Raw genomic sequence first — 86,024 nt, forward strand, 5'->3', positions numbered from 1 at the left:
ATCTGTGCTGCTCGCAGCGCGTTCTCGTGGCGCAGCACATCGATGGTGCCGGCGAACTGGGACGGGTCGAGGTCCATCAGGTACACCGACAGCCGGTCGGCCAGCTCTTCGCGCGCGGCGCGGAGCTCGTCGGTGCCGCGATCGCCGAGATCGTCTGTCAGCCGGTCGATTTCGGAGCGCGGCGGGTCGAGATCCTGCCGCATTTCCCAGCTGCCGTCCGTCTGGAAGAGGGTGGCGGTCAGGCGGCGGCCGTCAACGATGTCGTCGACGTGGCGGACCCGCGGGGTCTCCAGTTCCCGTACCAGGGTGCGGCCCTGGTCGTCCATGCCGACCAGACGGAAGTCCGGTTGCAGCGCACCGGAATTCACCAGTGCGGCCAGTTCGGGATGGGCGGCCAGCGCCCGCGTCAGCATTCGGCGGTGATCGAGCTGACCGTCGATGACGAGCAGTGCGGGTGTGCTTCCGGGCGCACCGGGCAGCAGGGCGATGCCGCGGTCGATCATCGCGCCACCGTTGTCGTGCACCCAATCCCGGGCCAGTCCGGCGGCGAAATCGGCTGTGCGCGTGTGGGCTTCCGCATCGGCACGAACGTATTCGTCCACCGCGCGGGTGAAATCGGCTGTGCTGTCGACCGTATCGCGCACGCCCGTGCGGAGTTCGGACAGCGTGTGCGCCAGGCGATCGGCGCTCAGGTCGGCGAGGTCGACCTCGAGGATCTGCGCCCAGCCGGAGCGTTCGTCGCGAATCTGCTCGCGCCGCAACGCGCCTTCCAGGAACTCCTTGCGACCCTGGTCGCGGCCCGGTTCATCGCTACCGCTCAGGTCGCCGAAGGCGCGGCCCGGTTCACCGCCGTTGTTGATGCCCTGCCATTCGAGCATCCGGCGCACGTGGATGCTCTCCCCCGAGCCGACCGCCACTTCGCGCGCCAGGCGGCCCAGCGGATCGTTGTCGAAGTAGCTGACCTCGGAGCTGTAGGGGAAGAGGGCGTCTTCTTCGTTGTAGCGCTGGGCGGCGTCGGCCAGCGCCTCGATGGCGGCCGCGCGGCGCATGGTCAGGTAGTTGCGTTCGTCGGCCGTTCCGGTCAGGGCGGACGGATCCACGTCGGAGATGCGGATACCGGCGCGGCGGGCGGCCTCGAGCAGCTCGCTCAGCGCCCGGTCCCGAGCAGCCAGGGCGGCGGTGACCTCCTGCGGCAGGTGTTCGTCGGAGGCACCCTCGACCAGCGGTTCGGGGGACGGGTCGGGGGTGGTCGCCGGCTCGTGACCGAGCACATGCTGCGCCGGATCCGGCTGTGCCCCAGCCCCTTCGGGCGGCACGCCGTTCCTTTCCGCCAGGCCCGCGAACCGCAGGTCGGCATCCGCCGCGGCGAGCGTGTGCGGGTCGACCTCCGAACGCCACGGCGCATACTCGTCCCCGTCGGGGGTGAGCATGGCGATGTCCTCGCTCATGCCCTCACGCACGCGGCGGGTCAGGGCCCGGAAGCCGGGCAGGCGTTCCCGGCTCTGCCACAGCGTGGCCAGTTCCTTGAGGATGCGCGGCGGATTGAACTTGTCGCCGATGTGGGTGAAATTGTCGAGGTCGAAGACGAAACCGGCCTGCCAGACCATCATCGACATGTTCTTGCTGTCGATGGTCGAGCCGGACGGGTACTTCGGGGTGTGGCCGGTGAAGCCGTCGCGCAGGGCCGCCCACAGGCGCTGCACCAGCGAGCCGCGCGGTTTTTCGGGTTTCGCGGGCGGGACAGGAGCGGCGGGTTCCGGGCGGGTGGTCAGGTCCGCGCGCCAGACACCGTCGGGGCCCTCGGTGAGGCGGATGTGCAGGCGGTCGCCGTCGGTGTCGATGACGGCGCGATGCTCGGGGGTGTTCGGGTCGCGGCGGTCCAAGGCCAGTAGATCCGCGACATCCGCTGCGCCGTGCAGTGTTTCACCGCGCAGCTTGGCGAGCGTGGAGTCGCGGTGCTCGGCCGTCAACCGCTCCGGGTCCACCTCGAGCAAGCGTGCCCATTCGTCGCGCACCGCGGCGTGCTGGGCCGCGAGCTCGGCATCGGATTCGGCGTCGTGCCGTACGGCGGCCTCGGCCATCGCCTCGATCGCACCGGCGCGCAGCAGGTGCTCCAGTTGCCGCTGCCCCGCCTCCTCGGCCACCCGCCGCGGCGAGGGATCGGATTCGGGCAGGCCTAGCCGCTCCGCCAACGCCCGCCGGATGTCATCGAGCCCGCGGGCCCGCGGTGCGGGGTCGCCCGGCCGCCCGGGTTCATCGCCTTCCGCGCGATTCGGAGTACCGGGATGTTCGAGTGCGCCTGTCTCCGAATGCGTTCGGGTGGGCGAACTCGCGCCCGGGTGCTGCGGAGGCGTCGGGTCGGTGCCGTTCGGACCGCCTTCGAGCGCAGACCTGCCCGCCTCCTCGATGGCGGCGGCCGCCATCCGGTCGGTGAGTCCGAGCGCCTCCAGTTCGGCCTCCATGGCCCGAACCTGTTCCGGATCGGCCTCGGTCCGCCAGAACTCCTCTTCGCCGTATCGCTCCCGCACGCTCAACGGCTCGAAATCGGCGGGATGCCGCATGGGGGTGGCGCGTTCACCGAGGTCGGGGTCACCGAAATGCCCACGTGCCCTGGCGATCTCCGCGACCTCACGCAATACCGAGATCGGGTCGGTGTGGCGGACCATGGCGTCGGTCAGGCCGAGCGCCTCCACCAGCCGGTGGGCGTACGCCAGTTCCTCAGGGCTACGCGGCACCCCGGCCTCGGGCAGCAGGTTCCGGACGAACTCGCGTATGGAGCGCAGCTGCTCCGGCAGCGGATCTCCGGTATCGACCGCCGGTGGTTCCGCCTCCGGCAGCGGCACCGTATTCGGTTCCGCCCCAGCGTTTTCGGTCGGAGTATGCCGGTTGGCACCGGCGTCGCCCGAATCCTCGCCGGGGGCAGGAGCCGACGTGGGGCCCGAGTCCGGGTTCTTCGGATCGTTCGGATCGACGGGTGCCGGGCCCACGTCGTCGGGCCCCGGGTCTTCCGGATTCCGAGGCGGGGATTCACGCGGGAGGCGTCGATCGACCCCGGCCTGGTCGGCCTCGTGGCGGGCGATGAGTTCGTCCACGAGATGGGTGCGGGTGGCGGCTTCTCGGAGTTGCTCGACGCGGTCGTGCCAGGGCTGTTGCTGATCGATCGGCAGTGCGCGCGTGGACAATTCGTCGATCGTTTCGCGCAGGCGTTCGGGGGTGAGTTCGGTGTGGTCGACCGGTAGGCCGCGCATCGCCGCATCGAGCGCGGCGGTGGCTTCTTCGCGGCCGCGACGCAGGGTATCGAGGGGGGCTTCGTCCGGGCGGGCGTCGGCGAGAAGTGCGGCTTCGAAGCCGGATTCGGCTGCCCGGGACCGGTTTTCGGCGGCGTGCAAGCCTTCGGCGGCGGTGCGCAGCGCATCCAGGCGGTCCTGCTGGGAGGAGACGAGCCCCTCGGCCATCGGCAGATTCGCCAGATGCTCGAGGGTGCCGGGCAGGCGGCGCGGGCTGAGATCACTGTGCGTGATCGGGCGGCTCGGTTCGGCGCCGGTGCCCGGTGCGGGACGTTCCGGGGCGACCGGCAGATTGGCCAGAGCGATGTCCGCGCGCGTGCGGGCGGTCACGAGATCCGCACGGGCCGAATCGAGTTCGCGTGCGGCGCTGCGCGGATCGGCCGGCGGGGCGGGCTCGGGAGCCGACTGCCGGTTGTATGCCTCGGCGATACGCGCCAGCGCCTCGATATCCGCGGCCCGGTTCAGCACCTCCTCGCGCATCCGGGTGACCTCGGCCGCCAGCTGATCGGGGGTGAGCGTCTCGTGCTTCTCGATCTTGCCGTCGCGGTACTTCTCGTAGATGTCGGCCCACTGTTCGGGGGTGGCATCGCTGAGGTCCAGGCCCAGCAGCCGCGACCAGACGCCCGCCGAATGCGCGGGATCGTCGATGCTGTGAGCAGCGCCGATCAGCTCGTCGGCGGCGGCGAAACCCCGCAGGAAGGCGGGGCCGGACGGATCGTGCACGGCCAGTTCGCCATCCACCGCACGGGGATCGGTGGCGGGGTCGTAGCGCAGGCCGTCGGTGAACGGGTCGAGCGCGCCGAGGGTGTTCAAGTATTCGGTGAGCGCCGTGCGCAGGTTCGCCGTCTCGCCCGGACGGTGGACGATATCGGCGAGGGCGGCGAGCATCGACGAGCCCGAAATGCCCTTGTCCTGCGGACCGTATCCGGTGAGCTGCTTGTCGTAGCGGCGCGGGTACAGCTGCTCGGCATCGATGTCCAGGCGTTGCGCCAGCAGGTTCCGGGCGGCGTCGGTGACCTTCTTGTCCAGGCCGCCGAGTTGATTGGCGTAGTCGGCCAAGGCTTTCAGCTGGTCCAGGCGGCGCACCTTGGGCACCGACGGATCGCTGAGCACCTCGGCCACCCGTTGCGGGGTCAGCTCGCCCGGGTCCACGCCGAGCTGGTTGGCCAGGCGATTGCGCAGGCGGTCCAGGTCGTGGAAGTTGTCGATGGCATCACTGGTGCGGATGAAATCCGTCATGCCCTCGATCTGCGCGGCCTGGAGGGCGTTCTCGTGCCGGAGCTGGGCGATGGTGCCGGCGAGCTGTTCCGGGGAGAGGTCCATCCGGTAGACGGCGAGGCGGTCGGCCAGTTCGTCCCGGGCGGTGCGCAGGTCGTCGGGGGTGCGGTCGGCGAGGTCGGCGGTGAGCGCGTCGATTTCGGACGGCGGGGGTGTGCCCGGATCCTGGAGCACTCGCCAGCGTTCGCCGTCGTCGCTGAGCAGGGTGGCGGTGAGGCGGCGGCCGTCCACGATCTCGTCGATCTGGCGGACCCGCGGGGTTTCCAGCTCGTGGATGAGCGGGTTGCCGTGCTCGTCTACCTCTACCAGACGTAGATCCAGGTGCAGGGCATCGGAATTCAGGCGTTCACCGAGCTCCGGATGGGCCGCCAAGGTGCGGGCGAGGGTGTCGTAGTGACCGGGCTGTCCGTCGATCACGACCAGATGCGGTGCATCGCCGGGGTTTTCACCCGGACGGATGCCGACGCCGGGCTCGATCATCGTGCCGCCGTGCGCGAGGATCCAGTCGCGGCCCAGGCCGAGCGTGAAATCGTGGGCGCGCGAGTGCGCTTCGTCGTCCGCGCGCAGGTAGTCGTCGACCGCCTGCCGGAACTCGGCGACGTCGTCGGAACCATCGCGGACGCTCATGCGCAGTTCGGACAGGGTGTGCGCGAGTCGTTCGGGGGTCAGTTCCTCGAGGCCGATGCCGAGCATCTGCGCCCAGCCGGAGCGCTCGTCGCGGATCTGGTCGCGGCGTAGGGCGTTCTCCAGGAACGCTTTCAGGCCGTCGTCACGGCCGGGTTGGTCGGTGTAGCTGAGATCCCCCCAGTCGCGGCCGGGTTCGCCGCCGTTGTTGACGCCCTCCCAATCGAGGATGGTGGTGGGATCGCCCTGGGCGCGCGCCACCTCCTTGAGGAAGCGGCCCAGCGGGTCGTTGTCGAAGAAACTGACCTCATCGCTGTACGGGATGAGGGCGTGTTCCTCGTTGTAGCGCTGCGATGCCAGCTGGAGGGCCTCGATGACGCCGGCGCGGCGCAGGTTCAGGTACGCCTGCTCGTCGACCAGGCGGCTCAGGGTTTCCGGGTCCGCGTCCGGGATCGAAAGGCCCTGGCGGCGGGCTACTTCCAGCAGTTCCCGGAGTGCGTGTTCGCGGTCCGCGAGCGCATTCGTCACCTCCGGAGGCAGGGCGGAGTCTGCGACGTCGCCCCGCACGACCGGTTCCGCGGCCAGGGTGCGGTCCGGCGCACCGGCTTCGGCGTTATCGGCGGGCAGCTGGCGAGGCGTCGAATCCGGTTGGGCGGCAGCCGGTTCCGGGGTGTCGGCGGTGCCGTCGTGCTCGGCGAGTCCGGCGCGCCGCAGCTCGGCATCGATGGCGGCCAAGCGGTGCGGCGCGACCTCCGAACGCCACGGCTGGTATTCGTCGCCGTCGCGGGTGTGCATGGGGACCGCGGGCGAAGCCGGGTCGGCCACCCGGCGAGTGAGGAATTTGACCAACGGCAGGCGCTCGCGGGCCTTCCACAGGGTGGCGGTCTCCTTGAGGATGCGCGCCGGGTTGAACTTGTCCTTCAGATCGGTCAGATCCGGGTCGTGCAGCAGCTCGCCGAGACCGTGCACCAGTGCGGTCTGGCCTTTGCTGTCATTGCCCGAGCCGGACGGGTACTTCGGCGTGTGACCGGTGAATCCGGATTTGAATGCCTGCCACAGGCGCGCGGCCAGCGAAGCCCGCGGCGCTTCCGGTTCGGTGCGGGGAGCCGGACGCGCCGCATCCGGCCGATCGACCGCCTCGGCGCGCCAGGTGCCGTCCGCGTCTTCGGTGAGGCGCACATGGACGCGCTCCCCATCGGCTTCCAGCACCACGCGATGATCCGCGGTGTGCGGATCGCGCCGATCCGACGCCAGCAGATCCGCGACATCCTCCGCACTGCGCACATTCTCGGCACGCAGCTCAGCCAACGTGGCGTCGCGATGTGCGGCGGTCAACCGCTCCGGCTCCACCCCGAGCAACCGCGCCCAATCATCCCGTACCGCGGCATGCTGCGCCCGATGCTCGGGATCGGCGGCCGCATCATGTCGCGCGGCCGCATCCGCCATCGCCTCGATCGCCCCGGCCCGCAACAGATTCTCGAACTGCCGCCGCCCACCGACCTCGGCAACCCGCTCCGGGGACCGATCCGCCTCGGACAACCCGATCCGATCGGCCAGCCGCTCCCGCAACTCCTCGAGTCCCATGGCGCGCGGCCGGTCCGCCGCCTGATCGTCCCGCTGCCGGGACGTGTTCACCTCGTGCGGTTCAGCGCCCGCGGCGCGGCGAGCGGCGTCCTCCAGCTCCCCGGCACGAGCCAGCCGATCGGCGATGCCCAGCCGCTCCAGTTCGGCTTCCATCGCCCGAACCTGGTCCGGGTCGGCTTCGGTCCGCCAGTACTCCTCCTGCCCATATCGTTCCTCGGCGGTGAGCGGAGCGAAATCCGCGGCCTCGCGCATCGGCCGCGCCGGCTCGCCGGTCTCCGGATCGCCGAAATGTCCACGTGCCCGGGCCATCTCAGCTATCTCTTGCACCACCCCCATCGGATCGGGATGGCGCGCGAACGCCTCCCCCAGTCCGAGCGCTTCCAACAGCCGCTGTGCCCGCGCCTGCTCCTCCGCGCTTCGCGCTACCCCCGCCTGCGGCTCCAGCTCCGCGACGAAGTCCCGCACCGGCCGCAAAGCCTCCGGCAACGGATCCCCATCCCCCGAATAGGGAACCCGTTCCCCCGAATCCGGTTCCACCACAGCGCGATCCCCGATCTCCGGCTCCGAAGCCACCGGCAGCGGCGCTTCAGCACCACCGGGTGTGCCGGAGGGCTTTTCGGGTTCGCCCGGGCCGCGCTGCCCGGAGCCGTCCGGATCATCCGGTTCGGAGGACAGCGGGGTTTTCGGGCCACCGTCGCTCGGCGGCTTCCCAGCGCCGCCGGCCGCCGGTGTGGATGTCTCCTCGCGCTCCGACGCATTTCGACCGGTCGGCTGCTCGGAGGGGTTGGGCTCCTCTGGTGTGGAGTGCGGTGTAGCTGGGCCGTGTGGCGGCTGTGCGCCCGGGCCACCCGGTGATTGCGGGGGTGTGGCGACGGCCGGTGTGGCCGGGCCGGAGGGCGGGATCAACGTATGGACCAGGATTGTGCCGTCGGGGGTCACTTCGACCTGGCGGTAGTGGACCGGGATGCCTTGAGCGGACAGGGATTCGGCTTCGCCGGGGCGGAGGTAGCCGGTGGGGTCTGGGTGAGGGGTTACGACGTGGACGGCCCGAGGGTCGGTGGTGATGCCGACGCCTGGGCGGTGGATCTGGTCGGTGGCGGCGTCGAGGATCGAGGCGGTGGCCAGGGCGGTGGCCTCGGCGGCGGATTGTTCGGCGAGGCGGTCGGCCTGGAGGAACTTGCGGTGTTCGCGTTCGGCTTCGATGCCCTCGCGGAGGAGTTCGGGGTAGGCGGCTTGGGCGGCTTTCTTGTCGCGGAAATGCTGGACCATTTCCTCCGGGGGGACGTCCGTTCGGGCGATCAAGTCGTTGAGGCGTTGCAGTTCCGCGGCGTGGGCGGGCTTGTAGAGCTGCTGGAGGTCGGCGATATCGAGGCCGGTGGGGTCGATGCCGACATGGCGGGCCAGTTCTTGCAGGCGGGTACGGGCCGCGTCCATCGACTGGCGGGCAGTATGCGCCTGGCCGGCGAGGTCGCTGATGCGCTGGGCGGCAGCCGAGTCTGCGGGCACGTGGATGTCCGGCGGACCGAGACGGGTCCAGCCGCCGTGTTCGGCCGATTCGTTCGTCTGCGAATGCTGTTGCTGCGCACCGGACTCGGCATTCGGGTCGTCGCCGGATCGGGTGGTGGACTCGGACTGCTGTCGCGACCCCGCGGCTTGATCATCGGTCGATCCGGACTGCTGGTGTGGTTGCGAGCCACTCGTGGCCGATTGATCGCCGATCGGGAGGGTCGTGCCGGTGGGTGAACCGGGATGCTTGGGTTCGGTTGGGCCGGTGGGTTTTCCACCCGTGGGGTCGCCGGGATCGGAATCGCCGGTGGCCGGGTTCTCCGAATCGCCGGTCAGGTGTTCGCCGACCCAGGAGGCGAATTCTGCCGCGCGGTGCAGGTTTTCGGCGGCGTCGCGGAGATTGCGGAGGAGTTGGGCGGGTCGGCCGTTGTCGAGTTCGACGGTGGGCGCGTCCGAGCCGTCGGGCACCCGGACGGTCGGCGTCGCCACCACGGTGGGCTCGTGCGGGAGGGTCAGGTCCAGCGGCTTGCCGTCGGGGGCGAGGCGGACGGTGGGTGCTTCGGAGGGGTCTACGGGGTCGAGGCGCAGCGTCGGGGCTTCCGACGGGTCGACCGGATCCAGCCGCAGGGTCGGGGCTTCCGACGGGTCGGGGATCAGGCGGTTCGACAGGTCCAGGAGGGTGTCGCCGTAGTTTTCCGGGGTGAAGTCGGATTCGGTCAGGCGGATGCCGGTGCGGTCGTGCAGCTCGGTCAGGGCCGCGTCCAGGGCGTCGTGGGCGGCGGTGAGCACGCGATCGGCGACGGTCGCGGGGGTGTCGGACTGTGCGGCGGCGAGGTCGGTGAGCTGACGCTGATCGGTTTCCAGGCGGGCCAGGCGATCCTGGGCATCGAGGTAGCGTTCGGCGGCCGTTGCCAGGTCGAGGCGGCCGCGGTCGGTGGGTGACAGGCGCGGACGGTAGGGGTCGCCGATCTCCTCGCGGATGGCGGCGATTCCGTCGCGGGTCAGCTGGTCCGGGGTGACCGGCAAGCCGGTCGCGGCGGCGTCGCGGGCGGCTTCGAGCAGGGCGAGATCTTCTCGCGCGTAGTGGATTTCGCGTTCCAGGCGGACGTGCGCCGGTTCGTTGTCGCGGGTGATCGCCAGGTCTTCGTCGGAGAATCTGGACAGGAACTCCTCGGCGAGCCGCAGCCGGTGGACGGCATCGCGGACCGGGACCAGTTCGGGTGTCCATACCTCGCCTTGATCCAACGGCATGGCGGTCATCCGGTCGACGGCGGCGATGACGCGATCCACATCGCCGGGCCAGCGTCCGGGCTCCGCGGCCAGCAGGGCTTCGAGATCGGCTCGCGCGCTTTCGACTTCGCGGCGCATCACATCCACGGGCGTCTCGTCCGACCCGGCGGCGGCCGCCAGGTCGGCGCGCAATGCGGCATCCAATTCCGCCACCCGCTGCTGTGCCCGCGTGTACTCGGCCGCCGCGTCCCGCAGATCCTGAATGCGCTGTTCATTACCCGGCAGCGTGCCCGCCTCGCGCGCATTGCGGGTCTCCAGATAGTCGGCGGTGCCGGGCAGCCGCTCGGGGGTGAGGTCGCCGTCCGCGATGGCCCGGTTGTGCTCCAGGTACATCCGGCCGACCGCGTAGTCCCGGCCGTCCCGTGCCAGCTCGAACTCGTGCCGTGCGGCCGCCAGATCGGTGAGCAGCTGTTCGCGGCTACGCGGCGGCGCTTGCGGCTCCGGCGGCGTGGTGAGCCGATTGTGTTCGCCCGCAAGCCGTTCCAGCGCGTCGATATCGCGGGCCCGCGCCGCGACCTCCTCCCGCAAGGTATCGATGACCGCCGCCAGGTCCTTGACCTTCAACCGCTCATGCTTCTCGATCTTGCCGTCGCGGTAGACGTCGTAGATGTCGGAGTAGCGCTTGTTGCGTACCCGGTCGACGATCTCGGCCAGCTGCTCGGGGCTGAACGCGCGCTGACCGGGTTCGCGCCCGTCCCGGTACTCGGTGTAGGCGGTGGCCGGATCGCTCGCGCGCATGGTCCGCAAGACCTGCTCGAACTGCGCCGGCGTCATCCGATCGTGCAGGCCCTTGGCCTGATCACGATAGATCTCGGCGGACCGGCCGATATCCTCCAGGTCGATGCCCAGCAGGCGCGACCACACATTGCTGGATTGCGACAGATCCGGGGCGATCGGTGGCTCGCCGACGAACTCGGTGCGCAGGGCCCGCAGGATCTCCGGCGCGTTGCCGTCGTGGATGGGCAGTTCGCCGTCGGCGACCCGCGGATCCCGGTCCATCTCGAGGCGCAGCCCCTCGCGGAACGGGTCCAGCCCGGACAGGGTCGCGGCGTACTCCGCCAGTGCGGCAATGAGTTCGGGGCGTTCCTGCGAGCGGTACAGCAGGTTGTTGATCGCGTCGAGTACGGCCTTCGGGTCGGTGCTCTTCGGATCCGGCTCGTAGGCGATGAGTTCGGCCGGATCGTCGCGATCCTTGACGTGCTTGTGCGCGTACAGCTCCTCCGGCCGCACCCCGAGCCGCTCGGCGAGCTGGTCGCGGGCCCGCAGCACGGTGTCGCTGCTGACGTTGTCGCGCAGCAGTTTCGCGTAGTCGAGCAGGTCGCCGACGGCTTGCGCGCGCCGCGCCACCCGCACGGCCGGGTCGGCCATGGCGGTGGCGAGGGCTTCCGGAGTCAGGGTGTGCGGGTCGAGGCCGAGCCGGTGCGCGAGGTTCTGGAGCACCCGGTCCAGATCGTGGAAGTTGTCGATGGCGTCGCTGCTGCGGATGAAGTCCGCCATGCCCTCGATCTGCGCGGCGCGCAGGGCATTGTCCTGACGCAGGGCGGCGATGGTGTCAGCGAGCCGGTCGGGGCCCAGATCCATCAGATAGGCCGAGAGCCGCGCCGCGGCCTCGTTGCGTTCGGCGCGCACTACATCCGGGTCGCGCGGTGCGGCGGGTTCCGTGTTCGGCGGCGATTCCGGTTGCGGCACTGTGGTTTCCGGATGCGCGGCCACCACTCGCCACGGTTCCTCCCCATTGCGCAGCATGAGCAGCGGCGTCTCCCGGCCGTCGAGCACCGGTCGTTCCAGGCGCGCGTGCGGGGAGTCGACCGCGACCACGGCGATCCCATCCGGCTGCACCGCCATGACGCGGTAATCCACGCGCAGCGCACCGCTGTTCACCAAATCGGCCAGATCCGGGCGGCGGGCCAGGGTGTCGGCGAGCGCCTGATCGTGGTCGACATCGCCGCGAATCACCACCAGGTGATTGGGATCTCCGGGGTGGTCGCCAGGCCGCACACCGATACCGGGTTCGACCGGGACGCCGCCGTTCTCCTCCAGCCAGCGCCGCGACGTGATCTCGTTGAAGTCGTCGGTGCGGGCCTGCGCCTCGTCCTGCGCGCGCAGGAATTCGTCGACGGCAGCGGAGAATTCGGAGAGCCGGTCGGCGCTGTCGCGCACCTCCATCCGCAGGTCGCCGATGGTGTGCGCGAGATCGTCCGGCCGCAGATCGGCGAGATCCACATCGAGCAGCTGCGCCCAGTTGGAGCGCTCCTCGAGGATCTGGTCGCGGCGCAGCGCATCCTCGAAGAACTTGCCGTCCAGGTATTCCGGGGCGTCGCCGCCCATATCGTCGAAGTGGCGTGCGGATTCGCCGCCGTTGTTGACGCCCTCGAAATCCATTGCGGTGGGGCGTGGATCGCGGGGGCGGTAAGCCAGGTCCGGGTCATCCGGTGCGGCGCCGTCCAATTCACGGCGGCGGTCGGCCTTGCGCTGCTGGATCTCGCCCTGCTCGACCTCGAAAGCGGCACGCGCGAAACGGCCCAGCGGATTCTTGTCGTTGATGGCGACCGGGCGGAACGGGACTCGCGCGTCCTCGTCGTTGTAGCGCTGGGCGGCATCGCGCAGGGCTTCGATACCGCCGGCTCGGCGCATCAGGCGATAGATCTGCTCGTTCACCGCGCGGCGCAGGGTCTCCGGATTGCCGTCGGCGAGCTGGATGCCGTCGCGGTTGGCCAAGCGCACCAGTTCGTCCAGGGCGGCATCGCGGGTCGCGATGGCGTCGACCACCGATTCGGGGACGTCGGGGCCGAAACGAGGGGCGGGCGGTTCCTCCGACTGCGGGGCCTCGGGCTCCGGTTCCGGCTTGGGCAGTGCGGCATAGTCGGCCTCGGTCATGAAGCCGCCGACGCGCATGGAATCCTCGACCTCGGCGCGCAGTCGCGGGTCGGCCTCGGTGTACCAGGGCTGATATTCGCCGCCGTCGCGAGTGCGCATGGGCAGGGCGTCGGGCGAGATGTCGGCGATGCGGCCGGTCAGCAAGCGCAGCACCGGCATTCGCTCGCGGACCTGGAGGATGCCCGCGACCTCCTTCAAGATGCGGACCGGATTCCAGTCGTCGCCGATCTCGGCCAGCACGTCGATGTGGGCGACATCGCCGAACAGGTGGGTCAGCTCGACCTGGCCTTCCTTGTCCTTGCCCGAACCAGACGGGTATTTCGGGGTGAAGGGCCGGAAGCCTTCGAGGATCTTGCGCAGGGCGCGCCGCAACCGGCCCGGCTGGGGCCGCTCGGTTTCGGGGCGGGCCGGGGACGGCAGATCGGGGCGGCGCACCATTTCCGCGTGCGGATGACCGTCGGAGTCGGTGGTGACGCGCACGTGCACGCGCTGCCCGTCGGCCTCCAGCACCAGGCGATGGCCCGTGGCTGGATCCGGATCGTGGAAGGCGGCGGCGACGAGATCGGTGATATCGCCTGCGCGCCGGACGGTTTCGGCGCGCAGATCGTTCAACACCGTGTCGTGGTCGGCTCCGGGTCGCACCAGCTCCGGATCGACGCCGAGCAACCGGGCCCAGTCGTCGCGATCACGCGCCGCGCGCGCCCGCGCATCGGGATCACCGGCCTGGTCGTGATGGGCGATCGCCGCCGCCAGGGCCTCAACCGCACCGGCGCGCAGCACATTCCGGTATTGCAGCTCGCCCGCGATCTCCGGCAACCGGTCACGCGTGAGTTCCTCCGGCCGCAACCCGAGCCGGTCCGCGATCTCCTGCCGCAGCTGGTCCAACCCCAGAACGCGCCGTTCCTCCCGCGCCGCACGGGAATCCGGCTCCGCCCACGGCTCCATCCCCCGCCGCGGAGTCTTCGATTCGCCTTCGTGCCGCTGCCCACCTGTATCCGAGCCGGGTTCGCGTCGCTCCTCCGCACCGACGGCATGCGGTTCGCTCCGCTGTTCACCGGGAGCGCTTTCGCTTTCGTGCCGCTGCTCATCAGGCGCGATATCGGGCTCGTGTGGCGGGGCGGGCAGTTCGCGGGTGGACTCCTCGGCGCGCCTGCGCTGCTCCTCCAGTTCGGCGCGGGTCAATCGCTCGTCGAGGCCGAGGGCGCGATGCTCGGCGTCGATGGCGTGCAGCTGTTCCGGGGGAACTTCGGTGCGCCAGAACTCCTCGGTGCCATAGCGTTCCGCGGCTGTGAGCGGACGCAGCTCCTCGGAGTTCATGGCGCGCGGCGCGCGGTTCTGCTCGGGATCGCCGAAAGCACCTCGAGCACGGGCGATCTCGGCGACCTCGCGCAGGGCGACCAGCGGATCGGGGTGACGCCGGAGTACCGGATCGAGGCCGAGCGCATCCGACAGCGCACGAGCATGGGCCCGCATTTCCGGAGTCGGCTGCCCCGCACCCGAAACATCGGCCACCCGCAGGAAATTGGCCACCGCGAACAACGCGTCCGAAGCGAGCGCGGGCTGCGCCGGACCAGGCTCGGGCGTACCCGCCCCCTCGTCCACCACCACCGCCTGCGCACCCGCTTCCGGGTGCACCACGGGGAGCTCCACCGTCCTCGCGTTCGGGTCGTGCACCGGCGCAGCAGATTCCGGCTGGGGCTCCCGACTGACCGGAACCGTATCGGCGTCCGGGTCGTGCACCGGGCCGCCGCCATTTTGCGGATCCCGGTTCAGCGGCACCGTGTCGGCGTTCGGATCATGAACGGGCACGGCGTTTTCACCCTGCGCAGGATGTTGCACCGGCACGGTGGTGGCGTCCGGATCGTGTACTGGGGGGCTGGGGTCGGGGCGGCCGCCGAGGCCCTCCCAGCGGAAGTCGGCGAGTTGCCATTCCATGTGGGCGAGGATTTCGGCGGATTCGGCTTCGAACTCGGCCATGCGGCGGGCGGGGGTGCCTTCGGGCTGGAGTTCGGCTATCTCCCAGAGGAATTGGGCGTGGCGGTCGCGCATTTGCGCGTTCCAGTCGGCTTGGATGGCTCGCTGGCGGCGGAGCCATTCGCTGTCGCCGCCGGTGGGTTCGGGGTTGCCGGGGGCGGGCGGGGGTTCGTGCGGGGGTTGGCCGTCGCCGGTGGAAGCCGGGTCGGGGTGAGTGGCCGGGTCGACTGGTTCGGAGCGCTGTTCCGGGGTCGATCGTGACGGGTCGGGTTCTCCCGGTTCGGGTTCCGAGGGCCGGGAGTGCTCGCGGACGGGCGGCTCCGAGGGCGAATCGGGGTGCGGTCGCGGGCCTGGATGATCGGCGGCGGGATCGGCGTGTGCGACGAGCCGGTCGTAGAGGACCTTCGCGGGGGCGCTGGCGTTGTCGCCGTTGAGCATGACGTCGGCGAAGGCTTCCGCCAGGGCTTCGGGAACATCCAGACGGCCGTTCTCGAAGCTGTAGCCGGTCAGTTCGCCGATCCAGTCGGCGACTTCGTTCTCGTCGCGGGAACCGTGCAGTTCGGCGAATCGGTCGGCCAGCGCTTCGAGAGTCCCGTCCCGGGATTGGCGCTGGCCGGCCGTATCGAGTGCGTGACCGAGCTCGTGCACGATCGCCGAATACACCGGCCGTTCCGCCGAACCCGGCACGTGATAGCCGCGTGCTTCGTCCTGATGCGCCTGGCCGGCCATCCCGGCGGGGTCGCCTGCCCACAGACCGTTGAGCACGATCCGGTCGGTGCGCCAGTGCCCATGGGCGTCGGGGCTGCTCTCGGCCACCGCCAGCGAGGTGGGGTGATCGAGCAGCGACTCGATCTCGAAGCGGGTGACGGTGTCCGCGAGATGCGGGAACCGGGTGAACACATCGTCGACGGCGCGGGCGTATTCGCGCAGGACATCGGTGGAGTACCGGAGGTCGAAGCCGCCGACCTCGACATTCCAGCGCGACCGGAGTTCCGCGGCGACCGTGTCGCGGTCCATGGCCGACCATTCGTCGACCGGCAGGCGCGGATCGGGAGCATCCCAGGGTTCGGCCGGTTCCGGAGGAGTCAGCATCGAATTGCGTTCCCCGGGCGGGTGCTCGCCGTCGTCCTGCGAAGGTGTGCTGTCGTGGCCGCCCGGTTCCGCGAGCTCGGCGCGCGCCTCCGTCGCCCGCGCCGTCATCAGGTCGTAGAGCACCCGGGACGGTCGACTCGCGTGTTCACCGTTCAGCAGTACATCGGCGAACGCCTCCGCCAGGGCTTCCGGCCGATTGATGCTGCCGTCGCCGCGGAAACTGTAGTTGGACATGCCGTCCGACACCCACGTGAGGTACTCGAGCAGCGTGCGGTCCTCACCCGGGTTCGCCTCCGCGAAGTACCGGCTCAGCTCGACCTCGATATCGCCGCGCGCGCGGAACTGGCCGGTGAAGTCCACCGCGTGGCCGAGCTCGTGCACGATCGTCGAATAGATCGGGCGCAGACCGGAATTCGGTACGAAGAAATGCGCGTGCTCGTCGCTCTGTGTACTGGCGTGGAAGCCTTGTGGGTTCGCGGCCCACTCCGCACTGAGCACGATCCGCTGGGTGATCAGGCGGCCGTTCGCGTCGTAGGCCGGGACCGCCTCCGCGTACGCGCCGCGGTTCACGGTCTCGCCGATCTCGAGAATGCCGCGATCGATATGGGCGCCGTGGTCGGCGAGCACATCCTCCACCGCGCGGGCGAATTCGCGCATCACCTCGGGATCGATTCGCGCGGAATCGAATCCGAGCACATCCTGGAAGCCGAACTCGGCCTTCAAACGGTCGACGACGCCGTCGGCATCCAGGTGCGACCACGAGTCGTCCGGTCGCGGCGACCAATCCGGTTGCGGCGGTCCAGCTTCCGGGGTTTCGGACTTCCAGTCCGCACCGTCGAAGAACTCCGGGCCGTCACTCTCCGCGCGGTGCGACGAGGCGTCGTGGGTCCAGTCGCTGCCGTCGAAGAACTCGGGACCCTCCGGCTCCGAGGCGCGGGGGCGCGCCGCTGCGATATCCGGTTGTGGTCCAGCGTTCTTCGGGGGTGCGTGCGCTTCCGGAGTCGTGTGGTCGGGGGTCGCGCCCGGGCCCTGCTCGTCCAGTGCTGTCGAGGTCAGCAGCTCGTAGAGCGCACGCGCCGGCTCGCTGGCGTTGTCGCCGTTGAGCAGGACATCGGCGAAGGCTTCGGCGAGCGCTTCCGGGGCATCGATCCACGGCGTGCCCTCCTCGAAGCTGTAATCCGACATCCGCTGGATCCAGGCGTCGTACTCGGCGAGCACCGGGTTTTCGCCGTACAGCTGCTTGTAGCGGTTCAGCAGCGCGTCGTCGATGTCGTCGCGGGCCCGCATCTGACCGCTGAAGTCCACCGCATGACCGAGCTCGTGCACGATCACCGAATGGATCGGGCGCGCACCGGAATTCGGGACATGGAAGTTCACCGCCTCGTCGCCCATGGTGGCCTGCCGGAACGTCTCCGGGTCGTTCGCCCATGCCTCGCTGAGCACGATCTTCTCGGTGTAATGCCGCCCGTTCGCATCGGTCCCCGGCGTGGCCTCCGCATACGCGTTCTGGTGCACGGTCGGCCCGACCTCGAGCACCCGCACATCCATCAACCCGCTGTGCTCCGCCATCACGTCGTCCACCGCACGAGCGAACTCGCGCAGCACCTCGACATCGGCGACCCGGTCGAACCCGTTGATCTCCCGGAACCCCCACCGATCCACGAGCCGATCGACAATCCCGTCCCGATCGAGCGGGGCCCAAGCGTCATCCGGCCGCGGTGACCAGTCGCCCTGCTCCGGCGCGGCGTCCGGCGGGGTGGAATCATCCGCCTGATCCGTGGTCTCCGGAGCATCCTTCGGCTGCGGCGTATCCGCGCCGGCCGGCTCGACAGCACTCCGCTCCGGCGGCGCGGGTTCGGAAGCAGCAAGCCGCAACTCGTCTTCCGGCCGCCGCTCCCCCCTGGTCCGCCGGAACTCGTCGTCCGCGACCGGCGTCTGCGGAGATTCCTCATCGCCACGCCGCGTCGGGGACTGTGAGTCGTCGATTTCCGGAGTGTTGGCGTCCTCCTCACCGAGGGTGGGTTTCCGCTGGGCGCCAGCGTCACCGGGCACGCGATCGTCGGCGTCGTCGCCACCGGACACACGGTCATCGGCGTCGTCGCCACCGGACACACGGTCATCGGCGTCGTCGCCACCGGACACACGGTCATCGGCGTCGTCGCCACCGGACACACGGTCATCGGCGTCGTCGCCACCGGACACACGGTCATCGGCGTCGTCGCCACCGGACACACGGTCATCGGCGTCGTCGGCCGCGGGCGGGGTGTGGTCGTCTGTGTGGTCGCTCGAAGGGGGTAGGTCGTCGGGGGTGGACTCCTCGTCTTCGTCTTGGCCCGGGGTCGGGGTGCGGTCGCGGGCCTCTTCCACCCCGGCCATGCGCAGGAGGGTGTGGCGGACTTCGGGTTTGAGCGGGTCTACGGCTTGACCGTCGGGTTTGAAGAGGATGGCGTGGGTGCCGCGGGTTTCGCGGGGGACGACGGGCGGGTAGCCGTGGTCGGGACCCGCCGCCAAGTCCTTGACGACGATGTCGCCACCCTCGTTGACCAGCAGGTAGGCGTGGGCGCCCACGCCGTGTTCGTCGACTTCACCGGCGTAGCGGTCGACGACGAGGGCGGCCGCGCCCGGGCCCAGCTCCTCCAGGCGTTGCGCGATGGCGTCGTGGTCGGCGAATTCGCGCATTCGGCCGCCGGCGCTGCCGACCAGTTCCTCGGCGGACATGCCTTCGGGGCCGACCGGGTGTTCGGGGATGCGGATCGAATCGTTGCCGGTGATGGCGCGGAGCAGGCGCAGGGCGAGTTCGCCGCAGCGACCGCGCAGGGGGTCGCCCGCCGGTTCCGAATCCGGTTGCCGCCGGGTGGTTTCCGGCTCGTCCAGGGTGCCGGGGTGTGGGGTACTGCCGTCACCGGTGTCCGCCAGGTCCGGGCGTCGGAGGGTGTTCGATTGCGGTCGGGTGTCGTCGCCGGGCGTGGGACGGTTGTCGTCGCCAGGTGTGGGGCGGGCGTCGTCGCTGGGCGCGGGGCGGGTGTCATCGCCGGATGCGCGGCGGGTGCCGTCGCCAGGTCGTGAGGATTCGTCGGCGCGGCGGGAGCCGTCCCGCCGCTCGCCTGTCTCGCCGCGCGGGTGCGGACCGTCACCGAGGGGCGGACCGACCAGCAGGGCCGCATCCGGCTCCGGGGCAGAGTGGTCATCTCGGGTCCGCCGGGCATCCGGATCAGCCTCCGCTCGTGGCGGCGTCGAGTCGTCGCTATCTTCCCCAGCCGGACGCGTCCGCGAGCTCTCTTCAGCTCCAGAGCGCCTGGGATGCGAATTATCGTCCTGTGCAGCAAGTTCCGGCCGGCCCGCCTCGCCCTCTTCGTGCTGCGGCCGACCGCTCTCCGCTGATTCGTCGATTCGCGGAGCGCCATCGGCAGACGGAGTCTCGTCACCCACACGCCGTACCAGTGGCTCATCCCGCGCACCGGAGTCCTCCGGCTTCGACCCGAACGAGTCGTCTCGATTCGGCTGCTCCTCATCGCGCGGTCGGGTGCCGCTCTGATCAGGGTCCGCCACCGGGGACTCGTCACCCCGATCGCGACTGGACTCCCCCTCCGCGCGTTCGGGCGTGCGGTCGCCTTCCGGCCGAACCGCCGACCCATCGGCCGGCGAGCCGTCCCGAGACGGGGAGTTCTCGCGCTCACCATGTGGAAGACCCTCTGCATCCGAAGGACTTTCACCACGACGCGCGGATTCATCCGTATGCGGAGCTCCCGCTTCTTCACGACCACGCGTTCCGTCGGCCCGCGACTCGGCCTCCGACCGACCGGAATTCTCCGGCCGCTGTGCACGCTCCGCGCGTTCCTCGGACCCCGAATCCGCCTCACGCCGCCCTGATTCGTCGGCACGCGACGCCTCATCAGGCTCCCGAGTAAATTCCGAATCCACGTCGCGCCGAGGGGCATTGTCTGTCGACCCGTCGCGATCCTGACCGGAAGCCGGATCGGGCCGATCGCCGGAGCGATCCCCGCCGGTGCCCGAATCCTCACTCCGCGAGGGAGTTTCGTCCGGCCCAGGCGATGCGCCGTCCGGCCGCGACGAGAGGTCCCCATCACGACTGGGCGACGCACCGGCACGATCCCCATCAGTGCGTGATTCCTCACTCCGCGAAGAAGTTTCGTCCAGGCCAGGCGACGCGCCGTCCGGCCGCGACGAGAGGTCCTCATTACGACTGGGCGACGCACCGGTGCGCGGAGTATCCGAACCGGGCTGCGGACGAGCGCCATCCGGGCGGGAGGAGGGCGCATCGCCGGGGCGGGAGGCGGAAGCACGTGGATCCGTGTTGGAAGATGCTGCGGTAGCGCGTGTTTCATGCGATCGCGCTTCGGGGGTGTTCGCCGTGGTCGTGCCCGATTGGCCCGGGGTCGAGGCGGAATTCGGGGCCGCGTTTACGCCGTGTTGCTGAGAAGCCGCTGCGGAGGGGCCTGCGGTGGACGCGCCCGAAGGAGAGGCTGCACCTGCCGCGGCCGGGGTGGTTCCGGGAGCTCCCGCTCCGGGGGTACCGCCGGGAGTGCTTGCGGCAGAACCGGCGCCGGAGGGACCGGTGGCACCCGCACCACCGGACGCGGCTGCGGCCGGGCTGGTCGATGGGCTCGCACCTGCGCCGGACGTGGATCCGGTGCTCGAACCACCGGACGACCCACCTGACGATGAGCCACCGCCGGAACCACCCGATCCGCCACTCGCGCTGGACGATGCCCCGCCGCCGGAAGCGCCTGATCCGCTACTCGCGCTGGACGATGAGCCACCGCCGGAAGCTCCCGATCCGCTACTCGCACTGGACGATGCCCCACCGCCGGAAGCGCCCGATCCACCGTGCGAACCGGCCGCTGAGCCGGAACCACCGCTGGATCCGCTCGGCGCGGAACCGGTCGAGCCTGCGGCGACCCCGCCCGAGGTGGGAGCGGGACTCGATGCGACGGGAACCGCTGCGCTGGAGGGGCTTCCGTTCGATGCGGCGGGGCCTGTCGCTGCGGATGCGGATCCGCCGTCGTGGGAGCCGGAGGAACCCGAGGTGGGGGCGTGGCTGGAGCCGTCGGCACCGCCGAGGGCGGAGGAGTCCTCCCCGCCGCGGGTTCCGGGACGGTTGTCGCCGGTCGCGTAGGCTCCGCCGCCGCGATGGTCGGCACCGGATTCCGGGCGCGCGGTGCTGCCGTCCCCGGCGGGGCGGGCCCCGGAGCCGGAGGAGTCGCCTGCGCCGCCGGACCCCGCCGCGTTGGTGCGCGGGCTTTCGCTGACGGGCGCGGAGCCGTTGGTTCCGGTCCGGGATCCGCCCGCACCGTTGTTGCCGGGCTGAGTTCCGCTGTCGCCGACCATGCCGGGCGGGAGGGAGCCGATATTGGGCATGGTGGGGATGCCCGCTCGCATACGCGTTACGCGCGGTTCCCAGAAGCTGTGCGCGCCATGGTGATTCAGACCGGAGCCGAGGCCGTTGAGCGCGCCGGCGGTGAACATCCGATAGTCGAGGGGCGTGTTCTTCAGGTTCTCCCAGGCTTGGCCCCAGCCGTTGCGGTAGGCATCGAGACCGAATTGGGCGCCGGCGCTGCCCACGAGTCCGGCCCCGGCGCCGACCAGTCCGGCTCCGACGCTGGTGATGGCGGAGTTCATGGCGCCGTCGATGCCGCGGTTGGCCAGGCCCTTGCTGATTCTTCCGCCCAGCGGGCCCGCGACCGCGCCGCCGGCGGCCGAGCTGATGGCGGTGACGCCGACCTGTCCCCAGTCGACCGACTTACGATGCCCCTTGTCGACCTGGTACTGCTGAATCCCGTAGTCCTGCAACGTACCCAGCGCGGTATCCATCACGAAATGCCGGAGCGCGAACTTCACGAAGGCGGTCAGGCCCGCTTTGGCCGCGGCCCGCAGGATCGCCGCCAGCGCACGCTCACCGATGATCCGCACCACGATGCGGGTGGTCGCCGTCGCGATGGCCTCCAGCGCCGGTCCCATCGGCGGCCAGACCCACGCCGCGATCATCTCCGCCGCGAAAAGCACCAGCGACGAATAGAACATGAGCTTCGCGTACTCGATCTCGGTGCCCGTCTCGTACGCGGACTCGCCGAGCTGCTCGAAGTACCCGGCCAGATCGAGGATGGAGGTGCTGCCCTCCTGTTTGCCGCCGCGCCCCGCCAACTGGTCGAACAACGCCAGCATGGGCTCGCGGCCCTCACCGTCCACATAGGCGGCGAGGGTCGCGTACTTGGCCTCGTCGATGGCCGAGAGCTGCTGGCGCAGCGCCTCACCGGCGGTCCGCCAGTCCTGGGCGAGATTCCACATCTCGTCCTCGTTGCCGTGGGGCCACTCCATGCCCGCGAGGACGCCCAGCCATTCGAGTTCGGAGGGCAGTTCGATCATGTGCGATTAACCACCCGGCAGCGGTGGCTCACCATCCGGAATCGGTTGCCGTTGTCCGCCCACCCGGCGTCTGCTCGTCCGGCTTCGGATGCGCGGCAGCGCGTTCCGGCGAGTTCGGCGGCGCGGTCGAGACCACCGGCAGCTCCGGCGCGACCAGCTCGCGGCTCAGGTCCGGCATGCCGGGAACCAGATCGGTCAACTTGGGCAGGCGATTACGGTTGCGTGAGACCGGCTCCATCAGCTCCTGGCTGCGCCGCGCCACCTCCGCGGATGCCTGCTGCGCCGCCTCGGTGACCGCCTTGGCGATCTCGTGATAGTCGAGATCCTCGATGCCGGAACCGAATCGGGTCTCGATGACCGTGCCGTCGGCGTTCACGGTCACCGTGACCCGCTTGCCCCGCACGGTCGCGGACGCCGTCAACGCGGCCCGCTCCCGCTGCAACTTGGTGATGGTGCTCATCTGATCCCGGAAATCGTCCAGGATCGCGGAGAGGTCGGCCTTCGCGCGCTCGTTGGTCATGACGGCATCACTCGAAGGTTTCGCGGTTGCCGTCTTCCATCCGCTGCAACTTCGCGGCGGAATCCGACTGGCCCTTCGAGAAATTGCCGAAGGTGCCGGCCATATTGCCGCCGCCTTCGAGCATGTTCTTGCGGCTGGCGATATACCCCTGGTCGCCGCCGGCGAACCCGTTGCCGAGCGAATCGTCACCCCACGGCGCCCCCCGGCTCGCGGTGCTGGATTCGAGCGTGTCGATGATTCGCTCGATATTGTCCCGCACCTTCCCCGTCTTCTGGGAAGCCTTGGTCAGCAGATCTATGTAGGACTCCAGTCGACCGCCGCTGCCGCTCATGGAGATGACCTTGGCAGGCTCCGGCAACCGATTAGTTGCCGGAACCTTAACGGCGAGTGCCGATCACCGCGAAGCGCGGCTCAGTACTCGTCCTCGCCGCGCGCCTCCATATGCCGGCGCACCTTCTCGACGCGCTCCTCGATACGGCGGGTGAGCCGGTCGGAACCGATACCGACGGCCTTCAATTCGGGCTCGCCCAACTCGATGAGGTAGCGGCCGTCGTCGGCGACATCGCGCCACAGCATGGTGGTTTCCATCACGCCCCGGGGGCCGTACTTCGAACGGCTCTGCAATACCCGGATGGTGCCGGTCCAGTCGGCCCGGCGGCTCAGGAACGCGAGGCTGGTCGCCTCGACGGTGTCATCGAAGGAGTCGAAAGCCATTGAGCGGGAACCGTATCGGGGCTCCCGCGGCGGCTGTTCGGTCACGATCGGCACCACCGGGCCGCGCCCCGGCTCGGCGGCCGGCAGCTCGGCCACAATCAGGCGCGGCAGTTCCTCCGGATCACACTCGGTGATGGTGAAACCGCCGCTGTGATAGATGGTTTCGCCCGGCTTCTGCGTGATCATGCAGGCACGCCGGTCGCGCAGCGCGCCGTGCACGCGAATCCGCTTCTCCGGATTGGTCATATCGTCGTCACACCAGGTGTGCGACACGATGATCACCTCCGGGCGATGGATGGTGTCGAACAGCGTGGCGACGCTCGGCCCGAGCCGATCCCGCAGCAGCTCATCGGTTTCGGCGAGCTGACGGTCGTACTCGGCACTGTCGTCGGTGCGGCAGGTGTACATGAGCGGGGTGGGCATCCACCCCTCCACGTAGCGATTGGTCAGCACCCGGAATTCGAGGTCGGTGAACTCCCATTTCACGCCTCTATCACCGACTTCGGATCGGTCTCGAGACCCATACCGCGGAAGAAGTCGACATCGAGGATGACCGAACCCGGATCCGTGGCGGGCACGGTGGGGGCCGGTTCCGCGGGTGCGGGAGCCGACGGAGCCGGTGCGGGGCTGCCGCCGGGTGCGGCGGACACACCGGGCCCTTGCGACGGTTCCTCGGTGGCCGCGCCGGCGCGCGGGACCAGATTGGTGTGGCCCTCGGTGCCGGCGGCGGACGCGGCGGAGGCTCCGGCGGACGCGCCCGAAGACTCCACCGGTACCGCGGTCGCACCGGTCGTGGTGCCCGTGGTGGTGCCGACGCCGAGCACCTCGGCCAGTGCGGCAACCTTGTCCGGTGAGTTCTGGATGGTCGAGATCGCCTTGGTGACTTGATCTTCGGAGACGCCGAGCAGGGAGGCCAGACCGCTGGTGTCGTTCGACTGGAAGAGCTTCTGGAACTCCTCGAGGATGGTCGGCAGCTGTTGCAGGGCGGTCGTGCCGGAGGAGACCAGGGTGCTCAGCAGCGAGGCGACCTGCGAGAGCTCGCTGGAGCCGCTCGAACCGGTACTGCCGGTAGAGGTCTTGCCCACGCTGGTTCCGGAGGCGTCGCGGCCCACCGTGCTGGTGCCGCCGGTGCCCGTGGAGCCCTTGCCGGTGTTGTCGCGGCCGACGGTACTGGTGTCGCCGGAGGTACCCGTAGTGGTCGGCATGGTCGGATAGCTGGGCGTCTGGCCGCTGCCCTGGCTGCCGCCACCTCCGCCCTGGCTGCCGCCGCCTACGCCTTGGCTGCCGCCGTTCACGTGCTGGCTACCGCCGCCGGCACCCTGGCTGCCGCTACCCGCGGCGTGACTGCCGCCGCCTCCGCCACTCTGGTGGCCTCCGCCGCCGCCCTGACTGCCTTGGCCCTGATTCCCGTGATTGCCCTGCCCTTGATCGCCCTGGTCGTCGGTCTTGGGCTTCTCCTCGGTCTTGGGCTTCTCCTCGGTCTTCGGCTTCTCTTCTTCCTTCGGCTTCTGCACCGGAGTATCAACCGTTTTCGGGCACGGCACGATCGGCATCGCGGCCTCGGTGTCCTTGCCCGGGGTCAGATAGGTGTGCTCGTAGTGGTTCCGATAGGAGTCCACGCCCTGCTCCATGCACCCCGGCTCACCCGGGCTGTCGGGCATGTAGTCCTTGGTGACCTTCATCCAATGGGCGGTGTAGTCGAGCAGCTCACCCATCTCGTTCATGGTGTCGATCAACGGCTTCAGATCGTTCGCGTAACCGATCACCGCCTGCTGCGCCGCGGACGCGCCGACGCCTCGCCAGCCATTGCTGAGGCCCTGGATCGTATTGGTGAAGTCGCTGACCTTGCCGTCCACCTTGCCGGCCAGGTTCGTCCACAGATCCGACGCGGCGACGAACGGACCGGGGTTCAGCGCCTGCCCGAGCTGATAGAGGTCGGGCATCGTCATCTTGTCCTTGGGCCGCCAGATGATGCTGGTGGCCTCCTTGGACTTGCCCTTGTCGTCCTTCCACTTCTTCAGCGTGCTCGGGAAAGACAGCCCCACCGCGTCTTTCGCATCGCGATGCCCGGGCCCCGCCCCGATATCGGCCGAACCCTCCGGGACCTTGAACGACCCCAGCCCTTCCTTGATCTTGTTCAGCGGCACGAACTCGTCCCGCGACATCTCTTCACTGTGCTTGTACGCCTGCCCCGCCAAGCGGAAGGTCTCCAGCATGTCGGTGACGATGTCGATATGCGTCTCGAACGCGTTCACCAATTCGAGGCCGCGGCGATTGAGCTTGGCCGCCATCGCCTCACCATCGGAGAGACTGCCGATCTTGGGCAGATTGGTCAGCTCCGGATCGGCCGCGTCCCGGTACCCGCGCAGCAGACGGATCAAATCCGAGCAGGCCGACATGGCCTTCTGCGCCGTACTCGGATCGAACTCCAGCGTCTGCGCTTCAGCCTGCTGCCTGAGCCCCGCCCAAGCCGTGTGATCTTTGTTCTGAGGTGCCATCGGTAACCAAATCGCTCCGCGTCGGGTTCAGTTGTGCCTGCCAGCACAGCGTACTTTCATGAACTCGCGATGGCGCACAAAGAAATTGGGGGTTGCGCCCACCCCCGGCCCATGCGTGCCCCCGCCCGCTGCCAAGATCGATGGGTGCGAGTACTGGTCCAGCGCGTAAGTTCCGCCCAGGTCACCGTCGACGACGAGGTGGTCGGCCGCATCGACCCGGCCGCCTGCGGCGCGCCGCACGGCCTGGTCGCCTTGGTCGGCGTCACCCACACCGACACCGAGGCCACCGCGAAGGCCCTCGCCGACAAACTCTTCCGGCTGCGCATTCTCGACGGCGAGCGCTCCGCGGCCGATCTGAACGCACCCGTACTGGTGATCAGCCAGTTCACCCTCTACGCCGACACCGCCAAAGGGCGTCGGCCGTCTTGGAACAATGCCGCGCCGGGCGTGGTGGCCGAACCGCTGGTCGACGCCTTCGCCGCCGCCCTGCGCGAACTCGGGGCGACCGTGGCGACCGGGAAGTTCGGAGCGCATATGAAGGTGGAGCTGGTCAACGACGGGCCGGTCACCATCTTGCTGGAGGGCTGAGCCTCAGGCGGGGAGGGGGATCGGCTTGAGGACGCGCTCTACCAGGGCGGTGTCGCAGTGTTCGATGACCTCGGTGATGCGGCCGGCGGCGAGGGTGAAGATGAAGCAGTAGGTCTGGTTGTAGGGGTCGCCGTCCACGGTCGTGCCGTTGCCCTGGGCTTGGACGACGACGCGGTCCTCGTCGGCCAGGATCAGGTCGGCGTGGATGCGGTAGCCGCCGTCGAATTGGGCCATGAGCGGGCCCAGGAGTTGGTGCAGGACGGTGGGTTTCAGTTCCCAGGTGCCGGACCAGGACCAGTTGCCGGCGAAGGTCCAGCGGACGTCTTCGGACATGGCCGCCGGGAGGGCGGCGCCGCGGCCCACCGCCAGTTCGTCGAAGACGGCGCGGATCAAGGTCTTGTTCTGCTGTGCGATGCTCATGCTTGCGAAATTACGGTGGCGGGAGGCATGCGACCAGCGCGAGTCTCGCATGGGTGGTATGACGTATTCGCATGGGAGAGTTCACGGTGTCCGGCCTGCGGGTGGTGCGGGAAGCGGCACGGACCGGGTCGTTCTCGCGGGCGGCGGAGCGGTTGGATTACACGCAGTCGGCGGTGTCGCGGCAGATCACTTTGATGGAGCAGGCGGCGGGCAAGGCGTTGTTCGAGCGGTTGCCGCGCGGGGTGAAGCCGACCGAGGCCGGGTTGATCGTGCTGCGGCACGCGGATTCGGTGCTGGACGCGCTCGACAACGCGCGGGATGAGCTGCGCGAGTTGAAGCGGCCACCGGCACGGTTGCGCATCGGCGCGTTCCCCACCGCCACCGCCGCACTGGTGCCCCGCGCCATGGCGGTTGCGGCACAACAGCATCCGGAGCTGCGGGTGCGACTGCGGGAAGGCACCAGCCCGACCCTGCTCAACGGTCTCGTCCGGCGGCGGGTCGATCTCGCCGTGGTTTCGCGGCCCGAGCATTTGCCGGACGGTGTGGAAACCACTCCCCTGCTGGAGGATTCGCTTTACGTCGCCGTCGCGGCGAACCATCCACTCGCCGGTCGCGGGAGCGTGCCCGTCGGGCTGCTGCGCAGAGAACGCTGGATCACCGGCAGCGAGGAACCCGGATCCGGGCTGCTCGGCGTCTGGAGCGAGGCGGCCTGGCGTCCGGTCATCGGCCATGTCGCCCGCGATTGGATCACCAAACTCGGCCTGGTCGCCGCCGGATTGGGCGTGACGGTGGTGCCGGGGCTGTCGGTAACCGCTTTGCCCGCAACCGTTTCCATTCTCCGAGTCCAGGGTTCGGCCGCCTTCCGGCCGATCGCCCTGGCCTACCGCAGCGACGGCGATATCGACGGCCGGCATCCTTTCGCCATCGCCCTGCGTGATGCCGCCGCCGCGCTCTCCGCCGAAGTTCATCGGCGACTGCGCGATTGAGCGGCGGTCCGATCCAGGCGGTGGCGGCCGCGCACGATTTTCGAATTCTGTTTTGGAACAGCAGTTTTGATGTAGGGATAACTCTCGGGGACATGCCGGTCTCGCATCGCGCGAAGATCCTCGACCACTGCGGTCACGGTCACGGTGCAGCCTACGATGAACATCACTGCCAGAACCCATGCTTCCCAAGGCATTACGACACTCCTTCGGAGTAATCAGAATTATTGCCGGGCGGTTGGTTTCAGCAATGCGGCCGCGTGCTGTGCATCTAGTAGACAACGGGAATTTTGAAAAAGCGCTCTCGAGGGGAGATCTCACGGGAATATGCTGGAGTCTCGAATCGCACCGACTTAAACTGAGACAACCCGAATAGCGAGGCTAACGAAATGAGTAGCGTTTCGCGTAGGGCATTTGGCAAGTTTCTTCGCGCAATTAGGACCGAGGCCGGAAAGACACTGCTGACGGCGGGGCTGCACATCGAGACTTCGAAGCACACGGTGGCACGCCTGGAGGACGGTATCCCCACCAAGATCGTAACCGCTCAGATCGAACAGCTATTGGATCTCTACGCCGTCTCGCCGGAGGTCCGGGCAGAAGCGTTGCAGCTCTGGGGCGAAGTGCGCGAGCAAGCGAAAACCGATCGGCTGCTGGGTAATTCGAAGGGCTACTGGCAAGGCTACGCGGACCAGTTCGAGTCCCACTTTCCGCATTACCTGCGATTGGAGAACACTGCCGATCGGGTGAGCACCCACCAGCTCGTCATCGTTCCGGGACTTCTTCAAACGACCGACTACAAGCGAGCGATCGTTCGCATCGACGAGCCCGAGCTGTCGCGGGTGAACCTGGAGCGTCGGATCGAAGTCATCGTTCGCAGGCAGCAGCGACTGAACGAGGCGGACTTCTTCCTCACCGCTTGGCTGTCGGAGGCGACGTTGCGGAACCAGCCGGGCGATGCCACGGTCATGGCTGATCAGATGCGGTGGCTCGCCGAGGTCGGGCAACGACCCAATGTCTGTGTCCGCGTGATCCCGTTCAGCGCAAAACCGCACCGCGGCTTGACGATTCAATCATTCACCTTGCTGGAGTTCCCCGTACAAGAGCGCGGGTTCGTCGAGCCCTCCGTGGTGTACCTCGAAGGAGCGCACGGTGCGCTCTACCACGAGCGCGCCGACATCCTGACAAAATACCGGGACGCGATTACCGCGCTGGAAGCGGTAGCGTTAAGCGAAGAAGACACCCGAGACATGGTTTCGAGAGTTGCTAAGGAGTACTCGGCGTGAGCGACCAACCACACGGACAGTCCTGGTTCAAGTCAAGTCGATCCGAGGGATCCAAGGCGTGCGTCGAAGTGTGTTTCGCGGATGGAACCGTGGGCGTGCGCGATTCGAAGAACCCTGGCGGACCTGAACTATGGTTCGCGGGCGAGGCGTGGGATTCCTTCCTCGCCCGCGAAATCCTCAGCGGGGACTGAGTTCTCGTCCCATGGCGGCGAGCGCTTCGGCGGTGAAGATTTCTCGCGGCAGGGCGAGTCCCTTGAGCGTTCCGTAGCGGACGTACACCACGTCGCCGAGGTCGATCAGTTCGTCGATCTCGGTGTACGACAGGTGCGTGGTGCCGGTGTCGAGAATGAAATCGACCGAATCCTGTTGGTAGCGGGCCGATATGGTGCGGCCCGCGGCGGCATACGCGGTGATCTGCTTGGGCGGGCGCACTACACGCAGCGCGGTGACGAGCGCGAAGAGCACGACCGTCACCAGCAGCAGGCCGAAGTAGATGCCGGCGATGCCGGCCAGGCCGGAGCCGGACTTGCTGGTGTTGCCGATGACGTCGATGATGTGCTGGAACATCAGGATCAACGGCACGATCAGCACGAAACCCCAGGTCAATGGGGAGCGCAGCATCATGGGCAGGGTCGCACGGCTCAGGCGGCGGCCCAGGTCGGGCGTGGCGACGACGGATGTTTCGATCGGCGAATGCAACAACGGATTTCCCCCCAGAAAGACAACGACCGTTTCGCCGGAACCCTAACCGATACCGGCGCATCCGGCGAATCGAAAAAGGCCGCCGGATCGACACCGGAAACGCCGAACGCCGCACCCGCCGGAGAGGCGGGCGCGGCGTCGAGCGAAACGGGTGACTACTCCGGGCGGAGCGTCAGGATGCGCGGGCCGTCCTCGGTGACGGCGACCGTGTGCTCCCAGTGGGCGGCGCGGGAACCGTCGGTGGTGACGACGGTCCAATCGTCTTCCAGGGTTTCGGTTTCCGTGGTGCCGAGGGTGAGCATCGGCTCGATGGCCAGCACCGAACCGACCATCAGCTGCGGGCCCTTGCCGGGCTTGCCCTCGTTCGGCAGGAACGGATCCATATGCATCTCGCGGCCGATGGCGTGGCCACCGTAACCGTCGACGATGCCGTAATGGCGGCCGTGCTCGGCTTCGGCGGCGCGAGTACCGAGTTCGATGGCGTGCGAGACATCGGTCAGGCGATTGCCGGGAAGCATGGCGGCGATGCCCGCCTCCATCGACAGGCGAGTCGCCTCCGACAGCAGGCGATCGGCCTCGATGATATTGCCGACGCCGAAGGTCCAGGCCGAATCACCGTGCCAGCCGTCGAGAATCGCACCGCAGTCGATCGACACCAGGTCGCCCTCGGTGAGGATGTCGTCCTTGGACGGGATGCCATGGACGACACGGTCGTTCACCGACGAGCAGATGGAGCCGGGGAAACCGTGGTAGCCGAGGAAGGACGGGATGGCCCCGGCCTCACGGATGACCTGTTCGGCGACCTCGTCCAGCTCCAGGGTGGAGACGCCGGGCTTGGCGGCGGCACGAACCGCCACCAGCGCACGCCCGACCACGGCACCGGCCGCCGCCATGGCGTCCAGTTCACCGGAGGTGCGGAAAGGCACCACCTTTTTCTGCTTACGGCCGAAGACCATTCAGCGACCCAGCGCCTTCAGCGCACGCGCGTTCACGTCTTCGATCTCGCCGACGCCCTCGACCGTGACGACCAGGCCGTCATAGTGCTCGAGCAGCGGCTCGGTCTCCTCGCGGTAGACGCGCATGCGGTTACGGATGGTCTCCTCGGTGTCGTCGGCGCGGCCGCGAGCCAGCATGCGGCCCACCACCACGTCCTCCTCGACGACGAAGCACAGCACGGCGTCGAGCTCGTGGCCCGACTCCTTGAGCATCTTCTCCAGCGCCACCGCCTGATCGACGGTGCGGGGGTAGCCATCGAGCACGAAGCCGTTGGTGGCGTCGGGCTCGGCGATACGGGACTCGACCATCCGGTTGGTCACATCGCTGGGGACCAGGTCACCGGCGTCGATGTACTTCTGAGCCTCACGGCCGAGCAGTGTCTGCTGACCGATGTTCGCCCGAAACAGGTCGCCCGTCGAGATGTGCGGAACACCAAGCTTTTCCGACAGCAGCACGGCCTGGGTGCCCTTGCCGGCACCGGGCGGTCCGAGCAGAACAACTCTCACTTCAGGAACCCTTCGTAGTTTCGGTTCATCAACTGGCTCTCGATCTGCTTGACCGTATCGAGGCCGACGCTCACCATGATCAGCACCGCGGTACCGCCGAACGGCAAGTTCTGCACGCCACCCGCATTGCCCATATTGAGGAACAGGTTCGGGAGCACGGCCACCGCACCGAGGTACAGCGAGCCCGGCAGAGTGATCCGGCTGAGCACGTAGTTCAGGTAGTCGGCGGTCGGCTTACCGGGGCGATACCCCGGGATGAAGCCACCGAACTTCTTCATCTCGTCCGCGCGCTCTTCGGGATTGAAGGTGATCGCGACATAGAAGTAGGTGAAGAAGACGATCAAGGCGAAGTAGACCGAGACGTACACCCAGTTGGTCGGATTGACCAGGTACTTGGAGATGAACTCCTGCCAGGCGGCGGGGTCGCCCGTGCTCTTCTGGGTCAACTGCGCCAACAGGTTCGGCAGATAGAGCAGCGAGGACGCGAAGATCACCGGGATGACGCCGGCCTGGTTCACCTTCAGCGGTAGGTAGGTCGAGGAACCGCCGTACATCTTGCGGCCGACCACGCGCTTGGCGTACTGCACCGGGATCCGGCGCTGACCCTGCTCGACGAAGATCACCGCGACGATCACCGCGAGGGCCGCGACCAGCACCAGGGTGAAGGTCAGGTGGCTCTTGGTATCCCAGATCATCTTGCCCTCGGACGGGATACGCGCCGCGATGCCCGCGAAGATCAGCAGCGACATGCCGTTGCCGATACCGCGCTCGGTGATCTGCTCACCGAACCACATGACCAGGGCCGCACCGGCGGTCATCACCAGCACGATGATGATCATCCCGAAGACCGAGTTGTCGGACAGAATGTCCTTCTGGCACCCGCGCAGCAGCTGACCGCGCGCAGCGAGCGCCACCAGGCCCGTCGCCTGCAAGATCGCCAGCGCGACCGACAGATAACGGGTGTACTGGGTCATTTTGGCCTGACCCGCCTGGCCTTCCTTGCGCAGTTCCTCGAACCGCGGAATCACGACGGTCAGCAGCTGGATGATGATGCTCGCGGTGATGTACGGCATGATGCCGATCGCGAACACCGAAAGTTGCAGCAGCGCACCGCCGGAGAAAAGATTGATGAGCTGGTAGATACCGGCGGAATCACCGCCGTTGACCAGCTTGACGCAGTCCTGGACAGCTTTGTAATCCACGCCCGGGGACGGCAGGGAAGCACCGAGCCGGTACAGCGCGATGAGCCCCAGCGTGAAGAGAATCTTCCGCCGTAAGTCCGGGGTCCGGAAAGCCGACACGAAGGCGGAAAGCACAGATCCTCCTGGCGAACGACATGGGTCAGGCCATGGATGAATCGGGAAAAAGCCCGAAAACCATGACGGTGTTGGCAGACAACACTTGAACTTTAACAGCGACACCGGGCGAGCTCGCGACTCGCCCGGTGCCTCCGTGTATTCAGGTTACCGTCAGGCCAGTTCGGTGGCGGTGCCACCGGCCGCGGTGATCTTCTCCTTGGCGGAGCCGGAGAACTTGTCCGCCGAGACCTGAACGGCCACAGCGATTTCGCCCTCCGCGAGCACCTTCACGAGCTCGTTCTTGCGCACGAGACCCTTGGCGACCAGTTCGGCCTTGCCAACGGTGCCGCCTTCGGGGAACACCCGGGCGATATCGCCCACGTTCACGACCTGGTACTCGGTGCGGAACGGGTTGGTGAAGCCCTTGAGCTTGGGCAGACGCATGTGAATCGGCATCTGACCGCCCTCGAAGCGGACCGGGACGTTCTTGCGAGCCTTCGTACCCTTGGTACCGCGGCCCGCGGTCTTGCCCTTGGAGCCTTCACCGCGACCCACACGGGTCTTCTCGGTCTTGGCGCCGACGGCAGGACGCAGGTGATGCAACTTGATGGTCATGCTTAGACCTCCTCAACGACTACGAGGTGGCGCACGACGTTGATCAGGCCGCGGTTCTGCGCGTTGTCCGCACGCACCACGGTCTGGCGGATGCCACGCAGCCCGAGGGTGCGCAGGGATTCCCGCTGATTCGCCTTGGCGCCGATGCTGGACTTGACCTGGGTAACTTTCAGATCTGCCATGTCAGACTCCCTGTCCCGCGCGTGCACGCAGCATGCCGGCCGGAGCCACGTCCTCGATCGGCAGACCGCGGCGCGCGGCAACCTCTTCGGGACGCTGCAGCATCTTCAGAGCCGCAACGGTGGCGTGCACGACGTTGATGGCGTTGTCGCTACCGAGCGACTTGGCCAGAATGTCGTGGATGCCGGCGCATTCCAGCACGGCACGCGCCGCGCCACCGGCGATCACACCGGTACCGGGCGAAGCCGGACGCAGCATGACGACACCGGCCGCCGCCTCACCCTGAACGGGGTGAGTGATGGTGGAGCCGATCATCGGAACGCGGAAGAAGCTCTTGCGAGCCTCCTCGACACCCTTCTGGATGGCCGCGGGAACTTCCTTGGCCTTGCCGTAGCCGACGCCGACCAGACCGTTGCCGTCACCGACGATCACGAGGGCGGTGAAGCTGAAGCGACGACCACCCTTCACGACCTTGGAGACGCGGTTGATCGCGACTACGCGCTCGAGCTGGTTCTTCTCGGCGGCATTGTCCCGGCGATTGTCGTCGCGACGGCCGCGACCGCCACCACGCTGATCGCGGTCATTGCCACCGGTGCTGTTCTGGCCGGCGGGACCGTTGTTTCCGCCGTCACGCCGCTGACGTCCCGGCATCAGACGTTCCCTTCGTTCGCAGTGTTGATCATCAGAACTTCAGCCCACCTTCACGGGCGGCATCGGCGAGGGCCGCGATACGGCCGTGGTAGTCGTGACCACCACGGTCGAACACGACCGCCTCGACGCCGGCAGCCTTGGCGCGGGCGGCGATGAGCTCGCCGACCTTGGCGCCCTTGGCGGACTTGTCACCCTCGAAAGCACGGACATCGGCTTCGATGGACGAAGCGGCGGCAATGGTCTTGCCGATGCTGTCGTCGATCAGCTGAGCGTGCAGGTGACGAGCCGAGCGGTTCACGACGAGGCGCGGACGCTCAGTGGTTCCGACGACCTTCTTCCGCAGACGGAAGTGGCGACGCGTCTTGGACAGGCGACGCGCGGTCGAAGCGTCCTTGCCGATCGGCAGGCGCTTGGCCTTCTGGTTCTCAGTACGTGCCATGGCTTACTTACCCGTCTTTCCGACCTTGCGGCGAACGACCTCGCCGGCGTAGCGGATGCCCTTGCCCTTGTACGGGTCGGGCTTGCGCAGGCCGTGGATCACCGCTGCGATCTGGCCGACCTTCTGCTTGTCGATGCCGGACACCGAGAACTTGGTGGGCGATTCCACCGCGAAGGTGATGCCCTCCGGGGCGTCGACCGGGACCGGGTGGCTGTAGCCGAGGGCGAACTCGAGGTTCGAGCCCTTGGCCTGCACGCGGTAACCGACGCCGAAGATTTCCATCTTCTTCTCGTAGCCCTTGGTGACGCCCTCGATCATGTTGCTGATCAGGGTGCGGGTCAGGCCGTGCAGCGAGCGGTTCTGACGCTCGTCGTTCGGACGAACGACCTCGAGTTCACCGGACTCCGAGCGGGCGACGGTGATCGGCTCGGCGACAACGTGGGACAGGGTTCCCTTGGAACCCTTGACCGTCACGCTCTGGCCGTCGATGGTCACCTCGACGCCGGCGGGAACCGGGATCGGCTTCTTACCGATACGCGACATTGTTCCTACCTCCCTTACCAGACGTAGGCGAGGACTTCCCCGCCTACACCCTGCTGCTTGGCCTGACGGTCAGTGAGCAGACCGGAGGACGTGGAGATGATCGCCACGCCCAGGCCGCCAAGCACCTTGGGCAGGTTGGTGGACTTCGCGTAAACCCGCAGACCCGGCTTCGACACGCGGCGCACACCCTGGAGGGAGCGCTCACGGGACGGGCCGTACTTGAGGTCGACGATCAGGGTCTTGCCGACGGTCGCATCTTCGGTGCGGAAGTCGGAGATGTAGCCCTCACGCTTCAGGATCTCGGCGATGTTCACCTTGATCTTGGAGTGGGGAGCCTTCACCTGATCGTGGTACGCCGAGTTGGCGTTGCGCAGACGGGTCAAGAAGTCTGCGATCGGATCAGTCATGGTCATGTTTGACCGTTACCTTTCTCGCCGCGGTTCCCATACAGCACCGTCAATACATTCGGCGGCAGTGGGCCTACGACAATTCGGGGCGGTCCAGCCGGGAGTGCCCGACCGGATCATTCGCTTCGCGCCTGGAGCACGCCAACAGGGAGACCTGTGGACATAGTTGTGCCCAAGCAACCGGTCTAGTGTAGACAAGGGCTTTGAGCTCGCCAAATCGGGGTAAGCAGGGTCCCTCGGATGTGACGCACGCTACCCGTGCAGGTACGGGTCATCCGCCCAGGGATCCCCGTACTTCTCATACGGATCCCCCAACTCACCCAACCTCCCCAACCTCCGCCGCCCGGCGTCGGTGATCGCGGCCCGGAACAACCGATCGTCAACCTCTGTACGCGACAACGAACCTCGGATCGACTGAACTCGAGATCAGCACTTTGCCCCAGTCGCCCTGCACGGAATAGACACCGTCCGTGCCAGTGAGCGAATCGATATTGCCGAGATCCTCGGTGCCGGTCGCGTCCTTGTACTTCTGGTAAGACCGGTCTACCCAATCGACTGCGGTCACCTCGGAAAATACCAAGGCCCCGTCGGCGTAGCAGTACTGTTCGCCGATGGCAGGATCGTGGTAGTGCGGATGATCCGGTGTCAGCACGGCTTCGAGCACAAACTTGAACTCGCCGGGTTCCTCGACGATATCCATTACGTAGCTGTCTTCGAGATATATCCCGGCAAGACTTGGATAGTCGGTGTAGTTGCGCGTCACGGCAAATCCCAATCTATTGGTGTGTGATTGTCGGGGCTCTTGCGAGTAACAGGATTGCCATGGGGGTCCGTCCGCTGTCCGGTCCCGTCACGGATCTCAACATGCGGATCCGCGCTGCCAGGCGCTCGCCCGCTCCCCTTCTTGATGGTGACCCGCACGATCCCGTTCTCGTCGGTGTATTTGATGGGGCCGTTCTCAGTCTGCGACCTGACCCAGCCTTGCCGCTGTGCGAAGTCCTCGAGCTCACTTGCCTTCGGCGTTCTGCCTTGGAAAAGATCCTCCAATTTTCCCGACTTAGCCGCCCGAGCACTGCCAAGCTTGCCGCGCAACCGCTCGAACAGGTCCTTGACCTTTTGTCGACCGTTGGCGAGAGCGGATTTTGCGTCACCGGCGATGCCTTTGAGCTGCGCGAGCTTTCGACTCTTCCAGAGCTTGACGGCCTCCTTGATCTTGCCTGCCCACTTTTTCAGAGTGGCAACGCTTTTCACGGCAGTTACGGCACCCGCACCGAAGCTGACCGCAGTGGCGACGATGATGATCGCGGTGTCGATGGCCAGCTCTTCGGCTAGGTCGGACAGGAAGCCTTTGATCTCGTCGCGGAGTTCAGCGAGGGCGTCTCGGTAGTCGGTGCAGGACTTGGCTATGGCCTTACAGGAGTCCAGGAGTTGGGCTATGGAGTCTTCCAGGGACTTCAGGTCTTGGCGGGCTTGGATCGCGTCGGGGGCAGTCATGTTGTCGAACAGGCCGGCGGCGATGGTGATTTTGTCTTTGGCGTTGGTGTTTTGGTAGATGGTGCCGAGGCGGTCCCACGCGTCGGCGGCTTTGGCGAGTTTGTCGGTGTTGCCGTCGGGGACGGGGACGCCGATTTCGCTGAGTAGGCCGATGCTTTCGTCGATGATTCCCTTGCCGCTGCCGCCCGCCGAAGCGGGAACTGAGAAGGGGCCGAAGACCGGGGTGCCGCGGTCTGCGGGGCGGGTCGGTTGGGGGGTGCCTTGCAGGGTCGAGTCGGCTTGAGCGTGGTTGAAGCCGAGGTCGTTGAGGGCGCTGCCGTAGGCATTGAGGGTGGAGTGGACTTCGGCGAAGAAGGACACCATTTGGTAGGCGGAGGTGTCGTAGGAGGTGGCCCAGGCTTTGCCGTCTTCGTCGACACCCGCCATTGCGCCACAGCTGGAGAGCTCGCGGAATACGTACAGGAAGCTGTCGCGCAGCGCCTCGGCTGCGTCGAAACAGTTGGTGGCGGCCTGGTAGTAGCCCTTCGGGTCGACGTCCAACGGCATGTCAGACGCCCAGGATTCGCAGGTTCGCGGCTACCGCGCCGGTGTATGCCTGGTGGGCGGTTTTCACCGACGCTTGAACCGCGGTGAGTCCTTCTTGCACGTCGGTGGCACCGGTGTGCCATTTCGCGTGCGCCTCGGCGTAGGCGGCGGCTGCGCCACCGCTCCAAGTCGCGCCGACTTCCTTGGCTTTCTGATCAATGGCCGTGAGTTGGTCGGCGATGAATCCGGCGAGACCGCCGATGCGGGCGGCCAGGTTGTCGAGTTTTTCGAGGTCGACCGAGTAGGCCGAGGCGTCTTCCATCGGATTCCCCTGGTTACGGCAGGTCGAGCGAGCTCACGCCCGCCGCGAACGATTGATCGGTGGCGCGAACGGTGTCGGCGGTGACGCCCAGACTGGCCGCCAATTCGAAGAGGGCATCCCAGATCTGCACCGCACCCTCATGAAACTCCGCCCAGCCACTACCGAATGCCTTTGCGTTATTGCCGATCCAGCGGCCGAGCATGTCCCGCACATCGTCATCGAGCGCGACATAACCATCACGGCACTGCGTGGCGACGTCATACGCCAGCCGACCCAACGCCTGAACCTCATCCGGCTGCACGGACAGCGACGGCGCTTCGCCCACCAACCCAGCCCCCTTCAAGCCAGCGATCTTCCGGCACACCGTACCTGAACTGCGATCATCCGGAAATCACCAGGGCAACGACAACCACCACTTCGCGCACGGCAACGTCCGGGCGTGTTTACCGACAGTCTCTGGCGGAGACCACGAACTCGGGGTCGGTAGAACTCCGAATCCGCACGATCCCCCAGTCACCCTCAGCCGAATACACGCCGTCGGCCCAGGTAAGGGCGTCGATATTGCCGAGGTCCTCGGTACCGGTGGCGTCTCCGGAGCGGCGGTCCGAGCGGTCCAGCCACTCGACTGCGCTGACATTCGTAAAAATCAGCTCAGCCTCGACATAGCAGTACTGCTCACCAGAGATGGGATTGCGGTAGTTGGGGCGTTCGGGGGTCAGCACTGCCTCGAGCACGAAACGGAACCCGCCTGGCTCTTCGACGATGTCCAGCACATAGCTGTCCTCCAGGTAGATGCCGGAGAGAGCGGGATAGTCGGTGTAGTCGCGAGCCATGGTGGGACCCAAACTACTGCTGGTTGCAGGCGTTGCCGGTGAGGGCGGCGGGGCGGTGCTGATGTCGGCGGAGATGGTCGGCTCGGGGTCTCTCCATCGGAAGAGTTGGAAGTGGGGACCTATGTCCCTGATGGGAGGGAGGGTGGGGCGGCGAGACTCGGGGCCGACGACGATATGTGGTGGAGGCACGATGATTTCGACTGGGCGTAAGCGAATCGAGTTGGGGTTCAACCTTTCTTATTTGGTTGTTGTTTGGGGGGTGGCGGTTGCCATGTGGCGGCGGCGCGATCGGGTTCCGGTTGAGCGGAGGGCGGAGGCGGAGCGGTGGCGGGAGGCGTTCACGCTGCTGGCGGTGGGTGATACCGGGCATTTGGCTTTGCGGGCGGTGTCGATGGGGCGTGGGGAGGGGAAGGGGTTTGTCAGTTATCGCGGGCAGCGGGCCAGCTTGATCGGGTTGGGCGAGATGGCGACTTCGATCACCATCACGCTGTTTTATGTGCTCAGCTTGGATGCTTGGCGGCTGCGGTTCCGGAAGTCGTGGGATCGGTTCAGTGGGGCGTTGCTGGGATTGTCGATGGTGCGGCTGTTGATGCTGGCGATGCCGTTCAATCGGTGGGATCGGGATCAGACGCCCGAAGGGTGGGGCGTGGAACGCAATCTGCCGCTGCTCGCGGTGGGGGCCGGCGAGGTGGTGTTGATGCGACGGGACGCGGACCGGGCGGGGGACCGGACTTTCCGAGCCGTCGCCGATGCGATGGCCGCGTCCTTCGCCTGCTATCTGCCGGTGGTGTTGTTCGCGCGGCGGATCCCCCAGCTCGGGCTGTTGATGATTCCTAAAACGCTGGCCTACCTGTACATGGCGATTCGCGTGTACGCCGACCTGTTCCGTGGCGGCTCCCCCGAGTCCGCGCCGACCGACGGTCGCCCGCGACACCGTCTACCCTTAGCGAAATCTGTTAGCTGACAAAGGGGTTGGGCTGTGCCCTTCGTGACCACCGATGACGGAACCAAGGTTCACTACCTGGATACCGAGACCGACGGGCCGGCTTTGCTGTTGGGGCACGGGTTCTTCATGGATGCGGAGATGTGGGAGCCGCAGTTGGACGGGCTGGCCGAACGGTATCGGGTGATCGCGGTGGATGCTCGGGGGCATGGGCGGACCGAGGATTCCGGGAAGGCCTTCACCTACTGGGATATGGCGTGGGATTCGTGGCGGATCGCCGACGAGCTCGGATTGGATCGCGTTGTGCTGGGCGGGCTTTCGCAAGGCGGGTTCACCGCGCTGCGGATGGCGTTGCTGCAACCGGGACGGACGCAGGGGCTGGTGCTGATCGGGACTACCGGGGCCGCCTACACCGAGCAGGAGCGAGAAGGGTACGAGCGGGTCATCGTCAAGAGTTGGGTGGGTGGCATGGTGCCGATCGACGACATCGCGCTGCCGATGGCGGCGGTGATGATCGGCGGGGATCGGGAGCGGCATCAGCGGCCGTGGGTGGAGAAGTGGCGGGCGAGTGACCGGGGGCGGTTGGGGCTGGCGGCACGGTGCCTGATCGATCGGGAGGACATCAGCGGGATGCTCGGGGAGATCTCCGTGCCCGCGCTGCTGTTGCGGGGGATCGGGGATCAGGCGTTCAGTCATGAGCAGATGCGTGCGCTGGCGGCGGGGTTGGGCGGGCCGGCGCGGCTCGAGACGATTTCGGCCGATACGGCGGCGCACATCTGCAACCTCACGCATCCCGAGCTGGTTACGCCTGCGATCCGGGAATTCTTGGAGGGGCTGCCCGCCTGATCAGTCGCTGCCGGAGGGGAAGGCGAGGACCAGCCAGCCCGAGGCCGCCGGAATGAGCGATTCGCGCAGCACGGTCATGGTTCCGGTGCGCGGCGACCAGACCCGGCGGTCACCGTCGGGCTTGCGGGTATAGACGACGCCGGAATCCCAGAGTCGGCGGAATTCACCGGAACTCGCCGCCAGTTCGCGGACGATCCAGGCGCTGCCTTCGTGGCCCGGCGCGGCTCCGAAGTGATGGCGCAGCAGGCCCACGATGACGGTGGCCTCGAATTGCCAGCCCGGCAAGACCAATTTGGCGCGCGGGTCCTCGAACATCCAGTGCGGCTGGGTTTTCGCCTCCGCCAGCCCCGGCAACATTTCGCGATAGCGCTCGTTGGAAGCGGCGACGCGCCAATTCACCAGCCAGGCAGCCGGAATCGCGGTGAGCCGATCGAGCAGGGTGGTCATGTCCTGCGCGGAAGCCGCGTCACCGAGCGCGCCCGGCCGGCCCGCCAGTGCGCGCAGATGCGCCCGCTCGTGTTCGTCATCGCAGACCGCATCGGCCAACCCGGTCAGCGCGCGGTCGCCGACATTGACCTTGTCGCCCTGCTCGAGCTTCTGCACGGTGCCGAGGCCGAGATAGGCGTGCTGCGCCAATTGCCGTTGCGTCCACCCACGCCGGACCCGGAGCCGCTTCACGTACGCGGCGAGTGTCGGCATTTCGACTTCGGTGCCGACGTGCATCTATGACCCTTTGCGCCAGTGGGGGATTCGAACTCCCCCGCGCCGGGGGGAGAGTGCCCGACGCTACCACCAGGTTGGGCCAGCGACAGATCTTGCCGCCGCCCGCATCCCGTTGACAGGATCGGTGCGCGGCGATGCCCTGGCCGCACTATGGAGGGGACGGCCAGGTTTCGCCCACCATTCGAATATGGAAGGTGTTGTGGCCGAAGCGCACTCGATTGCCAGGATCGGGCGTGATTGCTACGGGAGTTGATCAGACGCGCAGGGGGCTGATCTCGACCGCGCCGGGCTGGGCGAAGGTGACCGCGCCGAGTCTGCGCCAATCCCACACCGCGCGTCGCGAAGTGGTGTTGTCAGGCGGGTGACGACGATTTCGTCGACTATCCGGCGGGATAGCAACGTATAGCATCGGTCGCTATCATGGGCTCATGACGAAGTCGATCACACAGGCCGAACTGCGCAACGGCAGCGCGGGGGTGATGGACGCGCTGGAGGCCGGCGAGGACTTCGTCATCACCCGCAATGGAAGACCGGTAGGCGAGCTACGCCCGATCTCTCCGCGACGGGATCTGACCGTTGCCGAGCTCAAAGCACGACTGGCCCGTATCGGCCGCAGCGGTGGTAGCGCGGAGGAACGAGCGGAAATCGACGCGGTATTCGGGGAGGACCGGCTCGATGACTGAATCAGGAACCGGAGGGCGGATTCCGGAGGGACTGCTCGATACCTGCGTTCTCATCGACATCGACACCATCGATGACGCACTACTGCCCGTCCGAGCGAAGATCAGCACGATCACCCTCGCGGAACTCGGATTGGGAATCGCCGTCGCGTCGACGCCGGCGGCACTCGCCCTGCGCACCGAGCGTCTGCTCGCTATCGAGCACGGGTTCGACGCCCTTCCGTTCTGTACGGCGGCGGCGCGGCGGTTCACATCGATGACGAAGCTGGTTGTCGCCGCCGGGCGCAGCCCGAAGCCACGCCGCATGGACTTGATGATCGCCGCCATCGCATCGGCGAACGATCTCCCACTCTTCACCCGCAACGCCGACGACTTCAAAGATCTGGATCCACTGCTCACGACGATCGCGGTCTGACGAAACGAATTCGGGCACAACGACAAGGGCCCTCTCGAGTCGAGACTCGGGAGGGCCCTTGTGGGTTCAGTGTGCCGGCTTCACCAGGGGTGAATTACCAGGACGACTTGGGAACGCCCGGGAGTTCGCCGCGGTGGGCCATCTCGCGCAGGCAGACACGGCAGAGGCCGAACTTGCGGTAGACGGCGTGCGGGCGGCCGCAGCGCTGGCAGCGGGTGTAGGCGCGCACCGCGAACTTCGGCTTGGCGTTGGCCTTGTTGACGAGAGCCTTCTTAGCCATGGATCAGTTCTCCTTGAACGGGAAGCCGAGGTGCTTGAGCAGGGCACGGCCTTCTTCGTTGTTGGTGGCCGTGGTGACCACGGTGATGTCCATACCACGGGGACGGTCGATCTTGTCGACGTCGATCTCGTGGAACATGGACTGCTCGGAGAGACCGAAGGTGTAGTTGCCGTGGCCGTCGAACTGCTTCGGCGACAGGCCGCGGAAGTCACGGATACGGGGGAGGGCGATCGAGATCAGGCGATCGAGGAACTCCCACATGCGGTCGCCGCGGAGAGTGACCTTCGCGCCGATCGGCATGCCTTCGCGCAGCTTGAACTGAGCGATGGACTTGGTGGCCTTGCGGATCTCGGGCTTCTGGCCGGTGATCAGGGTGAGGTCGGCGACCGCACCGTTGATCAGCTTCGCGTCACGGGCGGCGTCGCCGACACCCATGTTCACGACGACCTTGACGACGCCGGGGATCTGCATGACGTTGGCGAAGTTGAATTCTTCGTTCAGCGCCGGGCGGATCTCTTCGCGGTAGCGGGTCTTCAGGCGCGGCTGCACCTTGTTTTCGGTCGAAGTCATCTCAGATGTCCTTCCCGTTACGACGGGAGATGCGAACGCGCTTGCCGTTCTCATCGGTGCGGTAACCCACGCGGGTCGGGTTGCCGTCGGAGTCGACGACCATCACGTTGGAGGCCTGGATCGGCGCTTCCTGCGTGACGATGCCGCCCGAGCTGGCACCACGCTGGTTCGCGGAATTCGCGACGTGCTTCTTGATGCGGTTCACGCCCTCGACGAGGAGCTTGCCGGTCGCGGGGAAAGCCTGAATGACCTTGCCCTTCGCGCCCTTGTCCTTGCCCGAGATGACGATAACGGTGTCGCCCTTGTGCACCTTCATGGTTACAGCACCTCCGGGGCCAGCGAGACGATCTTCATGAAGCGCTTCTCACGCAGCTCACGGCCGACCGGGCCGAAGATGCGGGTGCCGCGCGGATCGTTGTCCGCCTTGATGATGACGGCCGCGTTCTCGTCGAACTTGATGTACGAGCCGTCCGGGCGACGACGCTCCTTGACGGTGCGCACGACGACGGCCTTGACGACCTCGCCCTTCTTGACGTTGCCACCGGGGATGGCGTCCTTGACAGTGGCAACGATGATGTCACCGATGCCGGCATAGCGACGCGACGAACCACCGAGAACGCGGATGCAGAGAATCTCCTTGGCACCCGTGTTGTCGGCGACGCGCAGTCGCGACTCCTGCTGAATCACTTCAGCTCCTCCTAGACCTGGACGAAATGCACGCCGGATTGCCGACCCGACGGGCATGGTCAGTTGCCCTTCAAACGCGCGCCTGCCAGCGGTTTTCACCGATCTGGAAAGACCGAACCGCTGTGGGTTCGCGGCCGAAGTGCGGGCATAGCTCCCGCAGGCAACCGGTCTAGTGTAGCGATCCCCCTGTTCGGGGAGAAATCGGGGGCAAGCCCCCGAACCCCCATAAGGGGAGGCGAACCGGTTTCGGGAGGGGACGCGCGGCCGCGCGGGGAGGGAGTGCGGTCCGAGCAGGCCGACACAATCGCAGGTTCAGGTCTTCCTCAGGAGGAACGGTTAGCGTCGGCGCGAAGCTACGTCCGAGCAATGTCCGATTATCCGGAAGAGGAGATCGCGTTGACGTCCGAGCGTCCGCTGGGTCTGAATCGTCGCAAGTTCTTGGTCGCGTTGGGAGTGGTGCCGGCGGTGGCGGTGCTGCCGGCCTGTTCGAAGAATTCGGATGCTTCGAAGGGGTTGATCGGGCCGGATATGTCGGGGTCGGATCCGAGCGTGCGGCCGCAGGACGATTTGTATCGGTTCGTCAACGGGAAGTGGCTGAAGGAGTATCAGCTGCCCGGGGACAAGGTCAGTTTCGGGACGTTCGACGAGGTCGGCGATCGGGTCGAGGCGCAGCTCAAGGAGATTGTGGAGGGGATTCACAATCCGAAGCCGGGGACCGATGAGCAGCGGATCCGGGATCTGTACGACGCGCGGATGGACAAGGCGGAGATCGAGAAGCTCGGCATGACGCCTTTGCAGGATCTGTTCGAGCAGATCGACAAGGCGGGGAGCAAGGCCGAGCTGGCGCAGGTGATGGGGGCGCTGCCCGGGGTCGGGCTGATCGGGCTGGGCGTGGGGAGCGATCCCAAGGATTCGAATGCCTACCTACCCGGGGTGGGGCAGGCGGGGCTCGGGCTGGGCGAGCAGTACTACCGGAAGCCGGAGAACGCGGACAAGCTGGCGGCCTATCGCAAGTACATGCAGCAGATCGCGGCAGGTGCGGGGTTCGCGGATCCGACGGCGATGGCGGATCGGGTGGTGGATCTGGAGACCCGGATCGCCGCATTCCATTGGGACAATGTGCGGACTCGCGATACCGATGCCACCTACAACCTGCGCAGCTGGGCCGAATTGGTCGCGCTGGGACCGCAATTCGATTGGGATCCGTGGTTGCGCGGCAATACCGACCGGCCGAAGGAACTGTTCGACAGGCTGAATGTCGACGAACCGTCGTTCGTCACCGGCGCGGCGCAGCTGTGGGCCGAGGTGGATATCGCGGTGTGGAAGGAGTATTTGAAGCTCGGCCTGGTGCGCGGATTCGCCAGTTATCTGCCCAAGGCCATCGCCGATCCGAACTTCGAATTCTTCGGCAAGCAGATGCAGGGGCTGAAGGAGCGCCCCGAGCTGTGGAAGGCGGCGATCTCCACCGTCAACGGCACGGTCGGCGAGGCGCTCGGAAAACTCTACGTGGACAAGCACTTTCCGCCGGAGGCGAAGAAACAGGCCCTCGATATGGTGGGCGCGCTGCGCGAGGCGTACAAGCAGAACTTCACGAACTCCAGCTGGATGTCCCCGCCCACCCGGGAGGCCGCCATCGTCAAACTGGACAAGATCAATGCCAAGATCGGGTATCCGGACAAGTGGGAGGACTACTCCAAGCTCACCGTCACCCGCGGCAAGCTCGTCCAATCCCTGCGCGCCTCGGGCGAATTCGATGCCAAGCGCATGTTCGACCGGCTCGGCACCAAGGTGGACAAGTCCGAGTGGGGCATGCCGCCGCAGACGGTGAACGCCTACTACAACCCGGCCGCCAACGAGATCGTCTTCCCGGCCGCGTTCCTCCAGCCGCCGTTCTTCGACCCCGATGCCGAGCCGGCGGTGAATTACGGTGCGGGCGGCGCGGTCATCGGCCACGAGATCGGGCACGGCTTCGACGATCAGGGCTCCAAATACGACGGCGACGGCAACCTGAAGGATTGGTGGACGCCCGCGGACAAGGCCGCGTTCGACGCCAAGACCAAGCAGCTCATCGAGCAGTACAACGCCCTGGTGCCGGCCGGTCTGCCCGCCGACCAGCATGTGAACGGCGAGCTCACCGTGGGCGAGAACCTGGCCGACCTGCGCGGATTGGAGATCTCGCTGGCCGCCTACCGGATCATCGAGAAGCGCAAGGGTTCCGACGCTCCGGACTTCAAGCCCATGTTCGAGTCGTGGGGCCGCACCTGGCGCACCAAGCAGACCGATGAGGCGCTCGAACAGCAGATCGCCGAGGACCCGCACTCCCCCGCCGAATTCCGCTGCAATCAGGTGGTGCGGAATCTGCCGGAGTTCTACGACACCTACGGCGTCAAGGAAGGCGACCGGGAGTACCTGCCGCCGGATCAGCGCATCACCCTCTGACGCTCTCCGCCCGGACCCGGCGTCGCACCGGTAGCCTCAGCGGAGCACGTCCGCTAACGAGAGGGTCTACTGGTGACATCGTCGGGTCCGGTGCGCCTTGATCGCCGCACGTTTCTGATTGCCCTGGGCGTCGTGCCCGCGGCCGCGGCGCTGGCTTCCTGCACCAAGGATGAAGCGCCGAAAACGCTTGCGGGGCCGGATCTTTCCGGGGCCGACGAGTCGGTGCGGGTGCAGGACGATCTGTACCGGTACGTCAACGGCAAGTGGCTGAAGGAGTATCAGCTGCCGCCGGACAAGACCTCCTACGGCGCGATCAGCGAGGCGGTCGAGCGCACCCAGAACCAGCTGCGCGAGATCATCGACGGCATCAAGGACCCGGAACCGGGTTCGGATGCGCAGAAGATCCGGGATCTGTACGACGCCCGGGTGGACTGGGACACCGTCGAGAAGCTCGGTATGACGCCGTTGCAGGGGCTGTTCGAGCAGATCGACAAGGCCGGCGCCAAACCCGAGCTCGCGAAGGTGATGGGCGCCTTGCCGATCGGCGGGCTGATCGGCCTCGGGGTGAGCATCGACCGCAAGAACTCCAGCGTCTATGTGCCCGCGGTGGGCCAGTCCGGGATCGGGCTGGAGGAGGACTACTACAGCAAGCCGCAGTACGCCGAGAAGCTGGCGGCCTACCGGGTCTTCCTGGAGTCGATCGCCAAGGGCGCGGGCTTCCCCGATCCGGGCGGGATGGCGCAGCGGGTCTTCGATCTGGAGAAGAAGATCGCCGCCGCCTTCTGGGACCGGGTGCGCCGCCGCGATGCCGACGCCACCTACAACCGCATGACCTGGACCCAATTGACCGAACTGGGCAAGGGTTTCGATTTCGAGCCGTGGCTGGCGGGCTGCACCGACCGCTCCAAGGACCTGTTCGCGGAGGTGGTGGTCGGGCAGCCGTCCTTCGTGACCGCGGCCGGGCAGCTGTGGGCCGAGACCGATATCGCGGTCTGGCGGGACTATCTGAAGCTGCACCTGGTGATGAACTTCGCCAAGTATCTGCCGATCGCGATCAACGACGCCTACTTCGAATTCTTCGGCCGGGTGATGCGCGGGCAGCAGGAGCGCGCCGAGCGCTGGAAGTACGGCGTCGACACCGTCAACGGCCAGCTGCCGGATCTGCTCGGAAAACTCTACGTGGACAAGCACTTCCCCGCCTCGGCCAAGGACGAGGTGAAGCGCATGGTGGACGATCTGATGACCGCCTACCGCGACAATTTCCGGAGTTCGGATTGGATGACCCAGCCGACCCGGGACGCGGCGCTGGCCAAGCTGGACAAGATGCGGGTCAAGATCGGTTACCCGGACAAGTGGGACGATTACTCGAAGCTGACCATCACGCGCGGGAAGCTGGTCGAATCGCTGCTCGCCGTCAGCGCTTTCGGCACCAAGAAGGATTGGGACCGGCTCGGCACCCCGGTCGACAAGTCGGAGTGGGGCATGAGCCCGCAGACCGTCAACGCCTACTACTCGCAGACCAATAACGAGATCGTCTTCCCGGCGGCGTATTTGCAGCCGCCGTACTTCGACAAGGATGCCGCGCTGGCGGTGAACTTCGGTGCGGTCGGCTCGACCATCGGACACGAGATCGGGCACGGGTTCGACGATCAGGGCCGCAAGTACGACGGCGACGGCAATCTGCGCGAGTGGTGGACGGCCGAGGACAAGGCCGCCTTCGAGGCCAAGGCGGCGAAGGTGGTGGCCCAGTTCGACGGCCTGGTCCCGGAGGGCCTGTCGCCGGAGAACAAGGTGAACGGCAAACTCACCCTCGGCGAGAACCTGGCCGACCTGCGCGGTTTGCAGATCGCGCTGACCGCCTACCGGAACGCGGAAAAGCGTGCGGGCAATGACAATCCCGACTATCGCAGCATGTTCCTGGGCTGGTCGCGGGCGTGGCGCTCGAAGCAGACCCCGGAGCTCACCGCCGAGCAGCTCTCGGACCCGCACTCCCCCGACGAGTTCCGTGCCAACCAGCCGGTTCGCAATCTGGCGGAGTTCTACAACACCTTCGGGGTGAAGGAAGGCGACAAGCTGTTCATGGCCCCGGATCAGCGCGTCACCTTCTGACCCTCACTCCCCGAGTAGTTCGCGGGGCGCGGCCTGCCGCCAGGAGTCGGCGATGATGGCTTCGAGTTCGTCCAGATCCTCCAAGGCGGAGAGGTGAACTCGGATCCAGGCATTGTTCGCCTCGTGCCCGGCGATCCAGAACTTCTCCGGTTCGGCCTGGACCAGTTCGTCACGGTCGGCGATGGGGCAGCGGACGGCCATGGAGCTCTCGTGCTCGGGCAGGGTGAGGAACAGCTTGCCCTTGACCCGGAAAGTGGGCATCTGCCACTCGAAGAGCTCCTTGGTCTCGGGCAGTGAAAGTGCCACTGCCCGAACATCATCGCCGGTTGCCGTCATGCGGGTGATTTTCCCAGGCGGGTACGACAACCGGCGATCCGGACGTCAGTGCGTGACGAGCCGCCAGTTGTCGGGCAGGTTGGTGGCGGTGACGCGGTCGCCCTCCACCGCCAGATCGACGACGGTGCCGCCGAGGCGCAGATCGGTGAGTTCGACTCGGCCCCAGCGCGCCGGCAGATGCGGCAGCACCGTGAGGGTGCGATGCGGGACGTCGGGGTCCAGGCCGAGGAACGAGCGCACCAGCAGCAGCGGCGCGGCGCTGGCCCATGCCTGCGGGGAGCACGAGGTCGGATAGGGCACGGGCGCGGCGAACTTGTTGCGCGGGAAGCCACAGAACAGTTCCGGCAGCCGGCCACCGAACGCCCCGGCCGCGTCGAGCAGGCCCTCGGCCAGGCGGGTCGCGAGTTCGACCGCGCCGGGCAGGTGCCGGTAGCGCAGCAGGCCCGCGACGGCGATGGCGGTGTCGTGCGGCCAGACCGAGCCGTTGTGGTAGCTCATCGGGTTGTAGGCGCCCATATCGGAAGCCAGTGTGCGCAAACCGAATCCGCTGTCCATCTCCGAACTCGCCAGCTTCCGGATGACGATGGCCGCATGCTCGTCGGTGACGATGCCCGACCACAGGCAGTGCCCGATATTGCTGGTCAGGGCATCGAGCCGGCGTTTGCTGCCGTCCAGACCGACCGCGAACCAACCCTTTTCGGGCAGCCAGAAGGCTTCGGCGAACTTGGTGCGCAGTTCTTCGGCGTGATCGCGCAGATGCCCGGCGGTGGTGCCGTCGCCGAACTCCTCGGCCAGGTCGGCGCGGGCCAGCAGCGCGGCGTACACGTAACCCTGCACCTCGCACAGCGCGATCGGCGGCTCCGGAAGATGGCCCGCCGCATCGTTGATGCCGTCGAAGCTGTCCTTCCAGCCCTGATTGATCAGGCCGCGATCAGTGGCGCGCCGGTACTCGACGAAACCGTCGCCGTCGCGGTCGCCGTAATCGGCGATCCAGGCCAGCGCGGCATCGGCGGCGGGCAGCAGCGCCTGCACCGCTTCGATATCCGCGCCCCAGCTGCGGGCCTGCGCCAGCAGCATGACGAAAAGCGGGGTGGCGTCGACGGTTCCGTAATAGGTCTCGCCGCCCAGCACCGCGCCGCTGGCGGGTCCGCGCCGCATCTCGTGCATGATGCGGCCGGGCTCCTCCTCGGTCATCGGATCCACGCGCTGGCCCTGCATCTCGGCCAGCTGTTGCAGGGTGCCCACGGCCAGGCCGACATCCAGCGGCAGCGCCATCCAGGCGGTGAGCAGGGAGTCGCGGCCGAACAGGGTCATGAACCAGGGCGCGCCCGCGGCCACGAACGGGCGGCCGCCGCGCGCGTCGTCGTGAATCTGCAAGGCGCCCAGGTCGCTTTCGGTGCGCTCCAGGATCCACGCCAGTTGCGGGTCGGCGGCGGTGATATTGGTGGCGGTATCGCGCCAGGCCGCGATCTTGCGACTGGGTTCGCTGGCTTCGTAGTGCTCACCCGGGCGCAGCGGCGAGTGGATGGGCTGATTGCCCATGGTCGGCTGCGCCACGATCTCGGTCTGCCAGTGCCCGCCCGCCGGGACCACCGCGCGCCAGGCCAGCGAACCCGGCAGCACCACCGGCGTTTCCGAGGACGACACCGACAAGCCACGCGACCGGTCGGATCTGTCGTTGAGCAGCAATTCCACATCCGCCACCAGGATCTCGGCGCGGGCATTGCCGCCGCGCCCCTCCTTGACCGCGAACAGGTCCACGAAGTCGGCGTCGACGTGCAGCACCAGATCGACGGCGGTGGTCTCGCGGCCCAGGTTCTCCACGGTGATGGTTTCACGCAGCCCGTCGGCCACCAGACGTTCCCGGACGATCAATACCGTGCTGTCCGCCGCGCCGGCCCGGGGAGGCCGGCGCAGTATGAACCGGGCGGTGAACGCCTCCGGGCTCAATACCGACAGCGGCTCCGGCCGCTGCCCGTCCAACCGCAGCTCCCACCGGGACAGCACGCGCGCGTCCCGGTAGAACAGACCGTACGGGGTGCCCGGCTCGACATCGCCGAGCCGGTCCGACAGGCAGAATGTGCTGCCTTCCACCAATGTCACCGCGCCCCCGGCGCCACCCAGGGTCGAGGGCTCACCGGTGTTCAGCGCGGCCGGAGCCTCTCCGTTCATGCGGAACCTTCCTCCAAAGCACCCGGATCCGGCACTGCGCCGGGCTCGGTCCCGGACGCGGAACCTGTTGTCTGGCTGATTGCTTCGGGAACCGTTCTACGGCCCGTGGTGAACCCGCCACCGGTCAAGAGGGGTGGATCGGCGACCAGCTCGACGACGACCTCGGCCGATACCGGCGTGATGGGCGAATTGCCCGGGGTGGGAAGCAGATTCGACGGCCGGCCCGCGAACTCGTCCGGGACCGACAGCGGAGAATCTACCGGCAAGCCGACCGCCGCCCCGGCAGCCGGACCCGGCGTGCCCGATCCGGTGATCCGCCGCCCGCCGCGCTTGGAGCCGCCGGCGGCGCGGCGCGGCACCGAATCCGCGGCCCGCCCCGGACCGGTGCCGGCGGCACGGGCGGGTTGCGGGGTGGATTGATGCGACGGCGCGGTCGACCAGGTGTGGATGGTGATGCGACCGGCGCGGCGCGGCTTGTGGTCGCGGACCACCGCCCGATAGATGTCCTCGTAGCCGCGGCCGAGGGTGTCGGCGCCGAAATTCGCGGCGACGTGGGCCCGCATGGCGTGCGGGTCGTACTCGGCGACTTCCTTGATGGCGGCCGGGATTTCGGCGGGATCGTCGCAGATGCGGCCGGTGACGCCGTCGACGACGACCTCGGCCACCGCACCGCCGCGCAGGGCCACGACGGGGGTGCCGCAGACCATCGCCTCGATCATGACCATGCCGAAGGGCTCTTCCCAGCGGATCGGGAAGAGCAGGCAGCGGGCATGGGCGAGCAGTTCCCGTTTGGCCGCCGTATCGGCCATGCCGAACATGGTGTCGTGCTCGGTGAGCAGCGGCTCCACCTGCGCGTGGAAGTACTCCAGTTCCGGTGGCTCCGCACACTTTCCGGCCAGGATCAGCGGCAGGCCCGCCGCGTGCGCGGCCTCCAGGGCCAGGTGCGGGGCCTTGTCGGCGGTGAAGCGGCCCAGGAACAGCGCGTAGTCGCGCTTCTCGGTGGTGAACGGCCAGTCCTCGACGCGGATCGCATTGTGTACGCGCCCGGCCCAATTCAGGTCCGGGGCCAGGGCACGCTGGCGGTCGCTGATCGCCACCAGCTGCGCGTCGTCGCCGAGTTCGCGGTAGTACATGTACGGGTCGCCGTAGACCGGCCCGTGCACGGTGACCACGGTGGGCAGGCCCAGCTCGCGATACATGGGCATGTTCAGCGGTCCGGCGAAGGTGTGGTCGTGGACCAGATCCAGGCCGCCGCCGGCCGCCAGTCGCTCCAGCGCACGCCGGACCTTCAAGGCGTGCACCACTTCCGGGAAGGGATCGCCGAGCCGTTCGGATTGGGCGCGATCCCATAGCGACAGGAAGCGGCCCTTGGTCCCGTTCTCGCCCGCACCGAGCAGGGTGACCTCGTGGCCGCGCTCGACCAGCGCGTCCACCAGATCCGCGACCACCGCTTCGACGCCGCCGTATGCCTTGGGCGGGATGTCGAAATATGGTGGCACCACCATCGCGATGCGTAGCTTGTCGCGGGTGGCGGGCGGGAATTCGAATGCGGCAGACGCCGGGCCGGGCGCCGGGAATTGCGCGCTCATGGCCTCTCCTTTCCGGAACACGGTGCCGATACCGGGTGATGGCAGCGGCGGGTGGCCGTGGCCGGCGGGAGAAGATCGAAAACAAAAGTGCCGCAGTGCACTACCTCGGGTCGGCATGCCGGGGTGAGTACCGGGGCAGGCCGGAATCGCGCGGGGAGTTTCGATGGCGCTACAGGTTATGAACGCCGATGATCGTCGCGCCGGTCGGCGCAACGTCGCGCTCTACGGCCATTAGGTGAGTTCCACGATATCGCCGAAGATCTCACCGAAACCACAGATCGGCTTTGTTCGGTGGTTTATCCGTAGAAAGTTCAGTCGCAGCTATCGGGGGTGCACCGCACGAGACAACGAACCGTTACCGAGGAACGATCGGTTTGTCAGGCGGCGTAATCGATTTCGTCGTCGACATCGGTAATCGCGGCGGCGGGGGTATCGAATACCAGCCAGCCGTCGGCGGTCCAGCTGCCGCGCGCGCCGGTCCGAACCAACCGACCGCCGGGAATGAATGGGTCGTCGTGGAAACCGGGCACCTCGGCATCGGTTTCCAGGGCCAGGGCCGCGCCGCCCAGGTAGACCTCGCCACTGCCGCCCGGCGCGACCGGACGCCGGGCCTCGTCCAGCACCAGCAGGCGAGCACCCGGGATGGGGCGCAGGCGACCGGAGCCGTCGAGCGGTCCGCGTGCCGCTACGCCGGCGTATTCGGTTGCGGTGTAGGCGAATCCGGCGCACGAGCCGGGGGCGATCGCGCGCAACAATGCGGGCAATATTGCCGGGCAATGGGTTCCGAGCACATCCCAGCGGCGCACCGTCGGCAATTCCGGGGTGGGCAGGGTCGCGAAACGGGCCAGGGTTTCGGCGCCGGCGACCACATGGGTGGCGGCCGCGCTTGCCAGCAGGACGGCCAGGGCGGCGGCGTCGGCACGCTGGGCGGCCGTGGTCAGTACCAGGGTGGCGCCGTCGGCGAGGGCCGCGAGCAGTTCCACGGCCGCATCGGAGGTGTTCCACTCGGTGGCCAGCACCCGCACATCGGCGGATCCGAAGGCGCGGTCGAAAGTGCAGGTGCGCAGATCGGCGGCGACGGCCCGGCGGTCGTCCGCGGCGGCGGAGATGGCGACGGGCTTGAGGCCGGTGCCCTCGGGTCCGAGTTCGGCGAGCACCGAGCCGGTGGCGGCGGCCGCGGCGACCTCGCAGAGCAGGCGGGCCAGATCGTCCAGGGTGGGTCCGGCGGTGCCGGTGACGCCGCCGTCGAGGCGTTCGTAGAGTTCGGCATAGGTGAGGATGTGCCCGCCGCAGCGCACCGCGGTTCGCAGCGCGGGGACACGGCGACCGCACTCGATCAGGGCGGATACCGACGGCACGTCGTACAGTTCGACGCCATTGGCCCATTCGTCCACGAGCCGGTGACGCTCCACCGCGGACAAACTCTCGGGCACCGCACGCTCCATTGCTCTCACCTCGAACTACACAACTTATGCAAGCCTAACTTAAACCACGAAGAACACGATAGGCAGGCCCACCGGGGATCGAACCGGCAACGACGCTCCGGCAACCGCCTTGCATCTTAGGCTAGGCTCACCTACTGCTCGGGTGTTTTCCGCCGGGCGACAGCAGACGAAGGAGAAGTCGACGATGAAATCGGCGCGCCTGATGTTCCCGGGAACCCGGGGAGGCATCGTGAAGACCGGACGGCGATCGCATGCGCTGCGCGCGGGTGTGGCGGTGCTCGCGGGCGCGCTCACGCTCGGCCTGAGCGGCTGCGGCGGCGGTGGCGACGAGGAGCCCGCCGACAGCGGCGCACCGGTCACCATCACCCACGCGCAGGGTGAGACCACCGTCACCGGGACGCCGAAACGGATTGTGGCGCTGGGCAACCAGTGGCTCGATACGGTGCAGGCGCTGGGCGTGACGCCGGTCGGATACGTGGACAATATCGCCGTGCTCAGCAAGGGCGCGCCGCCGTGGGAGCCGAAATCGCTGGAATCGGCGAAGGCGTTGCAGACCACCGGCAATCTGCCCGAGCAGATCGCGGCGCTGAATCCCGATCTGATCCTTGCCGATTCGTTCATCGCCGATGCCAAGACCTACGGCGATCTGTCCAAGGTCGCGCCGACCGTGCCCGGGCTCACCAAGGCGGCGGTGACGCCGTGGACGGATCAGGTGCGGGCGCTGGGCAAGATCCTGCACAAGGACGCCGACGCCGAGAAGGTGATCGGCGAGGTGAACGCGCGCATCGACGGTATCGCGCAACGCAATCCGGGGCTGAAGGGCAAGACGTTCATCAGCAGCTGGCTGGCCGGGCCGTCGCAGCTGATGGTGCTCACCGATCCCAAGGACGGGTCCAGCCAGCTCTTCACCCAGCTGGGCATGGCGATCCCGCCGAAGCTGACCGAACAGGGCGGCAACGGTGGACGATTGGCGCTGTCGCCGGAACGGCTCGACGAACTGAACTCGGATCTGCTGCTGGCGGGCTACTCGCCGGGCATGGACGAGAAGTACCGGGGGCTGCCGGGATACAACGATCTGCCCGCCGTGAAGAAGAACGCGGTCGTGTTCCTCACCGTGCAGGAGATCAGCGCCGTCAACCAGCCCACCCCGCTGGCGCTGCCCTACCTGCTGGACAAGCTGGAACCGGCGCTCGCCAACGCCGCGAAGTAAGCCCGCTCGCAACATCGTTCGAAGGATCCGCGGTTGCCGACTCTCACCACCCGCTACGCCCTGCGCGCCGGGGTCACCTGCCTGACCGTGCCCGGCGGCGCGATTCTGCTGAATCCGCCGCAGCAGCAGAAGCTGACCGGGTTGAGCAAAGCGCAAGGGCAGGCATTGAAGTCGCTCAACCGCGGGCCCGGGACCGCCGTCGAACTGGCGGGTGAGGCGGGGCCGATCGCGGAGACCGTGGCCCTGCTCGAGCAGCTGGCCGAGCAGGGGTGGCTGAGTTTGACGGTGCTCGACGGGGACCACGCGCTCTACACCGTGCAGCCGTTCACCGCACCGCCCGCCGGATCGACCCGCGAGGTGGACGGGCGGGCGACGTTGTCGAAATTCGCGGTGATCCACCGGGATTCGGACGGGATCGTGCTCGAGCATCCCACCGCCTGGTGCGATCTGCGCATCCACGATCCGCGCCTGCTGGCGCTGGCCGGTGGGTCCAAGCCCGCCGAAGTCGGCCTGTCCGAGGACGTTTCGGCTCGATTCGCCGGTGACCTGCGCTGGGGTGGGTTCACCGCCGCCCCGGCCACCGAGGCCCAGACCTTCACCACCCGCAGCTGGAGCGCGCCGGACCTGTGGTTCCATCGCCGCAGCACGCTCGGCTCCCGGGTCATCACCTGGGATCACTTCGGGCCGACCGCCTGGGCCGAATCGGCCGCTTTCCCACCGCTTCCCGCACGCCGGCCCGAATACGACGGCGAGCCCATCGGGCTCCCCGCCCCCGATCTGGAGTCCCTGCGCGTCGCGGACCCGAGTTTCACCACGGTCCTGGAAGACCGCCGCTCCACTCGCGCCTTCGACGATGCCGCCCCCGTGACGCTGGCCCAGCTGGCCGAACTGCTCTACCGCACCGCCCGCACCCGTTCGGTCGAGACCACCCCCGACGGCCAGCAGCGCCCCTCGCGCCCCTACCCGTCCGGCGGCAGCGTCCACGAACTGGAGCTCTACCCGGTCGTGCGCCAGGTCTCGGGCCTGGAACCCGGTATGTACCACTACAACTCGTTCGACCACACCCTGCACCTCGTCGCGGCCGCCGACTCCCCCGCCGTCCAGCGCCTGTTGAAAACCACCTCGGCCACCCTCGCCGAAGGCGCCGAACCCCAACTCGCGCTACTGGTCTCGGCTCGCGCCGGCCGGGTCATGTGGGGCTACGAACAGGTCGCCTACGCCAACATCCTCAAACACGTCGGCGTCCTCATGCAGACCGTCTACCTCGCCGCCACCGCCATGGGCTTGGGCGCGGTCGCCCAGGGCTTCAGCGACACCGCCGCCTTCACCGCGGCCACCGGCGTAGACGAACTCGAAGAGTGCAATGTCGGCAGCATGATCATCGGTACCCCGGCCGCATCGCGCTAGTCGGCCGACACTCACACCGCTGCGAGGCACCGCGCATTATGCTGGCGAGGTATCGCATACCTATCGCGCATGCACGCAGCACAGCCCCGCGAAGCCTGGGAGGAGCCGTGAGTACCGCACTCGATTTCGGCGCGGCGTCCTGCCACGGCCCATACACTCCGGATGACCTGCACGACGGCCCGGAAGAGGGCAAGGGTTTCGAGCTGTGGAATGGGTGGCTGATCGAGAAGATGTCGCCGTCAGGGCGTCACAATCGTGTGAGTCGGGGGCTGAAACAGCTCTTCGTCACGGCTGCCCAGCAGGCCGGTGCCGATGTATTCGTCGATGGCGGCGAATACGAATTCCAGTTCCCGTCGGGTGTTCGCAAACCCGATGCGTTCATCTTGGATGCCGCCGCCGAGCGGGCAGCCGTCGAAGCGGACGAGACCTACCTCGATCCGGCCGATCTGATGCTTGTCGCCGAGGTTGTCTCGCGCCGCAGCGGGAGCGAGATTCACGACCGCAAGGTCAAGCGTGCGGAGTACGCCGCGGCGGGCATCCCGCACTACTGGATCGTGGACTTTCGTCCCGTGCTGCGGATCGAGGCGCTGGACCTGCGGCGCGGCGGATACGGGAACAGTCGTGTGCTGACCGGTGACGAATTGCTGTCGGTGGAGCAGCCCTTCGAGATCTCGGTGACGCCCAACAGCCTGATCGACCTCGGACGCCACGACATTTGATCCGGGCCCGGTCCCCGGCCGCCGGTCAGAGCGCGGCGGCCAGGGTGGCGAGGGCTTGTTGCCAGAGGTCGGTGAGGCGGGTGGCCTCGGGTTCGGTGAAAAGGGCGGTGCTCCAGCGCCAATTGGTGGTCAGTTGCGGGCCGTCGGGGGTGGTGCCGATGCCGGCGATGACGTCGAGGGCGTAGCGCAGGGGGAGGTCGGGTTCGGGGTCGAGGGGGAGGGCGTCGTTGAGGGGGCCGGTGAGAAGGGTTACCGAGTCGGGGGTTCGACCGGTCAGGTCCACTCGGCCCAGGTAGTTGAATTCGATTTGGGGTTCGGGGGCGGTGGTCAGGGCCGGGCTGCGGGTGATGTAGCGGAGCAGGCCGTAGTCCAGGCCCTGATTGGGGATGGTGGTCACGTGGGTGGTGACCGAATCCAGGAGGGCGCGGGCGGCGGCGGGGTCGGCCTGGGCGGCTCGGATGTCCACCGCGGCTGCGCCTGCGCCGAGGCGGACAGGGAAGACGCTGGTGAACCAGCCGAGGGTGTTGGTGGTGTCGGTGGCGAGCAGGTCGTCGGCGCGGCCATGGCCCTCCAGGGCGATCAGGGCGCCGGCGGCCGGATCCTGGTCGCGTTCCTTGCGCCAGGTCGCCAAGGTCATGGTCAAGGCGGTGAGCAGGAATTCGCGGACGCCCTCCTCGCGGGTGAGGGCCGTGAGGATGCGGGCGGTGATATCGACGGGGGTGACGGCCGCGGCGACCCGGAGGGAGGACCAGGTGTCGGCGCGCGGGTCCGGAACACGGTGGCCGACAGCGGGATCCGGGGCCGCGAGTTGGGCGGTCCAGTAGTCGTGCTGGGCGAGGACCTCCGGTGCGGCGGCGCGGTCCCAGATGCTACGGGACCATTCGCGGTAGGAGGTGGACTCGGGGAGAGCGGAAGGAGCTGCGCCCGAGGAGATTTGCGTCCACGCCTCGGTGAAGGCGGCCAGCAGCAGGTGCCAGGAGACCACGTCCACGGCCAGGTGATGGATGGTGAGGAGCAGGACCTCGCCCTCGGGGGTGCCGGTGAACCGGACGGCGCGCAGCATATCGCCGGTGCGCGGGTCGATTTCGTCGTTCGCGGTGCGGGCGGCACGGTGAACGGCGGCGTCCAGGTCGGCGGGGGCGGTGATCGTGGTGAGCAGGTCGGCGGCGCGGATCGCACCGGCGGGCTCGGCCACCAGGCGGGGGCCGTCGGCGGTGTCGATGAGGCGGGAACGCAGGGTCGCGTAGTTGTCCACAATCGATTGCAGGGCCGATTCCAGTTGCGGGAGCTGCATTCCCGACGGGAGACGGAGCAGGGCCGTCTGGGTGAAGCGGCGGTAGTTGCCGTACTCGTACATCCAGGAGACGACCGGGAGCGGGAGGATCTCGCCGTGGGCGTCGTCGCCGGAGCGAGCGGCGGCGGGGGCCGCGTCCAGGGCCGCGGCCAGTTCGCGGATGGTGGGGGCGGACAGGACCATGCGCGGGGTCAGCGACAGGCCGCGGCGGCGCGCCTTGTTGACCAGGGAGATCGCGACGATGCTGTCCACGCCCAGGGCGAAGAAGTCGTCGTCGAGGGCCGGGATGCGGCCGTCGAAGAGTTCGGCCAGGACCGCGCCGAGCTCCTTCTCCGTCGCGGTGCTGGGGAGCGTGCCGGAACCGCTGCCGGACAAGGCTTCCTCGGCCTGGCGGAGCAGTTCGTGGCCGTCGAGTTTGCCGTTGGCGTTGACCGGCAGCTGCGGGCGGACCAGCAGGCGGGCCGGAATCATGTAGGAGGGCAGGCGATCCGCGAGCGCGAGGCGCAGGCGGGCGGGGTCCAGGGTGCGGCCGGGTTCGCCCACCAGGAAGCCGACCAGGCTCGCGCCGCCCGCGCGGCGGACCACGGTGACGGCGGCGGTGTCCACGCCCGGCAATTGCCTCAGCGCCGTTTCGATTTCGCCGATCTCGATGCGGTAGCCCCGCACCTTCACCTGCGCGTCGGCGCGACCCAGATAGCCGATGCCGCGATGCGGCAGGCGGCGCACCAGGTCACCGGTGCGGTACATGCGGCGGCCCGGGCGGAACGGGTCGGCGACGAAACGATCGGAAGTCGTTGCGGGACGGCCGATGTAGCCGCGCGCCAGCTGCGGGCCGGACAGGTACAGCTCGCCGACCACGCCGTGCGGGACCGGGCGCAGCATGGAATCCAGGATGTAGCCGGACATTCCGGCATTCGGGGTGCCGATGGTCGGGGTGTCGAACGCACCGACCGGAGCCACAACCGCTTCCACGGTGGTCTCGGTCGGACCGTAGCAGTTGTACACGGCGGTGCCGGAACCCTTGGTGGACAACGCACGCAGTCGCGCCCACAGCGCGGCGTCGATGGCCTCGCCGCCCAGCGCCAGCACCGGCAGCTCACCGTCCACCAACCCGGCGGCATTGAGCTGCGCGAACATCGAAGGCGTGGTGTCGATCATGTCGATGCCGTGCCCGGTCATGCCCGCCACCAGGCGGTTCGCGTCCCGCATCTCCTCGGCATCGAACAGGTGCAGCGTCTGGCCCGCGAGGAAACCGACCATCGGCTGCCAGGAGGCGTCGAAGCTCAGCGACCAGGCGTGCGCGATGCGCAGCGGGCGGCCCAGCCGCGCCATGGCCGGGCGGTACACGCGATCACGATGATCGGCGAAGTAGGCGAGGACAGCGGCATTGGTGCCCGCGACACCCTTCGGTTCACCGGTGGAGCCCGAGGTGAAGATCAGGTACGCGCACTGGTCCGGGTGCCGGGCCACTTCGGGCGCGATGGCGTCGCGCCGCGAAATGCGTTCGGCGACAGCGGGATCGTCCAGCACGAGCGTCGGGATCGATGCCCCGGCGATGAGATCGCGAGACTCGGCCACGGTCAGCAGCAGCGTCGGCTGCGACTGGCGCAGAATCGATTCGATGCGTGCCACCGGCAGCGTGGTATCCACCGGCACATAGGCGGCACCGGCGGCAAAGGCGGCGAGCAGACCGACGATCGATAGTGTGGAGCGCGGCATCACCAGCGCCACAACGGTTTCCGGTCCGACGCCGTGCGCGGCCAGTTCTCCGGCCAGCCGGGCGGCGGCACCCCGCAGTTCGGCGTAGGTGTACCGCTTCCCCGCGCTGGTCTGGAGCGCCACCGCATCCGGCGTCGCGGCACACTGCCGCTCGAACGCCTCCCATACCGAGCGATCCGGCACTTGGGCCCGGTCCGCGGAAGTGCCGTCAGCGGCGAGCGCATCGACGGCGCGCGAGTGTTGTTCAGCCACTGCGGTTCCCATGCCCGCCGCGTTCGCGGGGAGACCGGCGACGGCCGACAACTCGGCCCGCTCGGCGGCGATGAGCACATCCAGATCGTCGGGGGTGGCCCGGCCGATGTCGGGGAGCTGGCGCAGCACCTCGATCAGGCGTTCGGCCAGGGCGGGGGCAGAGAGGTAGGGCAGGGCTGCGGGGATCGCCTCGACGAGGACGATCAGGTCGCCGTCACTCAGGTGGGAGACCACGGTGAGGGGGTAGTGGGCGAGGGATTCCATCTCGATCGGACGGAAACGGGCGCCGTCCGGTGCGGTGACCTCTTGGATCGCATCGTCGATCGGTGCGTTCTCGAACACGAACAACGTGTCGAAGAGGCTGCCGTGGCCGGTGGCGCGCTGCACTTCGGAGAGGCTGAGGTAGCCGATGTCGCGCATGGCGGCGCAGTCGCGTTGCAGGCGGGTGCACTGGTCGACGACGCTGACGCCGCGTTCGAGGCGGTGGGTGACCGGGATGGTGTTGATGAAGAGGCCGACCATGCCTTCGACGCCGGGGAGTCCTTCGGGGCGGCCGGAGACCGTGGTGCCGTAGACGACGTCGCGGCGGTCGGTGAGGCGGCCCAGGACCACGGTCCAGGCGAACTGGACGGCGGTATTGAGGGTCAGGCCGTTCGCGCGCGACCACTGTTGCAGCCGTTCGGTTTCGGCGGCCGGGAGGACCAGTTTCGTCTTCTCCGGGACCGCGCCGGCGCGGGTGGCGGCGCTTTCGGCCAGCACCATCGGGCCGCTCAGCTCACCCAGGTACGCGGCCCATTTCGCCAGGGCGGCGGTGCGATCCTGGGTGCCGAGCCAGGCGATGTACTCGCGGTACTTGCGGACCGGCGGCAGGATCGCGGTGGAGCCGCCGGCCTGGTACACGGCCAGGAGTTCGGTGAAGAACACCGCGACCGCCCAGCCGTCCATGAGGATGTGGTGCGCGGTGAGGATCAGGCGGCGGGTGTCGGATCCGGGGACGTGCAGGATCAGGATGCGCAGGGCCGGGCCGCGGCCGAGATCGAACGGACGCCGCCGCTCGGATTCGGCGATGGCGTCGAATTCGGCCGGGGTGGACTCCCTTTCGGTCCAGGGCAGCTCGGCGTGCTTGGGCACGATCTGCACGGGACGCGGAACGTCCTTGTCCCAGAACGCGGCCTTCAGGTTCGGATGCCGGTCCAGCATGGCCTGGGCGCTGCGGCGCAGCAGTTCCAGATCCACCGGGCCGTCGATGTCCACCACGAATTGCATGGTGTACAGGTCGATTCCGTCGCCGGTCAGCCGGGACAGCGAGAACAGGCCCTCCTGGAGCGGGCTGAGCGCGAGGACGTCCTCGAGCTGCGGCGGGGCGGCGGTCACTGGGCTGCCCACGAGGCGGTGAGGGCGGCCAGCGCCGCATCGTCCAGACCGGATGCGCTCATCGGGGCGGATTCCTCCTGTGGGGCCGTATCCGGTTGCGCGGCAACCGGTCCGGCGGCGTCCGCGGCGGCGGCGAGTTCGGCGATGGTCATGTGCTCGAACACCAGCTGCGGGGTGACGTTCAGGCCGAGCGCGGTGGCGCGGGCCGACCATTGGATGGAGATGACGCTGTCACCGCCGAGGGCGAAGAAGTTGTCCTCGGGATCCACATCGTCGATTTCGAGGAGTTCCTCGAGCAGGGTGACGAGGGTCCGGATGGTCTCCGGGTTCGCCTCGGCCACACCGGCGTTCGCGGCCGCATCGGGTGCCGGGATCGCCAGCAGGCGTTCGAGTTCGGCGGCGGGCAGCACGACGAGGTCGGCGACCGTCGTGTCGGGGGCGGTGGCGTAGGCGTCCAGGGTGGCGGCCAGGGCATCGGCGATGCTGCGGACCGTTTCCGGCTCGTAGAGATCGGCGTTGGCGACCACGCGCACATCCAGGCCACCGTCGGCGGTGACGTTCAGGCTGAGGTTCAAATCCAGGAACGACACATCGAATTCGACGGGCAGCACGGTCGCCGTCGTGTCCCCACCGAGGCTCATTGTCGCCGGGGCCCAATCCGCGCCACGGAAATGCAGCATGGACTGGAACAGCGGATTGCGCGAACGCGAACGCGGCGGGTTCAGCGCCTCCACCAGGCGTTCGATGGGCAGTTCCTGATGTGCGTGCGCGTCCAGCACGACATCGCGGCCGCGCCTGACGGTTTCGCGCAGGGTCGGATTGCCGGAGACGTCGTTGCGCAGCACCGCCATATTGGCGAACAGGCCGATCAGCGGGGCCACCGCGGCCTCGGTGCGGGCGGCCACCGGGGTGCCCAGGGCGATATCCTCGCCGCCGCCGAGCTTGTGCAGCAGGGTGGCGACGATCGCCTCGTACAGCATGAATTCCGTTGCGCCACTTTGCTCTGCCAGCGCGGTGAGTCTCGCGCGGCGGTCGGCGGAGAGCACGAACGCGGCCACCTCGCCGCGCTTGCCGAGCACGCTCGGCCGCGGACGGTCATGGGCGACATCGATCTCGTCCGGCAGTCCCGCGAGGGCCGTGCGCCAGTGGTCGAGCTCGGCCTGACCGAAGACGCTGGGCTTGCCATCCGCGCCGGTGTCGAAGGCTTCGTGCTGCCACAGCACGTAATCCGGGTACTGCACGGTCAGCGGCGTCCACTGCGCCGCCCGGCCGGTCTCGACCCGGGCCCGGTACGCGGTGACCAGGTCCTCGAGCAGAATGCCCAGCGAGGCGTGATCGGCCACGATGTGGTGCACCAGCAGCGACAGCACCCGTTCGCGTGCGCCGAGCACCAGCAGGCGGGCGCGCAGCAGCGGTTCGGATTCGACGGTGAAGCGGTAGTCGGCGATCTCGGCGAGGGCGGCGTCCAGGCCGTCGGCCGAAATCTCGGCGATCTCGAACGGCACCTCCACGGTGGCCTGAACCACCTGGTAGGGCACGCCTTCCCGCTCGACGAAGGTGGTGCGCAGAGCCTCGTGCCGGGCGACCACGTCACCGAGGGCGGCGGTCAGTGCGGCGACATCCAGTTCGCCGTCCAGACGCACCGCGAACGGCAGGTTGCCGACCGCGCTCGCACCCTCCATGCGGTACTGGAACCACATGGCCAGCTGCGAGTAGGACAGCGGAAGGTATTCCGGGCGCACCCTTTCCGCCAGCTGCGGCCGGCCGGGGATGGTGCTGGTCACGGAATCGGCTGCGACCAGTTCGATTTCGGCGTCCTCGTCGAAATCGTCGTCCATCGAGTCGAGATCGATCTCGAATTCGGTGCGGAAACGCTCCACCAGCACCTCGGCCAGACCGGCGGCGGTCGGGGTGTCGAAGATGATCCGCACATCCAGCTCCAGGCCGAATTCGGCGCGGATCTGCGCGACCAGGCGGGCGGCCAGCAGTGAATGACCGCCGAGTTCGAAGAAGGAGTCCTCCGCGCCGACCCGCTCCAGGCCGAACAGCGCGCCGAAGATGGCGCACAGGCGGCGTTCGGTGGCGGTGGCGGGTGCGCGATGGGTGCGCTCCACGGCCGGGGTGGCGGCGGGCAGGGCACGCTTGTCGAGCTTGCCGTTGACGGTCAGCGGGATTTCGTCGATGACCGCGAAAGCGCTGGGCACCATGTACTCCGGCAGCGCGCCGCCGGCGTGGGCGCGCACCTGCTCCAAGTCGACCTGCTGACCGGCGGCCGGAACCAGGTAGGCGGCGAGCTGCGGGCCCACGGCCGGGTCCTCGACCACGACGACCACGCAGTGCGCGACCGACGGGTGCGAGGCCAGGGCGGCCTCGACCTCACCGAGTTCGATGCGGAAACCGCGCACCTTCACCTGTTCGTCGGCGCGGCCCACGAAGTCCAGTTCACCGAATTCGTTGCGGCGGGCCAGATCTCCGGTGCGATACAGGCGTGCGCCCGGGGTGAACGGGTCGGCGACGAAGCGGCTCGCGGTCAGATCGGCGCGGCCGAGGTAGCCGCGCGCCAATTGCGCACCGCCCAAATAGATCTCACCGACCACACCGGCGGGCACCAGGTTCAGCGCCCGGTCCAGGACGTAGGCGTGCACGTTCTGGTTGGGGATGCCGATCGGCACGATGCCATTGCCCTGCGGGCCCTCCACCGGCATGTGCGTGGCGCAGACGACCGCCTCGGTGGGGCCGTAATGGTTGCGCAGTTCGGCGTCGAAGACACCGGCGAACTTGTCGGCCACCTCGCCGGGCAGCGCTTCGCCGCCGACCGGAACCTGAGTCAGCGCACGCCATTCCGACACCTCGGGCAGCAGCAGGAAGGTGCTCAGCATGGACGGCACCATGTGCAGCACCGTCACGCCCTGCCGGGTGATGAGGTCGGCGACATAGCGGATATCGCGGAAGGCCTCGGGCTTGGGCACGATCAGGCGCGCACCCAGGGCGAGGGTGACGAAGATGTCCAGCAGCGAGGCGTCGAAGCTCACCGAAGACGATTGCAGCAGCCGGTCTTCCGCGGTCATGCCCCATTCGGCGGTGAAGCTGACCACGTGCTCGGCGATGGCGGCGTGCGCGACCGGGACGCCCTTGGGCTTGCCGGTGGAGCCCGAGGTGTAGATGACGTAGGCCAGGTTCTCCGGGCGCAGCGGGCGGCGGCGGTCCGCGTCGGTCGGCGCGGTCTCCGGCAGCTCGGCGGCGGCGGATTCGGCGGCATCGAGTTCCACGCGGCCCAGCACCAGGCGCGGGCGGGCGTCCTCGACCAGGTAATCGATGCGATCGTCCGGGTAGGCCGGGTCGATCGGCAGGTAGGCGGCGCCGGACTTGAGCACGGCGTAGACGGCCACCAGGAATTCGATGGAGGTGGTCATGCGCAGGCCGACGATGTCCTCCGCGCCGATGCCCGCGCGGATCAGCCAGTGCGACAAGCGGTTCACGCGGCGGTCGAACTCGGCGTAGGTGAGCTGGGCGTCGTCGGAGACCAGGGCGACGGTGTCCGGGGCGGCGGCCACGCTGCGTTCGAACAGCTCCACCATGGTGGTGGGCGCGATGTCGGCGTGCGCGCCGCGGGACTGGGCGAGGATCTCGTCGCGATCGTCCGCGCCCAGCATGTCCAGGTCGGCGATGCGGCTGCCCGGCGCGGTCAGGGCACTGTCCAGCAGCCGGATGTAGTGCGCGAGCAGGCGATCCACCAGCGGACCGGCCAGGGCATCGACCTGGTATTCGGCTTCCAGCACCGCACCGTGCGCGGATTCGGTCACCACGGCCAGGGCCAGGGGCACCTGCGCGGTGGGTGCGCCCAGCTCGTCCAGCTGGGTGGAGGTGATGCCGTTCAAGGCGAACCCGTCGGCGCTCTTGCGGACGCTGAAGCCCAGCCGGACCAGCTGATCCATGCCGTCACGACCCGCGACGCGCTCCGGATTGGCTTCGCGGACAACGCGATCGATGCCGACGGCTTGGTGCGCGAAACCGTTGAGCCAGGTCTGCTTGGTGGATTCGACCAAGCCGGTGAAGGTTTCGCCGTCACGCAGGGTTTCGCGCAGCAGCAGGGTGTTGCCGAAGTAGCCGATGAGCTGTTCCGCGGCGGCCGAACGACGGTTGGTGACGGGAATGGAGATGAGGAAATCGCCTGCGGCGGTGTAGCGCTCGACCAGCGCCGCGAAACCGGCCAGCAGCACCATGAACGGGCTGGCGGCGTGCTCGCGAGCGAAGACGTCGACGCGTTCGAGGAGGTCGGCGGGAAGGGCGACGGTGCGGCGATCGGCCTGCTTGGAGGTGACGGCGGCGGCCGCGCCCGGCAGCTCCAGGGGTTCGGGCAGCGGACGCAGGTTGGCGCGCCAGTAGTCGACAGCGGCCTGATCGTCGTCGGCGGGGGCGTCCAGCACCTCGACGTCCACGAATTGCGCGGGCGGCAGCGGCTTCTCGACGCCGTTGTAGGCGGCATTGAGCTCGGTGAAGAACACGCCCCAGGCGTCGTCGTCCCAGCAGATGTGATGTACGGCGAGCAGCAGCACGTGCTCGTCCGCGGCGGTCTTCGCCAGAGTGATGCGCAAGGGCAGGTCGGTGGCCGGATCGAAGGAGCGGCCGAACTCGCGGCGCGCCAGCACCTCCACGCGCACGCCCCGGCTCTGCTCCGGCAGGGTCGTCAGATCATGGGACTGCCACGGCACCGTGATGTCGTCGGCGAACACCTGGAACGGCTCGCCCTGCTCGTCGACGCCGTAGGTGGTGCGCAGGATGTCGTGGCGGGCGAACACCGAGGCCACCGCATCGCGCAAACGCTGCTCATCCAGTACACCCGAAAGCCGGTACGCCACACAGATGTTCAGCGTGGTGTCTTCCGGGTCGCGGGTCTGGAGGAACCACATCCGCCGCTGTCCCGCCGAGAGCGGCCGCCGCTCCCCCGCCGTGGTGCGGCGCACCGGTGTGGCGGGAGCGGCTGTCTCCAAACCGCTTTCGGCCAGCCGCCGGCGCAGCAACTCACGGCGACGGTCGGCCAGCGATCCGCCGGCTGCCGGGGCGGTCGCCGGACCGGGCGACGTCGACGTGGCGGCCGCCGGAGCCGCAGCGGTAGAGGTGGTTTCGAGCACGGTGGCATCGGTGTCTGACATGAATCTGGCCCCTAGCCCTAGTTGGTGTTCTCTGCCATGAGCAGCACGACGTCGTCGAAGGTCGCGCCGCCCAGGATCGCCGCCACCGGGAGATCCCGGTCCAGCGCGGACCGCACCCGCTTGCGGAAGTCCAGGGCCTGAAGGGAATCCAGGCCGAGGGCGACGAGCGGGGTGGAGCGGTCGAGTGCATCGGTGCCGTCCACGCCCATCACACGGCCCAGCTCGATCAGGAGTTGATCGGGCAGGGACTGCGCGGCGGGTGTTACGGCGGCCGGTTCCTCGGCGTGCGCGGCCTCCGTCATTCCGGCGTGCTTTCGGCCGGAATCCAACGCTGGGTTGTGGATCCCGGCTAAGAGCGTGCCGGGATGACCGGGGGTGGCGACTTCCATTGCTGCGGTCTCCAGCACCGGATTCTCGGGAACCTCTCGGAGCACCGCGTCCAGGCCGAAGGTGTCCAGCATGTCGCGCAGGAAAGGCCAATCGGCGGAGATGACCACCGCGTCGGTCGGCTGACCGGTGAATCCGGCGGCGATGGCCGCGGCGGGCTCCATCGGGTAGACGCCCGCTCCTTCGACACGCGCCATACCGGCGTCGTCCAGGGGACCCGCGACACTCCACAGACCCCACTCGATCGACGTGCAGTCCACACCCTCCGCGCGCAGGCGGCGGGCGACGGTGTCGAGCATGCGGTTGGTCACCGCGTACAGGATCTGGCCGCGACCGCCGAGGGTCGCCGCCATCGAAGAGCACAGCAGCACACGGGCATTCGCGGTACGCGGGACCGCCGCCAGGATGGTCTCCAGACCGACGACCTTCGAGGCGGCGGCGGTGCGCACCATGTCCTCGGTGATATCGGCCAGCTCGGCGTCCACGTAGTTGACCGCCGCGTGGATGATCAGGCTCACCGGCCGTCCGGCCTGGGCGGCCGCGAACTGACCGACCGCCTCGGGATCGGTGGCATCGCATGCGACGACGGCGACCTCGGTCGCGCCGAGACTCCGCAGCCGCGCGAGTTCGGCAGCGTCAGCGCCCTTTTCACCGGACCGGCTGAGCAGCGTCACGCGCCCCGCCCCGGATCGCGCGAAGTGATCGCAGAACAGCAGGCCCAGTTGCCCGGTGCCGCCGATGATCAGCACATGATCGAGATCGGCCGCCGCACCCGGCTCCGACTCGTCCGCGTGCAACCGCTTCACGAACACCTTGCCGTCACGCAGCGCGACCTCCGGCTCACCGGCGGTATGCAGCGCACCGATAACCCGTACGGCCTGCTCGGCACCGGACCCGGCCGGCAGATCCAGATGCCGCAGCGCCAGCCCGGGATGCTCGATCCCGATGCTCCGGAACCCGGCCGCCACCGCACTGTGGAACAGCTGCGGCACAGCGTCACCCGCGACCACGGACTCGCCGCCGATGGTCACCAGCCAGCACTCCCCACCCGGCCGCAATCCGGCCAGCGCGGGCAGCCACTGCTTGGCCGCGAAGAACTCCACCAGCTCGTCGATGGTGCCCTCGCCGTCGGCATCCGGCAGCGCGGGCCACAGGATGACGGCGGTGTCGAAGGCACCACCGCCCGGCGCGGCGAGGCCGTTCGCTGCGCTCCCGGCCACAGCATCGAGGTGGCCGTGCCCGGCAGCTCCGTCACGTCCGGCGGCCGCCGACGCACCGATACCGGAAGCCGCGGAGCCGTTACGGGCCGCATTGCCGGAGGTAGCGCTCAACGGTGTGACGCCGACGGTGCTCCGCGTGGTCGCACCGTTCGTGCCGTCGGCCGGTACGACGACCGGGCCACCGGCCAGGTCGCCAACGCCTCGGCCGGCCGCATCGAGCAGCAGGGCGGTTGCGCCGTGGCGGTCGGCGGCCTTCAGGAGCGCGGTCACCAGGTCGGTGCTGCGGCCGGTGGGGTCGATGAAGGCGAGGGTGCGCGGCGGCGTCATCGAGCGGCGCTCCCACGGGATCCAGGCTTCGATCAGGCGCTGCGGGGCCGGGACCGGGGGTAGCGGGGCCTTGATGCGTTCAGGGGCGTAACCCGCTGCGGCCCACAGCTTCTTGTTGTGCTGGATGGTGTGGGGGAAGTCGCGCAGGGGTAGCGATACCGGGGATTCGGTGCGCAGGGCCGACCAGTCGTAGCCGAGGTCGGAGACGGCGACGGCGGCCAGGTTGCGGGTGAAATCGCGGAGGGAGTCGGCGGTGCGCAGGGAGGTGCCCAGGACCCGGAAGTCGGGGGCGGGGCGGGCCGGATGGCGCGGGACCAGGGTGAGGTTCTCCTGGATGGCCAGTTGCAGGACGGGGTGCTCGACCACCTCGATGAGGGTGTCGATGCCGTCCGAAGCGGCGCAGACGATGGCGCGATCGAAGCGGACGCGGTTGCGCAGGTTCCAGTACCAGTACTGTTCCTGGGTCAGGTCCGGGGTGATCGCGGCCCCGAGAGTTGCTCCGTAGCTGGGGATTTCGGCGTCGACGAAGGTCTCGGTGTCCATTTCGCCGCCGAGGAAGCCCTCGAAGTCGGCACGCACCTCGGCCACGATGGAGGTGTGGGCGGGGTACGAGACGCCGATCTCGCGCGCGAACTGCCCACGCGCGGTAGCCATCTCGACCATGTCCCGGATGGTCTGGCGGTCACCGGAGATGGCCATGATGTGCGGGGCGTTGACCACCGAGAGTTCGGCCCAACCGGAGTGGCGGGCCAGCAGGGCTTCACAATCCTCGCGGTCCATGGCGAGCACCGCCATGGAGTAGCCACGCGGGGAGATGCGCTCGACCAGGTGGGCGCGATGGGTCACGACCAGGACCGCGTCGTGCAGCGACATGACGCCCGAGACCGCGCCGGCCGCCAGTTCGCCCTGGCTGTGACCGATGGTGGCGGCGGGACGCACACCGGCGGCGCGCCACATGGCGGCCAGGCCGGTCATATGGAACATCAAGGCGGGCTGCACTTCCCACACCGTGTCCTCGTACTGCCCTTCGTCCCCGCGCAGATAGTGCAGTGGCTGGGTGTGGCCGAAACGCTCGGCGTGAATGGCCGAGCAGGCGTCCACGGTCTCGCGGTAGGCGGTGGAGAGCTCGTAGTACAGCTTCCCCATGCCCGGGCGCTGACTGCCCTGACCGGGGAAGACGAAGCCGACTCGGCGGGCGGTGGCCGGACCGTCGCCGACCACGACACCGGGGTGCGGATCACCGGATGCGGTGGCGCGCAAGCCGTCCAGCAGCTCGGTGCGCGTGGTGACGATGGCCAGCGCCCGGTGGCGGCGCGGGGTCCGGGTGCGGAACAGCATGTCCGACACTCGATCCGGGGTGACGGCCGGATGCGCCTCCAGATAGCCGAGCAGCGCGGCCGCTTCGGCGCGCAGGCCGTCGGCGGTGTCCGAGGACAGCAGGACGGGAATGCTGCCATCGGGCAGGCGGTGGCTAGACATCGCTCTCCTCCAGGACCGGCATGGCGAGCAGGGCGTGGGCATTGGTGCCCGCAACCCCGAACGAGGAGACGGCGGCATAGCGCACGCCGTCGATCGGCTGCCAGGGTTCGAGTTCGGTGGCCAGGCGCAAGCTGGTTGCGGCCCAGTCGAATTCGGCGGTCGGGTCGTCGGCGTGCAGGCTGGGGGCGATCTGCCCGTGCACACCGCACAGCAGGGTCTTGATCAGGCCGAGCATGCCGGCGGCCGCTTGGGCGTGACCGGCATTGGACTTCACCGAACCCAGGCGCGGGCCGTTCTCCCGCGCGGTCCCGTAAGTGGCTGCCAGCGCGGTCAATTCGAGCGGATCACCGACGGCGGTGCCGGTGCCGTGGCCTTCGATCAGGCCCACCAGTTCGGCATCCAGATCGGCGGCGGCCAAGGTGGCGCGGATCAGGCGCTCCTGAGCGGCGGCGCTCGGCACGGCGATCGGCGCGCCCTTGCCGTTGTGGTTGACCCGGGAGCCCAGCAGCCGGCCGTAGATCCGGTGCCCGAGCTCACGTGCACGCGATTCCCGTTCCAGCACAACGACGCCCGCACCCTCGCCCCAGAGGGTTCCGGTGGCGTCGGCGGCATAGGAGCGGCAGTGCCCGTCGGTGGCGAGGGCATTGTTCTTGGAGAATTCGTAGAACGCGCCCGGCGAACCCATCACGCAGACGCCGCCCGCCAGCGCCCACTCGCACTCCCCCGCCCGGATGGCGGCGGCGGCCTGGTGCAGCGCGGTCAGCGACGACGCGCACGCGGTATCGACGCTGATGGACGGCCCGGTCAGGCCGAGCCCGTGCGAGATGCGCCCGGCGACCGCGCCCAGCGCCGTACCGGTGGCCCGGTACCCGCTGAACTCGTTGACCTCGGCCGCGCGCGGGCCGTACTCCATCAGGGAGACGCCCATCCACACGCCGGCGGAATCACCGTCCAGCGCACCCGGATTCAGCCCGGCGTGCTCGAGCGCCCGCCAGGCCACCCGCATACTCACCCGCTGCTGCGGATCCATCGCCACGGCCTCGCGCGGGGTGATTCCGAAGAACATGGGATCGAATTCGGTAGCGCCGGAAAGAAAACCACCGCGATCGCGAACGGGAGCCCAGCCGTCACGATCGCCGAGCGAGAACAATTCCGCCAGCGGCCATTCCCGATCACGAGGGAAAGGTCCGATCAATTCCCGGGATTCGGCCAGGGCGGCCCAGAATTCGGTGAGGGTCTCGATACCGCCGGGCGCTTCGACGCCCATCCCGACGATCACAATGGGGTCATCGACGCTCACGCCGCCACGCTCTTCTCCGCGACCAGCAGTTCGGCGATTCCGGCCACATGGTCGTTGAGATAGAAATGCCCGCCCGCGAACAGAGTCACCCGGCTGCCGCCGCGCGTATGCCCGTCCCAGGCGTACAGATCACGCGGGGCGACGAATTCGTCCTCGTCGCCGCCGAGCACCAGAATCGGCGCGTCCACGGCGATCTCGGCCGCGCAGGAGTAGGCGTCGAAAGCGCGGTAGTCGACCTTCATCACCGGCAGCGCCATGCGCAGCACATCACGGCTGGCCAGCACGTCCGCGCCGGTGCCGTTGAGGGCGCTCATGTGATCGAGCAGCTGCTCGTCCTCGGTCGGATGGCCCGGCAGGTCGGCGATGCGCACCGGTGCGGCGGCCGAGGAGGCGGCCAGCAGGCGCACGGTCATACCGGCGGCTTCGGCGAGGCGGGTGAATTCGAAGGCGACGACCGCACCCATGCTGTGCCCGAAAATGGTGAGCGGCGCACCGGTGTCGTGCGCGGAATCGCGGAACGCCTCGAAAGCGCCCGCCGCGATCTCCGGCAGCGTTTCCGCGGCGGCCTCCTTGGCGCGATCCTGGCGGCCGGGGTATTGGAACACCACGGCATCGAATTCAGCGGCGAGGGTTTTTGCGAAAACCCGGTAGGCGGAAGCGCCGGCCCCCGCATGCGGGAAGATGAGCAGCGGCGGGCAATCCGCAGAACCCGGAGTTTGAAATTGCCTGATCCATCCGAGTTCCCGTGGCATATCCCGTATCTCTCCTACACACATCCGACGGCACGCGGCGCCGGTTGATTCACCTTGTCCCCCTGAGCAGTCCGGGCGACCGTATTATCCCAAACTTAGTATAGGCTAGCCTTACCAAGCTGGCTGATCAAGCTGACAATCGAACGGAGCCCGCACCGATGAACCGGACGCCCTACGTCCTCGCGCGCGAACTGACCGACCTGCCCGAACAGGTCCGTACCGCACCCGGGCCGGTGGTGCCCGAGTTCGCCGCGCCGTTCACGTTGCGCCTGGTAGACGCCGATTCCCTTGATCCCGAGACGATTACCGAGTGGATGCACCGGCCACATCTGGTGGAGACCTGGGAGCAGACCTGGGACGCGGAGCGGCGGCGGCTCGATTGCGCCACCCAGCTGGCCGGAACCTTCTCGCGGCCTTGCGTTCTCGGCTACGACTTCGATGCGATCGACCGGGCGGATCTGGGGCGGCGTGATGTTGCCTACATCGAGCTGTACCGGCCCGCCAAGGACGAGATCGCCGGGCTGTATCACGCCGATCCGCGGGATATGGGGTTCCATATCGCCACCGCCGAAACCGAACTGCTCGGCAAGGGCATCATCTCGGGCTGGATCCGGGAGTTGGGCGAACGCGTCTTCGCGACCGAAGCGGAGTGCCGCCGGATGATGTGCGAACCCGATCACCGCAATACTCCGATGCGTAAGGCGCTGGAGAAGAACGGCTGGTTCCATCTGGGCGACTTCGACATTCGGCCGGACCGCAGGATCTCGCTGTACACGCTGCCCCGCGATCCGTCCGACATGCCGGTGCTCCGCTAGTTTCAGCGCGCGGCGGCCACTCGCTCCCGCGCACCTCCCCTCCGCTGCGACAGCTCGGACCGCAGCACGCGGTCCGAGAGTTCACCCAGGCAGCTGAGATTCGGGAAACCCGGACCTTGCGCGAGGGCGGCCATGTTCGGCAGGTACAGCTTGGCGTCCAGACCGGTGACCGCCAGGTCGTAGCCGATGGCGTTCTCGATGCGGGACTGCGAGAGCGGGCCGCCGACCGCCAGCTCCAGCAGATCGGTTGCGGCGGAATCGAACAGGTCCAGGAACCACAGCGGCTGACCGCCGGTGGCATCGACCACCAGGTCGAAGGTGTGGATCTGATCGGGGCGCATCTCGTTGCGCAGGGTGAGGGCGACGCGGTCGCCGTCCTGAGCGGCCATGTTCACGACGCGGCCTTGCAGATGGTGCACCCGGTTGTCGCCCAGCAGGCTCTCCTGCACGCGGACCGAGAAGACGCCGCGGTCGGTGCGGCGGATGACATCGCGGCGCTCGTCCATGCCGAGCGTGGACCACTTGGTGGGATCGCTGTAGAGGGAGTTCTCGAAGAAGCTCTCGCCACGGGTGTAGAGGGTGGCCTTCGGGGAGATCACCGAGATGGTGAGCATTTCATGGCGGACCAGCTCGTCCAGGGCCGAACCGGCCGTCTCGCCGCCGCCGATGACCGCCGCGCGGGAGGCCGCCGGGAGTTTGCGGCGGCCCGCCAGATCCCAGAATTCGGCGATGCTGAGCACGGCCGGATGGGTGGTGAGGGCGCGGTCGCTGCGACCGGGGCCGGTGATCATGACGGCGTCGCAGTCGATTTCGCTGAGCGCACCGTCGGCGTCGGCCACCGAGACCAGCCAGCCGTCGGCCGCCGCCGCGATGCCGCGCACCGAACCGCGGACCAGCTCCATATCGGTCTTGCGGCCGACCCACTGGAGGTATTTGGCCCACACGTGATGCTGCGGGCTGGGGCGGCCGCGGTCGATCCACTCGGCGTAGGTGCCGTGCTCGACCAGGAAGGCGGTCCAGCTGAAACCGCGCATGGCCTCGTCGATGGCGCGATTGTGGCCGCGGGCCCAGGTGGAGTGATACGGGAAGCCGACATCCTTCTCCGGGCTGGTGCCCAGGCGGTGCTGGCCGTCGGTCCAGCCGCCGCTGGGGAGCCAGTTGCCGCCCACCGCATGCGGTTCCACCACGATCACCCGCGGGGCGGGGAGGCCGAGTTGGCGCAGCACATGCGATTTGGCCGCTACGGCCAGGGCTTTCGGCCCCGCGCCGACCACCAGAAGTGTGTCCACCGGTTCTCCTGCTCTGTCGCGGTTGCCCGCAGTTGACTCAGTCGCGCAACCCATCGCCCCCTTTAGGTTTGCATAGGCTTACCTTATCTTGAATCTCGCGGGATGCGAAGTGAGACAACTCTCGTAGCTCTCAGGGCTTCGCCTGCGAACTCCCTCGAGGACGAGGGGCCGGTGCGACAGTCGCGGAGAACTTCGAGCACCGGCCGCGAGTCGCGGGAATTCCGCTGGAATTCCGGGGATTTCGCTTCAGGCCGTGGCGGGCTCCAGCCGCCAGCCGGAGGCTCGGGTGCGTTCGAACCAGAAGGCGGCGTAGCGGCCGTCGAGGGTGAGGAGTTGGTCGTGGGTGCCGCGTTCGATGATGCGGCCGTTCTCCATGAAGAGGATCTGGTCGGCGTGGGCGATGGTGGCCAGGCGGTGGGCTACCACGATTACCGTTTTGCCCCTGGTCAATTCGTGCACGCCGCGGACTACGACGGCTTCGTTGTGGGGATCGAGGGCGCTCGTGGCTTCGTCGAGCAGGACGATGGGGGCGTTCTTGAGCAGGGCCCGGGCGATCGAGACACGTTGGCGTTCACCGCCGGAGAGGGCGGTGCCGCCTTCGCCGACGGGGGTGTGCCAGCCCTCGGGGAGGCGGTCGGCGATCTCGTCCACGCGGGCAGCGCGGGCAGCGGCGAGGACCTCGGCGTCGGAGGCGTCGGGGCGGCCGGCCCGGATGTTCTCCAGGACAGAACGATTGAAGAGGTAGACGTTCTGGAAGACCAGGGACATATGGTTCAGCAGCAGCTCGGTGGGTTGTTTGCGCACCTCGTGGCCGCTGACCGTCACCTTGCCGGAATCGGCGTCGTGGAAGCGGGCCGCCAGGCGCAGAACGGTGGATTTGCCTGCGCCACTGGGACCGACGATGGCGGTGGTGGTGCCGGCCGGGACGGTGAAGGAGAGCTCCGAGAGGACCTGTTCACCGGTGCGGTAACCGAAGCTGACCTGGTCGAAGACGACGTCGGGAGCGCCCGGGACGATCTCGTCTTCCGATTCCCATTGCGGCAGTACCGGTTCGGAGAGCAGGGCGCTGACCCGGTCGGCGGCGGCCGCGGCGGCACGCAACGCGCCACCGAGCTGGGCCGCCTGGTTCAAGGGTTCGATGAAGCGGGAGCTGACCGCGATCAGCGCGATGGCGGCGGCGGCCGAAATGGCTCCGCCGGTGACGCGGCCGACCACCAGGTAGACCAGCGCCAGGAAGATCGCCTGCACCAGCAGGGAGAAGACGATGAGGCCGGGTACGGCGGCGAACATCATGCCGAAGGTGGCCTTGCGCTGACGTTCCAGCGCGGCGTCCAGGGCGCGGTTGCCCGCGCCGACCGCACCGAAGGAACGCAGCACCGGTTGCGCCTGCGCGAATTCCAGTACCCGCGCGTTGGCTTCGGAGGCGGCCTCGTGCATCTGCTCGTCGGCGGCCACATACGAGCGCCCCGCCCAGCGGTTCACCAGGTACAGCACCGGCGCGGCCACCAGCATCGCCAGCGAGATGCGCCAATCGATGAACAACATGCCGACCGCCACACCCAGCGGGACCACGATGCCGGTGAGGATCTTGGCCAGCAGATAGGCGATCAGGCCCTGCACCTCGCGCACGTTCTCCACCACCACGCGGGACAGCGCGCCCGCGTTCTGCCCGTCGAACCAGCCCAGCGGCAAGGCATTCAGATGATCGCCGATACGGGTTTGCAGGCCGTGCTGCATACCGATACCGATGCGCAGGCCCAGCACTGCTTGCAGGTAGCTGAACAGAACGACGCCCGCCACCGCCAAGGCCAGCCAGCCGGTCCAGGTCCAGGCGCGGCTCAGTTCGTCACGGAACAGGGCTTGCAGCACCGGGACCAGCAGCACGTAGGCGGCGGCCTGGCTGAGCGCCTGGGCCAGAATCGCGGCGACGAGTTTCGGGGTGAGCGGGGCGAATTCGCCCGGCACCAGTGCGAAAAGCTTGCGGATCACCGCGATCCCTCCAAGGTGACGGCGGTCAGCGCCGCTTCGTTGATTTCCCAGAGCCGCTGGTAGGTGCCGCCCGCGACGCTCAGGGTGGCATGATCGCCCTGTTCGACCAGGGTTCCGTTCTCCAGCACCAGGATTCGATCCACGCCGGTGATGGTGTGCAGGCGGTGCGCGATGACCAGCACCGTGCGACCGGCCACCAGCACCGCGAGCGCGTCCTGCACGGCTGCTTCCGATTCCGGATCGGCGAAGGCCGTGGCCTCGTCGAGCACCAGGATCGGGGTGTCGGCCAGCAGGGCACGGGCGATCGAAAGACGTTGCGCCTCACCGCCGGAGAGGATGGCATCGACGCCGATCTCGGAGTCGTAGCCGCGCGGCAGGGCGGTGATGCGGTCGTGGATCTGGGCGGCGCGGGCGGCGCGCTCCAGGGCTGCCTCATTGGCGTCCGGCTTGGCCAGCAGCAGGTTGTCGCGGACGGTGCCGCGGATCAGGCGCACGTCCTGGAAGACGAAGCCGACAGTGCGATAGAGCTCTTCGGTGCCGAAATCGCGAATATCGCGGCCGCCGATGGCGATCCGGCCCGCGGTCACGTCGTAGAAGCGCGGCAGCAGCTTGGCCAGGGTGGACTTGCCCGAGCCGCTGGGGCCGACCAGCGCGGTGATGGTGCCGGGCGCGAGCTCCAGATCGACCCCGCGCAAGACCTGATGGTCATCGCGGTAGCCGAAGGTCACGCCTTCGAAACGCACGCCTCCGCCCGTCATTCCAGCGTCTTCGCTCGTCATTCCGGCGTGCTCTCGGCCGGGATCTCCCGGGTTCACAGTGAGATCCCCGCCAACAGCACGCGGGGATGACGCGGGGGTGGCTCCCGCGGGGGTGCTCGACGGGGTGACTCCCGAGGAGGTGCTCGACGGGGTGGCTCCCGCGGGGATGCTCGACGGGGTGGCTTTCGCGGGGGTGCCCGAGGGGAGTTCGGGGGTCTGCATGAGTTCGTGCAGTCGCAGTGCCGCGTCACCCGCCGTGCGCAGCGCTTGCGCGCCGTAGCCGAGGCCGAGCAGCGAACTGCCCAAACCCAATCCGACCAGCAGGAACGGCAGCAGGTCGAGGGGTTCGATCCAGTTCAGGCCGACGCCCGCGAGCCCCGCCACGACCACCAGGAGCATGACGAACACCGGGGCGACCACCGTGTCCGAGATCGATTGCACCGTCATGACCGGCATCTTCAGCTTGCGCAGACGGTCGGTCTGGTTCTCCACCGCGGCCTGGAATTCGCTGTACGCCTTGCCCGCTCGCCCGAAGGCGCGCACCACCTGGATGCCGTCGACGAATTCCACGGTCGCCTCGCGGGTCCGCAGTTCGGATTCGTTGTAGGCGAGCAGACGTTCGCGGCCGGGCTCGTCGAGCATCCGCTTCATGCAGACCGCGTAGATCACCAGCGGCAGCAGCAGCACGAGGGTGAGCCGCCAATCGACGGTCGCCAGGTAGACGAGCGTCACCAGCGGCACGGTCACCGAACCGACGAAATCCAGGCGGGCGTGCGCGACCAGATAGTGCAGCGCCTCCACATCGTCCTGGAGGTACTTCTTGACCTCCGAGGAGGTGCGCTCGCCGAACCAGCCCAGCGGCACCCGGGTCAGCTTGTCCGCCAGCAGCCTGCGCAGCGTCAGCTGATAGCCGGCATCGACGGTATGCGACCAGGTCAGCGCGGCGGCTTGCAGGATCGCGCGCACGACGAGGACGATCACCGCGATCAGCAGCAGTCGCCACACCCGGCCGGTGTCCACCGCGTCGGAGAGCAGTTCCCGGCAGGCCGACACGATGAGCAGGAACGGCACCACCGCGCAGACCGAGGCGAAGGCGATGACCAGGCTAGCCAGCGACAGGGTGCCGGCGACCGGCGCGAGAATCTCCTTGCGCGCCTGGGCTTCCCGCTGTTTGCGAGCCTTGGCCGCGGCCTTCTCATCGATCCCGGCGGCCCCCGCCGCGGGCTGCGCCACCTGGGGCGGCGCTACCTCCACCGTCATCTGCCCTGCCTCTCGATCCGATCGGTTCGCCCGATCCTCACACAAGAATCGACAGGAAGATAGGTTAGGCTAACTTTCGAGGTACCGCGCGCGGGGCCCCCGGATGACCGAAACCCGCCGAACCGGAATCCCTCCCCCGCGACCGCCGTTGCCAACGGTCATGACCATCGTCGACACCGGCACCAAATTCGGCGCACGCGTCGCCGAACGACTCGACCGCGACACGATCATCTGGCTCACCACCGTCACCCCCTCCGGCGCGCCGTCACCCAACCCGGTCTGGTTCCTCTGGGACGGAACCGAATTCCTGCTGTTCAGCGAACCCGGACAGGCCAAGCTGCGCAATATCGCCCACGATCCCAAGGTCACCCTGAACTTCAACACCGATGCCGGCGGCGGCGACGTGGCCGTCTTCACCGGCACCGCGCGCATCGACGACCAGCCGCTCACCGCGGACGAAAAAGCCCGCTACACCGAGAAATACACCCGCGGTCTGGCCGAGATCGGGATGACCGCCGAGAAGTTCTACTCGACCTATTCGACCCCGATCCGGATCACCCCGGAGCGCGTGCGCGGCTTCTGACCGCCGATCGCGCCGGGCATACCGTGCCGTTCCGGCAAACCCGGCGCGACTAGGGTCTTGCGGGTGAGACGCAGGCAGCAGCCGCCGCTACCCAAGCGGCACGGATTGGATCCGGCGCGGCTGCGGCTGCCCGAGGACGGCGAATGGGCGACCATTCGCGACCATCTGGTCGAGCGGCTGCCACGGGTGGATCCGGCGCGCATCGACGAACTGCTGCGCGAGGGCGGAATCGTGGACCTCGAGGGGCCGATCGCACCCGACGCGCCGTATGTGCCGGGCGGGGCGGTGTGGTTTCACCGCGATCTGCCGGACGAGAAGCCGGTGCCGTTCGAGATCGGCATCGTCTACCGCGACGACGACATTCTGATCGCGGACAAACCGCATTTCCTCTCGACCATTCCACGCGGGAAGCACATCCTCCAGACCGCGCTGGTGCGGCTGCGGCAGGAGCTGGAGCTACCGGATCTGATTCCGGCCCATCGCCTGGATCGCGTCACCGCCGGGCTGGTGCTGTTCGTGGTGAATCCGGCGCGGCGCGGGGCGTATCAGACCCTGTTCCACAAGCGCCTGGTGCACAAGGAGTACGAGGCCATCGCGCGCTTCGATCCGGAGCTTGAGCTACCGCGGACGGTGATCAGCCGGATCGTCAAGGAACGGCAGGTGCTCAAGGCATACGAGGAGCCCGGCGAACCGAATGCCGAGACCCATATCGAACTGATCGAAGAGCGCGGCGGGCTGGGCCGCTACCGGCTACGGCCCAAGACCGGCCGCACCCATCAGCTGCGACTGCATATGAACAGCCTCGGGGTGCCGATCCTCGGCGACGACTTCTATCCCGAACTCACCGACAAACCCGTCGACGACTACACCCGGCCGCTGCAATTGCTCGCCGCCGTGCTCGAGTTCACCGATCCGCTCACCCGGCAACCGCGCCGCTTCGAAACCGAGCGTCACCTGCAAGCCTGGGATGATCCGGCGGGGTGGGCGCAAGGGGTGTGAACGGGCCGATCCGGGGTATCAGCCACATTCGAAGCCCGTCTTAAGAATCCATACGTACACTGGCCGCGATGTCTCGAAACGATAACGGTGCGGTCGCCGTCCTGGCCGATCAGCCCGCCCCTCCAGGTCACCGGCTGCACGCCTATATCGATGTGGCGGTCGTTGTCGTCGTCTTGACCTGCACGAATCTCATTGCCCACTTCACTACGCCGTGGGCCAGCATTATTTCCGTGCCGATTGCGGCGGTGGTGCTGGTCGGTATGGTCCGGCGGCGCGGGCTGGACTGGCACGAGCTCGGGCTCTCGCCGCGGCACTGGAAGCGCGGATCGGTGTGGGCGCTGGCCGCGGTCGGCGTGGTGCTGACGGCGGTTGCCATCGGGGCGCTGCTGCCGATCACCCGGCCGTTCTTCCTGGCCGATCGCTACGCCACCATTTCCGGGGCGCTGATCGCGTCGATGATCGTGATTCCGTTGCAGACCGCGATCCCCGAGGAGCTGGCTTTCCGGGGCGTGCTGCACGGCACCCTGGATCGAGTGGTCGGCGCGCGCGGCGTATTCGCGGCCGGTTCAATGCTTTTCGGGCTCTGGCACGTCGCCTCGTCGCTGGGTTTGACCAGCGGGAACAAAGGGCTGAGCGGATTCCTCGGCGGCGGCGTGGCCGGGCAGATCGCCGGCATCGCGCTGGCCGTGGTGGCGACCGCGGGCGCGGGGGTGGTGTTCACCTGGCTGCGGCGGCGCAGCGGCAGCCTGCTCGCGCCCATCGCGCTGCACTGGTCGGTGAACGGCGCGGGCGCACTGGCCGCGGCCGTGGTCTGGCATACGACGATGCGTTAGCGAGTCGGGGCGAGCCTGGCCGGCCAGGGAACAGAGGATGGTGGGCCGGCCAGGCCCGGGACGATTCGGCGTGATCGGGTCGCGCCGAATCGAATTCGTGGGTTCTCTCGAACCGGGTGGTGCGCTTACGAACCCAGGAAGCCGAGCGGGCCCGCGCCGCAGGTGGCGCTGCCGGTCAGCGTCGGCTGGGCCACATTGACCCGCAGTTCCCAGGCCGAGCCCTGGAGCACACCGAGGGTGTGGGTGCCGGCGCCCTTGGGCGTCCATTGCACGGTCGCCTTGCCATTGACCGGATCCACCGAACCGCCGCCGGAGATGATGACTCCGTTGTCCCAGAACGAGACCGGGAACCAGTGGTCGACGGTGGCGGTGATCTCGTAGGTGCAGGCCGCGTAGATATTGCGGGCATTCACCGAGAGACCGGTGGGTACGGCCGAGGCGTAGGGCGCGCTCAGAGCCGCCGAACAGGCCATTACGCCCAGGGCGGTGGCCCCGACGCCGACTCGGCGGGCGATGCGCTTGTTCACGGACGTGGTCATCGAAAATAACTCCCTTGGTACCGGCCGCTTCGGGTGCGGTCCGGCGAACTGTATCGGCTGTCCAGTTCATCGCGAGGCACTTTCGGGAAAAAACTGAAACGCGTTTCTGTCACAACGGTCGGGATACGCGAAAGCCCGCCTCCCCCAAGGGAAGCGGGCTCGCTGACCTGCGATTTACCGGCGCGCCGGATCGTAGTCGTAGGCGGTCCAATCCGAACTGGCGTCGTCGATCGGCTGCCGGGCGTCACCGCCGTGCCCGGGCCACCACGCCTTGCGGCCGATGAGCGCGGTCACCGCCGGGGTGAAGAACATCGCCATGATGAAGGCCGCGATGGCAATGCCCACCGAGATGGCGAAGCCCATCTGCTCGAGCATGGAATTGCCCGCCAGCATCATCGAGGCGAAGCTGCCCGCCAGGATCAGACCGGCCGCCGCGATGGTCGGACCCGTATGCCGCACCGCCAGCGCCGCCGAGGTGTGCGGGTCGTTGCCCTCGCGGGCCTCCTCACGCAGCCGGGCCACCATCAGGATGTTGTAGTCGGTCCCGAGGGCCACCACGAACAGGTACATGATGATCGGCATCGTGAAGATCAGGCCGGTGTCGCCCTGCACGTGCTGGAAGATCAGCACCGCCGAGCCGAGGGTGGCCGCGAAGCCCAGGAAGACCGAGGCCATCAGGTACCACGGGGCCACCACCGAGCGCAGCAGCAAACCCAGCACCAGCATGATCAGGATCGCGGCCACCGGGAAGACCACCTTGTAGTCCCGGTTCATGGCCGCCTTGAAGTCGACGAAGATCGACGTCAGGCCACCCACCCTGGCCTCGGTGCCGGTCGGCGCGGCACTGTGCGCGGTATCCCGCAGCGGCCCGCTGACGATATCGAGTGCGGCATCCGACTCCGGCGCGGAGTTCAGCGTCACCTGATATTCGGCAATCGTCTTGTCCTGCGACAACTTCGGCGGCGACACCTGGCCCACGCCCTCGACCCCGGTCAGGGCGGTGCGGTAGTTGTTCAGCTGATCGTCGCTCAACTGCCCGGCGCCCGCACTGCTCAGATACACCTGCGACGGCTGCGTGGTGCCCGCCGGCATGCCCTTGAGCATTTCCTTCTGGTACACAACCGATTCCGCGGCATTCGAGGTCGAGCCGGAGCTCAGGTCGAAGGTCGGATTGAAACCGAGGGCGAAGACGCCCAACGCCAGCAGCACACCGCCGGAGGCCACCGCGAACACCGCCGGACGCTTACCCAATGCCGAGCCGATAGCGGTGAAACGCGCCCCCTTCGGGTCCACCTGCCACGCCTTCGACGGCCAGAACACCTTGGTGCCCAACAGCGAGACGATGGCGGGGACCAGCGTCAGGCCGGCCGCGAGGGTCACCGCGACGGCGATCGCGAGGGCGTAACCCATGGAGCGGAACATGCCCATCGAGGAGAGCGTCAGCGCACCGAAGGCGATGATCACCGCGGCCGCCGCCGAGGTGATGGCCTCGCCGACCCGCTCCACCGCATTGATCACGGCGGTCTTGGCGTCGTCGCCGGCGCGCAGCCGTTCCCGGAAACGGAACATCAGGAACAGGATGTAGTCGGTGCCGACGCCGAACATGACGATGGAGAGCAGCGCCTGCACCGAGTTGTCGATCTTCAGGTCGAACGCCTCGGCCGCCATGCCGATCAGGCCGGTCGCCATCGGGGAGAGGGCCATGATCACGAGGATCGGCAGCAGCGCGATCACCGGACTGCGGAAGATGACCAGCAGCAGCACGATGATCAGCAGGATGGTGGCGACCAGGATGATCGCCAGCCCTTTGTTGCCGGATTCGGTCTGATCCAGATTCGAAGCGGCCGTACCGGTTACACCGGCCTTCAGGTCGGTTCCGGAGGTCTGCTCCCGCAGCGCGTCCCGCAGAGCCTTGACCGCATCCCCCTGCCGGGTATCGGTCTGACTCTCCATCTTGGTCATACCGACCGCGACGACATCGACGAGCCGGTTCTGCGGCGGCTCGCCGGCCACGATGCCGGTGATGTTCTCGATCTTCTTCTCGTTCAGCTTCGCGACCGCCGTCTGCACGGTCTGAAGATCGATATCGGTCAGCGGGGCGTCGTCGGCGCGCTCGAAGACGATGAGCGCGGCGGGCGGCTGACTGTCGGGGAAGGCCTTCTTCTGCACCTCCGCCGCCTGAATTGATTCGTAATGCGAAGGCAGGAAGTCGGATTGGTCGGTGGTGGCGGCGAGCTTGGGCGCGATGGCCACCACTCCGACGATGGCGATCAGCCAGACACCGATCACCAGCCAGGGCTTGTTGACGACGAATCGTCCGAGGCGGGAGAACATGCGGGAGAAGTCCTTTCAGGGTTTCGGCCGCTTGTAGTCAGATGTCGAGGACGGTTTCGGAAGGATTCTCTGTGATGTCCGCCACGATACGGAAAACCTTGGCGGGCACGCGGTCTCGCAGTTCATCGAGGGTTTCGTAGATGTCCAGGGTGAAGTCGCCGTAGCCGTCGTCGCCGAGGCCGAGCAATTCGCGCCAGTTTTTGAAGCCCTTGACCCAGTCGGTGAGGGCGGAGAAGTCGGACTGATCGGAAACCCTGCGCGCGGTGGCGAATTCGAGCTTCTTCTCCTGGAAGGCATGCTTGGTGGCGTTCTGGAAGTCCTGCCATTCGATGTAGTGGCGGTGCACGACGAACTTGCCCTTGCGGCTCACGTAGACCCGGACCACCTCGGTGCCGGCCTTGGTGACCTCGTTGGCCTCGGCCAGCAGGCGGCCGGTGAACTTCTGGGTGCGGCCGCCGCCGGGGCCCACGCGCAGTTCGAATTCGCGCATGCCCGAAGGCAGGGCGGGCTGGGTGTCGTCTTCGGTCTTCTGGATGTCGATGGCCATGACAGGCTCCAATTCATTCATGAATGCGCATATAGGCATTCGGACAGAGCAGTGTGTCGCGGTACGCCGAAACACACTGTGTAGCAAGCGTTCTCAGTACAACCCCGGAGCTCTCGAGCTCGTGTAATCACTATAAGTAGACGTATACGTATAGCGCAACCCTGAGACGACCCTGAACTTCCCCTGAGATGCGAAAGGGCCCGTCTCCCAACGGAGACGGGCCCTTCGAGCTGGAGTTATCGGCCTCGGCGCGATGCGGGCTTGCGCGCCGCGGCCTTGGCCTTGGCACCGCTCGGCGGCTTCTTGCCACCCGCGGACGACTTCTTCGCGGCCGCGGCCGGCTTCTTCGGCTGCTCCGCTCGAGCCGACTGCGAGCGCGAGCTGTTGGCGGAGCGGCCGCGCACCACACCGACGAACTCCTCCACCAGGCCACCGGTGTGCGCGGTCGGCCAGGCCAGGGCCACTTCGGTGTCCGGGGCATCGGTGACGGTGCGGTAGACCAGATCCTTGCGATGGTGCAGGCGGGCGATCGAATGCGGCACGATCGCCGCACCGCTCACCGCCGCCACCAGCTCCATGGTCATGGCGGCGTCATCGATATCCGAGGCGTCCTGCATGCGCTCGTCCGCCAGATCCGCCGTACTCACCGCGTCGAAGGCGGCGATCGGATGATCCTTGGGCACCACCACCACGGGCAGCTCGCGATAGAGCGGGATGGCGCTCATACCCTCGCGGTCGATGGGCAGGCGCACGAAGCACATGTCCACGCCGCCCTCGCGCAGCGCGCGCTCCTGCTCCTGCATCGGCACCGGAATCAAACGCAGCGGAGTCTCCGGGAACCGGTCCGCCCACACCCGCTCCCATTTGGTCACCGTCACCCCGGGTACGAAACCGACCCGCAGGCTCGGCCCGCCGTCCGCCGCCGGCTCGGGCTGCGCGGCCGCCGTGGCCGCGAGGATCTCGCGCGCCGCCTCGAGCAGCTCCCGACCGTCATCGCTGAGGGTGGTCGGGCTCACGCCGGGCAGGAACAACTTCGTCCCGAGCTCCTCCTCCAGTTCGATCACCGTGCCGCTCAAGCGCTGCCGGGATATCCCCAGCGCCTTGGCCGCACGCGCGAAGTGCAACTCCTCCGCGACCGCGACGAACCACCGCAGTCGTTCCACATCGATGGACTCGAACCGGCTCATTCCACCCAGGCTATTGCACCGCGCCCGCATCACCACACCGCGCGCCCGGTTCCCGCGGGCCGCCCGATACCCTTGATCGGTGAGCCCGGACAAGAACCCCCAGACCATGAAGCCGCTGACCGCTGCCAACAAGCTCGGCATCTACCTGCCGGCGGCCCCTGAGGAGTTCCGCGACAACCCGGTCACCCGCGCCCAGCTCGAAGAGCTGCGCACCAACCCGCCGCAGTGGCTGACCGAGTTGCGCGAGACCGGTCCGTTCCCCCGCGAGGTGGTGGCTCGCAAACTCGGAGTATCCAACTCCGGGCTGGCGCGCGCGGGCATCGAGGAGGCCCTCGATGCCGAGCAGATCGCCGCACTGCTGGCCGACCCGCCCGAATGGCTGCTGCGCGAGCGCGAGAACCTGGTCGAGGTCCGCAAGGAAGCCGAGCGGGTGAAGATCAAGGAAGCCGAGCGCCGGGCCGCGTCGAACCGCCCGCCCAAGCGCCTCTTCGGGTAGTCCCAACTCTCGGAACTCTCAGGGGCAAGCCCCTGAAACCCCGAATCCCAGGTCCGCCGAGTTCCTGCTGGAGGCACGCGAGAACTACCGGCTGGATGCGCTAGGTCGCCGGGTTCCTGCTGGAGGCAAGCGGGAACCACGGGCTGGATGCGCTA

General features: G+C 68.0%; 59 protein-coding genes and 1 pseudogene (1 of these 60 cut by a window edge). 18 read left to right on the forward strand and 42 right to left on the reverse strand.

Features of this window, described 5'->3' with window-relative positions; translation table 11 throughout:
- The 5 genes from NI1_RS13080 to NI1_RS13100 form a co-directional block, all read right to left on the reverse strand.
- Positions 1-21,896 carry the 5' portion of a WXG100-like domain-containing protein gene (locus NI1_RS13080; RefSeq protein WP_067819132.1) on the reverse strand. 3,064 nt of this gene lie to the left of the window's left edge, so the window shows 21,896 of its 24,960 coding nt (coding positions 1-21,896); its start codon is at positions 21,894-21,896; its stop codon lies off the left edge, out of view.
- Positions 21,897-21,924: 28 nt separating this feature from the next.
- The gene (locus tag NI1_RS13085; RefSeq protein WP_067819135.1) at positions 21,925-22,416 is read right to left on the reverse strand and encodes a YbaB/EbfC family nucleoid-associated protein; all 492 of its coding nucleotides are present in this window, start codon (positions 22,414-22,416) and stop codon (positions 21,925-21,927) included.
- 7 nt (positions 22,417-22,423) lie between these two features.
- Complete coding sequence (locus NI1_RS13090; RefSeq protein WP_067819137.1) at positions 22,424-22,747, reverse strand: hypothetical protein; 324 nt, start codon at positions 22,745-22,747, stop codon at positions 22,424-22,426.
- Between the two features lie 80 nt (positions 22,748-22,827).
- Positions 22,828-23,616, reverse strand: a complete 789-nt coding sequence (locus tag NI1_RS13095; RefSeq protein ID WP_067819141.1) for an ESX secretion-associated protein EspG — start codon at positions 23,614-23,616, stop codon at positions 22,828-22,830.
- The gene (locus NI1_RS13100) at positions 23,613-25,628 is read right to left on the reverse strand and encodes a WXG100 family type VII secretion target (protein ID WP_157535098.1); all 2,016 of its coding nucleotides are present in this window, start codon (positions 25,626-25,628) and stop codon (positions 23,613-23,615) included. Before NI1_RS13100 ends, NI1_RS13095 begins: the two co-directional genes overlap by 4 nt.
- A 144-nt stretch (positions 25,629-25,772) precedes the next feature.
- Here NI1_RS13100 and dtd point away from each other — a divergent pair, with 144 nt between their 5' ends.
- On the forward strand, positions 25,773-26,216 hold the full coding sequence (dtd, locus tag NI1_RS13105) for a D-aminoacyl-tRNA deacylase (protein WP_067819147.1): 444 nt from the start codon (positions 25,773-25,775) through the stop codon (positions 26,214-26,216).
- Positions 26,217-26,219: 3 nt separating this feature from the next.
- On the opposite strand, the gene NI1_RS13110 is transcribed toward dtd, so the two are convergent.
- Positions 26,220-26,636 (reverse strand): nuclear transport factor 2 family protein, encoded by a 417-nt coding sequence (locus tag NI1_RS13110; protein ID WP_067819151.1) that lies wholly within the window; start codon positions 26,634-26,636, stop codon positions 26,220-26,222.
- Positions 26,637-26,707: 71 nt separating this feature from the next.
- Here NI1_RS13110 and NI1_RS13115 point away from each other — a divergent pair, with 71 nt between their 5' ends.
- From NI1_RS13115 to NI1_RS37145, 3 genes are all read left to right on the forward strand, one after another.
- Positions 26,708-27,622 (forward strand): LysR family transcriptional regulator, encoded by a 915-nt coding sequence (locus NI1_RS13115; RefSeq protein WP_067819154.1) that lies wholly within the window; start codon positions 26,708-26,710, stop codon positions 27,620-27,622.
- A gap of 386 nt (positions 27,623-28,008) precedes the next feature.
- Positions 28,009-28,902: a helix-turn-helix domain-containing protein gene (locus tag NI1_RS13120; RefSeq protein WP_067819156.1), complete on the forward strand. Its 894-nt coding sequence runs from the start codon at positions 28,009-28,011 to the stop codon at positions 28,900-28,902.
- Positions 28,899-29,093, forward strand: coding sequence for a DUF397 domain-containing protein (locus NI1_RS37145; protein ID WP_084523101.1), 195 nt, complete (start codon positions 28,899-28,901; stop codon positions 29,091-29,093). Before NI1_RS13120 ends, NI1_RS37145 begins: the two co-directional genes overlap by 4 nt.
- Here the strand turns inward: NI1_RS37145 and NI1_RS13125 are convergent.
- The 15 genes from NI1_RS13125 to NI1_RS13195 form a co-directional block, all read right to left on the reverse strand.
- On the reverse strand, positions 29,080-29,604 hold the full coding sequence (locus tag NI1_RS13125) for a YcxB family protein (protein WP_067819159.1): 525 nt from the start codon (positions 29,602-29,604) through the stop codon (positions 29,080-29,082). The genes NI1_RS37145 and NI1_RS13125 overlap by 14 nt on opposite strands.
- A gap of 155 nt (positions 29,605-29,759) precedes the next feature.
- Positions 29,760-30,560: a type I methionyl aminopeptidase gene (gene map / locus NI1_RS13130; protein WP_067819162.1), complete on the reverse strand. Its 801-nt coding sequence runs from the start codon at positions 30,558-30,560 to the stop codon at positions 29,760-29,762.
- Positions 30,561-31,106 carry an adenylate kinase gene (locus NI1_RS13135; protein WP_067819165.1) on the reverse strand — a complete coding sequence of 182 codons (546 nt, stop codon included), beginning with the start codon at positions 31,104-31,106 and terminating at the stop codon, positions 30,561-30,563.
- Complete coding sequence (gene secY, locus NI1_RS13140; RefSeq protein WP_067819168.1) at positions 31,103-32,422, reverse strand: preprotein translocase subunit SecY; 1,320 nt, start codon at positions 32,420-32,422, stop codon at positions 31,103-31,105. Before secY ends, NI1_RS13135 begins: the two co-directional genes overlap by 4 nt.
- Positions 32,423-32,575: 153 nt before the next feature.
- Positions 32,576-33,019, reverse strand: a complete 444-nt coding sequence (gene rplO, locus NI1_RS13145; protein ID WP_067819171.1) for a 50S ribosomal protein L15 — start codon at positions 33,017-33,019, stop codon at positions 32,576-32,578.
- Positions 33,020-33,021: 2 nt separating this feature from the next.
- Positions 33,022-33,201 (reverse strand): 50S ribosomal protein L30, encoded by a 180-nt coding sequence (gene rpmD / locus NI1_RS13150; RefSeq protein WP_067712035.1) that lies wholly within the window; start codon positions 33,199-33,201, stop codon positions 33,022-33,024.
- 1 nt (position 33,202) lies between these two features.
- Positions 33,203-33,850 (reverse strand): 30S ribosomal protein S5, encoded by a 648-nt coding sequence (rpsE, locus tag NI1_RS13155; protein WP_067819174.1) that lies wholly within the window; start codon positions 33,848-33,850, stop codon positions 33,203-33,205.
- A gap of 31 nt (positions 33,851-33,881) precedes the next feature.
- Positions 33,882-34,289, reverse strand: coding sequence for a 50S ribosomal protein L18 (gene rplR, locus NI1_RS13160; RefSeq protein ID WP_067819177.1), 408 nt, complete (start codon positions 34,287-34,289; stop codon positions 33,882-33,884).
- A 3-nt stretch (positions 34,290-34,292) separates the two neighbouring features.
- The gene (gene rplF / locus NI1_RS13165) at positions 34,293-34,832 is read right to left on the reverse strand and encodes a 50S ribosomal protein L6 (protein ID WP_067819181.1); all 540 of its coding nucleotides are present in this window, start codon (positions 34,830-34,832) and stop codon (positions 34,293-34,295) included.
- A 14-nt stretch (positions 34,833-34,846) separates the two neighbouring features.
- Positions 34,847-35,245: a 30S ribosomal protein S8 gene (gene rpsH, locus NI1_RS13170; RefSeq protein WP_067819183.1), complete on the reverse strand. Its 399-nt coding sequence runs from the start codon at positions 35,243-35,245 to the stop codon at positions 34,847-34,849.
- A gap of 373 nt (positions 35,246-35,618) precedes the next feature.
- Entirely contained in the window at positions 35,619-36,002 is a 384-nt protein-coding gene (locus tag NI1_RS13175) for a hypothetical protein (protein ID WP_245663197.1), read from the reverse strand.
- Positions 35,999-37,279, reverse strand: coding sequence for a WXG100-like domain-containing protein (locus tag NI1_RS13180; RefSeq protein ID WP_067819188.1), 1,281 nt, complete (start codon positions 37,277-37,279; stop codon positions 35,999-36,001). The genes NI1_RS13175 and NI1_RS13180 overlap by 4 nt, the downstream gene beginning before the upstream one ends.
- 1 nt (position 37,280) lies before the next feature.
- Entirely contained in the window at positions 37,281-37,580 is a 300-nt protein-coding gene (locus tag NI1_RS13185) for a WXG100 family type VII secretion target (RefSeq protein ID WP_067819191.1), read from the reverse strand.
- A 13-nt stretch (positions 37,581-37,593) separates the two neighbouring features.
- A complete protein-coding gene (locus tag NI1_RS13190; protein WP_169815574.1) occupies positions 37,594-37,905 on the reverse strand; it encodes a WXG100 family type VII secretion target in 312 nt (103 codons plus the stop codon).
- Between the two features lie 118 nt (positions 37,906-38,023).
- Positions 38,024-38,413 carry a hypothetical protein gene (locus NI1_RS13195; protein WP_067819196.1) on the reverse strand — a complete coding sequence of 130 codons (390 nt, stop codon included), beginning with the start codon at positions 38,411-38,413 and terminating at the stop codon, positions 38,024-38,026.
- Between the two features lie 259 nt (positions 38,414-38,672).
- On the opposite strand from NI1_RS13195, the gene NI1_RS13200 reads away from it, so the two are divergent.
- Both NI1_RS13200 and NI1_RS13205 read left to right on the forward strand, forming a co-directional pair.
- Positions 38,673-39,377 carry a hypothetical protein gene (locus NI1_RS13200; protein ID WP_157535099.1) on the forward strand — a complete coding sequence of 235 codons (705 nt, stop codon included), beginning with the start codon at positions 38,673-38,675 and terminating at the stop codon, positions 39,375-39,377.
- A gap of 15 nt (positions 39,378-39,392) precedes the next feature.
- Entirely contained in the window at positions 39,393-40,202 is an 810-nt protein-coding gene (locus NI1_RS13205; RefSeq protein ID WP_067819202.1) for an alpha/beta fold hydrolase, read from the forward strand.
- Here NI1_RS13205 and NI1_RS13210 read toward each other — a convergent pair whose 3' ends face one another.
- Positions 40,203-40,925 carry an MmyB family transcriptional regulator gene (locus tag NI1_RS13210; protein WP_067819205.1) on the reverse strand — a complete coding sequence of 241 codons (723 nt, stop codon included), beginning with the start codon at positions 40,923-40,925 and terminating at the stop codon, positions 40,203-40,205.
- A gap of 428 nt (positions 40,926-41,353) precedes the next feature.
- On the opposite strand from NI1_RS13210, the gene NI1_RS13215 reads away from it, so the two are divergent.
- Positions 41,354-41,608 (forward strand): type II toxin-antitoxin system Phd/YefM family antitoxin, encoded by a 255-nt coding sequence (locus tag NI1_RS13215; protein ID WP_067819208.1) that lies wholly within the window; start codon positions 41,354-41,356, stop codon positions 41,606-41,608.
- Entirely contained in the window at positions 41,601-42,020 is a 420-nt protein-coding gene (locus NI1_RS13220) for a type II toxin-antitoxin system VapC family toxin (protein WP_067819211.1), read from the forward strand. Before NI1_RS13215 ends, NI1_RS13220 begins: the two co-directional genes overlap by 8 nt.
- Positions 42,021-42,114: 94 nt before the next feature.
- Here NI1_RS13220 and NI1_RS13225 read toward each other — a convergent pair whose 3' ends face one another.
- Genes NI1_RS13225 through rplN form a run of 4 tightly spaced genes read right to left on the reverse strand, consistent with a single transcriptional unit; the run spans position 42,115 to position 43,557 of the window.
- On the reverse strand, positions 42,115-42,300 hold the full coding sequence (locus tag NI1_RS13225) for a type Z 30S ribosomal protein S14 (protein WP_067819214.1): 186 nt from the start codon (positions 42,298-42,300) through the stop codon (positions 42,115-42,117).
- A gap of 3 nt (positions 42,301-42,303) precedes the next feature.
- Positions 42,304-42,870, reverse strand: coding sequence for a 50S ribosomal protein L5 (rplE, locus tag NI1_RS13230; protein WP_067712077.1), 567 nt, complete (start codon positions 42,868-42,870; stop codon positions 42,304-42,306).
- A 1-nt stretch (position 42,871) separates the two neighbouring features.
- The gene (rplX, locus tag NI1_RS13235) at positions 42,872-43,186 is read right to left on the reverse strand and encodes a 50S ribosomal protein L24 (RefSeq protein ID WP_067819217.1); all 315 of its coding nucleotides are present in this window, start codon (positions 43,184-43,186) and stop codon (positions 42,872-42,874) included.
- Positions 43,187-43,188: 2 nt separating this feature from the next.
- Positions 43,189-43,557: a 50S ribosomal protein L14 gene (rplN, locus tag NI1_RS13240; RefSeq protein ID WP_067712078.1), complete on the reverse strand. Its 369-nt coding sequence runs from the start codon at positions 43,555-43,557 to the stop codon at positions 43,189-43,191.
- A gap of 366 nt (positions 43,558-43,923) precedes the next feature.
- On the opposite strand from rplN, the gene NI1_RS13245 reads away from it, so the two are divergent.
- Together NI1_RS13245 and NI1_RS13250 are read left to right on the forward strand one after the other, a co-directional pair.
- A complete protein-coding gene (locus NI1_RS13245) occupies positions 43,924-45,996 on the forward strand; it encodes a M13 family metallopeptidase (RefSeq protein WP_067819220.1) in 2,073 nt (690 codons plus the stop codon).
- Positions 45,997-46,086: 90 nt separating this feature from the next.
- Entirely contained in the window at positions 46,087-48,105 is a 2,019-nt protein-coding gene (locus NI1_RS13250) for a M13-type metalloendopeptidase (RefSeq protein ID WP_245663198.1), read from the forward strand.
- Positions 48,106-48,108: 3 nt separating this feature from the next.
- Here NI1_RS13250 and NI1_RS13255 read toward each other — a convergent pair whose 3' ends face one another.
- The 4 genes and pseudogenes from NI1_RS13255 to NI1_RS13270 all read right to left on the reverse strand — a co-directional run bounded on the left by NI1_RS13255 (position 48,109) and on the right by NI1_RS13270 (position 53,635).
- Complete coding sequence (locus tag NI1_RS13255) at positions 48,109-48,411, reverse strand: MmcQ/YjbR family DNA-binding protein (RefSeq protein WP_369690135.1); 303 nt, start codon at positions 48,409-48,411, stop codon at positions 48,109-48,111.
- Between the two features lie 75 nt (positions 48,412-48,486).
- Complete coding sequence (locus NI1_RS13260) at positions 48,487-50,613, reverse strand: amylo-alpha-1,6-glucosidase (RefSeq protein ID WP_067819229.1); 2,127 nt, start codon at positions 50,611-50,613, stop codon at positions 48,487-48,489.
- A gap of 482 nt (positions 50,614-51,095) precedes the next feature.
- A pseudogene (locus tag NI1_RS13265) lies at positions 51,096-52,118 on the reverse strand (glycosyltransferase family 4 protein); the annotation flags it as partial.
- 461 nt (positions 52,119-52,579) lie between these two features.
- Positions 52,580-53,635, reverse strand: coding sequence for an AMP-binding protein (locus NI1_RS13270; protein ID WP_157535101.1), 1,056 nt, complete (start codon positions 53,633-53,635; stop codon positions 52,580-52,582).
- A gap of 196 nt (positions 53,636-53,831) precedes the next feature.
- Between NI1_RS13270 and NI1_RS13275 the strand changes: the two genes are divergently transcribed.
- The 3 genes from NI1_RS13275 (at position 53,832) to NI1_RS13285 (ending at position 56,983) form a co-directional block, all read left to right on the forward strand.
- Positions 53,832-54,857, forward strand: a complete 1,026-nt coding sequence (locus NI1_RS13275) for an ABC transporter substrate-binding protein (protein ID WP_245663199.1) — start codon at positions 53,832-53,834, stop codon at positions 54,855-54,857.
- Between the two features lie 33 nt (positions 54,858-54,890).
- The gene (locus tag NI1_RS13280) at positions 54,891-56,264 is read left to right on the forward strand and encodes a SagB family peptide dehydrogenase (protein WP_245663200.1); all 1,374 of its coding nucleotides are present in this window, start codon (positions 54,891-54,893) and stop codon (positions 56,262-56,264) included.
- A 107-nt stretch (positions 56,265-56,371) separates the two neighbouring features.
- Complete coding sequence (locus NI1_RS13285) at positions 56,372-56,983, forward strand: Uma2 family endonuclease (protein ID WP_169815575.1); 612 nt, start codon at positions 56,372-56,374, stop codon at positions 56,981-56,983.
- A 25-nt stretch (positions 56,984-57,008) separates the two neighbouring features.
- Here NI1_RS13285 and NI1_RS13290 read toward each other — a convergent pair whose 3' ends face one another.
- Genes NI1_RS13290 through NI1_RS13310 form a run of 5 tightly spaced genes read right to left on the reverse strand, consistent with a single transcriptional unit; the run spans position 57,009 to position 72,240 of the window.
- Entirely contained in the window at positions 57,009-61,622 is a 4,614-nt protein-coding gene (locus NI1_RS13290; RefSeq protein ID WP_067819235.1) for a non-ribosomal peptide synthetase, read from the reverse strand.
- Positions 61,619-66,775, reverse strand: a complete 5,157-nt coding sequence (locus NI1_RS13295; protein ID WP_084523107.1) for a non-ribosomal peptide synthetase — start codon at positions 66,773-66,775, stop codon at positions 61,619-61,621. The genes NI1_RS13290 and NI1_RS13295 overlap by 4 nt, the downstream gene beginning before the upstream one ends.
- A 17-nt stretch (positions 66,776-66,792) precedes the next feature.
- The gene (locus NI1_RS39260; protein ID WP_067819238.1) at positions 66,793-70,188 is read right to left on the reverse strand and encodes an SDR family NAD(P)-dependent oxidoreductase; all 3,396 of its coding nucleotides are present in this window, start codon (positions 70,186-70,188) and stop codon (positions 66,793-66,795) included.
- A complete protein-coding gene (locus NI1_RS13305; RefSeq protein ID WP_084523109.1) occupies positions 70,181-71,488 on the reverse strand; it encodes a beta-ketoacyl [acyl carrier protein] synthase domain-containing protein in 1,308 nt (435 codons plus the stop codon). The genes NI1_RS39260 and NI1_RS13305 overlap by 8 nt, the downstream gene beginning before the upstream one ends.
- Positions 71,485-72,240, reverse strand: coding sequence for a thioesterase II family protein (locus NI1_RS13310; RefSeq protein WP_067819241.1), 756 nt, complete (start codon positions 72,238-72,240; stop codon positions 71,485-71,487). The genes NI1_RS13305 and NI1_RS13310 overlap by 4 nt, the downstream gene beginning before the upstream one ends.
- Positions 72,241-72,398: 158 nt before the next feature.
- On the opposite strand from NI1_RS13310, the gene NI1_RS13315 reads away from it, so the two are divergent.
- Positions 72,399-73,055, forward strand: a complete 657-nt coding sequence (locus NI1_RS13315) for a GNAT family N-acetyltransferase (RefSeq protein WP_067819244.1) — start codon at positions 72,399-72,401, stop codon at positions 73,053-73,055.
- Positions 73,056-73,057: 2 nt separating this feature from the next.
- Here the strand turns inward: NI1_RS13315 and NI1_RS13320 are convergent, their stop codons facing one another.
- The 3 genes from NI1_RS13320 to NI1_RS39265 form a co-directional block, all read right to left on the reverse strand.
- Entirely contained in the window at positions 73,058-74,344 is a 1,287-nt protein-coding gene (locus NI1_RS13320; RefSeq protein ID WP_067819247.1) for a SidA/IucD/PvdA family monooxygenase, read from the reverse strand.
- 246 nt (positions 74,345-74,590) lie between these two features.
- Positions 74,591-76,333 carry an ABC transporter ATP-binding protein gene (locus tag NI1_RS13325; protein ID WP_067819249.1) on the reverse strand — a complete coding sequence of 581 codons (1,743 nt, stop codon included), beginning with the start codon at positions 76,331-76,333 and terminating at the stop codon, positions 74,591-74,593.
- Positions 76,330-78,351, reverse strand: a complete 2,022-nt coding sequence (locus NI1_RS39265; protein ID WP_245663201.1) for an ABC transporter ATP-binding protein — start codon at positions 78,349-78,351, stop codon at positions 76,330-76,332. Before NI1_RS39265 ends, NI1_RS13325 begins: the two co-directional genes overlap by 4 nt.
- 160 nt (positions 78,352-78,511) lie before the next feature.
- On the opposite strand from NI1_RS39265, the gene NI1_RS13340 reads away from it, so the two are divergent.
- The 3 genes from NI1_RS13340 to NI1_RS13350 all read left to right on the forward strand — a co-directional run bounded on the left by NI1_RS13340 (position 78,512) and on the right by NI1_RS13350 (position 80,766).
- Complete coding sequence (locus NI1_RS13340) at positions 78,512-78,934, forward strand: TIGR03667 family PPOX class F420-dependent oxidoreductase (RefSeq protein ID WP_067819252.1); 423 nt, start codon at positions 78,512-78,514, stop codon at positions 78,932-78,934.
- A gap of 63 nt (positions 78,935-78,997) precedes the next feature.
- Positions 78,998-79,933 carry an RluA family pseudouridine synthase gene (locus tag NI1_RS13345; protein WP_067819255.1) on the forward strand — a complete coding sequence of 312 codons (936 nt, stop codon included), beginning with the start codon at positions 78,998-79,000 and terminating at the stop codon, positions 79,931-79,933.
- 68 nt (positions 79,934-80,001) lie between these two features.
- The gene (locus NI1_RS13350; protein WP_067819258.1) at positions 80,002-80,766 is read left to right on the forward strand and encodes a CPBP family intramembrane glutamic endopeptidase; all 765 of its coding nucleotides are present in this window, start codon (positions 80,002-80,004) and stop codon (positions 80,764-80,766) included.
- Positions 80,767-80,891: 125 nt separating this feature from the next.
- Here the strand turns inward: NI1_RS13350 and NI1_RS13355 are convergent, their stop codons facing one another.
- The 4 genes from NI1_RS13355 to NI1_RS13370 form a co-directional block, all read right to left on the reverse strand.
- Positions 80,892-81,305, reverse strand: a complete 414-nt coding sequence (locus tag NI1_RS13355) for a hypothetical protein (protein ID WP_067819261.1) — start codon at positions 81,303-81,305, stop codon at positions 80,892-80,894.
- A 174-nt stretch (positions 81,306-81,479) separates the two neighbouring features.
- Positions 81,480-83,639: an MMPL family transporter gene (locus NI1_RS13360; RefSeq protein ID WP_067819264.1), complete on the reverse strand. Its 2,160-nt coding sequence runs from the start codon at positions 83,637-83,639 to the stop codon at positions 81,480-81,482.
- Positions 83,640-83,676: 37 nt separating this feature from the next.
- Positions 83,677-84,186 (reverse strand): EXLDI protein, encoded by a 510-nt coding sequence (locus tag NI1_RS13365; RefSeq protein WP_169815576.1) that lies wholly within the window; start codon positions 84,184-84,186, stop codon positions 83,677-83,679.
- 236 nt (positions 84,187-84,422) lie between these two features.
- Positions 84,423-85,373, reverse strand: a complete 951-nt coding sequence (locus NI1_RS13370; RefSeq protein WP_067819372.1) for a LysR family transcriptional regulator — start codon at positions 85,371-85,373, stop codon at positions 84,423-84,425.
- A gap of 79 nt (positions 85,374-85,452) precedes the next feature.
- Between NI1_RS13370 and NI1_RS13375 the strand changes: the two genes are divergently transcribed.
- The gene (locus tag NI1_RS13375; protein WP_067819270.1) at positions 85,453-85,869 is read left to right on the forward strand and encodes a DUF5997 family protein; all 417 of its coding nucleotides are present in this window, start codon (positions 85,453-85,455) and stop codon (positions 85,867-85,869) included.
- Positions 85,870-86,024 lie beyond the last annotated feature (155 nt).

This window comes from Nocardia inohanensis NBRC 100128, assembly GCF_001612945.1.
Classification (GTDB): domain Bacteria; phylum Actinomycetota; class Actinomycetes; order Mycobacteriales; family Mycobacteriaceae; genus Nocardia; species Nocardia inohanensis.

What these genes read in the sequence shown, in the direction of transcription:
- NI1_RS13225 (WP_067819214.1), bottom strand. Translation starts at nt 42,300, where the DNA reads ATGGCTAAGAAGGCTCTCGTCAACAAGGCCAACGCCAAGCCGAAGTTC.
- NI1_RS13245 (WP_067819220.1), top strand. Translation starts at nt 43,924, where the DNA reads ATGTCCGATTATCCGGAAGAGGAGATCGCGTTGACGTCCGAGCGTCCG.
- NI1_RS13185 (WP_067819191.1), bottom strand. Translation starts at nt 37,580, where the DNA reads ATGGAAGACGCCTCGGCCTACTCGGTCGACCTCGAAAAACTCGACAAC.
- NI1_RS13340 (WP_067819252.1), top strand. Translation starts at nt 78,512, where the DNA reads ATGACCATCGTCGACACCGGCACCAAATTCGGCGCACGCGTCGCCGAA.
- NI1_RS13295 (WP_084523107.1), bottom strand. Translation starts at nt 66,775, where the DNA reads ATGTCAGACACCGATGCCACCGTGCTCGAAACCACCTCTACCGCTGCG.
- NI1_RS13370 (WP_067819372.1), bottom strand. Translation starts at nt 85,373, where the DNA reads ATGAGCCGGTTCGAGTCCATCGATGTGGAACGACTGCGGTGGTTCGTC.
- NI1_RS39265 (WP_245663201.1), bottom strand. Translation starts at nt 78,351, where the DNA reads ATGACGGTGGAGGTAGCGCCGCCCCAGGTGGCGCAGCCCGCGGCGGGG.
- NI1_RS13210 (WP_067819205.1), bottom strand. Translation starts at nt 40,925, where the DNA reads ATGCACGTCGGCACCGAAGTCGAAATGCCGACACTCGCCGCGTACGTG.
- NI1_RS13220 (WP_067819211.1), top strand. Translation starts at nt 41,601, where the DNA reads ATGACTGAATCAGGAACCGGAGGGCGGATTCCGGAGGGACTGCTCGAT.
- NI1_RS13180 (WP_067819188.1), bottom strand. Translation starts at nt 37,279, where the DNA reads ATGCCGTTGGACGTCGACCCGAAGGGCTACTACCAGGCCGCCACCAAC.
- rplX (WP_067819217.1), bottom strand. Translation starts at nt 43,186, where the DNA reads ATGAAGGTGCACAAGGGCGACACCGTTATCGTCATCTCGGGCAAGGAC.
- rpmD (WP_067712035.1), bottom strand. Translation starts at nt 33,201, where the DNA reads ATGGCAGATCTGAAAGTTACCCAGGTCAAGTCCAGCATCGGCGCCAAG.
- rplE (WP_067712077.1), bottom strand. Translation starts at nt 42,870, where the DNA reads ATGACTTCGACCGAAAACAAGGTGCAGCCGCGCCTGAAGACCCGCTAC.
- NI1_RS13110 (WP_067819151.1), bottom strand. Translation starts at nt 26,636, where the DNA reads ATGAGCATCGCACAGCAGAACAAGACCTTGATCCGCGCCGTCTTCGAC.
- NI1_RS13360 (WP_067819264.1), bottom strand. Translation starts at nt 83,639, where the DNA reads ATGTTCTCCCGCCTCGGACGATTCGTCGTCAACAAGCCCTGGCTGGTG.
- NI1_RS13100 (WP_157535098.1), bottom strand. Translation starts at nt 25,628, where the DNA reads ATGGCACCTCAGAACAAAGATCACACGGCTTGGGCGGGGCTCAGGCAG.
- NI1_RS13085 (WP_067819135.1), bottom strand. Translation starts at nt 22,416, where the DNA reads ATGACCAACGAGCGCGCGAAGGCCGACCTCTCCGCGATCCTGGACGAT.
- NI1_RS13310 (WP_067819241.1), bottom strand. Translation starts at nt 72,240, where the DNA reads ATGCCACGGGAACTCGGATGGATCAGGCAATTTCAAACTCCGGGTTCT.
- rplF (WP_067819181.1), bottom strand. Translation starts at nt 34,832, where the DNA reads ATGTCGCGTATCGGTAAGAAGCCGATCCCGGTTCCCGCCGGCGTCGAG.
- rplO (WP_067819171.1), bottom strand. Translation starts at nt 33,019, where the DNA reads ATGACCATCAAGTTGCATCACCTGCGTCCTGCCGTCGGCGCCAAGACC.
- map (WP_067819162.1), bottom strand. Translation starts at nt 30,560, where the DNA reads ATGGTCTTCGGCCGTAAGCAGAAAAAGGTGGTGCCTTTCCGCACCTCC.
- NI1_RS13195 (WP_067819196.1), bottom strand. Translation starts at nt 38,413, where the DNA reads ATGGCTCGCGACTACACCGACTATCCCGCTCTCTCCGGCATCTACCTG.
- NI1_RS13365 (WP_169815576.1), bottom strand. Translation starts at nt 84,186, where the DNA reads ATGGCCATCGACATCCAGAAGACCGAAGACGACACCCAGCCCGCCCTG.
- NI1_RS13355 (WP_067819261.1), bottom strand. Translation starts at nt 81,305, where the DNA reads ATGACCACGTCCGTGAACAAGCGCATCGCCCGCCGAGTCGGCGTCGGG.
- rpsE (WP_067819174.1), bottom strand. Translation starts at nt 33,850, where the DNA reads ATGCCGGGACGTCAGCGGCGTGACGGCGGAAACAACGGTCCCGCCGGC.
- NI1_RS39260 (WP_067819238.1), bottom strand. Translation starts at nt 70,188, where the DNA reads ATGTCTAGCCACCGCCTGCCCGATGGCAGCATTCCCGTCCTGCTGTCC.
- rpsH (WP_067819183.1), bottom strand. Translation starts at nt 35,245, where the DNA reads ATGACCATGACTGATCCGATCGCAGACTTCTTGACCCGTCTGCGCAAC.
- NI1_RS13115 (WP_067819154.1), top strand. Translation starts at nt 26,708, where the DNA reads ATGGGAGAGTTCACGGTGTCCGGCCTGCGGGTGGTGCGGGAAGCGGCA.
- NI1_RS13315 (WP_067819244.1), top strand. Translation starts at nt 72,399, where the DNA reads ATGAACCGGACGCCCTACGTCCTCGCGCGCGAACTGACCGACCTGCCC.
- rplR (WP_067819177.1), bottom strand. Translation starts at nt 34,289, where the DNA reads ATGGCACGTACTGAGAACCAGAAGGCCAAGCGCCTGCCGATCGGCAAG.
- NI1_RS13275 (WP_245663199.1), top strand. Translation starts at nt 53,832, where the DNA reads ATGAAATCGGCGCGCCTGATGTTCCCGGGAACCCGGGGAGGCATCGTG.
- NI1_RS13215 (WP_067819208.1), top strand. Translation starts at nt 41,354, where the DNA reads ATGACGAAGTCGATCACACAGGCCGAACTGCGCAACGGCAGCGCGGGG.
- NI1_RS13350 (WP_067819258.1), top strand. Translation starts at nt 80,002, where the DNA reads ATGTCTCGAAACGATAACGGTGCGGTCGCCGTCCTGGCCGATCAGCCC.
- NI1_RS13260 (WP_067819229.1), bottom strand. Translation starts at nt 50,613, where the DNA reads ATGAACGGAGAGGCTCCGGCCGCGCTGAACACCGGTGAGCCCTCGACC.
- NI1_RS13120 (WP_067819156.1), top strand. Translation starts at nt 28,009, where the DNA reads ATGAGTAGCGTTTCGCGTAGGGCATTTGGCAAGTTTCTTCGCGCAATT.
- NI1_RS13090 (WP_067819137.1), bottom strand. Translation starts at nt 22,747, where the DNA reads ATGAGCGGCAGCGGCGGTCGACTGGAGTCCTACATAGATCTGCTGACC.